General features: G+C 68.2%; 104 protein-coding genes, 2 pseudogenes and 1 riboswitch (1 of these 107 running past the window's edge). Of the genes and pseudogenes, 46 read left to right on the plus strand and 60 right to left on the minus strand.

Annotated elements, in window-relative coordinates:
• The 3 genes from EV646_RS26885 to EV646_RS26895 form a co-directional block, all read left to right on the plus strand.
• Positions 1 to 1509 carry the 3' portion of a ribonucleoside-diphosphate reductase subunit alpha gene (locus EV646_RS26885; RefSeq protein ID WP_199237218.1) on the plus strand. Its footprint begins 1305 nt before the window's first position, so 1509 of the gene's 2814 nt are visible here — the last part of the coding sequence; the start codon falls outside the window, past its left edge; its stop codon occupies positions 1507 to 1509.
• Complete coding sequence (locus tag EV646_RS26890; RefSeq protein WP_241996351.1) at positions 1506 to 2558, plus strand: ribonucleotide-diphosphate reductase subunit beta; 1053 nt, start codon at positions 1506 to 1508, stop codon at positions 2556 to 2558. Before EV646_RS26885 ends, EV646_RS26890 begins: the two co-directional genes overlap by 4 nt.
• Positions 2559 to 2680: 122 nt before the next feature.
• Entirely contained in the window at positions 2681 to 4123 is a 1443-nt protein-coding gene (locus tag EV646_RS26895) for an outer membrane protein assembly factor BamB family protein (RefSeq protein WP_132153355.1), read from the plus strand.
• An 84-nt stretch (positions 4124 to 4207) separates the two neighbouring features.
• On the opposite strand, the gene EV646_RS26900 is transcribed toward EV646_RS26895, so the two are convergent.
• The 5 genes and pseudogenes from EV646_RS26900 to EV646_RS26920 form a co-directional block, all read right to left on the minus strand.
• On the minus strand, positions 4208 to 5401 hold the full coding sequence (locus EV646_RS26900) for an alginate lyase family protein (RefSeq protein ID WP_132153357.1): 1194 nt from the start codon (positions 5399 to 5401) through the stop codon (positions 4208 to 4210).
• A 66-nt stretch (positions 5402 to 5467) separates the two neighbouring features.
• A pseudogene (locus tag EV646_RS26905) lies at positions 5468 to 5812 on the minus strand (isochorismatase family protein); the annotation flags it as partial.
• A gap of 34 nt (positions 5813 to 5846) precedes the next feature.
• Positions 5847 to 6089 (minus strand): hypothetical protein, encoded by a 243-nt coding sequence (locus tag EV646_RS26910; RefSeq protein ID WP_132153361.1) that lies wholly within the window; start codon positions 6087 to 6089, stop codon positions 5847 to 5849.
• A gap of 76 nt (positions 6090 to 6165) precedes the next feature.
• Entirely contained in the window at positions 6166 to 7755 is a 1590-nt protein-coding gene (gene cimA / locus EV646_RS26915; protein ID WP_132153363.1) for a citramalate synthase, read from the minus strand.
• 250 nt (positions 7756 to 8005) lie between these two features.
• Entirely contained in the window at positions 8006 to 8413 is a 408-nt protein-coding gene (locus EV646_RS26920) for a hypothetical protein (protein ID WP_132153365.1), read from the minus strand.
• A 102-nt stretch (positions 8414 to 8515) separates the two neighbouring features.
• Between EV646_RS26920 and EV646_RS26925 the strand changes: the two genes are divergently transcribed.
• A complete protein-coding gene (locus EV646_RS26925; RefSeq protein ID WP_132153367.1) occupies positions 8516 to 9013 on the plus strand; it encodes a hypothetical protein in 498 nt (165 codons plus the stop codon).
• Here the strand turns inward: EV646_RS26925 and EV646_RS26930 are convergent.
• Genes EV646_RS26930 through EV646_RS39530 form a run of 3 tightly spaced genes read right to left on the minus strand, consistent with a single transcriptional unit; the run spans position 9010 to position 11339 of the window.
• Positions 9010 to 10101 (minus strand): branched-chain amino acid aminotransferase, encoded by a 1092-nt coding sequence (locus EV646_RS26930; RefSeq protein ID WP_132153369.1) that lies wholly within the window; start codon positions 10099 to 10101, stop codon positions 9010 to 9012. The two genes, EV646_RS26925 and EV646_RS26930, sit on opposite strands and share 4 nt — an antisense overlap.
• A gap of 39 nt (positions 10102 to 10140) precedes the next feature.
• Positions 10141 to 11190 carry a 3-isopropylmalate dehydrogenase gene (locus EV646_RS26935; protein ID WP_132153371.1) on the minus strand — a complete coding sequence of 350 codons (1050 nt, stop codon included), beginning with the start codon at positions 11188 to 11190 and terminating at the stop codon, positions 10141 to 10143.
• A complete protein-coding gene (locus tag EV646_RS39530) occupies positions 11187 to 11339 on the minus strand; it encodes a hypothetical protein (protein ID WP_199237241.1) in 153 nt (50 codons plus the stop codon). The genes EV646_RS26935 and EV646_RS39530 overlap by 4 nt, the downstream gene beginning before the upstream one ends.
• Positions 11340 to 11508: 169 nt before the next feature.
• Here EV646_RS39530 and EV646_RS26940 point away from each other — a divergent pair, with 169 nt between their 5' ends.
• Complete coding sequence (locus tag EV646_RS26940) at positions 11509 to 12075, plus strand: O-methyltransferase (protein ID WP_132153373.1); 567 nt, start codon at positions 11509 to 11511, stop codon at positions 12073 to 12075.
• A 99-nt stretch (positions 12076 to 12174) separates the two neighbouring features.
• Here EV646_RS26940 and serA read toward each other — a convergent pair whose 3' ends face one another.
• The 6 genes from serA to EV646_RS26970 form a co-directional block, all read right to left on the minus strand.
• Complete coding sequence (gene serA, locus EV646_RS26945) at positions 12175 to 13773, minus strand: phosphoglycerate dehydrogenase (RefSeq protein WP_132153375.1); 1599 nt, start codon at positions 13771 to 13773, stop codon at positions 12175 to 12177.
• A gap of 117 nt (positions 13774 to 13890) precedes the next feature.
• Positions 13891 to 15072, minus strand: coding sequence for a S1 family peptidase (locus EV646_RS26950; protein WP_132153377.1), 1182 nt, complete (start codon positions 15070 to 15072; stop codon positions 13891 to 13893).
• Positions 15073 to 15158: 86 nt separating this feature from the next.
• Positions 15159 to 16178 (minus strand): ketol-acid reductoisomerase, encoded by a 1020-nt coding sequence (gene ilvC, locus EV646_RS26955; protein WP_132153853.1) that lies wholly within the window; start codon positions 16176 to 16178, stop codon positions 15159 to 15161.
• Between the two features lie 54 nt (positions 16179 to 16232).
• A complete protein-coding gene (gene ilvN, locus EV646_RS26960; RefSeq protein ID WP_132153379.1) occupies positions 16233 to 16868 on the minus strand; it encodes an acetolactate synthase small subunit in 636 nt (211 codons plus the stop codon).
• Positions 16868 to 18616 carry an acetolactate synthase large subunit gene (locus EV646_RS26965; protein WP_132153381.1) on the minus strand — a complete coding sequence of 583 codons (1749 nt, stop codon included), beginning with the start codon at positions 18614 to 18616 and terminating at the stop codon, positions 16868 to 16870. Before EV646_RS26965 ends, ilvN begins: the two co-directional genes overlap by 1 nt.
• A gap of 280 nt (positions 18617 to 18896) precedes the next feature.
• The gene (locus EV646_RS26970; protein WP_199237220.1) at positions 18897 to 20006 is read right to left on the minus strand and encodes an ArsR/SmtB family transcription factor; all 1110 of its coding nucleotides are present in this window, start codon (positions 20004 to 20006) and stop codon (positions 18897 to 18899) included.
• On the opposite strand from EV646_RS26970, the gene EV646_RS26975 reads away from it, so the two are divergent.
• From EV646_RS26975 to EV646_RS26990, 4 genes are read left to right on the plus strand one after another with little or no spacing between them, the layout of a single operon-like run.
• Entirely contained in the window at positions 20005 to 20841 is an 837-nt protein-coding gene (locus EV646_RS26975; RefSeq protein WP_132153383.1) for an alpha/beta hydrolase family protein, read from the plus strand. The two genes, EV646_RS26970 and EV646_RS26975, sit on opposite strands and share 2 nt — an antisense overlap.
• Positions 20838 to 21830, plus strand: a complete 993-nt coding sequence (locus EV646_RS26980; protein WP_132153385.1) for a Bug family tripartite tricarboxylate transporter substrate binding protein — start codon at positions 20838 to 20840, stop codon at positions 21828 to 21830. Before EV646_RS26975 ends, EV646_RS26980 begins: the two co-directional genes overlap by 4 nt.
• Positions 21827 to 22315 carry a tripartite tricarboxylate transporter TctB family protein gene (locus EV646_RS26985; protein WP_132153388.1) on the plus strand — a complete coding sequence of 163 codons (489 nt, stop codon included), beginning with the start codon at positions 21827 to 21829 and terminating at the stop codon, positions 22313 to 22315. The genes EV646_RS26980 and EV646_RS26985 overlap by 4 nt, the downstream gene beginning before the upstream one ends.
• 1 nt (position 22316) lies before the next feature.
• Positions 22317 to 23816, plus strand: a complete 1500-nt coding sequence (locus tag EV646_RS26990; protein ID WP_132153390.1) for a tripartite tricarboxylate transporter permease — start codon at positions 22317 to 22319, stop codon at positions 23814 to 23816.
• Between the two features lie 164 nt (positions 23817 to 23980).
• Here the strand turns inward: EV646_RS26990 and EV646_RS26995 are convergent, their stop codons facing one another.
• Together EV646_RS26995 and ilvD are read right to left on the minus strand one after the other, a co-directional pair.
• Positions 23981 to 24211 (minus strand): hypothetical protein, encoded by a 231-nt coding sequence (locus EV646_RS26995; RefSeq protein WP_132153391.1) that lies wholly within the window; start codon positions 24209 to 24211, stop codon positions 23981 to 23983.
• A gap of 23 nt (positions 24212 to 24234) precedes the next feature.
• Positions 24235 to 25902: a dihydroxy-acid dehydratase gene (gene ilvD, locus EV646_RS27000; protein WP_132153393.1), complete on the minus strand. Its 1668-nt coding sequence runs from the start codon at positions 25900 to 25902 to the stop codon at positions 24235 to 24237.
• Positions 25903 to 26218: 316 nt separating this feature from the next.
• Here ilvD and EV646_RS27005 point away from each other — a divergent pair, with 316 nt between their 5' ends.
• Together EV646_RS27005 and EV646_RS27010 are read left to right on the plus strand one after the other, a co-directional pair.
• Positions 26219 to 26590 carry a nuclear transport factor 2 family protein gene (locus EV646_RS27005; protein ID WP_132153395.1) on the plus strand — a complete coding sequence of 124 codons (372 nt, stop codon included), beginning with the start codon at positions 26219 to 26221 and terminating at the stop codon, positions 26588 to 26590.
• 4 nt (positions 26591 to 26594) lie between these two features.
• Positions 26595 to 26674: riboswitch (ZMP/ZTP riboswitch) on the plus strand.
• Between the two features lie 23 nt (positions 26675 to 26697).
• Positions 26698 to 27630 carry a 5-aminoimidazole-4-carboxamide ribonucleotide transformylase gene (locus EV646_RS27010; RefSeq protein ID WP_132153397.1) on the plus strand — a complete coding sequence of 311 codons (933 nt, stop codon included), beginning with the start codon at positions 26698 to 26700 and terminating at the stop codon, positions 27628 to 27630.
• Here the strand turns inward: EV646_RS27010 and EV646_RS27015 are convergent.
• Genes EV646_RS27015 through EV646_RS27030 form a run of 4 tightly spaced genes read right to left on the minus strand, consistent with a single transcriptional unit; the run spans position 27596 to position 30527 of the window.
• Positions 27596 to 28159 carry an AAA family ATPase gene (locus tag EV646_RS27015; RefSeq protein WP_132153399.1) on the minus strand — a complete coding sequence of 188 codons (564 nt, stop codon included), beginning with the start codon at positions 28157 to 28159 and terminating at the stop codon, positions 27596 to 27598. The genes EV646_RS27010 and EV646_RS27015 overlap by 35 nt on opposite strands.
• A 58-nt stretch (positions 28160 to 28217) precedes the next feature.
• Positions 28218 to 28484, minus strand: a complete 267-nt coding sequence (locus EV646_RS27020; protein WP_132153401.1) for a MoaD/ThiS family protein — start codon at positions 28482 to 28484, stop codon at positions 28218 to 28220.
• A gap of 3 nt (positions 28485 to 28487) precedes the next feature.
• The gene (locus EV646_RS27025; protein WP_132153403.1) at positions 28488 to 29582 is read right to left on the minus strand and encodes a WD40/YVTN/BNR-like repeat-containing protein; all 1095 of its coding nucleotides are present in this window, start codon (positions 29580 to 29582) and stop codon (positions 28488 to 28490) included.
• 12 nt (positions 29583 to 29594) lie between these two features.
• On the minus strand, positions 29595 to 30527 hold the full coding sequence (locus EV646_RS27030) for a 2-hydroxyacid dehydrogenase (RefSeq protein WP_132153405.1): 933 nt from the start codon (positions 30525 to 30527) through the stop codon (positions 29595 to 29597).
• A 70-nt stretch (positions 30528 to 30597) separates the two neighbouring features.
• On the opposite strand from EV646_RS27030, the gene EV646_RS27035 reads away from it, so the two are divergent.
• From EV646_RS27035 to EV646_RS27050, 4 genes are all read left to right on the plus strand, one after another.
• Positions 30598 to 31977: an FAD-binding oxidoreductase gene (locus tag EV646_RS27035; RefSeq protein ID WP_241996352.1), complete on the plus strand. Its 1380-nt coding sequence runs from the start codon at positions 30598 to 30600 to the stop codon at positions 31975 to 31977.
• Entirely contained in the window at positions 31974 to 33254 is a 1281-nt protein-coding gene (locus EV646_RS27040; protein WP_132153409.1) for an SAM-dependent methyltransferase, read from the plus strand. The genes EV646_RS27035 and EV646_RS27040 overlap by 4 nt, the downstream gene beginning before the upstream one ends.
• Before the next feature lie 87 nt (positions 33255 to 33341).
• Positions 33342 to 34502, plus strand: a complete 1161-nt coding sequence (locus EV646_RS27045) for a PQQ-dependent sugar dehydrogenase (RefSeq protein WP_241996353.1) — start codon at positions 33342 to 33344, stop codon at positions 34500 to 34502.
• Between the two features lie 109 nt (positions 34503 to 34611).
• Positions 34612 to 35154: a hypothetical protein gene (locus tag EV646_RS27050; protein ID WP_132153411.1), complete on the plus strand. Its 543-nt coding sequence runs from the start codon at positions 34612 to 34614 to the stop codon at positions 35152 to 35154.
• 44 nt (positions 35155 to 35198) lie between these two features.
• Here EV646_RS27050 and gatB read toward each other — a convergent pair whose 3' ends face one another.
• Genes gatB through gatC form a run of 3 tightly spaced genes read right to left on the minus strand, consistent with a single transcriptional unit; the run spans position 35199 to position 38495 of the window.
• Positions 35199 to 36695, minus strand: coding sequence for an Asp-tRNA(Asn)/Glu-tRNA(Gln) amidotransferase subunit GatB (gene gatB / locus EV646_RS27055; protein ID WP_132153413.1), 1497 nt, complete (start codon positions 36693 to 36695; stop codon positions 35199 to 35201).
• Positions 36692 to 38197, minus strand: coding sequence for an Asp-tRNA(Asn)/Glu-tRNA(Gln) amidotransferase subunit GatA (gatA, locus tag EV646_RS27060; RefSeq protein ID WP_132153415.1), 1506 nt, complete (start codon positions 38195 to 38197; stop codon positions 36692 to 36694). Before gatA ends, gatB begins: the two co-directional genes overlap by 4 nt.
• Position 38198: 1 nt before the next feature.
• On the minus strand, positions 38199 to 38495 hold the full coding sequence (gatC, locus tag EV646_RS27065) for an Asp-tRNA(Asn)/Glu-tRNA(Gln) amidotransferase subunit GatC (protein WP_132153417.1): 297 nt from the start codon (positions 38493 to 38495) through the stop codon (positions 38199 to 38201).
• 223 nt (positions 38496 to 38718) lie between these two features.
• Here gatC and EV646_RS27070 point away from each other — a divergent pair, with 223 nt between their 5' ends.
• Positions 38719 to 39363 (plus strand): ACT domain-containing protein, encoded by a 645-nt coding sequence (locus tag EV646_RS27070; RefSeq protein ID WP_132153419.1) that lies wholly within the window; start codon positions 38719 to 38721, stop codon positions 39361 to 39363.
• 61 nt (positions 39364 to 39424) lie between these two features.
• On the opposite strand, the gene EV646_RS27075 is transcribed toward EV646_RS27070, so the two are convergent.
• Together EV646_RS27075 and EV646_RS27080 are read right to left on the minus strand one after the other, a co-directional pair.
• Complete coding sequence (locus EV646_RS27075) at positions 39425 to 39661, minus strand: hypothetical protein (protein ID WP_132153421.1); 237 nt, start codon at positions 39659 to 39661, stop codon at positions 39425 to 39427.
• A gap of 27 nt (positions 39662 to 39688) precedes the next feature.
• Positions 39689 to 40666: a hypothetical protein gene (locus EV646_RS27080; RefSeq protein WP_241996354.1), complete on the minus strand. Its 978-nt coding sequence runs from the start codon at positions 40664 to 40666 to the stop codon at positions 39689 to 39691.
• 75 nt (positions 40667 to 40741) lie between these two features.
• On the opposite strand from EV646_RS27080, the gene EV646_RS40270 reads away from it, so the two are divergent.
• Positions 40742 to 41215: a hypothetical protein gene (locus EV646_RS40270; RefSeq protein WP_241996355.1), complete on the plus strand. Its 474-nt coding sequence runs from the start codon at positions 40742 to 40744 to the stop codon at positions 41213 to 41215.
• A 105-nt stretch (positions 41216 to 41320) separates the two neighbouring features.
• Here the strand turns inward: EV646_RS40270 and ligA are convergent, their stop codons facing one another.
• The 4 genes from ligA to EV646_RS27100 all read right to left on the minus strand — a co-directional run bounded on the left by ligA (position 41321) and on the right by EV646_RS27100 (position 47090).
• The gene (gene ligA, locus EV646_RS27085) at positions 41321 to 43444 is read right to left on the minus strand and encodes an NAD-dependent DNA ligase LigA (protein ID WP_132153425.1); all 2124 of its coding nucleotides are present in this window, start codon (positions 43442 to 43444) and stop codon (positions 41321 to 41323) included.
• Between the two features lie 375 nt (positions 43445 to 43819).
• Positions 43820 to 44797 (minus strand): uroporphyrinogen decarboxylase/cobalamine-independent methonine synthase family protein, encoded by a 978-nt coding sequence (locus EV646_RS27090; protein ID WP_132153427.1) that lies wholly within the window; start codon positions 44795 to 44797, stop codon positions 43820 to 43822.
• The gene (gene mnmA, locus EV646_RS27095; protein ID WP_132153429.1) at positions 44794 to 45888 is read right to left on the minus strand and encodes a tRNA 2-thiouridine(34) synthase MnmA; all 1095 of its coding nucleotides are present in this window, start codon (positions 45886 to 45888) and stop codon (positions 44794 to 44796) included. Before mnmA ends, EV646_RS27090 begins: the two co-directional genes overlap by 4 nt.
• A complete protein-coding gene (locus tag EV646_RS27100; RefSeq protein ID WP_132153431.1) occupies positions 45888 to 47090 on the minus strand; it encodes a cysteine desulfurase family protein in 1203 nt (400 codons plus the stop codon). Before EV646_RS27100 ends, mnmA begins: the two co-directional genes overlap by 1 nt.
• Before the next feature lie 148 nt (positions 47091 to 47238).
• On the opposite strand from EV646_RS27100, the gene EV646_RS27105 reads away from it, so the two are divergent.
• Positions 47239 to 47715 carry a pyridoxamine 5'-phosphate oxidase family protein gene (locus EV646_RS27105; protein ID WP_158291027.1) on the plus strand — a complete coding sequence of 159 codons (477 nt, stop codon included), beginning with the start codon at positions 47239 to 47241 and terminating at the stop codon, positions 47713 to 47715.
• Here EV646_RS27105 and EV646_RS38975 read toward each other — a convergent pair.
• The 4 genes and pseudogenes from EV646_RS38975 to EV646_RS27115 all read right to left on the minus strand — a co-directional run bounded on the left by EV646_RS38975 (position 47704) and on the right by EV646_RS27115 (position 50572).
• A complete protein-coding gene (locus EV646_RS38975) occupies positions 47704 to 47871 on the minus strand; it encodes a hypothetical protein (RefSeq protein WP_158291028.1) in 168 nt (55 codons plus the stop codon). The two genes, EV646_RS27105 and EV646_RS38975, sit on opposite strands and share 12 nt — an antisense overlap.
• A gap of 274 nt (positions 47872 to 48145) precedes the next feature.
• Positions 48146 to 48550, minus strand: a pseudogene (locus EV646_RS41035) (nucleotidyltransferase domain-containing protein); the annotation flags it as partial.
• 268 nt (positions 48551 to 48818) lie between these two features.
• Positions 48819 to 49775 carry an electron transfer flavoprotein subunit alpha/FixB family protein gene (locus EV646_RS27110; RefSeq protein ID WP_132153435.1) on the minus strand — a complete coding sequence of 319 codons (957 nt, stop codon included), beginning with the start codon at positions 49773 to 49775 and terminating at the stop codon, positions 48819 to 48821.
• Positions 49776 to 49789: 14 nt separating this feature from the next.
• Entirely contained in the window at positions 49790 to 50572 is a 783-nt protein-coding gene (locus EV646_RS27115) for an electron transfer flavoprotein subunit beta/FixA family protein (RefSeq protein ID WP_132153437.1), read from the minus strand.
• A 199-nt stretch (positions 50573 to 50771) separates the two neighbouring features.
• Between EV646_RS27115 and EV646_RS27120 the strand changes: the two genes are divergently transcribed.
• Positions 50772 to 51497 (plus strand): class I SAM-dependent methyltransferase, encoded by a 726-nt coding sequence (locus EV646_RS27120; RefSeq protein ID WP_132153439.1) that lies wholly within the window; start codon positions 50772 to 50774, stop codon positions 51495 to 51497.
• Here EV646_RS27120 and EV646_RS27125 read toward each other — a convergent pair.
• The 6 genes from EV646_RS27125 to EV646_RS27150 all read right to left on the minus strand — a co-directional run bounded on the left by EV646_RS27125 (position 51494) and on the right by EV646_RS27150 (position 57365).
• Complete coding sequence (locus EV646_RS27125; RefSeq protein WP_199237221.1) at positions 51494 to 52525, minus strand: hypothetical protein; 1032 nt, start codon at positions 52523 to 52525, stop codon at positions 51494 to 51496. The genes EV646_RS27120 and EV646_RS27125 overlap by 4 nt on opposite strands.
• On the minus strand, positions 52518 to 53471 hold the full coding sequence (locus EV646_RS27130; protein WP_132153441.1) for an acyltransferase: 954 nt from the start codon (positions 53469 to 53471) through the stop codon (positions 52518 to 52520). Before EV646_RS27130 ends, EV646_RS27125 begins: the two co-directional genes overlap by 8 nt.
• 9 nt (positions 53472 to 53480) lie before the next feature.
• Positions 53481 to 54428 carry a class I SAM-dependent methyltransferase gene (locus tag EV646_RS27135; protein ID WP_132153443.1) on the minus strand — a complete coding sequence of 316 codons (948 nt, stop codon included), beginning with the start codon at positions 54426 to 54428 and terminating at the stop codon, positions 53481 to 53483.
• A 1-nt stretch (position 54429) separates the two neighbouring features.
• Positions 54430 to 55209, minus strand: a complete 780-nt coding sequence (locus EV646_RS27140; protein ID WP_132153445.1) for an enoyl-CoA hydratase/isomerase family protein — start codon at positions 55207 to 55209, stop codon at positions 54430 to 54432.
• Positions 55210 to 55302: 93 nt separating this feature from the next.
• A complete protein-coding gene (locus tag EV646_RS27145) occupies positions 55303 to 56346 on the minus strand; it encodes a Gfo/Idh/MocA family protein (protein WP_132153447.1) in 1044 nt (347 codons plus the stop codon).
• Positions 56343 to 57365, minus strand: a complete 1023-nt coding sequence (locus tag EV646_RS27150) for a Gfo/Idh/MocA family protein (protein WP_132153449.1) — start codon at positions 57363 to 57365, stop codon at positions 56343 to 56345. The genes EV646_RS27145 and EV646_RS27150 overlap by 4 nt, the downstream gene beginning before the upstream one ends.
• A gap of 167 nt (positions 57366 to 57532) precedes the next feature.
• Here EV646_RS27150 and glgX point away from each other — a divergent pair, with 167 nt between their 5' ends.
• The 6 genes from glgX to EV646_RS27180 all read left to right on the plus strand — a co-directional run bounded on the left by glgX (position 57533) and on the right by EV646_RS27180 (position 63097).
• A complete protein-coding gene (glgX, locus tag EV646_RS27155) occupies positions 57533 to 59617 on the plus strand; it encodes a glycogen debranching protein GlgX (protein ID WP_241996356.1) in 2085 nt (694 codons plus the stop codon).
• A gap of 76 nt (positions 59618 to 59693) precedes the next feature.
• Entirely contained in the window at positions 59694 to 60470 is a 777-nt protein-coding gene (locus EV646_RS27160) for an SGNH/GDSL hydrolase family protein (protein ID WP_132153453.1), read from the plus strand.
• Positions 60471 to 60552: 82 nt separating this feature from the next.
• Positions 60553 to 60975, plus strand: a complete 423-nt coding sequence (locus EV646_RS27165; RefSeq protein ID WP_199237222.1) for a MarR family winged helix-turn-helix transcriptional regulator — start codon at positions 60553 to 60555, stop codon at positions 60973 to 60975.
• Positions 60959 to 61345: a hypothetical protein gene (locus EV646_RS27170; RefSeq protein ID WP_199237223.1), complete on the plus strand. Its 387-nt coding sequence runs from the start codon at positions 60959 to 60961 to the stop codon at positions 61343 to 61345. Before EV646_RS27165 ends, EV646_RS27170 begins: the two co-directional genes overlap by 17 nt.
• A 40-nt stretch (positions 61346 to 61385) precedes the next feature.
• Positions 61386 to 62207, plus strand: a complete 822-nt coding sequence (locus tag EV646_RS27175) for a MerR family transcriptional regulator (protein WP_132153455.1) — start codon at positions 61386 to 61388, stop codon at positions 62205 to 62207.
• Positions 62207 to 63097 carry a transglutaminase-like domain-containing protein gene (locus EV646_RS27180; protein ID WP_132153457.1) on the plus strand — a complete coding sequence of 297 codons (891 nt, stop codon included), beginning with the start codon at positions 62207 to 62209 and terminating at the stop codon, positions 63095 to 63097. The genes EV646_RS27175 and EV646_RS27180 overlap by 1 nt, the downstream gene beginning before the upstream one ends.
• A gap of 672 nt (positions 63098 to 63769) precedes the next feature.
• Here EV646_RS27180 and glgP read toward each other — a convergent pair.
• Positions 63770 to 66367, minus strand: coding sequence for an alpha-glucan family phosphorylase (gene glgP / locus EV646_RS27185; RefSeq protein ID WP_132153459.1), 2598 nt, complete (start codon positions 66365 to 66367; stop codon positions 63770 to 63772).
• A 248-nt stretch (positions 66368 to 66615) separates the two neighbouring features.
• On the opposite strand from glgP, the gene EV646_RS27190 reads away from it, so the two are divergent.
• Both EV646_RS27190 and EV646_RS27195 read left to right on the plus strand, forming a co-directional pair.
• Complete coding sequence (locus EV646_RS27190; protein ID WP_132153461.1) at positions 66616 to 68604, plus strand: alpha-1,4-glucan--maltose-1-phosphate maltosyltransferase; 1989 nt, start codon at positions 66616 to 66618, stop codon at positions 68602 to 68604.
• Positions 68605 to 68650: 46 nt separating this feature from the next.
• A complete protein-coding gene (locus tag EV646_RS27195) occupies positions 68651 to 69046 on the plus strand; it encodes a hypothetical protein (protein WP_132153463.1) in 396 nt (131 codons plus the stop codon).
• Here the strand turns inward: EV646_RS27195 and EV646_RS27200 are convergent.
• Together EV646_RS27200 and EV646_RS27205 are read right to left on the minus strand one after the other, a co-directional pair.
• Entirely contained in the window at positions 69015 to 70175 is a 1161-nt protein-coding gene (locus tag EV646_RS27200; protein WP_132153465.1) for a threonine synthase, read from the minus strand. The genes EV646_RS27195 and EV646_RS27200 overlap by 32 nt on opposite strands.
• A gap of 11 nt (positions 70176 to 70186) precedes the next feature.
• Positions 70187 to 70729 carry a winged helix-turn-helix domain-containing protein gene (locus tag EV646_RS27205; protein ID WP_132153467.1) on the minus strand — a complete coding sequence of 181 codons (543 nt, stop codon included), beginning with the start codon at positions 70727 to 70729 and terminating at the stop codon, positions 70187 to 70189.
• A 614-nt stretch (positions 70730 to 71343) separates the two neighbouring features.
• On the opposite strand from EV646_RS27205, the gene EV646_RS27210 reads away from it, so the two are divergent.
• On the plus strand, positions 71344 to 75717 hold the full coding sequence (locus EV646_RS27210) for a S8 family serine peptidase (RefSeq protein WP_241996357.1): 4374 nt from the start codon (positions 71344 to 71346) through the stop codon (positions 75715 to 75717).
• Between the two features lie 212 nt (positions 75718 to 75929).
• Here the strand turns inward: EV646_RS27210 and EV646_RS27215 are convergent, their stop codons facing one another.
• Positions 75930 to 76463, minus strand: a complete 534-nt coding sequence (locus EV646_RS27215) for a winged helix-turn-helix domain-containing protein (protein WP_132153471.1) — start codon at positions 76461 to 76463, stop codon at positions 75930 to 75932.
• Positions 76464 to 76666: 203 nt separating this feature from the next.
• Between EV646_RS27215 and arfA the strand changes: the two genes are divergently transcribed.
• The 8 genes from arfA (at position 76667) to EV646_RS27255 (ending at position 88627) form a co-directional block, all read left to right on the plus strand.
• On the plus strand, positions 76667 to 77746 hold the full coding sequence (arfA, locus tag EV646_RS27220; RefSeq protein WP_132153473.1) for a channel-forming protein ArfA/OmpATb: 1080 nt from the start codon (positions 76667 to 76669) through the stop codon (positions 77744 to 77746).
• A gap of 269 nt (positions 77747 to 78015) precedes the next feature.
• Positions 78016 to 78594, plus strand: coding sequence for a sunset domain-containing protein (locus tag EV646_RS27225; RefSeq protein WP_132153475.1), 579 nt, complete (start codon positions 78016 to 78018; stop codon positions 78592 to 78594).
• A gap of 26 nt (positions 78595 to 78620) precedes the next feature.
• A complete protein-coding gene (locus EV646_RS27230) occupies positions 78621 to 78854 on the plus strand; it encodes a hypothetical protein (protein ID WP_132153477.1) in 234 nt (77 codons plus the stop codon).
• A gap of 288 nt (positions 78855 to 79142) precedes the next feature.
• A complete protein-coding gene (gene treS / locus EV646_RS27235) occupies positions 79143 to 80864 on the plus strand; it encodes a maltose alpha-D-glucosyltransferase (RefSeq protein ID WP_132153478.1) in 1722 nt (573 codons plus the stop codon).
• On the plus strand, positions 80864 to 82276 hold the full coding sequence (locus EV646_RS27240) for a maltokinase N-terminal cap-like domain-containing protein (protein WP_132153479.1): 1413 nt from the start codon (positions 80864 to 80866) through the stop codon (positions 82274 to 82276). The genes treS and EV646_RS27240 overlap by 1 nt, the downstream gene beginning before the upstream one ends.
• An 82-nt stretch (positions 82277 to 82358) precedes the next feature.
• Complete coding sequence (locus EV646_RS27245; RefSeq protein WP_132153480.1) at positions 82359 to 85250, plus strand: ATP-binding protein; 2892 nt, start codon at positions 82359 to 82361, stop codon at positions 85248 to 85250.
• 73 nt (positions 85251 to 85323) lie between these two features.
• Positions 85324 to 87588, plus strand: a complete 2265-nt coding sequence (glgB, locus tag EV646_RS27250) for a 1,4-alpha-glucan branching protein GlgB (protein ID WP_132153481.1) — start codon at positions 85324 to 85326, stop codon at positions 87586 to 87588.
• A gap of 10 nt (positions 87589 to 87598) precedes the next feature.
• Positions 87599 to 88627 carry an NUDIX hydrolase gene (locus EV646_RS27255; RefSeq protein ID WP_132153482.1) on the plus strand — a complete coding sequence of 343 codons (1029 nt, stop codon included), beginning with the start codon at positions 87599 to 87601 and terminating at the stop codon, positions 88625 to 88627.
• Here the strand turns inward: EV646_RS27255 and EV646_RS27260 are convergent.
• Positions 88602 to 89417, minus strand: coding sequence for a phosphotransferase (locus EV646_RS27260; protein WP_132153483.1), 816 nt, complete (start codon positions 89415 to 89417; stop codon positions 88602 to 88604). The two genes, EV646_RS27255 and EV646_RS27260, sit on opposite strands and share 26 nt — an antisense overlap.
• 290 nt (positions 89418 to 89707) lie before the next feature.
• Here EV646_RS27260 and EV646_RS27270 point away from each other — a divergent pair, with 290 nt between their 5' ends.
• The gene (locus EV646_RS27270; RefSeq protein ID WP_132153484.1) at positions 89708 to 90589 is read left to right on the plus strand and encodes an alpha/beta hydrolase; all 882 of its coding nucleotides are present in this window, start codon (positions 89708 to 89710) and stop codon (positions 90587 to 90589) included.
• On the plus strand, positions 90589 to 91575 hold the full coding sequence (locus tag EV646_RS27275; RefSeq protein WP_132153485.1) for an RNA polymerase subunit sigma-70: 987 nt from the start codon (positions 90589 to 90591) through the stop codon (positions 91573 to 91575). Before EV646_RS27270 ends, EV646_RS27275 begins: the two co-directional genes overlap by 1 nt.
• Here EV646_RS27275 and EV646_RS27280 read toward each other — a convergent pair.
• Positions 91518 to 91946, minus strand: coding sequence for a MerR family transcriptional regulator (locus EV646_RS27280; RefSeq protein WP_132153486.1), 429 nt, complete (start codon positions 91944 to 91946; stop codon positions 91518 to 91520). The two genes, EV646_RS27275 and EV646_RS27280, sit on opposite strands and share 58 nt — an antisense overlap.
• A gap of 23 nt (positions 91947 to 91969) precedes the next feature.
• On the opposite strand from EV646_RS27280, the gene EV646_RS27285 reads away from it, so the two are divergent.
• A complete protein-coding gene (locus EV646_RS27285; RefSeq protein WP_132153488.1) occupies positions 91970 to 93364 on the plus strand; it encodes a DHA2 family efflux MFS transporter permease subunit in 1395 nt (464 codons plus the stop codon).
• Here EV646_RS27285 and EV646_RS27290 read toward each other — a convergent pair.
• From EV646_RS27290 to EV646_RS27300, 3 genes are all read right to left on the minus strand, one after another.
• Entirely contained in the window at positions 93291 to 94586 is a 1296-nt protein-coding gene (locus tag EV646_RS27290) for an RNA polymerase sigma factor (RefSeq protein WP_241996358.1), read from the minus strand. The genes EV646_RS27285 and EV646_RS27290 overlap by 74 nt on opposite strands.
• 78 nt (positions 94587 to 94664) lie before the next feature.
• Entirely contained in the window at positions 94665 to 95036 is a 372-nt protein-coding gene (locus EV646_RS27295; protein WP_132153492.1) for a YciI family protein, read from the minus strand.
• 488 nt (positions 95037 to 95524) lie between these two features.
• Positions 95525 to 96664 (minus strand): citrate/2-methylcitrate synthase, encoded by a 1140-nt coding sequence (locus tag EV646_RS27300; RefSeq protein WP_132153494.1) that lies wholly within the window; start codon positions 96662 to 96664, stop codon positions 95525 to 95527.
• A gap of 74 nt (positions 96665 to 96738) precedes the next feature.
• Between EV646_RS27300 and EV646_RS27305 the strand changes: the two genes are divergently transcribed.
• A complete protein-coding gene (locus EV646_RS27305; protein WP_132153496.1) occupies positions 96739 to 97899 on the plus strand; it encodes a citrate synthase in 1161 nt (386 codons plus the stop codon).
• On the opposite strand, the gene EV646_RS27310 is transcribed toward EV646_RS27305, so the two are convergent.
• From EV646_RS27310 to EV646_RS27320, 3 genes are all read right to left on the minus strand, one after another.
• Positions 97896 to 99266, minus strand: coding sequence for a hypothetical protein (locus EV646_RS27310; protein ID WP_241996359.1), 1371 nt, complete (start codon positions 99264 to 99266; stop codon positions 97896 to 97898). The genes EV646_RS27305 and EV646_RS27310 overlap by 4 nt on opposite strands.
• A gap of 32 nt (positions 99267 to 99298) precedes the next feature.
• Entirely contained in the window at positions 99299 to 100186 is an 888-nt protein-coding gene (locus tag EV646_RS27315) for a MurR/RpiR family transcriptional regulator (RefSeq protein ID WP_132153498.1), read from the minus strand.
• Between the two features lie 89 nt (positions 100187 to 100275).
• A complete protein-coding gene (locus EV646_RS27320) occupies positions 100276 to 101310 on the minus strand; it encodes an SMP-30/gluconolactonase/LRE family protein (protein ID WP_132153500.1) in 1035 nt (344 codons plus the stop codon).
• A 99-nt stretch (positions 101311 to 101409) separates the two neighbouring features.
• Between EV646_RS27320 and EV646_RS27325 the strand changes: the two genes are divergently transcribed.
• A complete protein-coding gene (locus EV646_RS27325; protein ID WP_199237224.1) occupies positions 101410 to 101856 on the plus strand; it encodes a MarR family winged helix-turn-helix transcriptional regulator in 447 nt (148 codons plus the stop codon).
• Between the two features lie 49 nt (positions 101857 to 101905).
• Here the strand turns inward: EV646_RS27325 and EV646_RS27330 are convergent, their stop codons facing one another.
• From EV646_RS27330 to EV646_RS27345, 4 genes are all read right to left on the minus strand, one after another.
• Positions 101906 to 102838, minus strand: coding sequence for a tetratricopeptide repeat protein (locus EV646_RS27330; protein WP_132153502.1), 933 nt, complete (start codon positions 102836 to 102838; stop codon positions 101906 to 101908).
• A gap of 46 nt (positions 102839 to 102884) precedes the next feature.
• Entirely contained in the window at positions 102885 to 104681 is a 1797-nt protein-coding gene (locus EV646_RS27335; RefSeq protein ID WP_132153504.1) for an NAD-binding protein, read from the minus strand.
• Entirely contained in the window at positions 104602 to 106275 is a 1674-nt protein-coding gene (locus EV646_RS27340) for a coenzyme B12-dependent isobutyryl-CoA mutase large subunit (protein WP_132153506.1), read from the minus strand. Before EV646_RS27340 ends, EV646_RS27335 begins: the two co-directional genes overlap by 80 nt.
• 219 nt (positions 106276 to 106494) lie before the next feature.
• On the minus strand, positions 106495 to 106998 hold the full coding sequence (locus EV646_RS27345; protein WP_132153508.1) for a MarR family winged helix-turn-helix transcriptional regulator: 504 nt from the start codon (positions 106996 to 106998) through the stop codon (positions 106495 to 106497).
• A gap of 62 nt (positions 106999 to 107060) precedes the next feature.
• On the opposite strand from EV646_RS27345, the gene EV646_RS27350 reads away from it, so the two are divergent.
• The 4 genes from EV646_RS27350 (at position 107061) to EV646_RS27365 (ending at position 109945) form a co-directional block, all read left to right on the plus strand.
• Complete coding sequence (locus EV646_RS27350) at positions 107061 to 107507, plus strand: DUF4231 domain-containing protein (protein WP_132153510.1); 447 nt, start codon at positions 107061 to 107063, stop codon at positions 107505 to 107507.
• Between the two features lie 33 nt (positions 107508 to 107540).
• A complete protein-coding gene (locus tag EV646_RS27355; protein ID WP_132153512.1) occupies positions 107541 to 108287 on the plus strand; it encodes a maleylpyruvate isomerase family mycothiol-dependent enzyme in 747 nt (248 codons plus the stop codon).
• 75 nt (positions 108288 to 108362) lie between these two features.
• Complete coding sequence (locus EV646_RS27360) at positions 108363 to 108710, plus strand: YciI family protein (protein WP_132153514.1); 348 nt, start codon at positions 108363 to 108365, stop codon at positions 108708 to 108710.
• Positions 108707 to 109945, plus strand: coding sequence for an RNA polymerase sigma factor (locus tag EV646_RS27365; protein ID WP_132153517.1), 1239 nt, complete (start codon positions 108707 to 108709; stop codon positions 109943 to 109945). Before EV646_RS27360 ends, EV646_RS27365 begins: the two co-directional genes overlap by 4 nt.
• Before the next feature lie 32 nt (positions 109946 to 109977).
• Here the strand turns inward: EV646_RS27365 and EV646_RS27370 are convergent, their stop codons facing one another.
• The 5 genes from EV646_RS27370 to EV646_RS27385 all read right to left on the minus strand — a co-directional run bounded on the left by EV646_RS27370 (position 109978) and on the right by EV646_RS27385 (position 114819).
• A complete protein-coding gene (locus tag EV646_RS27370) occupies positions 109978 to 110688 on the minus strand; it encodes a PH domain-containing protein (RefSeq protein WP_132153519.1) in 711 nt (236 codons plus the stop codon).
• Between the two features lie 114 nt (positions 110689 to 110802).
• Positions 110803 to 110961, minus strand: coding sequence for a hypothetical protein (locus EV646_RS39535; protein ID WP_199237225.1), 159 nt, complete (start codon positions 110959 to 110961; stop codon positions 110803 to 110805).
• A 360-nt stretch (positions 110962 to 111321) separates the two neighbouring features.
• Positions 111322 to 112278: a methylmalonyl Co-A mutase-associated GTPase MeaB gene (gene meaB, locus EV646_RS27375; RefSeq protein ID WP_132153521.1), complete on the minus strand. Its 957-nt coding sequence runs from the start codon at positions 112276 to 112278 to the stop codon at positions 111322 to 111324.
• Between the two features lie 31 nt (positions 112279 to 112309).
• Positions 112310 to 113512, minus strand: a complete 1203-nt coding sequence (locus tag EV646_RS27380) for an acetyl-CoA C-acetyltransferase (protein WP_132153523.1) — start codon at positions 113510 to 113512, stop codon at positions 112310 to 112312.
• Between the two features lie 47 nt (positions 113513 to 113559).
• Entirely contained in the window at positions 113560 to 114819 is a 1260-nt protein-coding gene (locus EV646_RS27385) for an AMP-binding protein (RefSeq protein ID WP_132153525.1), read from the minus strand.
• A 65-nt stretch (positions 114820 to 114884) separates the two neighbouring features.
• Here EV646_RS27385 and mce point away from each other — a divergent pair, with 65 nt between their 5' ends.
• Positions 114885 to 115325 carry a methylmalonyl-CoA epimerase gene (gene mce / locus EV646_RS27390; RefSeq protein ID WP_132153527.1) on the plus strand — a complete coding sequence of 147 codons (441 nt, stop codon included), beginning with the start codon at positions 114885 to 114887 and terminating at the stop codon, positions 115323 to 115325.
• The last annotated feature ends 18 nt before the right edge of the window (positions 115326 to 115343 follow it).

The following is a 115343-nucleotide window of genomic DNA, read 5'->3' on the forward strand; positions in this document are numbered from 1 at the left end:
TGTGCCTACCTGGAGACCTGGCACATCGACATCGAGGAGTTCCTCGACCTGCGCAAGAACACCGGCGACGAACGACGCCGTACGCACGACATGAACACGGCGAACTGGGTGCCGGACCTGTTCATGCACCGGGTCGAGGCCGACGGCGAGTGGACGCTCTTCTCGCCCGACGAAGTCCCCGAGCTTCACGACTTGTACGGCGCGAAGTTCGCCGAGGCCTACCGTGGCTACGAAGAAGCGGCGGACCGCGGCGAGATCAGGATGTTCAAGCGGGTCCGGGCCGTCGACCTGTGGCGGCGGATGCTGACCGTGCTGTTCGAGACCGGGCATCCGTGGATCACCTTCAAGGACGCCTGCAACCTGCGGTCGCCACAGCAACACGCTGGTGTCGTTCACTCATCGAACCTGTGCACCGAGATCACGCTCAACACGACGCTCGACGAGGTCGCGGTCTGCAACCTCGGCTCGGTGAACCTGGTCGCGCACGTGACTCCGCAGGGGCTCGATGCCGAGCTGCTCCGCGACACCGTGCACGCCGCTGTCCGGATGCTCGACAACACAATTGACGTGAACTTCTACACCACGCCCGAGTCCGAGCGCTCGAACCTGCGGCACCGCCCGATCAGCCTCGGCCTGATGGGCTTCGCCGACGCGCTGTTCACACAGCGCATCCCGTACACGTCGGACGCCTCCGTCGACTTCGCCGACCGCTCGATGGAGCAGCTCAGCTACTACGCGATCGAGGCGTCCAGCGACCTGGCCGCCGAGCGAGGACACTACGAGACGTACGACGGTTCGCTGTGGAGCCAGGGCATTCTGCCGATCGACTCGATCGACCTGCTCCGGACCGCCCGGGACGGCGACCTGATCGTTGACGAGGGCAAGCAACTCGACTGGGAAGCGCTGCGTGCCAAGGTGCGACGCGATGGCATGCGCAACTCCAATGTGATGGCGATCGCGCCGACCGCGACGATCTCCAACATCTGCGGGGTCAGCCAGTCGATCGAGCCGACGTACAGCAACCTGTTCGTGAAGTCGAACATGTCGGGTGAGTTCACGGTCGCGAACCCCTACCTGGTCGCCGATCTGAAGGCGCGCGGGCTGTGGGATCAGGTGATGGTGTCGGATCTGAAGTACCACGACGGCGTGCTCGCCGGTATCGAGCGGATCCCGGCGGACTTGCGCGAGCTGTACGCCACGGCGTTCGAGATCGACCCGATGTGGCTGGTGAAGGCGGCGTCGCGACGGCAGAAGTGGATCGACCAGGCACAGTCGCTGAACCTCTACATGTCCGCGCCCTCTGGCCGAGCGCTGGACGAGCTCTATCGGTCGGCTTGGCGTCATGGCCTCAAAACGACTTATTACCTACGTTCCCAGTCAGCGACTCACGTGGAGAAGTCCACTTTGAAAGGCACCGACGGGCGGCTGAACGCCGTACCTGTGAGCCTCCCTGAGCCGACCGGTGCCGTGTGTGCGATCGACGACCCGGATTGCGAGGCGTGCCAGTGACTACCGGATTGGGTGAGATCTCCGTCGGGGCAAGCAGGGTCGAGGTCGCCGACAAGGCGATGATCAACGCATGCGCGGACGTCAACCAACTGCTGCCGCTGAAGTACCAGTGGGCCTGGGAGAAATACCTTGCCGGGTGCAACAACCACTGGATGCCGACCGAGGTGTCGATGCAGGCCGACATCGCGCTGTGGAAGTCACGAGACGGCCTGACCGACGACGAGCGGCTGATGCTGAAGCGCAACCTCGGCTTCTTCGCCACCGCGGAGTCCCTGGTCGCGAACAACATCGTGCTGGCCGTCTATCGGCAGCTGACCAACCCCGAATGCCGGCAGTACCTGCTCCGCCAGGCGTTCGAGGAGGCAGTGCACACGCACACCTTCCAATACATCTGTACGTCGCTCGGCCTGGACGAGGGCGAGTTGTTCAACATGTACCGCGAGGTGCCGTCGATCTCGGACAAGGACGCCTGGGCGCTGAAGTACACCCAGCATCTGGAGGACCCGGACTTCCACACCGGGACACCGGAGGCGGACACGGCGTTCCTGCGGGACCTGATCGCGTTCTACGTGGTGTTCGAGGGGATGTGGTTCTACACCGGGTTCGCGCAGATCCTGTCGCTCGGCCGGCGGAACAAGATGGTGGGGATCGCCGAGCAGTACCAGTACATCCTGCGCGACGAGTCGATCCACCTGAACTTCGGCATCGACTGCATCAACCAGATCAAGCAGGAGAACCCGCACCTCTGGACGGCTGCGTTCCAGGGCGAGGTGCGGCAGATGCTGACCGAGGCGTGTGAGCTCGAGGTCGCGTACGGCCGGGCGACGATGCCGAACGGCATGCTCGGACTGACCGCGGAGCTGTGCGAGCAGTACATGCACTTCATCACCGACCGCCGCGCCGAACAGATCGGCCTCGCCCCGATCTTCGGCGAGACCCGCAACCCGTTCGGCTGGATGTCCGAAGTCATGGACCTGAAGAAGGAGAAGAACTTCTTCGAGACCAGAGTCATCGAATACCAGTCGTCCAGCGGCCTCACCTGGGACTGAGGTTCCGCGGCCGGGCGAACCGTGCTCCCGGCCTGACGGTCTAGCGCCGTCGGGCCGGCGGCGGCCGTGGGCCCCGTTGTTTGACATGCTTGCGGTCCATCACCGCCCAAGCGAGGACCTGAATGCCTGACGCTCTCCCCGGTCTCGAGTTCAGCCTGGCCGAAGACATCGCCAAGGGCAGACAGCAGCGAGCACGCCGGCGAACCATCGCGGCGTTCGTCGTCCTCGGAGTTGCCGTTGTCGTCGGCATACTGACCGTCGTCCTCGATTGGGGATGGATCGCGTGGATCGCCGCGCTGGTGATCGCGGCCGTCGCGCTCACCGTTGTGTCACGACAGCTCAGTACCGTACAGCGGATCGGCGCGGCGGTTGCCGCTGTCGCGGTGATCGTCGCCGGAGTACTCGTGGTCCGGATCCCGCCGATCGCGCCGCACGGATGGACGGTCGACGAAGGCGTGAGCCTGGTCGCGGCCCACGACGGCATCGCGGTCACGCTGGACCGCGGCACCCATGCGTTGCGAGGCCGAGCGACCACTGATGGTCGCGAGGTGTGGACGAGCAGCTTCTTCAGCTCAGGCAGGGCCGACTGGAAGCAACTGGGAGAGGACTCCCTGCTCCTCTTCGACGATGACTCCAAGGCGGCGGTCATCTCGATCGCCGACGGCAAGACCAAGTGGCAGCAGGACATGCCAGACCAACAGCCCTTCACCGCGAACGACAACGTGATCGTGTTCAGCAGCGACGCTACGACGACAGGGTTCGATCTGCGGACGGGTAAGAAGCTCTGGACGCACCCCGGTGGAGCGACCGCGGGGTCAGGCGGTCAGAGCGGCTACAACCCGAGGCGCTGGGTGCCGCGCTCCGACTGGATCGCTGTCGACGGCGGGCCGAACACGTCGGGTCGGCCGGTGGCGGTTCTCGACGCGCGCACCGGCCGGGTGGCGGCAGCGGTCCACCCCAAGAGCAGCGATTTCGCGATCGCGGGAAAGACCTTCGTCGAGTTCGGCTACGACGAGGCACGTCGCGCAGCCAAGGGAACCGCGCTTGCCGGCGGCCGATCCTGGGTGAGCCCGTTCGTCAGGGGCAGCGTCACCGAGGTGCTGGACGTCATCGACGGTCAAGCGCGGGCGCTCTACGGCAACAAAGCCGTCTACATCAATCCTGGGAACGGGCACCTTCGAGAGGTGGAGTTCAAGGACGACTGGTCCGTGAACTGGTTCGACGGCCGAGTCAGCGGCCGCTATGTCGTGGTCGAGAAACGCGACTATGAGAGCAAGCTCGAGGCAGAGGCCGTGGCCGACACGGTCACCGGCGAACTGGTGAGCCTGGAGGGGCGCGGCCGCCCGGTCGATCTGCAGATCGAGCAACTGTCCGACGATACGGCGGTCGCACAAACCTCTGTCGCCGACGCGGTGGGTGCCGAAAGCACTCGCTATACGCTGATCGACGACGGCGCCGCCCAGGGTCAGGTCTCCATGCCGACGGCCGGAGGCCGCGGTTCCTTCGAAACGGCCGGCAGGCTCTTTCGGTCGGGAAGACGAATCGTCGCGCTCCAGAAGGACTAGCGGCCCCTTCTCAGCCAATCCACCGTTCGCGGCGGCCAGTAGCTATGGTGCGCGCTGCCATCCGGCAGCGCGCACCACACCTGGTTAGCGGGGGTTGTTGGCGTGCGTCAACGTCTCCCAGGCGAAGAAGTAGTTGGCGCCCATCGGTCGTTTGCTTTCGGTGTAGGCGAGGGTTGTCGGCATCGGCAGGCCGAGGCGGTTGTGGTAGTGGTTGTAGACAACTTCAGTGACGGGGCCGAGCCCTAGCTTCACGGTTCCGCCGCAGAGGTTCGCCGGTATCGGCGTACCGGTCTCATACTGAGTGTGGAAGGCGTAGCCGTCCATCAGCCGGTCCTTCCCCTCGGCGTACAGGTTGACTCCTTGATGCCAGGCGGTCTCGGCGACCTGGGTGGCGGCGGTCAGGCCCCAGCCGGTGTGGCCGAAGTCGCGGCAGGTCTCCTGCGCGAGTCCGTCGGAGAAGACCTCCTGTCCCTGCCAGTAGTCGACGATCTCCTGCCGGGTGTCCAGCGGGCAGGTGGACGCCGCCTTCGGGTAAGGGCCGTCACTCTTCTCGTAGACATAGCCGGGCAGCCGGCCGCGCCAGATGTTGATCGCCTGATCGAAGTCGGCGCGATCGTCGAGGAACACGGCGATGCCGATCATCGCGTCCATCATGATCATTTCCCAGTTGCCGTTCTTGCAGCCGGCGCCGTTGCGGATCTCCGGCAGGTAGACGTCGCGCAGCATCGTCTCGAACCGGCCGCGCTGCACCCATTCACCAGGAAATGTGTGCTTGATCAGCTCACCGGCACGCGACCAGGAGGCGCCGGACCAGCCGGTCTGCAGCGGAGCGTTCGTGTTGACGTGATCCTGCAGTACGGCGGACCAGGCATCCATGATCTCGATCGCCTTCCGGGCGTACCGGGGGTCGCGATCGATGTACCAGATCAATGCGTCGGTATAGGCCGCGAGCGCGTCGTTGCGTTCGTCCGTGCAGCCGTAGTTCGGGATCGAGTTCGAGCCGCACTCGACGATGGCACGAGGCATCGGGGTGTAGTCGATGGCGGCGTACGTGCTCGCTTTCATCGCGTCGTACGCCGCCTTCTGCGGTTGGGCTCCGGCCTGGACCTGCTGGCGGGCGAAGTCGAGTTGCGCCTTGTCGACCAGCACCCCGGGATGGACGAATCCGGCCGGGGGCTTCGGTGGCGCGGCGGCGCCGGGACTGGCCGGGACCAGTACGGCGAACCCGGCGACGAGGGCGGTGATGAGGGGAATGAGGAGTGGGCGTTGCAGTCGCATCGTGGCGGCCTCCAGAGGGCGGGGTGACCAGGAAGCTACCCACGATGCGGTTGTTAGTAAACCTGCCTAACTCAGCAATTCGAGGACATCTGCCGAGATACCGGTTTCGCCTAGCCGGGGGAAGTGGGTGATGCCGCGACGGCCCAACTGATCGTCGAGATCCGTTCCATAGAAGGCGCCCCAGTTTCGCTTGGTCACAACGATGTCCTCGGGGTACCCGGCCAGTTCGTCGACGATGTTGGTCGCGTTGGGAGGCGGCGTACCGGTGGAGCGGGTTGCCTGCTCAACTCGACCCGGCACGCGATCTGCACCGTCGGCGCTGAAGCCGACCTGAACCAGGACCACCGGCAACTCCCGTTTCCGGAAGGCATCCGCAAGCTCCGCCGTACGACGAACCACGTCGGCAGTGGAGTGTGGTTCACAGACTGTCTATCTACCCACGGGCTCAGCTGACTGCGGCCGAGACCTCCAGGACGCCGACGATCTTTTCCAGGCGGGCGGCGACGCGGCCGGCGTCGAAGCCGTTGCCCTCGACGACGATCCGGAGCATCCCGTCGTCCAGGGACAGCGAGAGCTCGCGGACGTCGTACGGATTCAGCAGTACGGCGATGCGCGCCAGCAGCCCGGTGGTCTCGACCACAGTTGCGGTGAACACCGTGAGCGTGCGTTCAACGGTGGCGATGCTCATCCACGTCCTCGCTTCGCTCCGGGCGCGGATGAGACACGAGGCGCACTGTGCTCGATCATGAGCTCGCTCCTCTCGCTCATCGGGCGACCTCCTTGTGGCGGAGGAGGCCGTAGGTGTAGCCGTCGACCAGGGCTTCCCAGGAGGCTTCGACGATGTTGTGCCCGACGCCGACCGTGACCCAGGAGCCTTCGCCGTCGGCGGTCTCGATCAGGACTCTGATTACAGCATCCGTCCCGTGGCCCTGGTCGAGGATGCGGACCTTGTAGTCGACCAGCTCGAACTTGTTCACCACCGGGTACGCGCGCTCGATCGCCGTCCGCAGCGCGTGGTCGAGGGCGTTGACCGGGCCGTTGCCCTCGCCGGTGACGATCTCCCGTTCGCCGCCGGCGACCAGCTTCACGGTCGACTCCGAGACTGCCTCGCCGTCGGCGCGGGACTCGGTGATCACCCGCCACGACTCGACGTCGAAGAAGCTGGCCCGCTTCCCGGTGACCTCCTCGGTCAGCAGCAGCGAGAACGACGCGTCGGCGGCCTCGAAGGTGTAGCCGCGGGCCTCCATCTCCTTGACCCGGTCGGTCACCCGGCTGACCAGCTCGCGGTCGCTGCCGAGGTCGAACCCGAGCTCACGGCCCTTCAGCTCGACGCTGGCCCGGCCGGCCATCTCGGAGACCAGCATTCGCATGTCGTTGCCCACCAGGGCCGGATCCGTGTGCTGGTAGAGGTCGGGATCCACCTTGATGGCGCTGGCGTGCAGCCCTGCCTTGTGGGCGAAGGCGGACACACCGACGTACGGCTGCCGGGTCGACGGCGGCACGTTCGTCACTTCGGCGATCGCGTGGGCGATCCGGAACGACTCGGCCAGCCGGCCCGGCGGGAGCAGTTCCATCTCCCGCTTGAGCTCGAGGTTGGCGACGATCGCGAGCAGGTCGGCGTTGCCGGTGCGCTCGCCGTACCCGTTGATGGTGCCCTGGACGTGCGTGACGCCGGCCTCGACGGCGGCGATCGAGTTCGCCACCGCGCAGCCGGCGTCGTTGTGACAGTGGATGCCGAGTCGTGCGCCGGTGTTGTCCAGGACGTCGCGGACGATGTCCTGCAGCTCCCGGGGCAGCGTCCCGCCGTTGGTGTCGCACAACGCGACCACGTCGGCGCCGGCTTCGGTCGCTACCCGGACTACCTCGAGGGCGTACGCGCGGTTGGCCCGGTAGCCGTCGAAGAAGTGCTCGGTGTCGAGGAAGACCCGCTGGCCGTTCTCGCGCAGGTGCCGGACGGTGTCGGCGACCATGCGGAGGTTCTCGTCGAGCGTCGTACGCAAGGCTCGTTCGACGTGGGCGTCGTGGCTCTTGGCAACGAGGGTGACGACGCCGGCGCCGGAGTCACGGAGGGCGGCGACCTGCGGATCGTCGGCGGCGACAGCGGAAGGCTTGCACGTCGCGCCGAAGGCGGCGAATGTCGCGTTGCGCAGGTGCAGCTCGGTCCGGGCCCGCTCGAAGAACTCGGTGTCCTTGGGCACCGCTCCCGGCCAGCCACCCTCGATGAACCCGACCCCCAGCTCGTCCAGGTGCTGCGCGATGGCGATCTTGTCGGCCACGGACAGCGCCAGCCCCTCCTGCTGCGCGCCGTCGCGCAGAGTCGTGTCGTAGACGTGGAACTCGTCCGAGATGCTCATGGTGGGCCTTCCGGGAGGAGGGGCTGCGGTGATCTGTGGTGATGAACGGGGCAAACAAAAAACCTCCCGCAAGGTGCGAGAGGTCTGCGCGCTCAGGTACAGCTTGCTGAGCGCGCCTAGGGAATAATGCCCCGGTAGTTCTTCATGACATTCGGCAGTCTGCCACACAATGTCCATACGGTGGCGGAATCGTCTCGCATCACGAACATCCAGTACGCCGACCAGTACTGCCGCGTCATCTGGAGTCCTCTTACGCAGTGAGGCTGGTGAGGGACCAGCCTGGGTCGTCCCAGGCGGTGTAGAAGTCGTCGCGGGTGAGGGGACGCAGGCCCCACTCGTCGCGGTCCAGGGCCTGGTCGGTGAGGATGCCCTCGTCGTCCTCGAGCCGCTGCCACCAGTACTTGGTGACCTCGCCGTCCTCCCGCACGCCGAGCTGGCGGACTACGACCCACTCACGCTCGTGCCAGACGGCCTCGTAGAGCCAGTCGGTGCCGTCGTCGTCGGCGAGCGCCCCGTACGTGCGTGGAGCGGTGCCACGATCCAGATCCCGGATCAGCTCGACGGTCGCACGGATGGCACGCACCGTCTCGGGTGACCAGCCGCGCCGCTCGCCGAGCTCCGCGTAGTAGGCCTCGACGTCGTCCGGGAAGCTGCTCATGGGCCCCGACCCTACCGAACTCCGAAGCCGGACGGCGACCATCCGTCCACAACCCACACCTGAAAAGATGCTGAAAACAACTGCTTCAGAAGGGAATCTCCAGTGAGCGAGGCCGACCGCCGTGACGACTTCGAGGACGACGTTCGTACGGCGCTCTTCCGGCCCAGCGGGGAGCTCAGACGGCTGCAGTTCCGGCTGATGGGGTTCGCGATCGGGCTGGCCTTGCTGGTCACGCTCGCGCCGACCTGGCTGACCACCCGGAGTGAGTACGCCCGGGCGGGGACGAGGATCTACAGCGGGATCAGCCTGTTCGGTCTCACGCCAGGGAGCGACTCCCCGATGGGTGCCTTGGGCACCGTTCTGTTCCTGCTGTATCTGCTGCTGGCACTGGGGTTGCTGGTGACCGCGCCGGAGACGGTGTTCGCACTGGTGGCCGGGATCGCCGGACTGGTGGTCACCTTTATGGTCGTGGTGAACCAGCCGGAGAAGGACGAGTCGGTGCACGTGGATTGGACCGGTGCACCGACTGTTGCCCTTGGATTGTGGTTGCTCGCGGTCGTCGTCGCGGGAGTTGCCCGGACGACGACGCGCGCTGGCTAGCAGATCTTGGTCATCCAGCCGTGGGGGTCGGCGGCGCGGCCGTACTGGACGTCCAGGAGGGCGTTGCGGACCGCGGCGGTGACCGGGCCACCGTTGCCGTCGGCTACCTGGACCTCGCCGCTGTGCCACTTCAGCGAGGCGACCGGGGTGATCACCGCGGCCGTGCCGCAGGCGAACACCTCGCGGACCTTGCCCGATGCTGCCCCGTCGCGCCACTCGTCGATCGAGATCTTGCGCTCGGTGACGTGGTAGCCGAGGTCGGTGACGAGCTTGAGGATCGAGTCGCGGGTGACGCCCTCGAGGATGGTGCCGGACAGCTCCGGCGTGACGACGGAGTTGTCGTCGAGGACGAAGTACAGGTTCATCCCGCCGAGTTCCTCGACCCACTTCTTCTCGACCGCGTCGAGGAAGGCGACCTGGTCGCAGCCCTGCTCGATCGCCTCGGCCTGGGCGAGCAGCGAGGAGGCGTAATTGCCGCCGGTCTTCGCCGCGCCGGTGCCGCCGGGGGCCGCGCGGGTGTAGTCCTCGCTCAGCCAGATCCGGACCGGCTTCACGCCTCCGGGGAAGTAGGAGCCGGCCGGCGACGTGATCACGCAGTACGTGACCTGGGCCGACGGGCGGACGCCGAGGAACGGGTCCGAACCGAACATGAACGGGCGCAGGTAGAGCGAGGTCTCGCCGCCACCGGGCACCCAGGCCCGGTCGAGCTCGACCAGCTTCCGCAGCGAGTCCAGGAACGCCTCTTCGGGCAGCTCCGGCAGGGCGAGCCGGCGCGCGGACTTCGCGAACCGGGCCGCGTTGGCCTCGGGGCGGAACATCTGGATCGAGTCGTCGGGATGCCGGTAGGCCTTCATCCCCTCGAAGATGGTCTGGGCGTAGTGGAACACCGCGGTCGCCGGAGACAGCTCCAGCGGTCCGAAGGCGGTGATCTTCGCGTCGTGCCAGCCGTTCTCTTTGGTCCACGTGGCGATCGCCATGTGGTCGGAGAAGTACTGCCCGAATCCCGGGTTCGCCAGGATCGCGGCGCGCTGGTCGTCGCTGGCCGGTTGGGTGGTTGGCTCAACGGTGAACTGCAGATCGGCGCTCATGAGCGCACCGTACCTCTAGGCCTGGTGGTCATGCGAGCCTCAGCCTGCCGCGCGCTTGGCGATCGCGTCGCCGATCTCGGCGGTGGTCCGGACCGCTCCGGTGCGCTCCTCGATGTCCGCGGTGACGGCCGCCTCGATGGCGGCGGCGGCCTCGGTCAGGCCGAGGTGGTCGAGCAGCAGCGCGGCGGACAGGATCGCGGCCGTCGGGTCGGCCTTCTGCTGGCCGGCGATGTCCGGCGCGGAGCCGTGCACGGGCTCGAACATGCTCGGCGCGGTCCGGTCCGGGTTGATGTTGGCGCTCGCGGCCAGCCCGATCCCACCGCTGATCGCGGCGGCCAGGTCGGTGATGATGTCGCCGAACAGGTTGTCGGTGACGATCACGTCGAAGCGCGCCGGGTCGGTGACCAGGAAGATGGTCGCCGCGTCCACGTGCAGGTAGTCGACGGTGATGTCGGGGAACTCCGCGGCGACCGCGTCGACGGTCCGCTTCCACAGGTGGCCGGCGTGCACGAGCACGTTGTTCTTGTGCACCAGCGTGAGCTTCTTGCGCGGCCGCGCCTGGGCCCGGGCGAACGCGTCCCGGACGACCCGCTCCACGCCGTACGCCGTGTTGACGGAGACCTCGGTGGCAATCTCGGCCGGCGTGCCGACGCGCAGGGCGCCGCCGTTGCCGGTGTACGGGCCCTCGGTGCCCTCGCGGACGACGACGAAGTCGACCTCGCCCGGGTTCGCCAGCGGGGAGCCGACGGACGGGTAGATCTTCGACGGGCGCAGGTTCACGTAGTGGTCGAGCGTGAAGCGGAGCTTCAGCAGCAGGCCGCGCTCCAGCACGCCGGACGGGACGGTCGGGTCGCCGACCGCGCCGAGCAGAATCGCGTCGTGCTTGCGGATCTCCTCGAGTTCGGCGTCCGGCAGCGTCTCACCAGTGGCGTGCCAGCGCTTCGCGCCGAGGTCGTACTCGGTCCGGTCGAACGTCACGCCGTGCACCGCACTGACCGCGTCGAGCACCTTGAGCGCCTCGGCGATCACCTCGGGTCCGATCCCGTCACCGGGAACGACGGCCAGCGTGAAGTTCTTCTGCTCGGTCACTTCTTGTGTTCTCCGTTGTAGACGCGGTTGATGGCTTCTTGGGCAGCCTTGACCTCAGGCGATGAGTCGACAGTACGGCGGGCCGGCCGGCGACGGCGGGCCGCCTTCCGTTCCCGGGCGTCGATCGCGGGCCAGTTGGCTGGATACATGTCGTACATGGTGCTCTCCGGTTGGTCTGCCGACAGATGCCGACGCGGGCGGCACGACAGAGGCGAATTTACTCTGACGTCCGACTATTTCACCACTATGTGGGCGTTGAATCCCGAGATGTGAGATGAGCGTGCGAGTGCTGGACCAAAGCTGTGCGACTCTCAGCCGGTGAGTGCTCCTCCAGAACTGCCGCCGCTGGTATCAGCGGCCCTGAGCCTGTCCGGCCGGCGCGGGTTCGTCAGCTCCACCCGGAACGAGACCGGCCGATTGCTCGCCACGCTCGCGGCCTCGAAGACCGGCCTCCTCGGTGAGCTCGGGACCGGCTGCGGCGTCGGGTCTGCCTGGCTGCGCAGCGGTGCCGCGGAGGGATCGCAGATCGTCACCGCGGAGAGCGATCCGCAGCTGGCGAAGGTGGTGGCGGAACTCTTCGCCGACGACGAGCGGATCGAGGTCGTCTCGGCGGACTGGACCGCGCTGATCGAGCGGGGACCGTTCTCGCTGCTGTTCGTGGACGCGCGGGAGGCGAAGCTGTCGGCGCGGGACATCATCGCGGACGTGGTCGAGCCAGGCGGGTTCGTCGTACTGGACGACTTCACGCCGTCGGCGGTGTGGCCGCCGATGTACGAGGGCCGGGTGGACACGCTGCGGCAGGACTGGCTGATGGACAAGCGGTTCACCACCGTCGAGGTGATGGTGGCGCCGGACGCCGCCGTACTGCTGGCAACCAGGCACTGAGAAAAGGCGGGCCCGAGCCATAGGTGGCTCGGGCCCTTGTCGGCCGCCATGCGCCTGCGGGCGGCTGACCGCCTCCAGTAAATCAGGCGTTCGGTTTAATCAGGCTTCCAGGTCCACGGTACGAGCGGTATCCGCCTGAACCGCGGTGGCGATGTCGTCGAGGACGGCCGTGGCGATCGCCGAGTCGACAGCTAGCGCGACCAGGGCCTTGCCGCCCTTGCGGTCCCGGCTGACCTGCATACCGGCGATGTTCACGTCCGCGTCGCCGAGGATGCGGCCGACCTGGCCGACGATGCCCGGACGGTCCTCGTAGGTGAGGAACGCCAGGTGTGCCGACAGCTCGATCTCGACGTCGAAGCCGTCGATCTCGACCAGCCGCTCCGACTGCCGGACGCCGACCAGCGTGCCGGACACCGACACCTGGGCGCCGTCGGCGAGGGTGCCGCGCAGGGTGATCAGGTTGCGGTGCTCGGGGCTGTCGTGGTCGGTGACGAGCCGGACCTCGAGGCCTCGCTCGGCCGCCAGCAGCGGCGCGTTCACGTAGGACACGTTGTCCTCGACCACGTCGGCGAAGACACCCTTGAGCGCGGCCAGCTCGAGGACCTTCACGTCGTACTGCGTGATCTCGCCGCGAACCTCCACGTCGAGCTGCTGAGCCACTCCACCGGCGAGCGCGGTGAAGATCCGGCCGAGCTTCTCGGTCAGCGCGATCCCCGGCCGGACGTCCTCGGCGATGACGCCGCCCTGGACGTTGACCGCGTCCGGCACGAGTTCACCGGACAGCGCGAGGCGGACCGACTTGGCGACCGCGATACCGGCCTTCTCCTGCGCCTCGTCGGTGGATGCGCCGAGGTGCGGGGTGGCGACGACGTTCTCGAACTCGAACAGCGGCGAGTCGGTGCACGGCTCGGTGGCGAACACGTCCAGGCCGGCGCCGGCGACCCGGCCCTCCTTGAGCGCGCTGTGCAGCGCCTGCTCGTCGACGATGCCGCCGCGGGCCGCGTTGACGATGATGACCTCGGGCTTGACCTTGTGCAGTTCCTCGTCGCCGATCAGGCCGATCGTCTCCGGGGTCTTCGGCAGGTGCACCGAGATGAAGTCGCTGACCGCGAGCAGCTCGTCGAGGGTCGCGAGGCGGACGCCCATCTGCGCGGCCCGGCCGGCCTGCACGTACGGGTCGTAAGCGATCACGTTCATGCCGAAGGCAGCCAGCCGCTGCGCGACCAGAACACCGATCTTGCCCAGGCCGACGATGCCGACGGTCTTCTCGAACAGCTCGACACCGGAGTACTTGCTGCGCTTCCACTCGCCCTTCTTGAGCGACTGGTCGGCGGCCGGGACCCGGCGCGCGGTGGCCAGCAGCAGCGCCACCGCGAGCTCCGCGGCGCTGACGATGTTAGAGGTCGGCGCGTTGACCACCATCACGCCCGCCTGGGTGGCGGCCTTCACGTCCACGTTGTCGAGGCCGACGCCGGCGCGGGCGACGACCTTCAGCCGCTTGGCGGCGGCGAGCGCTTCGGCGTCCACCTTGGTGGCGGACCGGATCAGGATGGCATCGACGTCGGCGATCGCCGGCAGCAGCTCGGCGCGGTCGGCGCCGTTGGTCTGCCGGATCTCGAAATCGGGGCCGAGAGCTTCGACGGTGGCCGGGCTGAGCTCTTCGGCGATCAGGACGACGGGCCGGGTTACGTCAGTCATGGGAGAAGTCTCCTGCAGAAGCGGTAGGGGCTCATGTGACAGAGCACCGCGCTGTGCCCGCTGAAGTCGATGGTACCGCGTCCCGGGATCGGCCGGCGGCGGGGACCCACCATCCGGTTACTCGGTGTCGCAACTCTGCGCCTCGACCTGCGTGGTGGCCGAGTCGATCTTGAGCTGTCCACGCTCTCGTACGACGCGATAGCGCAGGTCCAGCCGGTTGCACGTCTGGCCGCCGGCCCCCTGCGAGGTCGGCGAGAACAGCACCGCGAACGTCATCCGCACGCTCAGCCCTTCCGGAACGCGGGCCAGCGAGATGATCTTGGCGTTGAACAAGAACGTCGTCTCGTGGTTCTCCGCGTCCTTCTCCTCCGGCAGCGCCCTGGCCAGCTTCTTGGAGTAGTACCGGCGTACGGCGGCGAAGTCGTGCTTGTTCTGCTGCGTCAGGTAGTTGGCGAACAGTTTCTGCACTTCCAGCCCGAGCCCGGTGCTTCCGACCTGGAGTTCGGGCGCCATCGGGATCTGTGGACCACGTGAGCGCTGACAGGTGCCGCTCTCTTCGGGCGTGATGGCCGGTGGCCGCACTTCGGCGTACTCGCGGAGTTTGGCCAGCGGCACGATTTCGGCCGCCGGGACGGTCTTGCCGACGACGAGCCCGATCACGTGGCCGGACTTGTCCACGACCGGGCCGCCAAGTTTGGCCGGGTTCATGATCTCGCTGAGCCCGCGTGGTTGCTCCGCCGTACCGATCGGCTGGATGGCCTGCTTGCCGTCGGCGGTGTAGCCGATCTGCGCGCGTTCGGCCAGCGGATCGGGCTCGGCCGTGGCCAATGGCACCGGCGCGCTGTCCAGCCGCCCGATCAATCGCAGTACGGCGACCCCGTCGGCACTGCTGCCGAGCAGGTTGGCCCGTCGTACGCGCCCGTCCGGAGTCATGAACGCGATCGCCAGCGGCTGCTTGACGGCGGACGCGGCGGTCAGAATCAGGCCGTCATCGATCAGTACGCCGGTCGCCTCGCCGGTCCCCGCGCAGGTCGTGGCCAGAACCCGTACGACGCCTGGGCTGATCGACTCGAACACCTTCGTGGTGTCCATCCGCAGACTGTCCGCGCGGACCCACCAGCCGGCGCTCGCCCCACCCGCCACGACGAGCAGGAAGACGACGAAGCCGGCCAGGAACCGGCCGAACCTCCACGGCTGCCGGCGTGGCGGTGGCTGCGGCGGCCGCGGCGGGAGCTGGGCGAGCGGCGCGGCGCCCCTGGGTACGCGCCGAGGGGGCCGCGGCTTGCCGTCCTCCCCCACGCTCCACCTCCCCAGTCACGGTCCAGACCGATTGTGCCAAAGCAAAGGCCCGAGCCACGGGTGGCTCGGGCCTTCTGCTGCGGAGATCAGCGGGCGGCGGTGCCTTCGACGTAGTCCTCGTCGTGCGACTTGACCCACGCCATCAGGCCGCGCAGCTCCTTGCCGACGGCCTCGATCGGGTGCGACTCGCTCTGCTTGCGGAACTCGGCGAACTCCGGCGCGCCGGCGTCCTGGTCGGCGATGAACCGGGCCGCGAAGGTGCCGTCGGTGATGTCGCCGAGGACCTCCTTCATCCGGGCCTTCACCGACGCGTCGATGATCCGCGGGCCGGACACGTAGTCGCCGTACTCGGCGGTGTCGGAGACCGACCAGCGCTGCTTGGCGATACCGCCTTCGTAGATCAGGTCGACGATCAGCTTCAGCTCGTGCAGGCACTCGAAGTACGCGACCTCGGGCTGGTAGCCGGCCTCGGTCAGCGTCTCGAACCCGGCCTGGATCAGCGCGGACACACCACCGCAGAGGACGGCCTGCTCACCGAACAGGTCGGTCTCGGTCTCCTCGGTGAAGGTGGTCTTGATACCGCCGGCCCGCAGGCCGCCGATGCCCTTGGCATAGGACAGCGCGAGATCCCAGGCCTTGCCGGTGGCGTCCTGCTCGACCGCGACCAGCACCGGGACACCACGGCCCTCGGAGTACTCGCGGCGGACCAGGTGACCCGGGCCCTTCGGGGCGACCATGAACACGTCCACACCGGCCGGCGGCTTGATGTAGCCGAACCGGATGTTGAAGCCGTGACCGAAGACGAGCGCGTCGCCGTCGACCAGGTTCGGCTCGATCGCCTCGGCGTAGAGCTTGCGCTGAGCCGGGTCCGGTGCGAGCACCACGATCACGTCGGCTTCCTCGCAGGCCTCGGCCGGGGTGAGTACCCGCAGGCCCTGCGCCTCGGCCTTGGCCCGGCTCTTCGAGCCCTCGGGCAGGCCGACCCGGACGTCGACGCCGGAGTCGCGCAGCGAGAGCGCGTGGGCGTGGCCCTGGCTGCCGTAGCCGAGGACCGCGACGTGCCGGCCCTGGATCACCGACAGGTCGGCGTTGTCGTCGTAGAACATTTCAGCTGCCACTGGGAGCTCTTCTCCTTGATTCTGGATTCTTGGGTACGGCGTTCAGCCGTGACGGGCCGGGGCCACGGGCCGGCCCGGCGGGGGCGTGGGCACCGGATGGTGCGGTCGGTCGGCGGGCTGCGCCTGCACGTTCGGGGTCGCCGAAGCAACGTGCGGCGGTGGCACCGGGACCGGCCGCAGGGTGCGGTCGGAGATGGAGCGGCTGCCCCGGCCGATCGCCACCATGCCGGACTGCACCAGCTCGCGGACGCCGAAGGGTTCCAGCACCCGGAGCATGGCCTCGAGTTTGTCGGGATTACCGGTCGCCTCGATCGTGATCGCGTCCGGAGCCACGTCCACCACCTTCGCACGGAACAGCTGGACGGTCTCCAGCACCTGTCCCCTGGTCAGGGTGTCCGCCTTGACCTTCACCAGCAGCAGTTCACGCTGAACCGTCTGGCTGGGTTCGAGTTCGACGATCTTGATCACGTTCACCAGCTTGTTCAGCTGCTTGGTGATCTGCTCCAAAGGCTGCTCGTCCACGCTGACCGCGATGGTCATCCGGGACACCTCGGGGTGCTCGGTCGGGCCGACCGCGAGGGAATCGATGTTGAATCCCCGCCGCGAGATCAGCGCCGCCACCCGGGCCAGCACACCGTGCTTGTTCTCGACCAGGATCGACAGAGTGTGCTTACTCATCAGAGTTCCTCGCTGTCCCAGGTCGGGGCCATGTCGCGGGCGATCTGGATGTCGTCGTTGCTGGTGCCGGCCGCGACCATCGGCCAGACCATCGCGTCGCGGTGGACGACGAAGTCGACCACCACCGGCGCGTCGTGGACCGCCATCGCCTTCTCGATCGTCGCGTCGACCGAGTCACGGTCGGAGCAGCGCAACCCGACGCCGCCCATCGCCTCGGCCAGCTTCGCGAAGTCCGGGATCTGGGCCGAGTGCAGGTCGGTGTTGGAGTAGCGCTTGTCGTAGAACAGCGTCTGCCACTGCCGGACCATGCCCAGCGACTGGTTGTTGATCACCGCGACCTTGATCGGGATGCCCTCCAGCGCACAGGTGACGAGTTCCTGGTTGGTCATCTGGAAGCAGCCGTCGCCGTCGATCGCCCAGACGGTCTTGTCCGGGCGGGCGACCTTGGCGCCCATCGCGGCCGGAACGGCGTACCCCATGGTGCCGAGGCCGCCGGAGTTCAGCCAGTGGCCGGGCTTCTCGAACGGGAGGTAGTGCGCGGCCCACATCTGGTGCTGCCCGACACCAGCGGTGTAGACGGCGTCCGGGCCGGCGATCTTGCCGATCCGCTCGATCACGTACTGCGGCGACAGAGTGCCGTCCTCGGGCTCGTCGTACGCGACCGGGTACTTGGCCCGGACCGCCTCGAGCTGGTGGCGCCAGGCGTCGTACGACGGGGTGCGGCCAGAGTTCGCGATTTCGGTCTGCAGGGCGCCGATGAGGTCGCTGATGACCTCTTTGCAGTCGCCCACGATCGGCACGTCGGCGGCCCGGTTCTTGCCGATCTCGGCCGGGTCGATGTCGGCGTGGATCACCTTCGCCTCGGGGGCGAACGAGTCGAGCTTGCCGGTCACCCGGTCGTCGAACCTGGCGCCCAGGCAGATGAGGAGGTCGGAGCGCTGGAGCGCGCCGACGGCGGACACCGAACCGTGCATGCCAGGCATGCCGAAGTGCAGCTCGTGCGTGTCGGGCAAGGCGCCGCGCGCCATCAGCGTGGTGACCACCGGGAGGCCGAGCATCTCGGCGAGCTGCTTGAGCTCGGCGTGCGCCTTGGCCCGGATCACCCCGCCGCCGACGTACAGGACGGGCTTCTCGGCCGCGGCGATCAGGCGGGCCGCCTCACGCACCTGCTTGGGGTGCGGGCGGGTCACCGGCCGGTAGCCGGGCAGCGACAGCTCGGTCGGCCAGTGGAAGTCGACCTTCGCCTGCATCGCGTCCTTGGTGACGTCCACGAGCACCGGCCCGGGCCGCCCGGTCGACGCGATGTAGAACGCCTCGGCGATCGTGGTGGCGATGTCGTTCGGGTCGTTGACCAGGAAGTTGTGCTTGGTGATCGGCATCGTTATGCCGCGGATGTCGGCCTCCTGGAACGCGTCCGTGCCGATTGCGGCGCTGGCCACCTGACCGGTGATCGCGACCAGCGGGACCGAGTCCATGTACGCGTCCGCGATCGGCGTCACCAGGTTCGTCGCACCGGGGCCGGAGGTGGCCATGCAGACGCCGACCTTGCCGGACGCCGCGGCGTACCCCTGGGCGGCGTGGCCGGCGCCCTGCTCGTGACGTACCAGGATGTGGCGGATCTGGGTCGAGTCGAGCATCGGGTCGTACGCCGGGAGGATCGCGCCACCCGGGATGCCGAAGACGGTGTCCACCCCGGCATGTTCCAGTGCGCGGATCAGAGCCTGTGCCCCGGTCAGCTGCTCACTCATGAGTGCCTTCCCTTGTCTGTCACGTTATGGCTTGTCGCGACCGATCCATCCTCGCTCTTGTCTGTTTTCAATGCTCATCTGGGTCGCAGATACTCGCATTGGCAACAAAAAACCCCCTCCGCCGGGTGGGCTGAAGGGGGCGCGCTCGACTCTGTGGTCGCGTCAGTCGGCGCGCCGCACAAGTACGAGGAGAATCGATCGCATGTAGGCAACACTCGCCGACACAGTGCGATCGGGTCAAGTTCGGCAGCGTTCCGTCCCATTTTCTGAGACACGCGTCTTACCGATAGAGGACGGACAGCAGTTGCGGGCCTAGCTTCTCGATCGCCTCGGGGTCGAGCTGGTAGTAGACGACCGAGCCGCGCCGGTGGGCGTGGACCAGCTCCGCCTCCCGGAGTTTGCGCAGATGCCGCGAGACCTGCGGTGCGCTCATCCCCAGCTGTTTGGCCAACTCCGACGTCGCGACGGGGTTACGCAGGATGGCGTAGCACAGCCTCAGCCTGGTGGGATCCTGCAGTACGGCGAGCCGGTGCCGGATGGTCTCCAGCGACGGAGCCGTCGACGGACTCATGCCGTACTGGATCACCACCGGATAGCCCGGGTAGTGCTTCACCACGAAGTGCGGCTGGCCGTACAGCGTCGGCACCAGCAGACACGGCCGCTGCGCGTCGATCTGAACCGTCGCGCTGTAGAGCTTGTCCAGCACGATCCGCCCACCAGCAGCGGTCGCCGCCGGGAAGTCGGCCAGCGCGAGTGGGCCACGACGGCGCAATTCCCGCTCACGGGCAGCCGCCTCACGGTCGAGCACCGCCTTCATCGCCGGCCAGTCGGTTTCGAACACGGCAGCCGCGAAGGTGGTCAGGAACTCGATCAAGCGGCTCCTGAACTCACCGGCATCCTGGCGTACGGCGGTCCCGAGCTCGAGGCGACTCGACGAGATCAGCCGCAGCCGCTGCAGCACGTCGTCGCCGATCTCCGCGTTGTTCTTCCCGATCAGCGCCTGCAGTGTCATCGTCACGAAGTCGTCGAGCGGGATCGCCTCGATGTCCTGCAGCTCCTCCTCGAGCGAGCGGCGGGATCCGGGCGTGAGTGGCAGCAGGTAGCGGGCGCGGAAGGCGCTCCACAGCGGAGCCCAGGCGGTTGCGCGAGCCAGGAGGTCCTCGTCGGCGGTCACATGAAGGCGCGCGACCCACCGGGCGGCTGCCGGGTGGTGGTCGGGCTCGTCCAACGCGTGCAGGCATGCGCACAGCTCGGCCAGCGGCGACGTACGGACCGTGATCGAGGCTGGATCCGCGACAGGCAGCAGGAGCGTGACGGCCACGAGGCACATTACCGCGTTGGCGGCAATGTCCTTGCCGGTGCCTTTGGCCTTCTCCAGGCTGCGGTTCATGTCCAATGTGCTTCCGGTTCACGATCCGGTCGGGTTCTACCTGGCCGGATCCACCACCATCTTTGCCTCGCGCTACGACCAGCGCTTCTCCTACTGCCTGTACGTGCCGACGGCCCATTCGGCCGACGGTCCGCCAGTGCCACTCGTCGTACTGCAGCACGGGACCGGACGGCGAGGGCCGCAGTACCGGGACAACTTCGCCGACTGGGCGGAGGAGCACGGGTGCCTCGTCCTGGCACCGCTGTTCCCGGCCGGGATCGAGGATCCGGACGACCTGCACAACTTCAAGTTCATCCGGTACGGCGACATCCGCTTCGACCAGGTGTTGCTGGCGATGGTGGACGAGGTCGGGGCACGGTTCAACGTCGCCACCGAACGCTTCCTGTTGCATGGGTTTTCCGGTGGCGGCCAGTTTGTGCACCGGTTCGCCTATCTGCACGCGGATCGGCTGGCCGGGGTGTCGATCGGGGCCCCCGGACGGATCACCTACCTGGACCCGGATCGGCCGTGGTGGATCGGGACCGCGACGTTCGCCGACGAGTTCGGGCACCAGCCCCGGATCGAGGAGCTGCGGCGGGTGCCGGTACAGATGGTGGTCGGCGCCGAGGACGTGGAGACCTGGGAGATCAACAACCCGGCCGACTCGAACTGGATGGACGGCGCCGACGCGCACGGCGTGACCAGGATCGAACGGCTGCGAGCCTTGCGCGACAACTTCACCGAACACGGCATCACCGTCCGGTTCGACCTCGTCCCCGGCGTCGCCCACGAACCGATGCGCGTGCTCGAACCGGTCAAGGACTTCTTCGCCACAATTCTCCGGGAGGCATCATGAAACGCCTTTGCACGCTTGCTGTTCTGGTCGTCCTGACCACCGCTGGTTGCGCAGTCGGTGGTGAGACCAAGACGGAGGCCTCCGAGACGTACCCGAGCAAGCCGCTCTCGATCCTCGCGCCGGGCAGCCCGGGCGGTGGCTGGGACACCCGGGCGCGCGGCATCGCGAACGCGCTCGGCCAGTGCAAGATCACCTCGCAGAAGGCCACTGTCACCAACGTGCCCGGTGCCGGCGGCACGATCGGCCTGGCCCAGTTCGCCAAGCACAACGGGGATCCGTACCAGCTGATGGTGATGGACAGCGCGACCATGCTCGGCGGGATCGTCAACAACCACTCCCCTGTCGACCTGACCACCCTCACCCCGATTGCCGGATTGAGCCGGGGCCCGAGTGCGATCGTCGTACCGAAGAAGTCGCCGTACGCCGATCTGCCCGCCCTGCTGGCGGCGTTGAAGCAGAACCCGCGTGGGATCAAGTGGACGGGTGGATCGCTCGGTGGACCAGGGCATTTGACGGTGGCCGGGCTGGCCAAGGGTGCTGGAGTCGGGGTGAAGGACGTGAACTATGTTCCGACGGCCGGTGGTGGCGAATCGATGAACCTGCTGCTGAGCGGAGCCGCAACGGTCGGCATCGACACGGTGGTCGAGTTGAAGCCGCAGATCCAGGCCGGAGCGCTGCGCGTCCTGGCAGTCGACGGCTCCGACCGGGTCGAGGGCGTCGACGCGCCGACGCTGAAGGAACTCGGGCTGGCGGACAAGGCGGTGACCACGCTGGCGGGGGTGATGGCGCCGGCGGGGTTGTCGGCCGAGCAGCAGAAGGATGTCATCGGTCTGCTGGACAAGATGCGTCAGAGCTCTTGCTGGCAGCAGGTGCTGAAGCAGAACAACTGGGTCGACGCGTGGACGCCGGGTGACGACTTCAAGACGGTGCTGACCGACCAGCGCACCCAGATCACGGCGATCCTCACCGAGATGGGCCTGGCGAAGTGACTGAAGTCAACTGGTCGCGGCGGATCGTCGCGATCGGATTCCTGGTCGTCGCGGTGGTCGTCCTGGTGTCAGCCTTCCGGATCCCCGTAGGCGGCGGGTACCAGGCTGTCGGCCCACGGGCCTTCCCGCTGCTGGTTGGTGGCGGGCTGGGTGTGGTCGCCGTAGTCGGCGCAGTGCAAGCGTTCAGGCCGCGCGATTCCGTGGCGGCCGGATCGGCGCTCGAGGCGGACGACGACGGCCCCATCGCCTGGCGACCGGTGCTCATCCTGCTCGCGGCGCTCGCCGGCTATGCGGCCCTCCTCGTACCCGTTGGGTATTGGCAGTCGACCACGGTGTTCTTTGTCGTGTGTGCGCGAGTACTCGGGAGCCGGCGTTTGCTGCGCGATGCAGTGATCGCGCTGGTACTGGCGTTGGCGACGTACGTGCTGTTCGATCGGGTGCTCGGGATCACGCTGCCGCCGGGCTTTGTCAGGCTGGCGATCTGAGATGGACGTCCTCTCCAGCCTGTTCGACGGTTTCGGGCATGCGCTCAGTCCGGCCAACCTGCTGCTCGCGTTGCTGGGTGTCACGATCGGGACGCTGGTCGGCGTACTGCCGGGGCTGGGGCCGGCGACGACAATCGCGCTGCTGTTGCCATTGACCTTCGTGTTCGAGCCGACCAGCGCGTTCGTGATGTTCGCCGGCATCTACTACGGCGGTATGTACGGCGGTTCGACGACGGCGATCCTGCTGAACATCCCCGGCGAGACAGCGTCGATCCCGACCACGCTCGAGGGCTATCCGATGTCGCGGGCCGGCCGGGCCGGGGCCGCGCTGGCCACGGCGGCGATCGGGTCGTTCGTGGCCGGGACGATCTCGACCGTGGTGATCACGTTCCTGGCACCGGCGATGTCGGCGATCGCGAAACTGATCCAGCCGGCCGAGTACTTCGCGATCATGGTGCTCGCGTTCGTCACGGTGACCTCGCTGATGGGGTCGTCGATCGTGCGTGGGTTGTCATCGCTGTTCCTCGGGTTGACCATCGGGTTGGTCGGTATCGATCAGCTGACTGGTCAGCCCCGCCTGGCGTTCGGCGTACCTCAGCTCTTCGAAGGACTGCCTGTGGTGGCGCTTGCCGTCGGCCTCTTCGCGGTCGCCGAGGCGGTCGCCACCGCGGCGTCGCGAGATCGTGGTGCTGGACCTGCGGTATCGGTTGAGGGGCGGATCGGGATGACGCGGGACGACTTCCGGCGATCGTGGCCGGCTTGGTTACGCGGTACTGCGTTCGGTCTGCCGATCGGGTCGCTGCCGGCCGGTGGGGCCGAACTGCCGACGTTCCTGAGCTACAACGTCGAGAAGCGGTTGTCGAAGCACCCGGAGGAGTTCGGCAAGGGCGCGATCGAGGGCGTCGCCGGGCCGGAGGCGGCGAACAACGCGGCCTTCTCGGGCGTGCTGGTTCCGCTGCTGACTCTCGGCATTCCGACCTCGGCGACCGCGAGCATCCTGCTGATCGCGTTCCAGATCTACAACGTGCAGCCAGGGCCGCAGTTGTTCGACCAGCAGCCGATGCTGGTGTGGACGCTGATCGCGAGCCTCTACATCGGCAACGTGATGCTGCTGGTGCTCAACCTGCCGCTGGTGCGGGTGTGGGTGAAGCTGTTGCGGGTGCCGGCACCGTTGCTCACGGCAGCGATCCTGGTGTTCGCCACGCTCGGCGTTTACTCAACCGGGGCAAGCGTTTTCGAGCTGTTCGTCGCCTATGGCTTCGGTCTGGTCGGCTTCGCGTTGCGCCGGGCCGGCTATCCGGTCGCACCCTTGATCCTCGGCGCCGTACTCGGCCCGCTGATGGAGGTGCAGTTCCGGCGCGCACTGGCCTTCAGCGAGGGCGACCCGACCGTGTTCGTGACCCGCCCGGTCTCAGCGGCGATCCTGCTGCTCGCCCTCGCCTGCCTGGTTCTTCCCGTCGTACTGCGTCGTACCGCACGAATCCCAGCCGCCGTCGACTAGTTCCCGCCACTGAAGCCACGGTGCCTGAGGCCGTCTGACAACTCTGAGCACCCACCAACCATTTCTCACCCCGTTTCGTGAATGAACGGTGCACAAGGTCGGCCGCGGCGCATCGAGTGAAAGCATCTGGTCGCCGGAAGGCGCTTGCCGGCAACCCGGCTCCTTCAGTCGATGAACGGGAGCTCGCCGGCCGGCACGGTGGCTTCAGTGGCGAGGGCTCGGGGCAGCACGGTGGCTTCAGTGGCGAGGGCTCGGTGCAGCACGGTGGCTTCAGTGGCGAGGGCTCGGGGCAGCACGGTGGCTTCACTGGCGAGGGCTCGGAGCAGCACGGTGGCTTCACTGGCGAGGGCTCGGGGCAGCACGGTGGCTTCAGTGGCGAGGGCTCGGAGCAGCACGGTGGCTTCACCCGCGGGGAGGTTCAGATGCAGACCGCGCCCTCGGAGGCTGAGCGGACTAGGCGGGTGTATTTGCCGAGGACGCCCTTGGTGATGTTGGGGGCCTTCGGGGTCCAGCCTTGGCGGCGGCTCTCGAGTTCCTCCGGGGTGACGTGAAGGTCGAGGGTGCGGTTCTTGACGTCTAGGGTGATGCGGTCGCCGTCCTGGACGAATGCGATCGGGCCGCCGTCGACGGCTTCCGGGGCGACGTGGCCGACGCAGAGTCCCGTCGTACCGCCGGAGAAGCGGCCGTCGGTGAGCAGCAGGACGTCCTTGCCGAGGCCGGCGCCCTTGATCGCGCCGGTCACGGCGAGCATCTCGCGCATCCCGGGACCGCCCTTCGGGCCTTCGTAGCGGATGACGACGACGTCGCCGGGCTTCAGCGAGGCGACGGCGTCCATCGCACCGCGCTCGCCGTCGAAGACCCGCGCCGTACCTTCGAACACGTCGGAGTCGAAGCCGGCGCTCTTCACCACGGCGCCTTCGGGAGCGAGCGAGCCGTGCAGGATGGTGATGCCGCCGGTGCCGTGGATCGGCTTGTCCAGCGCGCGGATGATGACGCCGTCGACGTCCGGCGGCGCGATGTCGGCGAGGTTCTCGGCCATCGTCTTGCCGGTCACGGTCAGGCAGTCGCCATGCAGCAGGCCGACGTCGAGCAGCGCCCGCATCACCACCGGGATCCCACCGACGTGGTCCACGTCCGTCATCACGTACCGGCCGAACGGCTTGAGGTCGCCGAGATGCGGCACCCGGTCGCCGATCCGGTTGAAATCGTTGAGAGTCAGCTCTACCTCGGCCTCGCGGGCGATCGCGAGCAGATGCAGTACGGCGTTCGTCGAACCGCCGAGCGCCATCACGACGGCGATGGCGTTCTCGAAGGCTTCCTTGGTGAGGATCTGGCGAGCCGTGATCCCCTTCTGCAGCAGACCGACCACTGCCTCGCCCGACTTACGCGCGTACCCGTCGCGGCGCCGGTCCACCGCCGGCGGCGCGGCCGAGCCGGGCAGTGACATGCCGAGGGCCTCGGCCGACGCGGCCATCGTGTTGGCGGTGTACATGCCGCCGCAGGCGCCTTCGCCCGGGCAGATCGCGCGCTCGACCGCGTCGACCTCGTCCCGCGTGATCAGGCCGCGCACACACGCGCCGACCGCCTCGAAGGCGTCGATGATGGTGACGTCCTTGTCCCCGAGCTTGCCGGGCATGATCGAACCGGCGTACAGGAAGACACTCGCCAGATCCAGGCGGGCCGCAGCCATCAGCATGCCGGGAAGCGACTTGTCACAGCCCGCCAGCAGCACCGAACCGTCGAGCCGCTCGGCTTCCATCACCGTCTCGACCGAGTCGGCGATGATCTCCCGGCTGACCAGGGAGTAGTGCATCCCGACGTGGCCCATCGAGATGCCGTCGGACACGCTGATCGTGCCGAACTCCAGCGGATACCCGCCGGCCGCGTGCACACCTTCCTTGACCGCCTTCGCGAGCCGGTCCAGCGACAGGTTGCACGGGGTGATCTCGTTCCAGCTCGACGCGACCCCGACCTGCGGCTTCGCCCAGTCGTCGTCGCCCATCCCGACCGCCCGGAGCATGCCTCTGCTCGCGGTGGCTTCGAGCCCGTCGGTCACTGTCCGGCTGCGTGGCTTCACATCGACCATGGGCTCACTCTATGCCGTCGTAACTTAACGACACTGTGATGGTTTTCAGGGGTTAGTTAATTACATACCTGCAGTTGCGGGCCGTTGGGGGGATATGTCCCATATCGTCAGAACGGAGCACTCTGATGGGTTCCTCATTGCGACTTGTGCTGGCCGCCGCCTTCCTCGCCGTACTGGGTTCCTTCTCACTGACAGCTGCCGCCGCGGATACGCCCATTTCGCCACCTGGACCTGGCGCAAGGGCGCCCCGGCAACATCTACGGCTGGGTCTCCGCTCAGTAAGCCGCGGCTGGTTCACCGGCTCTAGGCTGGGCCGGTGAACCAGCTCGAGGCGTATATCGATGGGTGGCGCCGCCACGACATTCCGGCCGTACTCGCGACTTTGGCGGAGGACTGCACGGTGATCGAGTCCTACGGGCCGGTCTATCGAGGCGCCGCACGCGTCGAGCAATGGATGAACGCGTGGTTCGGCGCGGGCGGCACGGTCGATGGTTGGGAGATCACCTCGTCGGCGGCCGCCGGCGACACGCTCGTCACCGAGTGGCATTTCGACTGCACCTGGAAGGGTGAGCCGGGCGCCTTCGACGGTTCGACCGTCGCCCGGCTCTCTGGAGATCGGATCGCCTACCTGCGCGAGTATGCGACCACCGCGCCCCTGTACGACTGGACCGGGACCTGGCGGGACTAAGCTGGCTGTCAACCGCGACTGGCGAGGGTGGAGAACCACCGGGGAGCGGCAGCAGACAAGGCGTCGTCCGCCTGGGCGCCTCCGGAGCTTCGTTCGGAGGTTGCCAGATGCAACTGCGCTACGGCATGAATCCCCATCAGTCGGCCTCGTGGAGCCCGGTGGGTGATCGGGCGCCGTTCGCGGTGGTCAGCGGATCGCCGTCGTACATCAACATTCTCGACGCCCTCGCGGGGTGGCAGCTGGTGCGGGAGGCTTTACAAGCCTTCGGTCTCCCCGCGGCGGCGTCGTTCAAGCACGTCTCTCCCGCCGGTGCTGCGGTCGCGGGGCCGGTGGACTCCGTGATGCGGTCGACCTTCAAGGTGGATGAGGTTGGTCCGGTGACCAGTGCTTATGTGCGGGCGCGCGATGCCGATCCCAAGTCGTCGTACGGCGATTTCGTCGCGGTGTCGCACCCGGTCGACGCGGAGCTCGCGGGGCTGCTGAAGCGGCTTGTGTGCGACGGGATCATCGCGCCTGGGTACGACGAGGGCGTAGTCGGAGTGCTGGCGGCCAAGAAGCGTGGCAGCTTCCTCGTGCTCGAGGCTGATGCGACCTACGAGCCACCGGCTACGGAAACGCGGGAGGTGTACGGCGTCCGCCTGACCCAGGAACGCGATGCGGCACCGCTGGACCTCAACGGTGATCTCCTGCTGGGGTCGATCGTCGCGCGCTACACGCAGTCGAACACGGTCGTGATGGTGAAGGACGGCATGGCGATCGGCATCGGCGCGGGTCAGCAGTCCCGCGTCGACTGCACCCGGCTGGCCGGTGAGAAGGCCTCGCTGTGGTGGTCCCGGCGGTCGAGCGAACCGCTGACTGGCGTGTCGATGGTGTCGGACGGCGCCCTGCCGTTCGCCGACAACGTCGAGGAGGCCGCCCGGCACGGGGTTGAGTGGATTGCCGAGCCTGGTGGGTCGATCCGGAGCGCGGAAGTCCAGGCAGCGTGCGATGCCGCCGGCATCAGCCTCACTCAGACCGGGGTCCGGTTGTTCCGGCACTGAGGAGGTAGTTGCCTGAGGCGACGGCATCGCGGACGGCCGCGGCGGTCTGGACCGCGTCGAGGTGGGTGGTGTCGATGACGTGCGGCTCCAGCTCACCCAGGTCGGCGAACGCGCCGTACAGCCCGGTGATCGCGTCGACGTCCTTCAGTTCGGTCTCGGCCCGCTGCCGCGCGCGGTCCAGCGTCGTGTCGAGGTCGGGGCGGAGTACGACGTACGACATCCGCCAATCCCCCTCGGCGGCGGCCTTCCGATACACCGGCAGGAACCACGGGCCGATGATCCCGTCGACCACCACGTCGTAGCCGCCGCGAACGTACTCCGTGACGGCGGCGACGATCGCGTCGACGACGATCTCGTTCTGACGCCACGCATCCGGCAGGTACGGCGCGATGAAGCCGGTGCGGATCGCGCGGAAGAACTCGTCGGTCGTCAAATGCACCGTCGGCCGGGCCGCGTCAGTGGCGACCAACGCGGCCACGGTCGTCTTGCCCGAACCCGGCGAGCCGGTCAGCAGGAGCACGTCACTCATGCCGCCCGACGCTAGCCAAGCATTCCGGCAAATTGCAGTCTTTTGTTTTCGCCCGGCTTCAGCCGCCCGCCACACTCGGCAGGATCAACAGCTCGTCGCCGTCGGTCAAAGGCGTGCTGAGGCCGTCGAGGTCGCGGATGTTGTCGTTGCCGAGGTAGATGTTCACGTGCCGCCGTACGGCGCCTTGCTCGTCGGTCAGGCGGCGCCGCAGCGGCGGGTCGAGGGCGGCGAAGGCTTCGCCCACTGTCGCGCCCTCGACCTCGACCCGTTCGGCGCCGCCCGCGAGAGGTCGCAGCACGGTCGGCAGCTTCACTCCGATCGCCATGCGTCAGCCCACGACCGCCGCGCGGACGGACAGCACGTCCGGGAGATGCCGGGCCACCTCGGTCCAGGTGTCGCCCGCGTCCGCGCTGGCGTAGACGCAACCGTCGCGCGTACCGACGTAGACACCGGCTGGATCGCCCGCGTCGGTGGTCATTGCGTCGCGGAGGACCGGTGCGTACGACGTGTCGGGCAGGCCGTTCGCCAGTGCCTCCCAGGTGGACCCGGCGTCACGGGACCGGAAGACCCGGCACTTGGCGTCGGTCGGGATCCGGTTCGCGTCCGCGATCAGCGGGAACACGTACACGGTCTCCGGGTCGTGCGGGTGCACCGCGATCGGGAACCCGAAGTCCGACGGCAGCCCGTCCGCGATCGACTTCCAGATCGCACCGCCGTCGTCGGATCGGTAGACGCCGTGGTGGTTCTGCGCGAACATTCGCTCCGGTACGTCGGGATGCGCGGTGATCTTGTGCACGCACTGCCCGAACTCGGGATAAGGGTCGGGCATGAACTTCACCTTGATGCCCTGGTTCGCCGGCGACCACGTCTTCCCGCCGTCGGAGGTCTGGTAGACGCCGCCGGTCGACATCGCGACACTGACGCGGTCGGGATCGGTCGGATGCGGCAGCACGGTGTGGATCGCCTGACCGCCGTACCCGGCGCCCCAGTCCTTGCGGTGCGGGTGGTCCCACAGTCCGCGGACCAGCTCGTACGTCACTCCTCCGTCGGTCGACTTCCACAGCGCGGACGGCTCAGAACCGGCGTACACGACACCAGGCTGGCCGGGCGGCCCGGGCTGGATCTGCCAGACGCGCTCGAGCGACGCCTCGGCGTCCTCCGGGAAGCCGATCGAACCCTTCGGTGGCTCGTCCCAGGTCTTGCCGAGGTCGTCGGAGTGGAACACCGCCGGTCCCCAGTGCTCGCTGGTCCCGCCGACGAACAGGCGTGGACGCTCGCCGCGCGTGTCGACCCCGACGGAGTACACCCCCTGCATCTCGAACTGCGGCACCGGCCCGTCGAGGGTCCATTCCCGACGCGCGGCGTCACTGCGGCCGATCCAGAGCCCTTTCTTGGTCCCGATCAGCAGTACGGCTTCGGACATCGTTGTCCTCCCTCATCGCGGTGGACCCGCCACCACGTTGATCAGTGATTCCCCTCCCGCGTAGCGCTCCAGCTGCGCGCGCACCAACCGGGCCACCCGCGGCGCGAACGCCGTCGAGGCACCCCCGCGGTGCGGATTGATCAGCACATTCGGAGCAGACCACAACGGATGTCCGGCGGGCAACGGCTCGGGATCGGTGACGTCCAGCGCGGCGCTGATCCGCCCACCGGCCAGCTCGGTCAGCAGCGCGTCCGTGTCCACCACGACACCGCGCGCGACGTTCACCAGCAGCGCCCCGTCCTTCAGCTGCCCGAGGAACTTGTCATCCACCATCCCCCGCGTCTCCTCCGTCGCCGGAGTCAGCAGTACGACGACGTCCGCCCGCGGGAGCAGCGCCGGCAGGTCGGTGAGCGGGTGAACGCCTTCCCTGGCCCGCCGCGCGACCCGGATCACCTCGCACTCGAACCCGGCCAGCCGGCGCTCGAGCGCCTCACCGATCGACCCGTACCCGAGGATCAGCACGGTCCGGTCCGCGAGCGAGTCGTCGATCTCGTCGTACGACGACGGCCAGACCTGCTGCTCCTGGTTGCGCACGGCACGCGGCAGGCGGCGGTACGACGCCAGGATGAGCGCGACCGCGAGCTCCGCCGTGGAGGCGTCGTGGACGCCACGCGCGTTGCACAAGGTGACGCCGTCGGCCAGATGTGGCAGCACGTTCTCGAAGCCGGCGGTCTGCAGCTGCACTACCTTCAGGGCAGGCATCTCGCGGACCACCTCGACCAGCCGTGGACCGCCCATATAGGCGGGCACGTAGAACTCCACCTGGTCGAGCGACCCGGGCCGCTCCCCGCCGGCGTAGAAGTCGACGTCGAATCCCGCGGGCAACCCGCCGAGGAAGGAATCCGGGTCCTCCCACGGCAGCCAAGCCTTCACCACATCAGCCATGTGCCGAACCTACTCGCCCGCCCGGACACTTTTCATCCCGCTGTCCACAGGTTCGTCGTACATTGGATCGGTGCCTTCGACATCGGATCTAGCCTCCACCCTCGATCACGATCAGGCCGTCGGTCGGCTGCGTTCGTCGTACGAGCGCATCCCGGTGGGCGAGCCGGTCCGGCTGGCGAAGCGCAGCTCGAACCTGTTCCGCCCGCGGACCGAGCTGGAGCGCCCCGGGCTCGACGTGTCGGGGCTGACCGGCGTGATCAGCGTCGATGCGGGCGCGCGGACCGCCGAGGTCCAGGGCATGTGCACCTACGAGGACCTCGTCGCGGCGACCCTGCCGTACGGGCTGACGCCGATGGTCGTGCCGCAGCTCAAGACGATCACCCTCGGCGGCGCGGTGACCGGGCTCGGCATCGAGTCGTCGTCGTTCCGGGCCGGCCTGCCGCACGAGTCGGTGCTCGAACTCGACATCCTCACCGGCGCCGGCTCGCTCGTCACCGCCCAGCCGTCGGGCGAGCACGCGGACCTGTTCCGCACCTTCCCGAACTCCTACGGCACGCTCGGCTACGCCACCCGGATCAAGATCGAGCTCGACCGCATCTCACCGTACGTCGCCCTCCGCCACGTCCGGCTCGAATTGGATCAGCTGGCTCCGGCGATCGAGCAGATCGTTGCCTCCGGCATGTACGGCGACGAGCCGGTGCATTTCGTCGACGGCGTCGCGTTCAGCCCGGCAGAGGCGTATCTCACCCTTGGCCGGAACAGCGACGCCGCGGTGAAGACCAGCGACTACACCGGCCAGCAGATCTACTACCGCTCGATCCAGCAGCGGCCGACGGACTTCCTCACCGCGCACGACTACCTGTGGCGCTGGGACACCGACTGGTTCTGGTGCTCGGCCGCGTTCGGCGCGCAGAATCCTTGGGTACGGCGGCTCTGGCCGCGCCGGTGGCGGCGGAGCGACGTCTTCCACAAGATCGTCGGCTTCGAGAACCGGCATCAGGTTGCCGCCCGCATCAATCGCCGTCGCGGCCACCCGGAGCGTGAGCGGGTCGTCCAGGACGTGGAGATCCCAGTCGACCGGCTGGCTGACTTCCTGCGCTGGTTCGACCTAGAGGTGGGGATGCGGCCGGTGTGGCTTTGTCCGCTGCGGCTTCGTGGGGACACCTCATGGCCTTTGTATCCCCTCGAGCCTGGTGTTACTTATGTCAACGTCGGCTTCTGGGGAACCGTCGCCATCGCTGCAGGTGCCGCGGACGGCGACGTCAACCGTCGCATCGAGGCCGCCGTGGCCGAGTTCGGCGGGCACAAGTCGCTGTACTCCGACGCTTACTACGACCGAGACACCTTCGACCGGCTCTACAACGTCCCGGCCCTCACCGAGGTGAAGAAACGCTACGACCCCGACGCCCGGCTCACCGGGCTCTACGAGAAGGCGGTGACGCGCCGATGACGACGCTTGAGACCCGAGTTTCGATCGCGGAAGCCCTGACGACGGTGACCCCGGACGGCCTGCCGTTCCGGTTCACGGCGTACGACGGCAGTGCGACCGGCCCCGAGAATTCGACCATCCACATGCACCTCGCCTCCGAGCGTGGTCTGTCGTACGTGCTGACCGCGCCGGGCGATCTGGGGCTCGTCCGCGCGTACGTGATGGGCGACCTGGAGATCACCGGGGTGCACCCGGGCAACCCGTACGACCTGATGCGGATGATGCTGAACCAGGTGCACTTCGAGCGGCCGACCCCGTCGGAGGCGCTGCGGATCGTCCGCGGGCTGGGCTGGAGCCACCTGAAGCCGCCGCCTCCGCCGCCGCAGGAGCACTTGCCGAAGTGGCGTCGTACGTTCGAAGGGCTGCGGCACTCGCGGACGCGGGACAAGGCCGCGATCCATCACCACTACGACGTGTCGAACGCGTTCTACGAGTGGATCCTCGGCCCGTCGATGACGTACACGTGCGCGGTCTACCCGTCCGCGGATGCCTCGTTGGAGCAGGCGCAGTACGAGAAGTACGACCTGGTCGCGCGGAAGCTGGATCTGAAACCCGGCATGCGGCTGCTGGACGTCGGCTGCGGCTGGGGCGGCATGGTCCGGCACGCGGCCCGCGAGTACGGCGTCCAGGCGCTCGGCGTGACGTTGTCGTCGGCCCAGGCGGAGTGGGCTTCGGCGGCGATCAAGCGGGACGGTCTGGAGGAGCGTGCCGAGGTGCGGTTCCTGGATTACCGCGACGTCGCCGAGCGCGATTTCGACGCGATCAGCTCGATCGGCCTGACCGAGCACATCGGTGTCCGCAACTATCCGTCGTACTTCGGATTCCTGCTGGACCGGCTGAAGCCGGGCGGCCGGTTGCTCAACCACAGCATCACGCGGCCGGACAACCGCTACCGCTCGGTCGGCGCCTTCATCGACCGCTACATCTTCCCCGACGGCGAACTCATCGGCTCCGGCCGCATCATCGCCGAGGCCCAGGACGCCGGCTTCGAAGTCCGCCACGAGGAGAACCTGCGCGAGCACTACGCCCTCACGCTGGCCGCCTGGTCCGACAACCTGGTCGCTCACTGGGACGAGGCCGTGGCCGAGGTCGGCTACGGCACCGCCAAGGTCTGGGGCCTGTACCTGGCTGCCTGCCGCGTCGGCTTCGAGCGCAACAACACGCAACTCCACCAGGTACTCGCGGTCAAACTCGACGACAACGCGGACGCTCACTTCCCCCTCCGCCCAACCTGGTAGGCCATGTCCGCGACCCGGGTGATTCCCGCCGTACGGGCTGGTGTGGGCCGATAGTTTGGGGGTACGCATCGGACCGGAGGAGACGGCGTGGTCAAGACGATGGTCAGGGCTCGGACCGCGGTAGTGGTGACCGCGCTCGCGCTGGCGGCGGGGTGTTCCGGCAACGATGAGCCGTCGGCGTCGTCGACCACACCAGGTACGACGTCCGCGCCGACGACTGCTGGTACGACGTCCGCGCCGTCGAGCTCAGCGCCGTCGAGCACGGCGGCTGCGCAGGGGCCGGTGAAGCTGACCGTGGCGTCGACGGTTGCGACCGGCATCGAGGTGCCGTGGGGGCTGGCGTTCCTGCCGGACAAGAGCGCGCTGGTGAGTGAGCGCGACTCGTCGAAGATCAAGCGGATCGCCGGCGGCCAGGTCAGCGAGGTCGGTGAGGTCGACGACGTGGATGCCTCGTCGGAGGGCGGGCTGCTCGGCCTGGCGGTCGACCCGCAGTACCCCACGCGCCCGTACATCTATGCGATGTACACCAGCGGGGACGACAACCGGATCGCGCGGTTGACGTACCGGAACAACCAGCTCAGCGACCAGCAGGTGATCCTGGACGGGATCCAGAAGGCAGCCATCCACAACGGCGGCCGGCTGCGGTTCGGGCCGGACGGCTACCTGTACGTCGGGACCGGCGAAGCGGGCGACCGGCCGAACGCGCAGGACGACAACTCGCTGGGCGGGAAGATCCTGCGGATCACGACCGATGGCAAGGCCGCGCCGGGGAATCCGGGCGGACGGTTGTGGCTGTCCAAGGGGCACCGGAACGTGCAGGGCCTGGCCTTCGACGGCAAGCAGCTGTACGCGTCCGAGTTCGGGCAGAGCACCTGGGACGAGCTGAACGTGATCACCGCCGGCGCGAACTACGGCTGGCCGGCCGCGGAAGGGATCGACAGCCTGGACGGGATGACGAACCCGATCGCGGTCTGGAAGCCGGCAGACGCGTCGCCGTCCGGGATCGCGTTCGCGCAAGGGCACATCTTCATGGCGTCGCTGCGGGGTGAGCGGCTGTGGGCGATACCGGTTGCCAATGGCAAGCGAACCGGTGAGCCGCAGGCCTTCTTCGTCGGCGAGTTCGGCCGGCTGCGCACGGTCGAGACGGCGCCGGACGGATCACTGTGGCTGACCACGTCGAACACCGACGGCCGCAACGATCCCCGCGACGGCGACGACCGGATCCTGCGCATCACCATCAGCCGTTGACCGACAACCGTCAAGCCTCGGATCACCATCAGCCGTAGATCGACAACCGTTTAGCTCCTTTGGCCGTCTGGTACTAGTGGAGGAAAGCTTCCAGGCCAAGGAGGATGCGGTGTTGTACCAGGGGGCCGGGGTTCCCAGCAAGGTGATCGCTTCGGCGGACACGTTCGAGGATGCTCAGCGGACAGTGGAGTATCTGCGAAGTTATGGGATGGAACCGGCCGATCTGGAGATCGCCGGCGCCGACCTCCGGCTGGCGCGAAAACCGCAGGCCGTTCCAGTTGTCCAGCTGACCGCAACCAGCGCGCTCCACGGCGCGTGCCTCGGGCTGCTGGCGGGCGTCTTCATCACCCTGGTCGCCGAGACAAGCCTGACCGGGCTCGTCGTGGTGGTTTGGGGTTTCGTGTACGGCGTCCTGGTCGGAGCGCTCTGGGGATTGTTCCGCGGGCTCGTGCGGAACCGGCCGGACGCGGTGACGACGGAGGTCGTGCCGACGCGCTACGAGGTGCGCTGCCCGGTCGAGGAGCTATCGGTCGCGAGGACCTTGCTTGCCGACGCCTCCGACGCCTCCGGCGTCGACGACGGCGGCCGGGACGAACGCGAGGTCATCGCCGCCGCTGGGCCCGAGCAGACCGACCAGAAGCACGCCGCCTGAAGGTTGCCGTCCCGGGCCGGCCTTGACGGCCGGCCCGGGATCGCTCAGATACCGAGCTTGGCGTTCAGGAGTTCGCGGACCTTGGCGGCGTCGGCCTGGCCGCGCATGTCCTTCATGACGGCGCCGATCAGCGCACCGGCCGCGGCCGGCTTGCCGGAGTTGACCTTCTCGACGACGTCGGGGTTGGCCGCGATGGCCCGGTCGATGGCCTCGATCAGGGCCGAGTCGTCGGAAACCAGCGCCAGGCCGCGCTTCGCCATGATCTCGGCCGGCGTGCCCTCGCCCTTGATCAGGCCGTCGAAGACCTGACGGGCCAGCTTGTCGTTCAGCGAACCGGCGTCGACGAGCTTCTGCACCTCGGCGACCTCGGCCGGGCCGACGCCCAGCGCGTTGAGCTCCTGACCGGACTCGTTCGCCGCGCGCGCAAGCTCACCCAGCCACCACTTCTTCGCGGCAGTCGGCGTGACGCCGAGCTCCACGGTCGCCACGATCGGCTCCAGCGCGTTGCCGTTGACGACGTCGCGCATCTCCAGATCGGTGAAGCCCCACTCCTCCTGCAGCCGGACCCGGCGGAGAGTTGGTGCCTCCGGCAACGACGAGCGGATCTCCTCGACCCATTCGCGCGACGGCGCGACTGGGACCAGGTCGGGCTCCGGGAAGTACCGGTAGTCCTCCGCGTCCGACTTCTCCCGGCCGGACGTGGTGATGCCGGTGTCCTCGTGCCAGTGCCGGGTCTCCTGCACGACCTTGCCACCCGACGCCAGTACCGCGGCCTGCCGGGTGATCTCGTACGTCACCGCGCGTTCGACCGAGCGGAAAGAGTTCACGTTCTTGGTCTCGGTCCGGGTGCCGAAGGTGGCCGAGCCGGTCGGCTTCAGCGACACGTTGGCGTCGCAGCGCAGCGAGCCCTGGTCCATCCGGACGTCCGAGACGCCGAGCGCGAGCAGCAGGTCGCGGAGCATGCTGACGTAGGCCTTCGCGACCGCGGCCGCCTTGTCCCCCGGCACCTCGATCGTCTTGGTGACGATCTCGATCAGCGGGATGCCGGCCCGGTTGTAGTCGACCAGCGAGTGCGAGGCGCCGTGGATCCGGCCGGTCGCACCGCCCACGTGCGTCGACTTGCCGGTGTCCTCCTCCATGTGGGCGCGCTCGATCTCGATCCGGTACGTCTCGCCGTCGACCACCACTTCGGTCCACCCGTTGTACGCGATCGGCTCGTCGTACTGGGAGGTCTGGAAGTTCTTCGGCATGTCCGGGTAGAAGTAGTTCTTCCGGGCGAACCGGCACCACTCGGCGATCTCGCAGTTCAGCGCCAGGCCGATCTTGATCGCGGACTCGACCGCGCGCGCGTTCACCACCGGCAGCGCGCCCGGCAGGCCGAGGCAGACCGGGCAGGTCTGCGTGTTCGGCGGGGCGCCGAACTCGGTCGGGCAGCCGCAGAACATCTTCGACCTGGTGTTCAGCTCGACGTGGACCTCGAGGCCCATCACCGGGTCGTACTGCGCCAGTGCGTCGTCGATCTCGAGGACTGCAGCGGTCATCGGGTCACCTCCAGCTCCGGAGCCTGTGCCATCAGGACGCCACCCCACTGCTCGGCCAGCGCGGACTCCAGCGCGGCGCCGACGGTGTAGAGCAGCTCGTCGCGCATCACCGGCGCCATCACGTGGAAGCCGACCGGCAGGTTGTCCTCGTCGGCCAGGCCGCACGGGAACGACGCGGCCGCGTTGCCGGCCAGGTTGACCGGGATCGTGCAGAGGTCGTTCTTGTACATGGCGATCGGGTCGTCGGCGCGGTCGCCGATCGGGAACGCGGTCGTCGGCGTCGCCGGCGACACCAGTACGTCGACCTGCTCGTACGCGTTGGCGAAGTCACGCTGGATCAGCGTCCGCACCTTCTGCGCCTGGCCGTAGTACGCGTCGTAGTAACCGCTGGACAGCGCATGCGTGCCGAGCATGATGCGTCGCTTGACCTCGTCGCCGAATCCGGCCTCGCGGGTCAGGTTCATCACCTTCTCCGCGCTGTTGATGCCGTCGTCGCCGACCCGCAGCCCGTACCGCATCGCGTCGAACTTGGCCAGGTTGGACGACGCCTCGCTCGGCAGGATCAGGTAGTACGCCGGCAGCGCGTACTGGAAGTGGGGGCAGGACACCTCGACCACCTCGGCGCCGAGCTTGGTGAGCAGCTCGACCGCCTCGTGGAAGCGCGCCTCGACACCCGGTTGGTACCCCTCGCCGCCGAGTTCCTTGACCACGCCGACGCGCAGACCGGTCACGTCACCGCGCCGGGCCGCCTCGACGACGGCAGGCACTGGCTGGTTGATCGAGGTCGAGTCCATCGGGTCGTACCCGGCGATCGCCTCGTGCAGTAGTGCCGCGTCGAGCGTCGTACGGGCGCATGGGCCGGGCGTGTCCAGGCTGGAGGCCAGCGCGATGAGCCCGTACCGCGAGGTTCCGCCGTACGTTGGCTTGACGCCGACCGTGCCGGTGAACGCACCGGGCTGACGGATGGAGCCGCCGGTGTCGGTGCCGATCGCGAGCGGTGCCTCGTACGCCGCGAGTGCGGCCGACGAACCGCCGCCGGAACCGCCGGGGATCCGGTTGAGGTCCCACGGGTTGTGGGTGGTGCCGTACGCCGAGTTCTCCGTGGAGGAGCCCATCGCGAACTCGTCCATGTTCGTCTTGCCGAGGATCACGATGCCGGCCGCCTTGAGCCGCTTCACGACGGTCGCGTCGTACGGCGGCTTCCAGCCCTCGAGGATCTTCGAACCCGCGGTGGTCGGCACGCCCTCCTGGGTGAGCACGTCCTTCAGCGCGAGTGGTACGCCGGCCAGCGGGCCGAGCTTCTCCCCCGCCGCGCGCTTGGCGTCGATCGCGGCGGCCTGGGCCAGCGCGCCCTCGGAGTCGACGTGCAGGAACGCCCGCACGGAGTCGTCGACGGCGGCGATCCGGTCCAGATGCGCCTGGGTGATCTCCACCGAGCTGGCCTGCCCGGACGTCATCAGTTCCTGCAGCTCGACCGCGGTCTTCCTGGTGAGGTCGCTCATGTCAGTCCTCCTCCAGGATCCGCGGCACCCGGAATCGCTGCTCCTCCGCGGCCGGCGCGCCGGACAGCGCCTGCTCCGGCGTGAGGCACGGCACATTCACGTCCTCGCGCATCACATTGGTGAGCGGCAGGGCGTGCGAGGTCGGCGGGATGTCGTCCGCGGCCACCTGGCTGACCTGCCCGACCAAGGCGATGATCTGGTCGAGCTGGGGAGCGAGGTGGTCGAGCTCGGCGTCGGAGAGCTCGATCCGCGCCAGTCGCGCCAGGTGCGCGACTTCTTCGCGGGTAATCGATGGCATGAACTGATCCAATGGTTCGCAGGAACACCGAGAGGTTCTCGGTGATACCTGAGCCATCTTAGGGGGCCGCTGTGACGCTCGTGTTGCCTCGGTCGCGGACCTGTGGACAATGCCCCGGCTCTCATCTGCCGAGAGGGGCGGGCGTGTCGTCGGGTTCCGCTCTGTAACATGGCCCGCGACAAGGCGTTACACGCATGGTGACCGGCTGGGAGATGATCGTTCGGTGTTCCTGCTGCGATTGATCATCCCGGACCGTCCCGGTTCGCTCGGCACCGTCGCGACGGCGCTCGGTGAAGTGCAAGCCGACATCCACGCGATCGAGATCGTCGAGCACCGGCGTGAGAACGGCACCGCCGTCGACGACATCGTGGTCGACCTGCCACCCGGTGTGCTCCCGGACCGCCTCGTGTCCGCCTGCAACGGCGTACCGGACGTCGAAGTCATCTGGTTCTCCCGGTACGGCGCCGGCGGCGGACTGCACATGGACCTCGAGGCCGTCGAGCAGATGACGTCTGCGCCCGCGGACGCGGTCGACATCCTGGTCGAGCAGGCGCCGGCCGTGCTGCACGCCGACTGGGCCGCGCTGCTGGACGGCACCGGCGCCGAGGTGAAGGTCGCGCTGGAGACGAGCGCGACGCCGGACTTCGGCGAGCTGGTCGGTCAATGGCTGCCGCTGGAGAAGGCGTCGACGCTGGAGGCGCTGGACCACAAGGGCCTGGCCGAGTCGGTTCTGGTCGCCGCGCCGCTCGAATCGAACCGCCGCATCCTCGTGATCGGCCGCCGTGGCGGTCCCGAGTTCCTCGGCTCCGAGGTGGCCCGGCTGAGCTACCTGGCGTCGCTGGCCGTGACCATCCGCGCCAACGCCTGACCGACGTACGCCACACACACAGAAGCCTCCCGCTCCGAGAGCGGGAGGCTTCTGGTGTCTTCTAGCTGAACTGGAAGTACGCGAAGGTCCAGAGAGCGGCGACGAGCAGGAGTACGACGACGCCGGCGAGCGCGACGATCCAGATCGACTGGCTGTTGCTGCCGTCGCGATCCGGGAGGTCGAACTGCGTCGGCCCCCACGGGCCGCCGCCGTCGACGCGCTGAGCCGCCTCGGGCGGTGGCGTGACCACCGTCCGTGACTCCCGCTTCTCCCGGGGCAGCTTCAGCTTCAGCTTCATCCGCAGCTCCTTGGAAACCATGACTCCTCAGACGTAGAACGTCTCGTAGCTGATCGAGATCCGCTGCGAGGCGTAGCTGTCGTCGGTCCTGCCCTGGATCTCGACCCGCCAGCCGGCGACATAAGCAGCGTACGACTTCCCGTCACTGTGCGCCTTGACGTAGGCCTTCAGCGCCTCGACGTCCTCGCCCTTCGCCACCGCGAACGCGTCGTTCACACCGGCCGGGAACGCCTGCTTGACGTCCGACGCTTCACCGGACGCGCTGATGTCCAGCGACGAGATGCCCTCGCCCCGGATGCCGAAGGCGTAGATCCGTTGCGAGCCGTACTTGCCGATCGACTTGCTGCAGGACGAGCTCGTGCAGGTGTACTTCCGCGCCTTGAGCCCGGCGATCAGCTGGGCCTCGGTGGAGGTGAACTCCTTGCGCGGCAGGTCGAGGTTTTCCGCGCCGGACTTGCCGCCGGACAGCCGCAGGTCGTCACCGTCGTTGCGCAGCTCGAACTCGCCCCAGGTGCTGCCGACCTTCTGCTCCTTCTGGCCGGTCTTGACCGCGTCCTGGATCTTCTTGACCTCGCTCCCGCCGAACGTGTCGTTGCCGACCGCCTGCAGCGCCGCGTCGAAGGTGACCGCGGCGTTGTTGACGTTGTCCTCGTTCTGCGAGACCAGCTTGACACCGAGGATGGTGCCGTCCGGCTGGAACTGGAAGATCGCCTCGGCCTCGGTCGCGCCCTCGTACTTGAAGCAGCCGCGGTGCGCGCCCTGGCTGGTGTTGAACAGGTCGCTGCAGGAGAACCCGAGGCCCTGCAGCTTCTCGGTCGCGGTCTTGGCCTGACCGGTCGCGTTGCCGAGCTCGCCGTTGTCGCCACCGCCGGTGGTCTGTCCACCGGTCGGATTGGTCGTCGGGTCCGCCTTCGTGTCGTCACCGCCCAGCGCGCGGATGCCGAGGAAGACGAGCAGACCGATCAGCACGATGCCGACCACGCCACCGCCGATGAACAGCGGCATCTTGTCCTTACCGAGGCCACTCTTCGAGCCGGAGCCGCCCTGCTGCCATGGCTGCTGCGGGCCGCCTTGCTGCTGGTGCTGCCAGCCGCCGCCCTGCTGCGAGTGCTGCCGGTTCTGCTGGCCCCAGGACTGCTGCTCGTAGCCGCCCTGCTGCTGCGGGGAGCGCTGACCCCAACCACCTGGCTTGCTCTGACCCGGCTGTCCTTGGCCGGGCTGTCCTTGGCTGGGCTGGCCCTGACCAGGCTGACCTTGGCCGGGGCCTCCGGGCTGGCCGTGCTGCGCCGGCTGGCCGGGCTGCGGGCGTCCTGGCTGCTGGCCCCATCCGCCGCCTTGCTGAGGGGGCTGCCCTTGCTGTGGGGGTTGCTGGGGACGTTGACCCCAACCGCCACCACCTTGGGCGGGAGGCTGCTGCCCCCAGCCGCCATGGCTCCCCTGTCCCCCTTGTTGCCCGCCCGGCTGGCCCCCCGGCTGCTGCCCAGGACCCCACGGTCCCTGCGGCGGCGTCGTCATATTTGCTCCTTTGACCCACGTGTCGACGTGCAAAGCTAACAGTCCGACGGATCAGCCCACCTGACAGATCCATCCGTACGGCGACCCGCCCGGGTGATGCTGGACACCCGCACTCACCACAACCGGGGGTGAGTGGGCAGGGGGTTAGGCCTGGTCGGGGGTGGTGGCGACTTTGGCTGCTGCTTCGGAGCCTTCGGCGAGGAGGAGCTGGAAGCCTGGGGCGTCGAGGATGGGGACGCCGAGCTGGACGGCCTTGTCGTACTTGGAGCCTGGGGAGTCGCCGACGACGACGAACGACGTCTTCTTCGACACCGAGCTCGCCGCCTTGCCGCCGCGCGACACGATCGCCTCGGTGGCCTCGTCGCGGCTGAATCCCTCGACGGTCCCGGTCACGACGATGGACAAGCCGGTCAGGGTCTGCGGGACGCTCGGGCCGCTGCGTTCCTGCCGGAGCTGGACGCCGGCGGCCTTCCACTTGTCCACGATCGCCTGGTGCCAGTCGACCTCGAACCACTCGATCACCGCATGCGCGATGGTCGGCCCGACCCCCTCGATCTCGGAGAGCTCCTCCTCGCTCGCCGCCCGGATCGCCTCGATGTCGTCGTACACGGCCGCGAGTGCCTGGGCCGCGGTCGGCCCGACGTGCCGGATCGACAGCGCCACCAGACCGCGCGCGAGCGGTTGCTCCTTCGCCTGCTCGAGATTCGCCAGCAGGCGTTGCGCGTTCGCGGACAGCGACCCCGCCTTGGTGGTGAAGAACGCGCTCTGCGCCAGCGCCTCCTCGGTCAGCCCGAAGAGGTCGCCCTCGTCCGCGATCAGCCCGCCGCTGATCAACGCGTCCGCCGCCTTGAACCCGAGCACCTCGATGTCGAACGCCGACCGCCCGGCCAGGTGGAACAGCCGCTCCCGCAACTGCGCCGGGCAGGACTGCGAGTTCGGGCAGCGGATGTCGACGTCACCTTCCTTCATCGGCCGCAACGTCGTACCGCAGGACGGACATTCGGTCGGCATCACGAACTCACGCGCGTCGTCCGGCCGCAGGTCGATCACCGGCCCGAGGATCTCGGGGATGACGTCACCCGCCTTCCGCAGTACGACGGTGTCGCCGATCCAGACGCCCTTGCGCTTGACCTCCTGCGCGTTGTGCAGCGTCGCGAACTCGACCGTCGACCCGGCCACGCGCACGGGTTCCATCACGCCGTACGGCGTGACGCGGCCGGTGCGGCCGACGTTCACCTCGATGTCGAGGAGCTTGGTGGTGACCTCCTCAGGCGGGTACTTGTACGCGATCGCCCATCGCGGCGCGCTCGACGTCGAGCCGAGTGCGCGCTGCAGGTCGACCTCGTCCACCTTGACCACGACGCCGTCGATCTCGTGGTCGACCGAGTGCCGGTTCTCGCCGTAGTACGCGATGAACTCGTTCACGGCGTCGAGCGTGTCGACCTTGCGGGCGCGGTCGCTGACCGGCAGGCCCCAGGCCTTGAGCTGGTCGTACGCCTCCGACAGCCGGCCGACATGATACCCGTCGACGCGGCCCAGACCGTGTACGACGAAGCGCAGCGGGCGGCTCGCGGACACGCGTGGGTCCTTCTGCCGCAGCGATCCGGCGGCGCTGTTGCGCGGATTGGAGAACGGGTCCTTGCCGGCCTCGACCAGCTGCGCGTTGAGCTCCTCGAAGTCCTCTACCCGGAAATAGACCTCGCCGCGGACCTCCAGGAACGCCGGGAGATCGTCGCCGTCCAGCTCATTCGGGATGCTCTTGATGGTGCGGACGTTGAGCGTCACGTCCTCACCGGTCCGGCCGTCGCCGCGGGTCGCGCCGCTCACCAGGCGGCCGTTCTCGTAGACGAGGTCGAGCGCCAGACCGTCGACCTTCAGCTCGCACAGGAACCCGCTGTCGTTGATCTGCTTGACCGTGACTTCGCGCTCGAGCCGCTTGGACCAGGCCTCCATCTGCTCGGCGGAGAACGCGTTGGCGAGGCTCTCCATCCGGGTCGGATGCTGCACCGGGGTGAACAGGGTGGAGATCGGCGCGCCGACCTTCTGCGTCGGCGAGTCCGGCGTCCGGAGCTCGGCGTACTGCTCCTCGATCGCCTCCAGCTCGTGCATCAGCGCGTCGAAGTCCGCGTCGGAGATGGTCGAACTGGCCAGGTAGTACCGAACCCGGTGTTCCTCGATCTCCTTGCTCAACGCCGCATGCCGCTCCCGTACGTCGGCGGGTGCCGCAGGCTGCTCAGCAGCAGTACTTTCGGGAATCTCCGTGCTCATGGGCAAAACCTACAACCGCCCACCGACGTTTTCGGAGAAGAGCAGCCGCCTTCGGCGGCGGGGTTGGAGGCGGCCCACCGACGTTTTCGGAGAGGAAAGAGCCGCCTTCGGTGGCGGGTCGGCAGGCGCACCACCGACGTTTTAGGAGAAGAACAGCCGCCTTCGGCGGCGGGTCGCGGAGGCGCACCGCCGATGTTCTCGGCGAAGAACAGCCGCGTTCGACCGCGATATCTGGTGGGTTGCCCACTCAGATACTGGGTTACCCCCTCGAAATCTCAGTGGGCAACCCTCCATCTGAGTGGGCAACCCCTCAATCGGAACGTCTCGGAGGCCGCCTCGAAAACCACCACCACGCTTAACGGAGCGGCGGGCGGGTCAGGCGTCTGCTGCTTCGGCGACGGTTTCGGCGATGCGGCGGAGGAGGGCGAGGCGGGCTTGAGCGTCTGCCGGGGAGGGTGCGGCGGCGAGGCCGCACGCGGGCGTGATCACGACCTTCTTCAGCAGCTCCGGGTCCAGGCCCAGTTCGCGCCAGCGGCGTACCAAGGGATCGGCGGCCTGCTCCTGGTTCGGTAGTGGGCCAGTCGTGGGCACCACTCCGGCGTACAGGGCCGTGCCAGCCTCTACGGCGACGGCTACCTGCTCCCAGCCGGGCTCGTTGAGCTGAGAGAGGTCTACTGCCACTCCCACGGCTCCGGCCTTGGTGAAGGCCTCGATGGGCGGCCGCACGGCGCAGCAGTGCACAAGCGTTGGCGCCGCGGTGGTGACGAGACTCAGGAGCTCCACGGCGCCCGGCCCGTCGACAGAACGGTGCTTACCCCACCCAGACGCTGTGGGAACGGCTCCAGCGAGTACGGCGGGCAGTCCAGGCTCATCCACCTGTACGACGAGCTCCGCCCCCGGCACACGACGTCGTACCTCGGCAACATGATCACCAAGCCCCAGCGCCAGCGCCTCCGCCAGGTCGCGCCGGGCCCCGTGGTCCGCCAGCACCTTGTCACCGCGCGGCAACTCGACCGTCGCCGCCAGAGTCCACGGCCCGGTCAGCTGCAGCTTCAATGGCCCGGTGTAGCCGTCGGCTAGCTCTTCGAGCACATCCAGGTCCTCAGCCAGCAGCGACCGCGCCCGCCGCTGGTCCAAACTCGCCCGGGGGTCGCTGCCACCCGTGAGCCGCCACCCGGCCGGCTGCAGGTCCACAGCCAGCTCAGTCAGTACGGCGACCGCCCGGCTCAGCATGTCGCCGTACGGCCGAGCCGGAAGCTCCGCAAGGAACGGAATGTCGACAGCCTCGAGCAGAACCTTCGTCCACTCCCGGATATCGTCACCCGGCAGCGAACCCAGACCAGTAGTGGTCATGCGTGCTGAGCTGCTACGCGCTCGACACTGTCGATCGTCGCGGAGCCGATCACGCGCGTGCCGTCGTACAGCACCACTGCCTGCCCCGGAGCGACTGCCAGGGTCGGCTCGTCAAAGGACACCTGCACCTCGTCGCCCTCGACCCGAGCGGTGACGGCGACCTCTTCGCCATGTGCCCGCAGCTGAGCCTTGACCTGCAGTTCCGACGACGGCGCCGGGCCGCACCAGCGTGGTTTGGACGCGGTCAGGCGGGCGACCGCCAGTTCCTCGCGCGACCCGACCGTGACGGTGCGATCCACCGGGCTGATGTCGAGCACGAACCGGGGCTTGCCATCCGCCGCCGGCGTACCGATCCGCAGCCCCTTGCGCTGACCGACGGTGAACCCGTGCGTGCCCTTGTGCTCGCCGAGCTTGTTGCCCTGCGCATCGACGATGTCACCCGGCGCCTCACCCAGCTGCTTGCTGAGGAAGGCCGGAGTGTTGCCATCGGCAATGAAACAGATGTCGTGGCTGTCCGGCTTGGCGGCGACCGACAGCCCACGCCGCTCGGCCTCTTCCCGCACCTCGGTCTTCACCGTGTCGCCGAGGGGGAAGAACGCGTGCTTGAGCTGCTCCTGCGTCAGCACCCCGAGCACATACGACTGATCCTTCGCCGGATCCACCGCCCGGTGCAACTCGCGAGAGCCATCCGGCGTGTCCACGATCCGCGCGTAGTGCCCGGTCGCGACCGCGTCGAAGTCGAGCGCCAGCGCCCGCTCCAGTACGGCGCTGAACTTCACCTTCTCGTTGCAGCGCAGACACGGGTTCGGCGTCCGGCCGGCGGCGTACTCGCTGACGAAGTCCTCGACCACGTCGGCGTGGAACCGCTCGGCCAGGTCCCAGACGTAGAACGGGATGCCGATCACGTCGGCGGCGCGGCGGGCGTCGCGGGAGTCCTCGATCGTGCAGCAGCCCCGCGCGCCGCTGCGATACGACTGCGGGTTTCGGCTCAGCGCCAGGTGCACTCCGACCACGTCGTGCCCGGCCTCGGCCATCCGCGCCGCCGCGACGGCCGAGTCGACTCCGCCGGACATGGCTGCGAGTACCCGCATCAAACCTTCCTTCCCACGTTCTGCAGACCGGCGGACTTCGCCCGCTCCACCACCGGTCCGATGTTCTCCAGTACGGCGTCGATGTCGGCGCGCGTACTCGTGTGCCCGAGGGTGAACCGGAGCGACCCGCGCGCCCGCTGGTCGTCGTACCCCATGGCCAGCAGGACATGACTCGGCTCGGCGACCCCGGCGTTGCACGCGGATCCGGTGGAGACCTCGATCCCGCGCGCGTCGAGCAGCAGCAACAGCGAGTCACCCTCGCAGTCGCCGAAGGACAAGTGTGCGTTATTGGGCAAGCGGTCCGTCGGGTCACCCGACAACTGCGCGCCCTCGATCGTGTTCACGACGCCGCTGACCAGCGCGTCCCGCAACTCGGCCAGCCGCTGCGCCTCGTCCGGCTGATGCTTGATCGCGTGCTCGACCGCGACGGCGAACCCGGCGGTCGCGGGCGCGTCCAGCGTTCCCGACCGTACGTCGCGCTCCTGCCCGCCGCCGTGCAGGATCGGCGTCAGCTTCGTCTCCTTGTGGACGACGAGCGCGCCGATGCCGTAGGGCCCGCCGAGCTTGTGCGCGGACACGGTCATCGCGTCGACCCCGAGGTCCGCGAAGTCGACCGGCACCTGCCCGACCGCCTGCACGGCATCGGTGTGCACGGGGATGTCGTACTCCCTGGCGAGCCCGGCGATCTCCCGGATCGGCTGGAGCGTCCCGACCTCGTTGTTCGCCATCATCAACGTGACGAACGACACGGACCCGGGGTCCTGCTCGACAGCCCGCCGTACGTCGTCCGGCCGGACCCGCCCGAGCTCGTCGACCGGCAACCACTCGATCTCGGCCTTCTCGTGCTGCGCCAGCCACACCGCGGGATCCAGTACGGCGTGGTGTTCGATCCCGCTGAGCAGGATCCGCCGCCGCCGCGGATCCTCGGCCAGTCGAGCCCACCACAGGCCCTTCAGCGCGAGGTTGTCCGCCTCCGTACCGCCCGAGGTGAAGACCACTTCGCTGGGCTGCGCGCCGAGCGCCGCGGCGATCGTCTCCCGCGACTCCTCGACCGTACGGCGGGCAGCGCGGCCGGAGCCGTGCAGGGACGACGCATTGCCGGTCCGCGCGAGGTGATGGGTCATCGCCTCGATCGCCGCCGGCAGCATCGGAGTCGTCGCCGCGTGGTCCAGGTACACCGTGCGACGGTCGGAAGATGTCATATCGGATTCAAGGGTATGTCCGGCACCAATGTTCCCGCTCTCCCACCCGCCCCTCGGGCGTTCCGTGCTGCTTCCGTGGCGGCCACGGGTGACATTCCGTACGACGACCTCGCACTCTGGTGAGCACGATCCTTCGAAGGGAGCTGTGATGTCGCAGGAGGTACTCGACCAGCGCGCGGTCGCGGTCATCGAAGCCAACAAGTACATGACGCTGGGCACCGTCGGGGCAGACGGTCGTCCGTGGGTCACGCCGGTGTATTTCACCCCCGACGGGCATGCCGACTTCTATTGGGTGTCGTCGCCGCAGGCCGTGCACTCGGTGAACGTCGACCTGAATCCCGACGTCAGCATCGCCATTTTCGACTCCAGCGTGGCGATCGGCCAGGCGTCCGCGGTGTACCTGACCGCACAGGCGGGCGTCGTACCGGACGACGAGCTCGAGCAGCGGGCGGCGTTCTACTCGTCCCGCTACCCGGAGCTGAAGTCGTTCTCGGTCGACGAGCTCCATGCCGAGCTGCGCCTCTACCGGGCCCGGGCCACTGCGCACTGGGTCCTCGTCCGCGGCCGTGACCCGGAATTCGGCACGGGTATCGACTCCCGCAGGGCTGTGTGGTCAGAAGGCTGAGCTGCGGATGCGGGCCGGCCAGGGGTGGTCCGGGTGGAGGTGGTCGATCATGTCGGCCAGCCAGGTGCGTTGGGCGCCGGTGAGGAGGGGCAGGGCGGCGGCGAGGTCGTGCTGGTCCTTGGGGCGATTCAGGCGGGCCTTGTAGGCGAGGGCCATCTCGGGGTTCAGGTAGCGGATGCCGTCGGGCGCCGTCCAGGTGATCCCGTCGAGGGCATAGTCGAGCGTCGGATCGCGCCGGAAGACCCAGCGGCCGTCGCGGTCCGGGTTCGGTTGCAGATCGAACTCCCAGGGCGCGAGGGGCGTGCTTCCGCAACCAGATCTGGTCGGCGTCCTCCGGCTGTTCCGGGCGCTCGTCGGTCAACGGCTGGAACCGTCCGCCGGCGTTCGACCACAGGTCATAGCTGCCCTTGAGGTGGATCCGCAGCTTCTCGATATCCCGCCGCCACAGCGACACGTCGAGGTCCTCGTGCTCCCGCCGTACGCCGGTGAACGCCTCGATCGCCCACCCGCCGTTGACCCACCACTCCCCCTCGTACCCCGCCAGCACCCGCTGCGCATCGACCGGAGTCGACACCTTCCACGGCCCATACAACCGATGAAACGCCAACTCCTCCGGTTCCAGCCCCTCGTCGTACCAAACCCGCTCCTCCACCAGCTCTCCCCTCCCACCACAACAGTCACCCGACGCTAGCCCGCACGGCCCGAGACAGCTACTGGAGGCTCCGGAAGCACCTTCGGACACCTTCCCGGGACCTCGGACACCTGGCCAGATGTCCGCAGTCCCCGGTTGGTGTCCGCAGCCATACCCGTACTCCCCGGGACCGGGTGGTGGCATGGGACGGCCCGGCTCGGGAGGGGTCCGAGCCGGGCCGTGGGTGACCGGGGTGGGTGGTGGCCCGGGCGGGGGCGCCGCGCGAAGTTCGCCGACGCCCTGCAGTACGCCGGGGCGCCGGGCATGCGACGGCCCGGCTCGGGAGGGGTCCGAGTCGGGCCGTCGGTGACCGGGGAGGGTGGTGACCCGGTCGGGTGGCCGGAGGTCGAGGGGTGAACTCCGGTCGGGTTCGGCTGGGGCCCGAGGGGAAGGGCCCCAGCCGGGGGTGGTGTCAGGACTTGCGCTTGGTTACTTCTTCGGTGGCGGCGGGGAGGACCTTGTGGAGGTCGCCGACGACGCCGAAGTCGACGAGTTCGAAGATCGGGGCTTCCTCGTCCTTGTTGATGGCGACGATGGTCTTCGAGGTCTGCATGCCGGCACGGTGCTGGATGGCGCCGGAGATGCCGGCCGCGACGTACAGCTGCGGGCTGACCGTCTTGCCGGTCTGGCCGACCTGGTAGGCGTGTGGGTACCAGCCGGAGTCGACGGCCGCACGGGACGCACCAACCGCAGCGCCGAGCGAGTCCGCGAATGCCTCGACCGGGCCGAAGTCACCGCCGGTACCGCGACCACCCGACACGATGATCGCCGCCTCGGTCAGCTCCGGACGCCCGGTCGCCTCGCGTGGCTTCGACTCGGTGATGCGAGCCGTCTTGGCGAGGTCGGAGATCGATACGTCGAACTCCTCGACCTCCGGCGACGTCTCCGCGGCCTCGGGCGTTGCCGCGTTCGGCTTCACCGTGATGATCGGCGTGCCATGGGTGACCTTGGCCTGCACCGTGTAGTTGCCCGCGAACACCGACTGCGTCGTGACCGGACCACCATCACCGGCGGCCACGTCGACAGCGTCCGTGATCAGCCCGGAGTCGAGCTTGACCGCCAGCCGCGCGGCGATCTCCTTGCCCTCCGCGTTCGACGAGATCAGGATCGCCGACGGCTCGATCTTCGCCGCCACCTGCTGCAGCGCCTCCGCCTTCGGAGCCACCAGGAACTGCGTCAGCTCGGGGTTGGTGAGCGCCACGACCTTGGTCGCGCCGTACTGACCCAGAGCCGGTAGCGCATCCTGGACGCCCTCACCGATGAACACGGCGACCGGCTCACCGAGGCGGCGGGCGATGGTGAGGAGCTCGGCGGTGGTCTTGCGCACCTTCCCGGCGGTGTGGTCAACGAGAACCAGAACGTTGGACATGAACGACTCGCCCCTCAGAGGAACTTGTTGGTGGACAGGAACTCGACAAGCTGGGCAGCGCCGCTGCCGTCCTCGTCGGCGACGATCGTGCCGGCCGAACGCGGCGGCCGGGCGGTCACCTCGACGACCTCGGTCCAGGCCGACGAACCGCCGACCTGGTCGGGCGAGATCTCCAGGTCGGCCAGCGACCAGGTCTGCACCGGCTTCTTCTTCGCCGCCATGATGCCCTTGAACGACGGGTACCGCGGCTCGTTCGCCTGGTCCGAAACGCTCAGCACCAGCGGCAGCGTGCCCTCGATCGTGTCGCTCGCGGTGTCGCCGTCACGGCGGATCCGGACGGTCTGCCCGTCGACGGTCACCTCCGAGCCCAGCGTCACGGCCGGCAGCCCGAGCCGCTCCGACACCATCGCCGGGACGACACCCATCGACCCGTCGGTCGAGCCCATCCCGAACACGACCAGGTCGGCCTCGAGCTTGGCCAGCGCCTTCGACAAGATCAGCGACGTCGCCACCGCGTCCGAGCCGTGGATGGCGTCGTCGATCACGTGGACACCGGCATCGGCGCCCATCTGGAGACCCTTCTTCACCGCGTCGGCGGCCTGCTCCGGGCCGACGGTCAGCACCGTCACCTCGGCATCTCCGGCTTCCTTCACGGTCAACGCGGTCTCAACGGCATATTCGTCCAGCTCGGACAGCAACCCGTCGACACCGGCGCGGTCCACCGTGTTGTCCTCCGGGCGGAAGCGGCGGTCCGCGGTGGCATCCGGCACGAACTTCGCGCAGACGACGATCTTCATAGCGTGTGGGACCCCTTCTGGTTAACGGTCTCTCCCAAGCCTGCCACGGATGTTACTCGCGAGAAACATAAGTCGCGTGCGAGTCCCATCACAGTCCGCCGTACGGCGCGCGAACCCTGACCCTGCCTGCTTATCCGAGCGGACCGATCAGGACAAGTGGGACACGGCGTGAAGCGCAGCACGGCCTAAGCTGACCCGGGTGACCGAGACGTTACCGCTCACCGGCGAGAGAACAGCGCCCGGCATCTGGCACGAGAACTACTGGTTCGCGCGTCATGAGGCTGCCTACCGCTGGATCACGGCGAATCTGCCGTTGACCGGTCGCGTCCTCGACGCCGGCTGCGGCGAGGGTTACGGCGCGGAGCTGCTCCGCCTGGCCGGGGCGGACTCCGTGACCGGTCTCGACTATGAAGATACGACGTTGCGGCACGTCAAACGCGTTTATCCACAGGTCAATGTGGCGAAGGGCAATCTCGTCCAGACGCCCTTCGCGGACGGCGCCTTCACGCTCATCACTTCGCTGCAGACGATCGAGCATCTGTGGGAGCAGCCGCGGTTCGTCGCGGAGTGCGCGCGCATGCTCGAACCGACCGGCACGCTCATCCTCAGCACACCCAACAGGCTCACATTCCCGAGCGGCAACTGGTACCACACGCGCGAGCTGACCGCCGCCGAGTTCACCGAACTGCTCGAGCCACACTTCGACATCACCCACGCACTGGGGCTTCACCATGGCGCTAGACTGCGCACCTGGGAGGAGCAGCACGGGTCCTGCGTCGACGCCCAATTGGCGACCGAGTACGACGACTGGACGCCCGAGCTGAAGCAGCTCGTACAGAGCACGCGGCACGAGGACTTCGAGATTCGCCCAGACCAGGCAGACCTGGACGAATCTCTCGATCTCGTGCTCGTCGCGACCCCCTAGGGACGGACGAAGCGCTCGATGATCTTGCCGGCGATCAGGTAGACCAGGGCGGCGATGCCCCAGTTCACCAGCAGGGTGTTCTTCGCGGTCTCGAGCCGGAACAGGTCCTTGAACGGGCCCACCAGGTCGTGCCCGCGCTCCAGCACCCACCGGACGATCTCGTTGCTCTGGTTGGTCTGATCGAGCGCCGTGAACAGCGCGCCGAGCGCGAGTACGGCGGCAGCGATCACCGCGATCAGCCAGATCAGCGAGGCGATCAGGTTCCGCAGGCGCCGTACGCCGGAACCGACCGCCGACACGGCCTGCTTCCCCTTGCCCGGCGGCTCCTTGGCCACGGGCTTGTTGCCTACGGCACCAGCCGAAGCGCTGACCTTGCCGACCGGCTTGGTCACCGAGGTCTCCGCCGGATCCTTGCCACCGGCAACCGAAGCAGTCGGAGCGCCCGATGCGGAAGCCTCAGCCGCCGCCTTCTCCCGGGCCTTCTGTTCGGCGACGATCTCCGCCGCTGTCTTCGGCCGGACGGGTTTCGTTGCCGTCGCCGTCGTACCACGCGCGCTCGTACCGGCGTCCCCCGCGGTCTCCGCGCCGGTGTCTGTCACTGCGTCCTCTGACGGCTTCACCGCCTTGTCGGCAGCCTTCTCGTCACCCACGTCGTCCATCTCCTCAGCCGGGGTTGGTTCCTCGTCCCGCGCCGCTTCCGGAGCCGGCGGTCTCCTACGCCGGCTGACCGGGACCGGGCGCGGCGACAACCTGCGCCGGGCTCCCGCGATCGGGGCCGGTGCCGCTGTCCTGCCGTCCACTGCCTGCACCTCTGGGTCCAACCTACGGTCCACACCCACGTCCAGACCCGCGACCGCGCTCCGCGCACCCGCCGGGTCAGCACTCGTTTCAAGCGCTGGTTCCAACGTAGCGCTGCCGGGTTCCGTCACGATCGGAACCGGGTCGACCGCGCGCGTCCGCGCCCGCGTGATCGAGCCGTCGGCCGCAGCCTGATCGAGCGACCGATCAGGGCCCGTCTGGTCAGCCACGCCGGGTCTCCTCTCCGACTGTCAACCGATCGTGCGCGTCATCCAACCGAACGTGTGGGACATAGTGCCCGACTGGCGAGTAACTTGAGAACCCCTCGCCCTCAACTCCGCCATCACCAGCCGCTCCCCTGTCGTTACCCACAGCTTCCCCAGGTACGGCGCTCGTACTCGGGAGGATCGATGCAGGATCCGCCGGGGCCTCCGTCCCGGGTTGCGGGGTGGTGGGGCTCCCGGCGCTGGGGGCCGTCCCGGGTTTCGGGGTTGGGGGCTTCCCGGCGCGAAGTAGTGCCGCGGTACGTTCGTTCGCTTCGGCCAGGCCCGCCAGGTAGGCGCGGCGCTGGGCGTCGGCGGCGTAGCGGGCGGCCCGGTCGCCGACCACCACGGCCGGGACTCCCGCGGCCACGGCGTACGACGGAATGTTGCCACGGGCAACGCTGTTCGCGCCGATCACCACGCCCCGGCCGATATCGGTTCCGCGGGTGACCGTGACCTTCGTGGCCAGCCAGCAGTCCGGGCCGATCCGGACCGGCGACTTGAGCAGGCCCTGGTCCTTGATCGGCAGGCCGAGGTCCTCGGTCTTGTGGTCGAAGTCGCAGATGTAGGTCCAGTCGGCGATCAGCGTGGAGGCGCCGATCTCGATGTCCAGGTAGCAGTTCACCGTGACGTCGCGGGCGAACACCACCTTGTCGCCGATCCGCAATGTCCCCTCGTGCGCGCGCAGCCGGGTCTCGTCGCCGAGGTGCACGAACTTGCCGAGGATGATCCGGCCGTGCCCGGGCCGTGCGACGATCTCCAGCTTCTTGCCCAGGAAGACGAATCCCTCGGTGATCACCTGTGGATGGCGCAGCTTGAACCAGGCGAACCGCCAGTAGCGTTTCAGGTAGTACGGCGTCCACGCTCGATGACGCACCACCCAGCGCAAATTCGCCGCGGTCAGCAACCGCATCCAATCACCCTACTGCGCGAGGCCTGTAATGCTGACGTTGTAGTACAGCTCGTCGGGTACGACGGCCGACAGCGCCTTGTCCACCTTCGACAGCTGCAGCCACGACTTGTACGCGAACATCCGCCAGCCGAACCCGAGCTTCTGCTCCGGTACGGCGGCCTCGAACGTACGGATCGGCCACCCGACCCAGGCGGCCAGCAACTCCTCGGTGACAGTACGCACGTCGGCCGCACCCGCCCGCGAAGCCATCCGGGCCAGCGTGTCCGGGTCGAACGTGTGCAGGTCGACCACGGCCTCCAGGGCGGCGGCCCGGGACGACTCGTCCAGCTCCTCCTGCGGACGACGCCAATGCGACAGCGCGGGCAACTTGGTGACGTTCGTCGTTGCCCACCAGGTGAAGCGGGACAGCCGGCGGGCGACGAAATCGCCGTACCGGGTGGGCTCGCCGCAGATGACGAAGCGGCCGCCGGGCTTGAGTACCCGCAGCATCTCGCGGAAGGCGAGCTCGACGTCCGGGATGTGGTGGATGACCGCGTGCCCGATGACCAGGTCGAAGGTGTTGTCGTCGTACGGCAGCTTCTCGGCGTCGGCGACCCGGCCCTCGATCGCGAAGCCGAGGGTGCCGGCGTTCTTCTTGGCCGCCTCGACCATGCCGGGCGAGAGGTCGGTGACGTGCGCCTCGTCGATGACCCCGGCCAGCTTGAGGTTCAGGGTGAAGAAGCCGGTGCCGGCGCCGATCTCCAGCGACTTGCCGTAGGGCCAGCCGTCCGATCCGGCGACGGCGGTGAAGCGGTCACGCGCGTAGTCGACGCAGCGTTCGTCGTACGAGATGGACCACTTCTCGTCGTACGTCGAGGCTTCCCAGTCGTGGTAGAGCACCTGGGCGAGCTTGTTGTCGGTCCAGGCCGCCTCGACCTCTTCGGCGGTGGCGGCGGGCTTCTCGGCGGAGGTGGTCAAATCAGTTTCCCTTGAACTCGGCCTTGCCAGGGCCGTTCTCGACGAAGGACTTCATCCCGATCGCGCGGTCCTCGGTGGCGAACAGCGCGGCGAACTGCTGCCGCTCGATCTCCAGCCCGGTCGCCAGGTCGACGCCAAGGCCGGAGTCGATCGCTTCCTTGGCGGCGCGCAGGGCCAGCGCGGCACCGCGGGTGAATTGCGAAGCCCAGGCAACAGCTTCCTCGTAAACCGATGCCGCCGGCACGACCTTGTCGACCAGACCGAGTGACAGTGACTCGGCGGCGTCCACGAAGCGACCGGTGTAGATCAAGTCCTTGGCCTTGGATGCGCCGATCAGCCGGGACAGCCGCTGCGTGCCGCCGGCGCCCGGGATGATGCCGAGCAGGATCTCGGGCTGGCCGAGCTTGGCGTCCTCGGCGGCGATCCGGTAGTCGGCGCACAGGGCCAGTTCGCAACCGCCGCCAAGCGCATAACCGGTGATCGCGGCAACGGTCGGCTTCGGGATGGCGGCGACCGCGGACAGCGAGGACTGGAGCGGGCCGGAGCGCTTGACCATGTCGGCGTACGACATGTCGGCCATCTCCTTGATGTCCGCGCCGGCCGCGAAGACGCGCTCACCGCCGTAGATGACAACCGCGCGGACGTCATCGTTCGCAGTGGCCTCGAACGCGGCGGAGCGGATCTCCTCCTGGACCTGGACGTTCAGCGCGTTCATCTTCGGCCGGTCCAGCCGGATCGTGCCGACACCGTCGCTCACGGTGAGGTTGACGAACTCGCCCATCGCCTCGCTCCTAAACAGTCCAGGGGTCGCTACCCGTCGGTCACAACTCCGGAACCGTACCGGACCAGTCCTGGTCCGTGTACTGCGGGGACGCTACAACTCCACCGGTTGCCCCGAGACCGCGGACCGCCGCGCCGCGTCGACGATCCGGAGCGTCCGCAGGCCGACGGCACCATCGGGCTGCGGTACGACCGCGGGCGTCTTACCGGCCACCGCCGGGCCCGACTCGCGCACCGCGTGCAGGAAGGTGCGCAGCATCGAAGCGTCGAAGTTGGAGCCGATCGGCAGGTACACCTCACCGGAGGCGTCGGTCCCGCCGACGTGCGGCAGGAACGGCTCGATCTCCACCGAACCCTTGGTGCCGGTCACCTGCAAAGACACGCCACCCCAGGTCGGGCCGTTGTCCGGCACGCTCCACGAGCAGTCGATGGTTGCCAGCAGCCCGTTGTCGTAGGTGATCGTGACCAGGCCCCCCGTCTCCACGGACACACCCTTGTCCTGGTGCAGGACGTGGTTCGCGGCCGCGTAGACCCGCTTGGCCGACGCACCGCCGGTCAGCCCGTCGATCAGGTCGGCACAGTGCACGGTGTGGTCGACCAGCGCTCCCCCACCGGCCAGCTTGGCGTCGGTGAACCACTGCCGCTGGTCGTAAGGGATCTTCCCGTTGTTCGTCCCCAGTACGGCGAAGACGTCGCCGAGCAGACCGGCCTCGACGGACGCTCGCAGCCGCAGGTAGGAGGGCGCGAAGCGGACCGGGTAGGCGACCATGAGGATCACACCGGCGTCCGTGCAGGCGGCCAGCATCGCCTCGCCGTCCGCGACCTCTGTAGCCAGTGGCTTCTCACACAGCACATGGGCGCCGGCAGCCGCCGCCCGCTCGACCAGCTCGCGGTGCCGGGCGTTTTCGCTTGTCACTACGACGGCATCCGGTCCCCACGCGAACAGGTCGTCGTACGAGTCCACATAGGCCACGCCATGCTGCTCGGCAAACTCTGCGCCCCGCGGTTTGGCATCGGGCGCGGAGGCGCCATCGGGGTCTGCGGACAGGACGTCGACGTCCGGCATCGCACCGAGCAGCGAGACGTAAGAGGCGGCATGGGTGTGCGCGAACGAAGCGATCGCAACCTTCAGGGTCATGCCACTGCTCCAGTCGGGTCGAAGGTCGTCATGTCGATCGTGCGGCCGGTCGCCATCGACTCACGGGCGGCCTCGGCCAGGTACACCGCGATGGCGCCGTCAGAGGCGAGCACCCGAGGCTCCGCGCCGCCGCGCAGGGCAACCGCCAACTCGCGAAGCTGGGTCAGGTAAGGACTCTCCCCCAGCGTCGACGCCGGGATGAGCAGGTCGCCGCCCACTCCGCTGTCCTGGAGCTCCTCGGAGTACCCCGTGCCGGCCTCGGTCGAGTACTTCAGTACGCCGGTGGAGCCTGCGACCGTGAACCCGGACTGGAACTTGGTCCCGGTAGCACCCCAGGTCGCGCGGCAGTGGCTGATCGCACCGGTGTCGTGGGTCATCGTGACGTGCGCCGCCACGTTGACCGGGCTCATCCCGTCCACGGTCGGCGGGTTCTGTACGGCGTACACGCTCAACACCTCGCCACACAGCCACCGGGCCTGGTCGAGGTCGTGGACCATCAGATCCATGATCACTCCTCCGGACCGGGCCACGTCGCGGTACCACCCGGCACCGGCCGGCGACGAGGCCTGGCGGAAGAACCGCGCGACCGCCACCTCACCGACCCGGCCCGCGCGGAGGGCGTCGTACGCCGCGCTGTAGGCCGGAAAGAATCGGACCACGTGGGCCGGGTAGACCTTCACGCCGGCGGCCGACGCGGCCGCGATCACTTCGTGCGAGTCGGCTGCCGTCAGCGTCAGCGGCTTCTCGCAGATCACGTTCCGGCCGGCCTTGATCGCGGCCAGCGCGATCTCCTTGTGGGTCGGCGACGGGGTGACGATGTCGACGAACTCGACTTCCTTGAACAGGCCGTCGAGGGACGGCGCCAGCTCCAGCCCGTACTGCTCGGCGAGCTCGGGAGCGCCGGCCTCGGAGTGCACCAGGACGCGGGCGCCGAGTGCCTTCCAGGCGGAGACGTGCAGATGCGAGATGTTGCCCGCGCCGATCAGACCGACGGTCAGATCGGCCAGCTGTTCCGACATGAGGTCCCTTACATGAGTCGCAGGCACAGGGGTGAGTTAGTAACGGTTCTTGCGTATCATTGCGCACAGGCGTTCGCAACCACCGTCTCATGAGCACAACCAACTTTGTTATCGATAAGCCACCCCGTGCAGGCGACGGTTTGAGAGGACTTGTGCAGAATGTGCCGGTGACCGAAGCGACCGCCGCCCCGAGTGCTCTCGACACCGGGCTCCAACTGGGGGCAGTGGTCCAGACCGATGGAACCACCTTCACGCTGTGGGCGCCTGCCGCGGAACGCGTCGAGCTCGTGCTGATCGCCGACGACGGCGCGCAGCGGAACCTGGATCTGGCCCATACCGGTGAAAGCTGGACCGGGTTCGTGCCCGGAGTGGGCCATGGGCAACGGTATGGGTACCGCGTGCACGGTCCCTTCGACCCGACACACGGGCTTCGGTTCAACCCGGCCAAGCTGCTGCTCGACCCGTACGCGCGCGCCGTCGACGGCACGCTCGACTACGGCAGCCCGCTGATCTACGACTCGTCCGACGGCGACTCCGCCGGTCATGTCCCGGTCGGCGTCGTCGTCGCTCCGTCGGAGCCGCCACCGCCGATCAGCCAGCCGGTGCACTGGGGCGAGACGGTCATCTACGAGTTGCACACCAAGGGTTTCACCAAGCTGCATCCCGATGTACCGGAACATCAGCGCGGGACGTACGCAGGGCTCGCCCACCCGTCGGTGATCAACTATCTGACCGAGCTGGGCGTGACGTCGGTCGAGTTGTTGCCGATCCACCACTTCCTCACCGAGCCCGCGATCGCCGCCCGCGGCCTGCCGAACTACTGGGGTTACAACAGCCTCAACTTCTTCGCGCCACACGCGCCGTACTCGTCCTCGGGCTCACGTGGTGAACAGGTCGCGGAGTTCAAGGCGATGGTGGCCGCTTTCCATGCCGCCGGCATCGAAGTCATCCTCGACGTCGTCTACAACCACACCGCCGAGGGCGGCTTCGACGGGCCGACGCTGAGCTTCCGCGGGATCGACAACCGCGCGTACTACCGGCTCAGCCACGGCGGCACCATGTACGACGTCACCGGCACCGGCAACTCGGTCGACACCTCGCACCCGCAGGTCCGCCGGCTGGTGATGGACTCGCTGCGGTACTGGGTCGAGGAGATGGGCGTCGACGGGTTCCGGTTCGACCTGGCAGTGACGCTGATCCGCAACGAGCGGCACGAGGTCGACACCGTCGACCACCCGTTCCTGGCCGAGGTCGCGGCGGATCCGGTGCTCGGCCGGGTGAAGCTGATCTCCGAGCCATGGGACGTCGGCAACTTCGGCTACCAGGTCGGCAACTTCGGTACGCCGTGGTCGGAGTGGAACGGCAAGTTCCGCGACAGCGTCCGCGACGTGTGGCGCAACACCTCCGACGGCGTCAAGGACCTCGCCTACCGGCTGTCCGGTTCGAGCGACCTGTACGGCGACGACGGCCGTTACCCCTACGCGTCGATCAACTTCATCACCGCGCACGACGGGTTCACCCTGCGCGACCTGGTCAGCTACGACCACAAGCACAACGAGGCGAACCACGAGGACAACCGCGACGGCACCGACGACAACCGGTCCTGGAACCACGGCGTCGAGGGTGAGACCGACGACCCGAACGTGATCGCGTTGCGCAAACGGCAGATGGCGAACCTGATGTCGACGCTCATCCTGTCCACCGGCGTGCCGATGATCACCGCCGGCGACGAGTGCGGGCGGACCCAGCACGGCAACAACAACGCCTACTGCCAGGACTCCGCGCTGTCCTGGTTCGACTGGACGCTGCCGAGTGCCTGGTCGGACCAGCTGGAACTGACGAAGAAGCTGACCGCTCTGCGGGCGGCGCATCCGACCTTGCGGCAATGGCACTACTTCTCCGGCCAACCCGTCGTACCGGGTGGGCGCAAGGATCTGTCCTGGATCGCGCCGCACGGTGGCGAGATGACCGAGGCCGACTGGTACGACGGGAACCTGCGGACCATCGGCATGTTCCTGGCCGGCGACGCGCTGCGGGCGACCGATGCCGAGGGCAACGCGTTGACCGACAGCTCATTCCTGCTCGCGCTGAACGCGACGCCGGAGACCCGGCAGGTCGTCGTACCGGATGCGTCGTGGGCACCGGCGTACGAGGTCGTGCTGGACACCAGCAATTCGATGGTCACCGAGGTCGAGGCGGGTGCCACTGTCCCGCTGGCGCCGCGCTGTCTGGTGCTGCTGCGCGCACTCTGAGGGCGCACTCTGAGAGGTCGTTAACCTTCCTCCAGTACATTCATCGGTCACCTGCTGTTCACTTCTGGGGGGATCGATGTTCTTTCTGCGCCGTGAGACCCGGGAGCGCACGACGCCGATCGGTGCGCTGCACCGCGCGGTGATGCGGATGGGCGAGGCCGAGCGGGCCAGCACCCGCCCTTTTCAGCGCTGGGTCGACGGGATCGCGTACGTCGACATCCAGGCCCGGACCTATGCGGATTTCTGGACCCGGCAGAACGCTGACGTTTTGCAGGCTGATGGCCCGCTCTGGGTCGTGCTCGGCGACTCGACCGCGCAGGGTCTCGGCGCGTCGTCACCGCTGCACGGGTACGTCGGCCAGGTGCTCAACGCATTACGCCGCCGGACCGGGCGGCCGTGGCGCGTGCTCAACCTGTCCCGCTCCGGTGCCCAGACCCGGCACGTGCTGGAAGACCAGCTCCCGCTCATCGACGGGCTCGACCCTGAGCTGGTGACATGTGGGATCGGCAACAACGACATCCTCGCCACGCCACCTCGCCGATTCCGCACCCACCTGCGTCAGGTGATCGAGCGCCTCCCACCCTCGTCGGTGATGATGGATCTCACGGTCCCGGACCGCTTCTGGCGGATCGGCGGCGTCGCCAGCCCTTATGTCACCGGCATCAACCAGTTCATCAACACCACCGCAACCGGCCGCGGCCTCCCGGTCGCCGAAGTCTCCCGCCACGCCCGCCCACCGTGGCGCGGCATGCTAGCCCCCGACAGCTTCCACCCCAACAACCTCGGCTACCGCCGCCACGCCGACGCCCTCCTCGCCGCCCTGCCCTCAACTCACGGGCAGGTCTTGCGGTAGGCCCTACTGCCGAAGGCCTGTCGCCACTCGTGATTGCGGCCGGTCCTTCACGAATTACTACGGATCTGGATAATCTGGATCCGTGGGAAATTCGGGTGAGCCGCTGCTGGTCGTTTTGCAGCGGGCTACGCATGTGACGTTGCAGGTGCTGGGGACGGAGTTGGCTGAGCTGGGGCTGACGGCTTCTGAGGTGAACGTGCTGGCGAATCTGGCTGACGGGCGGGGGCGGACGGTGTCCGAGCTCGGGGTTGCGGCTGGGGTGCGGGCGACGACCTTGACCGGCGTACTGGATCGGCTGGAGCAGAAGGGGCACATCAAGCGGTCGGCTCGGCCGGGTGATCGGCGGGCGGTTGAGATCTCGCTGACCCCGGCCGGCGTGAAGAGTGCGGCGCGGGTGCAGCGGGCGTTCGTCGAGGTGGAGGAGCGGGCGCTGGCGGGGTTGCCGGCGGCGTCGGTGAAGCAGGCGAGGCGAGTGTTGGAGGCGTTGGGTGAGCACGTTCGATGAATTGATGGGTGAAGTGATGGCGACCGCCGACCGGTTCGGCCACCGGGAACACGTGAAGCTGACGTGGCTCGCCGTACGGCGATGTGGAACGACCGCGGCGGTGGAGTTGATCGGCGACGGCATCCAGCGGACGGCGCGATACGCGGGAGTGCCGCAGAAGTACAACGCAACTGTGAGCCGAGCGTGGGTGGAGCTGACGGCGTACCACATGGCCGAGGCGCCGCGTGAGAGCTTCGACGAGTTGCTGCGTCGCAACCCGGGACTGATGGACAAGCGGCTGCTGACGCGGTTCTACCACTCGCGCACACTGGCTTCTCCGGCCGCGCGGCGCGGGTGGGTCGAGCCGGATCTGCACGCGTTCCCGCGATGAAGCTTGACCTTGCCCTTGGGGCAGGGGGTTTGGTGGTTGCGTGTTGACGATCAGTGAGTTCGGGCGGCGGACCGGGCTTTCGCACAAGGCGTTGCGGTTGTACGACGTGTCGGGGCTGTTGCCGCCGGCACAGGTCGATCCGGCGAACGGATACCGGCTGTACGACGAGGAGCAGCTGGAGCGGGCCCGGCGGATCAGCGTGCTGCGGCAGTTGGACATGCCGCTGACGACGATCGCCGAAGTACTCGCAGGGTCGGACGAGGAAGGGCTGATCCGGCTGAACCGGTGGTGGGAAGCCGAGGAGGCGACCACCGCGGCCCGGCGGGCGACGCTCGAGTACCTGCGGGATCGGCTCTCGCGATCGGGGACGCCGGGTTTGACGCCGCGGCCGGTGCTGACCCGCGACGTACCGGAAACGAAGATCGCGACGATCCGGTGCGACACCGATCAGCAGTCGCTGGTCGGGGTGATCGTGACCTCGACCAACGCCATCGTGGAACACCTCACAGCTGCCGGGGCCGAACTGACCAGTGGTTCGTGGGTGATCTACCACGGCGCGGTGACCCCCGAGTCCGAGGCGACCGTCGAGATGTGCGTGCCGTTCGCGGGCTTGGTGGATCCCTCCGGTCCGATCGCGATCCGGGTCGAGCCGGCTCATCGTGAGGCGTACTGCACGATCACGATGGACGAGTGCGCCTACCCCCGGATCATGCTCGCGTACGACCTCGTCTACGACTGGGTCCGCTCGGCCGGCGTGCCGGTGGACGGTCCACCGCGTGAGGTCTACCTCCCCGACTGTCACCTGATTCCGCGCGACCAGCCGGCCGTCGACATCGCACTGCCGATCGAGAGGAAGCCCTGATGGATTACGCCATACACACCGACTACAGCGATCCGCGTTCGTACGCGCACTTGTTCGACGCGTTGCCCGACGATGTGCCCGGCATCGCCGCGGTGATTCGCAACTTGCTGATCCACTACCGCGGCGGCGGGATCACGTTCACCGGCGATCGATTGGCCGAGATCGACCATCGCTGGGTGTCGTCGATGCTCGCGACGGACCAGAAGCGCAACGGTACGGCGCTCGCCGTACCGCGCGAGCCCGTCGACCGGATCGTCGGGTGCTGCCGGGACTACACGCTGCTGTTCGTGTCGGCCCTGCGGCACAAGGGGATTCCGGCGCGGAGCCGGGTCGGGTTCGCGGTCTACTTCAAGGAGGCCTTCAACCACGACCACGTCGTCGCGGAGTACTGGAACGGCGATCGCTGGGTGATGATCGACGCGCAGCTCGACCCAGCCGGCCAGGAGCCCTTCAACACCGAAGACATGCCGGCGGGCCCGTTCGCGTCGGCTGCCTCGGTGTGGCTGGGTTATCGGTCGGGATCACTCGACGCGGACTCGTACGGCGCGGATCCGAACCCGGATGCACCGCTGCGACTGCATGGCGGGTGGTTCGTGCGGACCTATGTGCATTATCAGCTCGCGCATCTGCAGGGCGACGAACTTCTGCTGTGGGACAACTGGGGCACGCTGTGCGACACCCCGGCCACCCTGGACGGCGCCGATGTCGACCTCACGGACGACATCGCTCGCCTTTTGGTTGCCTCCGACAACGGAGACGAAACCGCCACAAAGGACCTGGCCGAGCGCTACGCTTCGGACCCCCGCCTCCGGCCGACCGGACGCTCGTACATCACCTCGCCCACCGGCGCACCTCCCGTGTGGGTGGAGCTCGTACCTCCGGCGGCGTAGGTCCTCGGTTTGTGCTGAGGTGCTGTGGTCTGTTCTAGTGCGGGTAGTCTCGTCCACGGGGCGCGGACAGCATCCCGGGACCTCGGACATCTGACCAGGTGTCCGAAGTCTCCATTTCGTGTCCGAAGCCCTCCGAATCCGGCGATATCAGCCCACGATCCCGCTATCCGGACACACCCGACCACATCCCGGGCAAATCCATCGTCGGCCGACCTCGCTAGCGGGTTATGTGACCGATAGCCCTCTATTTCCCGCCATCGGACAAACAACCCGCTATCGGGCCCGGCCAGGAGTCCGAATCGGCTTCGGCAAGGGGACCCATGTCCGGCCCGGCGCAAACCGCTCGGCCCGAGTCGACCTCGCCAGCAACCAGGCCCATCGCACCGAATCCAGACTCGGGCACGCGACCACTCGGGTGAGCTGCTCCGGGATAGCTGCCGCCTTCCCTGGTCCGGGGGGGAGTCAAGAGGCGAGCTCGCTCGCTCCCGCAGGGACGCCGACGAAGGAGGCACTCTTGACGCCCACCACCCGGACTAGCACACTCGCGCAGCCCGGAGCCGCGCCCCCCGCCTCGAAATGGCTACGGCGGGAGACAGCTGTCGGCGCTCAGGGTCGTGAGTAGGTGTCTAAAAAGAAGGGCCCCGCCTGGTGAGGCAGGCGGGGCCATTCGGGTTAGAACTCGGAGCCGGCTGGGAGGTCCGGTGTCGACGGGTCCTCGGGGTCGGAGGGGCCGGCAGCTAGGCCTAGTTCGGCTGGGCTGGCTAGGCCGGCGTGCTTCGGGACGACGCGGACCGTGTAGCCGAAGGGGCCGGTTCGGTCGAGCTTCAGTTCGCCTTCGTAGCGGTGCCGGTTGCCGTCGTACGTTTCCGCCAGCGACAGCGACGCGCGGACCGGGTCCTTGATCTCGTCGTTGGAGTCGACCCGTCCGTGCAGTACCTCGACGTCGATGTCGGCCGGCAACAGGTCGCCGAGGGCCGCGAAGGCGCGGATGCCGACGTTGGTGCCGAGCTGCGGTACGTCGCCGAGACCCTGCAGCTCCACGTGGTCGACCCGGATCTGCGGCCAAGCCGCCCGGACCTTCTTCTTCCACGCGGCCAGGTCGCGCGCTCCGTCGTACGTCGCATTCAGCGAGCGCGACGAGTGTGCGGACGGGACGTACAGCTGCTCGACGTAGTCGCGGACCATCCGGGTGGCGAGCACCTTCGGGCCGAGCTCCTTGATCGTGTGCCGGAGCATCTCGATCCAGCGGCCCGGCACCTCGCCGTCGTAGAACCGCGGCGCGACCTGCTTCTCGATCAGGTCGTACAGCGCGTGCGCCTCGAGGTCGTCACGCCGGTCGGTGTCCTCGATGCCCTCGGCGGACGGGATCGCCCAGCCGAACTCGTCGTCGTACCACTCGTCCCACCAGCCGTCGCGGATGGACAGGTTCAGCGCGCCGTTCAGCGCCGCCTTCATGCCGGACGTCCCGCAGGCCTCGTAAGGACGCAAGGGGTTGTTCAGCCAGACGTCGCAGCCCGGGTACATCGGCTGCGCCAGCGCGATGTCGTAGTCGGGCACGAACACGATGCGGTGCCGGACCTCCGGGTCGTCGGCGAACCGGACCATCTCCTGGATCAGCTTCTTGCCGCCCTCGTCGGCCGGGTGCGCCTTGCCCGCGATGACGATCTGGATCGGCCGCTGCGGGTGCAGCAGCAGGGCCTTCAGGCGGGCCGGGTCGCGCAGCATCAGCGTCAGCCGCTTGTACGACGGAACACGCCGAGCGAAGCCGACAGTCAGCACATCGGGGTCGAGGATCGAGTCGACCCAGCCGAGTTCGGCCTCGCTGGCACCACGGTTCAGCCAGGACTGGCGGACCCGGGCGCGGGTGTCGTCGATGAACCGCTGCCGCAGGATCCGCTTGGTCTCCCAGATCTGCGCGTCGGTCGTCTTGTCCAGACCGGCGAAGATGCCGTCGGTCTCGGCGGTATCGGTGGTCGCGTAGGTCAGGCCGTGGATCTCCCGGGCCACCCAGGTCGGCGCGTGTACACCGTTGGTGATCGACGTGATCGGTACGTCGGTCGCGTCGAAGCTCGGCCACAGCCCGGAGAACATCCCCCGGCTGACGACACCGTGCAGCTTCGACACGCCGTTGGCGCGCTGGGCCAGCCGCAGACCCATGATCGCCATGTTGAAGACGCCGGGGTCGCCGCCCTCGAAGTCCTCGGCGCCGAGCTCGAGGATCCGGTCGATCGGCACGCCCTCGCCGAACGCGTCCGGGGAGAAGTGCTGCTGGATCAGCTCGACCGGGAAGCGGTCGATACCGGCCGGCACCGGCGTGTGGGTGGTGAACACGGTCCCGCCGCGGGCCACCTCGAGCGCGGTGTCGAAGTCGAGGCCCTGGTCGGCGGCCAGTTCGCGGATCCGCTCGATGCCGAGGAAACCGGCGTGACCCTCGTTGGTGTGGAACACCTCCGGCGCCTCGTGGCCGGTGATGCGGCAGAACGTGCGTACGGCGCGCACACCGCCGACGCCGAGGAGCAGTTCCTGGAGCAGCCGGTGCTCGGTCGAACCGCCGTACAGACGGTCGGTCACCTCACGCTCGGCGGGCTCGTTCTCCTCCATGTCGGAGTCGAGCATCAGCAGAGGCACCCGGCCGACCTGGGCGACCCAGATCTGCGCGTGCAGCTGCCGGTTGCCCGGCAGCGTCAGGGTGACGGTCGCGGGCGCCTCGCCGTCGCGGAGCAGGTTGATCGGCAGACCGTCGGGGTCCACCAGCGGGTAGCGCTCCTGCTGCCAGCCTTCGCGGTTCAGCGACTGGGCGAAGTACCCGTGCCGGTAGAGCAGCCCGACACCGATCAGCGGTACGCCGAGGTCGCTGGCGGCCTTGAGGTGGTCACCGGCCAGGATCCCCAGACCACCCGAGTACTGCGGGAGGACGTGGGTGATGCCGAACTCCGGAGAGAAATAGGCCACCGAGCTGACCGGCGAGCCGGCGTCGGCCTGGAACCAGCGGTTGCCGGTTACGTAGCCGTTCAGGTCGGCTACAGCCAGCTCGAGCCGGCTCAGGAAGGCATGGTCGTTGGCCAGCTCGTCGAGCCGGGCCGCCGGGACCTCACCGAGAAGCTTGACCGGGTCACCGCCGGTGCTCCGCCACAGCTGCGGGTCGACAGCCTCGAAGACGTCCTGCGTCTCCGGGTGCCAGGCCCAGCGGAGGTTGTTCACCAGGGTGCCCAGCCCGGTCAGCTGCTCGGGCAGGACAGGGCGGACGGAGAATCGTCGTATCGCTCGCACCGGGACACCGTACAAGCCCCAGGCCAGCACGGCACCTCCGGGATGCATCGATTTTGCAACACGAGCAAGATTTTGCAGAGCCGTTAGACACCTATGGACAGTCTTGTTCCGGAGTGTGGACCGAACCGTGACCACTGCATGTCACCGGCCGGACATGGGAAACCGATAACGTGAGTCCTGCAGTCTTCTCTGTACGCCGTACTGACCCCGCCGGATCCGCAATCGGAAAGCGAAGGTTCGTCTACGCCATGACTGGGCGCATCCCGATCACCGACGTCACCCCGACCGTCGACGCCGGAGCGTATCCGGCCAAGGCCTCCGTCGGCGAGACGTTCACCATCGCGGCAACGGTCTTCCGTGAAGGCCATGACGCGGTGAACGCGAACGTCGTGCTGACCTCGCCGACCGGCCAGACCAGACGGATGCTGATGACACCGGTCGGCCAGGGCTCGGACCGGTGGACCGTCGACGTCACCCTGCAGGAGCAGGGCGCGTGGACGTTCGCGGTCGAGGGCTGGAGCGACCCGTACGGAACCTGGCGGCACAACGCCGAGATCAAGATCCCGGCCGGCATCGACGTGGACCTGATGTTCGCCGAGGGAGCCGCGTTCTTCGACCGGGCCGCAGCCGGCGTGCCCCCCGCCGTACGGGCTGATCGGAGCACGCTCGGCGATGCCGCGCAGGCGCTGGCCAACGGCGCGCTGCCGCCGGAGGCCCGGCTGGCCGCGGGGATCTCGCCGCAGGTCCGGGCCGCGCTCGGGCGGTACCCGGTGCGTGAGCTGATCACCTCGTCGGACACCTACCCGGTGTGGGTCGACCGGCAGCGCGCGCTGTACGGCAGCTGGTACGAGTTCTTCCCGCGGTCCGAGGGAGCGACGTACGACGAAGCGACCGGGCAATGGACCTCCGGAACCTTCCGTACGGCGGCCAAGCGGCTCGAGGCGGTCGCGAAGATGGGCTTCGACATCCTCTACGTGCCGCCGATCCACCCGATCGGCCACTCGTTCCGCAAGGGCCCGAACAACACGCTCGATCCGAAGCCGGGCGACCCCGGGTCGCCGTGGGCGATCGGTTCGGCCGAGGGCGGGCACGACGCGATCCACCCCGAGCTCGGCACCTTCGAGGACTTCGACCACTTCGTCGGCCGGGCCCGCGAGGTCGGCCTGGAGGTCGCCATTGACCTGGCCCTGCAGGCGTCGCCGGACCACCCGTGGGTGACCGAGCACCCGAAGTGGTTCAGCGTCCGCGCCGACGGCTCGATCGCGTACGCCGAGAACCCGCCGAAGAAGTACCAGGACATCTACCCGATCAACTTCGACAACGACCCCGAGGGCATCTACGCCGAGGTGCTGCGGATCGTCAAGCTCTGGATCTCCCACGGCGTGACCGTGTTCCGGGTGGACAACCCGCACACCAAGCCGGTCAACTTCTGGGAGTACCTGCTCGGCGAGATCCGCAAGACCGACCCGGATGTGGTGTTCCTGTCCGAGGCGTTCACCCGGCGGCCGATGATGCAGGAGCTGGCCAAGGTCGGCTTCCACCAGTCCTACACGTACTTCACCTGGCGCAACGAGAAGTGGGAACTGGAGGAGTACCTGCAGGAGCTGACCAAGGAGACCGGCCACTTCCTGCGGCCGAACTTCTTCGTCAACACGCCCGACATCCTGACCGCATATCTGCAGTACGGCGGCCCAGGCGCGTTCAAGATCCGGGCAGCCATCGCCTCGACGTCGTCACCGGCGTGGGGTGTGTACGCCGGCTACGAGCTGTTCGAGCACGTCGCTCTGCGGCCGGGCTCGGAGGAATATCTCGACACCGAGAAGTTCCAACTCCGGCCGCGTGACTGGGAGGCCGCCGAGGCCGAAGGCCGGTCGCTGGCGCCGTACCTGACGCTGCTGAACAACATCCGCCGCCGGCACCCGGCCCTGCAGCAGCTGCGCAACCTGACGCTGCACTCGGTCGAGGACGAGGCGATCATGTGCTACTCGAAGCGGACCACCGGGCCGGACGGGCACAGCGACACGCTCATCATCGTGGTGAACACCGACCCGCACTCGGTCCGCGAGTCGATGGTCCACCTCGACATGGCCGCCCTCGGCATGCGCCCCGAGGACACCTTCACCGTGTACGACGAGATCACCGGCGCGACCTGGCGCTGGGGCCAGTCCAACTACGTCAAACTCGACCCGAACGGTGACCCCGCCCACATCCTCGCCGTCCGCCGCGGCCAAGCCTGACCCGACCCATGAGATCCTCTCCCCCACACTGAAGTGGGGGAAGAGGATGTCTGTTCTCGAACGAGTCTCGGCGGAGACCCGCCGCAGCACCGGCTGGCTCATCCCGGTGGCCGCCAACCTGCTGGTCGACGACTTGGCACCCGGCTCGGGTGAGCTGGTGGCCCGCACCACCCAATTCTGGTACGGCGGGCTCGGGCTGGCCGGTGTATTGGTTGGCGTGCTGTGGCAGTGGTTCAGTCCGCGTGAACTGGCGGAGCGACTGCTCCTGGCCGGCGGTGCGTTCCCGGTGGTGTGCGTCCTTTTCCTGCTGCCGGTCGACGAGACGCACGAAGACCGCTACGCGCTGTACTTCTGCCTCGGCATCGTGGCCGGGCTGGTCCTCGCCACCTGGTGGCAGAGGGTTCGGGCCGCTAAGTCAGCGGGACAGTCTCCGGGTACTTGAGGCCGAGGCCGGTGTTCAGGGCTACGACCTGTTCGCCGGGCTGGATCCAGCCGGATTCGCGGAGGCGTCGTACGGCGGCGAAGGTGGCGGCGCCTTCGGGGCAGATGAAGGCGCCTTCGAGCTGAGCGAGCCGGTGCAGTTCGGCGAGGATGGCTTCGTCGTCGACGGCAACGGCACAGCCGCCTGTGTCCGCGATCGCTTGCAGGACAAGGAAATCGCCGAGCGCCTTCGGCACAGTGATGCCGAAGGCAACCGTTTTCGCGTCCGGCCAGGGCTCGCTCTCCGGCAGACCATTCTCGTAGGCCTGGACGATCGGGGCGCAACCGGTCGACTGTACGGCGACCAGCCGCGGCAGCGGCCCGTCGACCCAGCCGAGCTCCTGCAATTCCAGCAGCGCCTTCCAGATGCCGATGATGCCGACGCCACCGCCGGTCGGATACAGGATGACGTCGGGCAGCTGCCAGTCGAGCTGCTCGGCGATCTCCAGGCCCATCGTCTTCTTGCCCTCGATCCGGTAGGGCTCCTTCAGCGTCGACACGTCGAAGTACCCCGGCTGCTCCCGGATGTACGCCGCCGCGTCCCCGATCAGCCCATCCACCAGGTGCAAACGAGCGCCGACGACCTTCACCTCACGCCGGCAGATCTCCGGCGCCGCGATCGGCATCGCGATCAACGCCTCCATCCCCGCCCGAGCGGCGTACGTCGCCCACGCGGACCCGGCGTTCCCATTGGTCGGCATGGCGATCTTCCGTACGCCGACCTCGTACGCGCGCGACACGCCGACCGCGGCCCCACGCGCCTTGAACGTCCCGGTCGGGATCAGCCCCTCGTCCTTCATCAGCAGCCGGTCCACCCCGACCTCACGCCCGTACCGCGGCAACGGGAGCAGCGGGGTCATCCCCTCCCCCAGGGTGACCACGTTCGCGGCCGATCGCACCGGCAGCAGCTCGTGATACCGCCACAGGTCAGGCGGCCGCGCGGCCAGTTCGTCCTTGGTCAGCTTCACCGACTGCACGTCGTACCGAGCGAGCAAGGGCGATCCACACGGGCACAGGCCGATGATCTGGTCGGCGTCGTGGACGGTCCCACAACGAGGGCACTCGAGCTGACTCAACGAGGAGAACGTCACGTCAAGTCAAACTACCCCGCGCGGAGACTGGTGATGGCCGGGCGCTGGTGATCGGTGAGCCGGAAGCCGATGCCGCGGACCGCGTCGATGGTGACCGTGGTGCCGAGGTCGTCGAGCTTGCGGCGGAGTCGTTTGACGACCGAGTGGACGTTGGCCGTGCCGCGCAGGTGGCGGTTGTGCCAGACGGTCTGGTGCAGAGCGTCGTACGTCCAGACCCTCAGCGGCGACGTCATCAGCCGGGTGAGCAGGTCGTGCTCGAGCTCGGTGAGCTGGACCTCGCGGCCGCGCCACTGAGCCACCGACCGCATCCGGTCGATCGTCAGCACGTCGCCGTCCGAGGACTGCTCGGCGATGGCAGGCTCGGGTGGTTCCGGCGGCGGTCCCGGGACGAGGAGCTTCCGCAGTTCGTCCAGGCTGGACACAAGGAGGAGGGGTGCGACGTCGTCGACGAGCTCGGCGAGCCGGATGCGTTCCTCCGGCGTGGCCGCGACCGCGATCAGCAGTGGGAACGCCTGCTGGCCGGCCGTGGTCAGATCGACGTCCGCTCCGGTCATGGGGCCCTCCCGCCCTGGACTGAGGAGTGGAGGGAGCCGGGTGTCATGGGGCCTCCCGCCCTGGACTGAGGAGCGCAGGGAGCGAAGCGACCGGAGAGACGAGGGAAGGGCGGGAGCCAGGGCCCCATGACCCGCCGCGCCGGAGGCGTGGCCAAAAGCACAGCGACCGGAGTGACGAGGGAAGGGTGGGAGCCAAGGGCCCCATGACCCGCCGCGCCGGAGGCGCGGCCAAAAGCACAGCGGGGACACGGGCGGTGACCATCTGATCACGATGTCAACCCTTGCCTTGGATCGTCAACGAACTGCCAATCTTTGACCAATTTGCCTCGATCGGTGCGACGGCTAGTCACATCTTGCTCACGAAGTGTGCTTGTTGACGCCGCAACCTGACACATAGGGTCCTCGGCAGGCTCGCGGTGTCACATGCCGCGGCTGCGTAGTTACTGGGGGGCACGGTGCGTTCGCTAAACCGGTTCACGGGGCGGACCGCCTGCACCTCTGCACCGAATGACTCGGGGGAGTCGACTCGGGGTCGTTACCAGTGAGGGGCTGCAGAGATGTCACATCAACCACGAAGGGGACTCGCCAGATCGCTGGTGGGTGCCCTGGCGACGGTGGCAGTCGTCGCGACCGGACTGGCCGCCGCCGGCCAGGCCCAGGCGGTGCCCAATTCAGGGCCGCCCACCAAACCGGAAGCAACACCGTCACCGGCGGAGAAGATCAAGCCGGAACTGAAGGCGAAACTGGCCGGCGCGGAGGCCAAGGAGGCGACCGACTACTGGGTCCGGTTCACCGACAAGGCCGACCTGACCGCCGCCAGCAAGATCACCGACTGGAACGAGCGCGGCACCGCCGTCGCCGCGGCACTGAAGAAGGCCGCCGCGGAGAGCCAGGCCAAGGTCCGTGCCGAACTGGACGCACAACACGTGCAGTACAAGGCCTTCTGGGGTACGAACGCGATCCGCGTCACCAGCGGCACGCTCGAACTGGCCGAGAGCCTGGCCGGGCACGCCGAGGTCGAGGGCCTCTACAACCCGACCGCCGTCGAGGTCCCCAAGATCACCCCCGGTGAGAACGAGCACGAGATCAACGCGCTCGAGTGGGGTATCGCGAACATCAACGCCGACGACGTCTGGTCGCAGTACGGCGACAAGGGCGCCGGCATCGTCATCGCCAACATCGACACCGGGGCGCAGTACGACCACCCGGCGCTGGTGAAGCAGTACCGCGGCAACAACGGCGACGGCACGTTCAACCACAACTACAACTGGTTCGACGCAGCCGGCACCTCGCCGAGCGCGCCGGCCGACGGCAACGGCCACGGCACCCACACGATGGGCACCATGGTCGGCGACGACGGCGCGGGCAACCAGATCGGCGTCGCGCCGGCGGTCAAGTGGATCGCCGCGAACGGCTGCTGCCCGAGCGACGCGGCGCTGATCGAGTCCGGTCAGTGGATGCTCGAGCCGACCGACCTGAACGGCCAGAACCCGGACGCGAGCAAGCGGCCGAACATCATCAACAACTCGTGGGGCTCGACGCAGCCGTCGAACGACCCGTTCATGGAGGACATCACCCTCGCCTGGACGGCGTCCGGCATCTTCGGCGCCTTCGCGAACGGCAACAGCGGCACGCTCGGCTGCCAGAGCAGCGGGTCGCCGGGCAGCCTGACCAGCAACTACTCGGCAGGCGCCTACGACATCAACAACAACATCGCCTCGTTCTCCGGCCGCGGTGTCGGCCAGAACGGCACGATCAAGCCGAACATCTCGGCCCCGGGCGTCAATGTCCGCTCCAGCCTGCCGGGCAACACCTACGGCAGCTTCAACGGTACGTCGATGGCCACGCCACACCTCGCCGGCGCGGTCGCCCTGCTGTGGGCGGCGTCGCCAGTACTGAAGGGTGACGTCAACGCGACCCGCGCGCTGCTCGACGGTGCAGCGGTCGACAAGGCCGACAGCCAGTGTGGTGGCACTGCCGCCGACAACAACGTGTACGGCGAGGGTCGCCTGGACGCGCTGGCTCTGCTAAACGCCGCACCGATCGGCGACACCGGCACTCTGGCCGGCAAGGTCACCGCCGCGACCGGTGGTGCCGCACTCGCCGGCGCCAGCGTGACGGTGAAGACGGCCGGCCAGCCCGACCGCGTCCTCACCACCAGCAGCACCGGTACGTTCTCGTCGGTCCTGCCGGCCGGTAGCTACGACCTGACCGTCGCGTCGTTCGGGTACAAGACCCAGACGGCGACCGCGGTGATCACCACCGGCGCGACCACGACGAAGAACTTCGCGCTGGTGTGCGCTCCGCAGGTGAACATCGGCGGCACCATCACGGACGGCTCCGGCCACGGCTGGCCGCTGTACGCGAAGGTGACTGTCGAGGGTCCGGGTGGCGTGTTCGACTACACCACCCCGGCCAACGGCCGCTACAGCCTGAAGGTCCCGTCCGGAGCGGCGTACTCGCTGAAGATCGAGTCGCAGTACCCGGGCTACCAGACCGTCAGCCAGCCGATCACGGTCGGCAGCAGCAACCTGACCAAGAACGTCGCGGTCCCGGTCCGGACCGACGCGTGTACGACGGCTCCCGGCTATAAGTGGGGCTCCGACGGTGTCTTCGAGACGTTCGACGGCACGGCCGCGCCGAACGGCTGGACCGTCGTCGACAACAAGGGCAACGGCCAGGTCTGGAAGTTCACCGATGACGGCAACCGGGGCAACCTGACCGGTGGCAGCGGCGGTTTCGCGGTCGTCGACAGCGACAGGTACGGCGGCGGTGGCTCGCAGGACACCTCGCTGGTCAGCCCGGTCGTGGACCTCAGTGCGGTCACCGCTCCGGTGATCCGCTTCAACCAGGAGTACAACTACCTCGGTGGTGAGAAGGCCGACGTGGATCTGTCGATCGACGGCGGTACCACCTGGACGAACGTACTGACGCAGTCCGTCGACATCCGCGGGCTGAAGGAGATCGCGATCCCGCAGGCGGCCGGCAAGTCCGCCGTACAGGTGCGGTTCCACTACTACAACGCCTCGTACGAGTGGTGGTGGGAGGTCGACAGCGTCCTGATCGGCAGCCAGGTCACCTGTGAGCCGGTCGGCGGCGGCATCGTCGTCGGCAACGTCAAGGACGCCAACACCAACGGCTTCGTGAACGGTGCCGTGGTCACCCGGGACAGCAAGCCCGCCGAGACCGCGACCACCGTGGCGACGCCGGAGGACACCGGCCTGAACGACGGCTTCTACTGGCTCTACTCGTCCGACTCGGACGCGCAGGGCTTCACCGCCAAGGCCGGCAACTACAAGAGCTCCAGCCAGAGCGTGAACGTGGAGGCCGACTGGGTCACCCCGGCCGACTACACGTTGACGGCGGGGCGGCTGGCCATCACGCCGGGAAGTGTCAGCGGCACCGTGCAGCTGCCGACCGGCAAGGTGACCAAGTCGTTCACCGTCACCAACACCGGTGGTGAGCCGGTCGACGTGAAGTTCGGTGAGCGGGACGGCGGCTTCGTGCTGGAGAACGCGGACGGCAGCAAGACCAGCAAGAAGCAGCTGCTGAGCAGCACCGGCGCTCCGTTGCAGCGGCTCGAGGTCACCACCTCGTTCGCGAACAAGCTGTCCGGCAAGATGGCGGGCACCAAGCCGGCCGCCGCACCGGCTGCGGCGCCGTGGGCCGACATCGCCGACTACCCGTCGACCGTGATGGACAACCGGGTGGTCAACCTGGAAGGCAAGGTCTACTCGATTGCCGGTGGCAACGGCAGCGCGTCGACCGCGAACAGCTACGTGTATGACCCGGCGACGCTGGCCTGGACCGCCATCGCCCCGCTGCCGGGCGCTCGTAACGCCGTCACCGTCGGCGCTGTGGGCGGCAAGATCATCGCCAGCTCCGGCTGGGGTGCCAGCGGTCCGGCCGGGGACACCTGGTCGTACGACCCGGCCAGCAACGCCTGGACCGCGGTCGCCGCGAACCCGGCTCCGCGGGCCGCGGCCGGTCAGGCCGTCCTCGACGGCAAGCTGTACGCCGTCGGTGGCTGCACCACCTCCAGCTGCCTGCCGATGAGCAACAGCGTGGTCCGGTACGACCCGGCCGCGAACAGCTGGGAGACCCTGCCCAACTACCCGAAGTCGGTCGCGTTCGCGTCCTGCGGTGCGATCGAGGGCAAGCTGTACTGCGCCGGCGGTAACGACGGTGCTGCCTCGCTGAAGTCGGCGTACGTCTACGACCCGGGAGCCAACGCCTGGTCCGCGATCGCCGACGCGCCCGCCGACCATTGGGCGGCGTCGTACGCCGTGGCCGGTGGCAAGCTGCTGATCGTCGGCGGTGTCCAGGCCGGAGCGGTCACCAACGCCGGGTTCTCGTACGACCCGGCGGCCGAGACCTGGGCCGCGCTGCCGAACGCCAACCTGCCGCGGTACCGCGGTGGTGCGGCCTGCGGCTTCTACAAGGTCGGTGGCTCGTCCGGTGGCTTCACCGCCACCGCGGACTCCGAGGCCCTGCCGGGTCTCGAGGAGTGCGCCGAGTCGTCGGCGGACGTGAGCTGGCTGTCCATCGACAAGACCGAGGCCACGCTGGCCCCGGGCGCGTCGACGACGGTCAAGGTCACGCTGAAGGCCAACGTCGACCAGCCCGGCACGTACAGCGGGTCGGTCACGATCGGCGAGAACACGCCGTACACCGTCCCGGCGGTGGGCGTGACGATGAACGTCACCCCGCCGAGCACCTGGAGCAAGCTGCAGGGCACCGTCACGGGCATCAGCTCCGCCGGCGCAGAGGCTGCCCTCCCGGGCGCGACCGTCCAGGTGGACTCGTGGGCGCAGTCCTACACGTTCATCACGGACAAGGACGGCAACTACGCCTACTGGCTGGACATCCGCAACAACCCGCTCACCCTGATCGCCGCCAAGGACGGCTACAAGCCCCAAACCCGCAGCACCGAACTCCTCCCCGACGAACCCGTCATCGAGGACTTCGCCCTGAAGGCAGTCAAGTAACAGTCGAGTAGTCAAACCGGCCCTCACCCGCCCTTGGGTGAGGGCCGGTCGCACGTCCACGCGCCGGCCGGGCTCGGCAGCCGTTGCGCCGATCTCCGGAAACAAATCTGCACTGGCTGGCAGTAGAACTCCGGAAACCTCGGTCGGCGACCTCGATCTCGAAGGTGCCCGGCCCGCCGACGTCCACGCCGTACTGGCTGCCGTCCTGGTGACTAGGTAGTGGGCAGGAGATGGAAGCCGACGCCTCGGACGGCGTGGATGGTGACTGTGGCGCCCAGCTTCGAGAGTTTTTGGCGGAGGCGTTTGACCACTGAGTGGATGTGGGAGCCGTGGCCCAGGTGTTCGTTGCCCCAGACGGCGTGGTGGAGGCGTTGGTAGGTCCAGACGCGGCCAGGTTCCTTGACCAGGCAGTGCAGGAAGTCGTGTTCCAGGCGGGTCAGGGGGACCTCGCGGTTCTGCCAGCGGACGACGCGGCGGTCGACGTCCAGGTAGAGGTCGGCCAACTGGTCCGCTGGTGAAGGGGACGGCACTGCCGCGATCTGGGCAGTCTGCTCATCGGGCAGTTGGGCCGGAGTCAGTACGACGGGACCGGCGGCCGTGGTGAGTTCGAGGAAGGCCCGGGCCTGGTCCGCGCTGTTCACCAGCAACAACGCCTCCGCACCGCCGAGCAGCCGGGCGAGTTGCACCCGCTCGGCCGTGGTGGTTGCCACCCCGATGATCAACGACGAATCCGGCGACCGCTCCATGCGCGTCCCTCCCCAGTCAGCCAACCAGGCACAAGTACGTTTCACGACGCGAAGTAAGTCAAGGGATTCAGCGCGTGACCACCTGGCACATATGCGAATTGTCCGAGACAGGACAAATGTGCGGGTCCGGCGTGCGGACCGCCCGCGGTACGGAGTAATGTCCTCGCGCACGGTCACCCTTGACCGCATCCGACGGAGGAACAGTGCCCGGACTCGTTCGGCGGCCGCTCGTCGTGTGGCTGCTCGCGGCCCTCGCCGTACCCGTGTTGCTGACGGCTGTGCTCATTCCGGCCAAAGCGGGCACCACCGAGGACGAGCTGCGGGATCGTACGACGGCCGCGCTCCAGGCCCGCGGCATCAACGGCGCCGAGGTCGACATCGACGGCCGGGACGCCACGATCGCCGTGCCGGCCGGGGTGGACGCCGGCGAAGTCCGAGAGGTGGTCGCCGGCGTCGACGGCGTACGGTCGGTCAAGGTCGACGGCGGTACGACGGAGAGCACCCCCACTCCCCCGCCGCCCGCGGCCATCGCGCCGTTCGAGGTGGGCCGGACGGCACAGGCGATCCGGGTGCAGGCCGTGGTCCGCGATCAAGCGGTCAAGGACGCGGTCGCCGCCGAGGTCGGGAAGGTGATCGACGAGGGCAAGGAGTTCGACAACCGGATCACCGTCGACGCCGCGACCGGGTTGCCCGACGCGTCCGCGTTGGCGCCACTCATTCAGGCTCTGGCCTTCGGACCCGGCGATGTGTCCGCGCGGTACGACGGTACGACGATCACGCTGACGGGTCAGGTCGCGGACCAGGCCGCCAAGGCGACGGCCGCGCGGGCAGCCGCGAAGGCGGTGCCGGGTGCGGTGGTCGCGAACGAACTGGAGCTCCCGCCTCCGCCGAAGCCGGAGGTCAGTGAGGCCTGCCGCACCTTCGGGAGCCGGCTGGCGGAGTTCTCCCGGCACAACAAGATCGTGTTCCTGTCCGGGACATCGATCGTGAACGACGCGTCGAAGGGCTCGGTCATCCGGGCCGCGGCGCTGCTGAAGACGTGCACGACCGCGCGGGTCGAGGTGGCCGGTCACACCGACAACCTCGGTTCCCCCGCCACCAGCCTGCCGCTGTCGCAACGCCGCGCCGACGCCGTGAAGGCGACGCTGGTCCGGCTCGGAGTGCGGGCCGACCGCATCCTCGCGCACGGCTACGGGGAGTCCTTCCCGGTCGCGCCGAACACCACCGCCGCCGGCCGGATCGCCAACCGCCGGGCCGAGATTCGAGTACAAAGTGGCCCGTGATGCTGGGGCCTTGAACGATGGCGGCGTCCAGGTGCGTGCATCGCAAGGCGGAGCAGCGTCCTCGATGCGGGTTTCATCGTGGATGCTGCTCCAACGCTGCGAGGCGCGTGCCTGGGCGTCGCCAGCGTCAAGGAACCAGCATCACGGGACACTTAAGGGGAATTGATGAGTTGGCTGATCGCGGAGACCTGGATCCTGCTGCTGGTGGCGTTCGTGCTCGGAAGCGCGGCGGCCTGGCTGGTGCACCGCCTGTCGAGAGGGGTGCGCTGATGGCCTGGCTGATGCGGCACAACTGGCTGTGGTCCCTGCTCGCCTTCTCCCTCGGCGCGGCGATCACCTGGTTCCTGCTGGTACGACGGGAACAGCTTGCCCCGGTCCTGGTCGAGGAGCCGGTGGAGGAGAAGGAAGAGGTCCTGGTCGGGGCATCGGTCGGGGTCCGCGCCGAGCCCGTCGTGCAGGCCGAGACCGTCGTACCGGCTGCGCCCGTCGTACCGCAACCGGTCTTCTCGCGGCGGATGGAACCGGAGCGGGTCGAGGAGCCGACGCTTTTCGATCACGTCGCCGAGTTCGGGCCAGGCGACACAACTGCGAGTGAGCCGCAGGTACCCACCGACGTGCCGCCCGGACGGTACGGTGAGGGCTCGGCCGATGCGGTACCGCACCAGGGTCCGCCGGACGGGTTCACCATCAAGGGCAACGCCCAGTCGATGCTGTTCCACACCCCCGACTCGCCGTACTACGGCCGGACCAAACCCGAGGTCTGGTTCCGTAGCGAGGCCGATGCCGAACGCGCCGGCTTCACCAAGTACGCCCGCCGTCCGCGGAAGTCCGCCAAACCCGCCGAGTGACACCGCACCGAAGGAGAATGTGACTCGTGGCGAAACCCGTGGTCACCTTCGAAGAGGGCGAGGACGGCGTTTGGCGTCCTCCCGCCGACGGTCAGGCGACACTCGACGACTTCTCCCAGAAGCACGTCGATGCGGCCCAGACCGGGATGAGCGATGCGCGCCGTGCCACCCAGCAGAGGGCGGGCCGCGGTGGCCGAGGCAGGCGTCGTACCGCGCCGAACACCGCCAGGGAGAAGGGCGAGCGCGGGCCGAGAAGCTGACCGCCCATGCACCTCCGGTGACCCGGGAAACGGTGCGAGATAGGGGGACGAGGCACCTATTTGCTTGGAGTGGCTTCGGACCGTCACACTGAGCGCAACGCCGGGCCGGACCGCCCATCCCACGGCGTCACCACATCACCGGACCCACCGGCAAAACCGCGGCGTTCCCTTTTACGAACCTGGCAACGGGGTATGGGGACCTGTGCACGCCGGAGGAGTCCATCCGTCCGCGACCCGGTTCGGGTGCGTGGCGGCAACCCGCAGTACCGCTAGGTTTGGAGACACCCGATGGAGGTGAGCGTGACCGACATGCTGCCGGAGCAGCACCACGGACTGACGAAGAGTGACCCGCTGTGGTTCAAGCGGGCCGTCTTCTACGAGGTCCTCGTGCGGTCCTTCAAGGACTCGAACGCCGACGGCATCGGCGATCTGCAGGGTCTGACCGAGAAACTCGACTATCTCGAGTGGCTCGGCGTGGATTGTCTCTGGTTACCGCCGTTCTATCCGTCGCCGCTGCGCGACGGCGGCTACGACATCTCCGACTACACCGGAGTGATGCCCGAGGTCGGCACGATCGCCGACTTCGCCGCGTTCATGGAGGCCGCGCACGCCCGCGGGATCCGGATCATCGTCGACTTCGTGATGAACCACACCTCCGACCAGCACCCCTGGTTCCAGGCCTCCCGGGAAGACCCCGACGGACCGTACGGCGACTTCTACGTCTGGTCCGACACCGACGACAAGTACGCCGACGCGCGGATCATCTTCGTCGACACCGAGCAGTCGAACTGGACCTGGGACCCGGTCCGCGGCCAGTACTTCTGGCACCGCTTCTACTCCAACCAGCCCGACCTGAACTTCGAGAACCCGGCCGTCGGCGACGCGATGATCGAGGCGCTGAAGTTCTGGCTCGACCTCGGCGTGGACGGCTTCCGGCTGGACGCGGTGCCGTACCTGTTCGAGACCGACGGCACCAACTGCGAGAACCTGCCGCGCACCCACGAGTTCCTCAAGCGGGTCCGCAAGGAGGTGGACGCGAACTACGAGGACCGCGTCCTGCTCTGCGAGGCGAACCAGTGGCCGGCCGACGTGGTCGAGTACTTCGGCGACCGCTCCTCCGGCGGTGACGAGTGCCAGATGGCGTTCCACTTCCCGGTGATGCCGCGCATCTTCATGGGCGTCCGTCGGGAGTCCCGGTTCCCGATCTCGGAGATCCTGGCCCAGACGCCGGAGATCCCGGAGACGTGCCAGTGGGGCATCTTCCTGCGCAACCACGACGAGCTGACGCTCGAGATGGTCAGCGACGAGGACCGCGACTACATGTGGGGCGAGTACGCGCAGGACCCGCGGATGAAGGCCAACATCGGCATCCGCCGCCGGCTGGCCCCGCTGCTGGACAACGACGTGAACAAGATGGAGTTGTTCACCGCGATGCTGCTCAGCCTGCCCGGCTCGCCGATCCTGTACTACGGCGACGAGATCGGCATGGGCGACAACATCTGGCTCGGCGACCGCGACGGCGTACGGACTCCGATGCAGTGGTCGCCTGACCGGAACGCCTCGTTCTCGACCGCCACCCCGGGCAAGCTCAGCCTGCCGGTGATCATGGACCCGGTCTACGGTTACCAGGCGGTCAACGTCGAGGCCGAGATGGAGAACGCGTCCTCGCTGCTGCACTGGACCCGGCGGATGATCCAGACCCGCAAGCAGCACCCGTGTTTCGGCATGGGTACTTTCACAGACCTGGGGGGCTCCAACCCCAGCGTGCTGTCGTACGTGCGTGAGTTCGGTGACGACGTGGTGCTGTGTGTGAACAACCTGTCAAGGTTCCCGCAGCCGATCGAGCTCGACTTGCGGCAGTGGCAGGGTGTGGAGCCGGTCGAGCTGCTCGGCGGGGTGCATTTCCCGACGATCGGCGAACTGCCGTACCTGCTGACCCTTGGCGCGCACGGTTTCTACTGGTTCCGGCTGCCGGTACACAAGCCGGCTGACCACGAGGAGAGCATGTAGTGACTTCCCATCTGGACCAGGTCCAGTCCTTCTGCTCGGGCCAGAGGTGGTTCGGCGAGAAGGGACACGACGTCCATGTCGACGCGATGGCCACCTCGGTGTGGCTGTCGGTCGAGGACGCCTGGCCCGCGGTCCGGATCGGGTTCGTCTACTGTTCCGGTCCGCCCGGCGCGGAGTACCCGATCCGCGTCTACCAGCTGCCGCTCAGCTACCACCGCGAACCGGTCGAGAACCTCGGTCACGCGCTGGTCGGTGAGTGGGAGGAGCAGGATCTCGGCGACACCCAGGTCTGGGTGTACGACGCCCTCCACGACAAGGAGGCGACGCCGTACTGGCTGGACGGGCTGACCCACGGACGGCGGCTGGACGGGCTGGAGTTCCATCCCGTCCACGCCCCGGACCGGAGCACGGTCGTACCGGAGGACGCGCAGTCGCTCGTCCTCACCGTGGAGCAGAGCAACACGTCGCTGGTGTTCGGCGACGTGGCGCTGCTCAAGGTGTTCCGGCGGCTCGAGCCCGGGAGCAATCCCGGGGTCGAGATCGAGTCGGCGCTCACCGAGGCCGGGTCGGAGCTGGTCCCGGAGGTGCTCGGGTCGGCGCGCGGCAGCTGGCCGCACGCGGGCGGCGGGACCGACACGGGCGAGCTGGCGATGATGACCGCGTTCCAGAAGAACGCGACCGACGGCTGGTCGTTCGCCTGCTCGTCGGTGCGGGACCTGTACGCCGAGGGTGACCTGCACGCCGAGGAGGTCGGCGGTGACTTCGCCGCCGAGTCGCACCGGCTCGGCGCGAGTACGGCGCAGGTCCACTCCGAGCTGGCCAAGGCCCTCGGTACGGACATCTGGGAGCCGGCCAAGCTGGTCGAGCACTCTGCGGCGATGCGGCGCCGGCTCGACCTCGCCGCCGGTGTGATCCCCGAGCTGGCGCCGTACAAGGACGGTCTGGCCCGGTGGTTCGATGCGCTGGCGACGTACGACCAGCCGGTCACGGTGCAGCGGATCCACGGTGACTTCCACCTGGGTCAGGTACTGCGGACGATCGACGGCTGGAAGCTGATCGACTTCGAGGGCGAGCCGGCCAAGTCGCTGATCGAGCGGCGCGCGCTGGACACCCCCGTCAAGGACATCGCCGGGATGCTGCGCTCGTTCGACTACGCGGCCCGGTCGCTGCTGGCCGACCACCTGGGCGACTCCCAGATCGCGTACCGCGCGGCCGAGTGGGCCGGTCGCAACCAGCGGGCGTTCTGCGACGGCTACGCCGAAGTGGCCGGGGCGGATCCGCGGCATCTCGATGTGCTGCTGAACGCGTTCCTGGCGGACAAAGTGGTCTACGAGACGCTGTACGAAGCCCGGAACCGGCCGACCTGGCTGCCGATCCCATTGGCGGCGGCCGCACAACTGGCTGAACGCTGATACCCCAAATCTCTGCCAAGTAACCCTCACTGAGGTGAGAATTACAGAGCGTGGGTGAGCGACCACTGTAATACTTGCGGGTATGCCCCCCGAGCCCCCGCTAGAGGTGCTTGTCCTCGGTCCTCTGGCAGTCCGGCTCGGCGGCGCCCCGATCTCCGTCGACCGTCCGTTGGAGCGGGCTCTGCTGGTCCGGCTCGCGCTGGCCGGCGGGATGTCCGTGCCAGACCACCGGCTCGCCGCGGACCTCTGGGGTGACGTCGACCTGGCCCGCCCGACCGAGCGCCTGCGCGTGCTCGCGTCCCGGCTGCGCGCCGCGATCGACTCGCCTGATTCGCTCACCCGGGTCAACGGCGGCTATGCGCTCGCGGCGCAGCTGACCGATCTCACCGAGGCCCGGGCGGCGGCCGAGCGCATGCATGCGGCCGTGCGGGCCGGCGACCACCTCGCCGTACGGACGGCTGCGCGGCAGGCGCTCGCACTGTGGCGCGGGCCGTCACTCGCGGACCTGAGGACGGTTCCGTACGCCGTGACCGAAGGCGAACAGCTGGATGCGTGGCGGCTGACTCTGCAGGTAGAGCTGCTGGACGCAGAACTGGCTCTCGGGCATGCGGCTGAAGCTGGCCGGGAGCTGGAAGCGCTGGCGGCTGAGAACCCCTTGCACGAACGACTCTGGTGCCTGCTGGCGTTGGCGTTGTACCGGACCGGACGCCAGGCGGATGCGCTGAGCCGGATGGCCAGGCTGCGGAACCGGCTCGCGGAAGAGCTCGGTGTCGACCCGGCGCCGGACAGCGCGGCGATGGAGCTGCGGTTGCTCCGGCAGGATCCCACCTTGTTGCTCTCGGCCCCTGAGCCGGCCGCTCCCCCAGCCGCGCCGGCAGCTGATCTGCCGTCTCCGCTGACCAGCTTCGTCGGGCGGCAGCAGGAGCTGTCGTCGCTGGTGAAACGACTCGACGAACCAGGTCTGGTCACGTTGACCGGAGGTCCGGGCAGCGGGAAGTCGCGGTTGTCCTCCGAGGCCGCGCGGGCCGTGGCGGGTCGCGTCGTACGGCTGATCGAGCTTGCTCCGCTGCAGCGCGAGAGCGCCGTACTGGAAGCGATCGTGGGTGACGATGCCGGTGGTTCGGATCCGATTGCGGCGGCCGCGGCCGCGCTCGACGGGTCGGTGCTGGTGCTCGACAACGCGGAGCATGTGGTTGAGCAGGTTGCCGAGATCGTGGCCGGGTTGCTGCGCCGGGCGCCTTCGTTGACGGTGCTGGTGACGTCGCAGCGTCCGCTGCAACTCGCGGCCGAGGAAGTGCGGCCGATGCGTCCGCTGGATGCGCTGGCGGCGGCGCAGCTGTTCACCGAGCGCTGTGCGGCCGACGCGCAGGGGGCCGATCCGGAGCAGGTCTCGGCGATCTGTACGGCGGTCGATCGGATGCCGCTCGGGATCGAGCTGGCCGCTGGTCTCACCCGAACGTTGACCGTGCCGCAGTTGGCGAAGCGGCTCGCGGATCGGATGCGGCTGCTGGTGGCCGGGTCGCGGGATTCGCAGGCTCGGCACACGAGCCTGGTCGCCGCGCTGGACTGGAGTCATCAGTTGCTCGGCGAGGCGGAACGCGCCGTACTGCGGCGGGTGGCGGTCTTCGCGGGTGGGTTCACGTTGGAGGCGGCCGAGCAGGTCGCGCTGGATCCGCGGGACGTCGCGCCGGCGCTGACGGAGCTGGCGGACCGGAGTCTGCTGACGGTCGAGGCGGTGAACGGGCGGCGGTTCCGGTTGCTTGAGACCGTGCGGGACTACGCACTGGCGAAGCTCGAGGAGGCCGGCGAGACCGAGCTTGCGCGAGCGGCCGAGCTCGAGTGGGCGACGCAGTACGTCCGGACCTTGGGCGAGGAGGACAACGACTTCGCCTCGGCGCAGTCGGTCGGCGCGGTGTTCGCCGAGTGGCCGAATCTGCTCGACGCGCTGGATCGTGCGCCGGGCACGGACAACGCGCTCGCCGGGCTCCGGCTTGCTCTCGAGATGCACTTCCCCTGGCTGATCAGGGGTTGGTACCCGGAAGCGGCGCGGCACTTCGCGGCTCTGTCGGACGCACCGGGCGCCTCCATGGCCGAACGGCTGACCGCGCTGAGCAACCACGGCTTCATGCTGACGATGCGCGGCCATTTCGAGGAGGCCGCGGCGAAGCTGACCGAGGCCGAAGCGCTCGCCCGGCAGCAGGACGACGACAACCTGACGATGACGGTCTTGTACTACCGCAGCATCGTCGAGATCGAGCGCGGTCATCTCAACGACGCATTCACCCCGTTGCAGGCCGGCCAGGCCCTCGCCCGTACGTCGCCCCGCTTCGAACGACGGCTGTCGTCGTTCACCGACGCGCTCGGCACGCTGTACGTCTACACCGGTCAGCCCGAGGCGGCCCGCGAGTGCTACGAAACGTGCATCGTCGCGGATCGCGAGTACGGCGACGAGCACGGGCTGTCGCGTGGACTCAGCAACCTCGCCGGCGCCCTGGTCAGCCTCGGCCGGCTGGAGGAGGCGCTGAAGGCGGCGACCGAGTCCGACCACTACGCCCGCCAGTTGGACGACCGGCAGATCCTTCCGCTGAACGACGTGATCCGCGCTCTGGTCGCGGTCGCGCGGGGCTCGCTCGGTGACGCGGAGAAGCACCTGCGCTCCGCGATCGAATACGCGATCGCCGACGGCAGCGGTGCCAACGTCGCCTACATCGACCTGGCCGACGTACTCATCCAGCAAGGCGAACTCGACGAAGCCGCAACCCTGCTGGACGCAGTCTTCGAAGAAGCCCCCGCCCACAGCACGATCTGGCTGGCCGCCCGCGCCGTAGCCGCCGCCCTCGCCCTCGCCCAAGGCGACCGCCCCCAGGCGGCCTCCATAACCACCGAAACCACCGCCGCCTACGCCCGCGCCGGCTTCGCCTGGCCCCGCTACGCCACCCGCCTAACCACCGTCCGCAACGCGCTCACCGAGTGAGGTTTGTGTACATAAGAACTCGACGGGTACGGGGGTGCGGTAGATGGTCGGTAGATCGGGCAGGATGGGGTTTATGGGATCGAGCGAGCGGAACACCGGGCCGGTTACTGCGCAGGATCTTGGGGCTTTCGAGCAGCCTGCGGTGGCTGCGGAAAGGCCGCCGGTGACGGCGGTTCCGGTGGATCGGACGGTGCTGGAGCGACTGGTGAGCGGGACGTTCCACGATCCCCATCAGGTGCTCGGCCCGCACCTCGGCGATCACGGTGTGACGGTGCGCGTGCTGCGCCCGTTCGCGCAGACGGTGACGGTGCTGCACGACGACCAGCGGCTCGAACTGCGGCACGAGTTCGAAGGCGTCTGGGTCGGCGTACTCGACATCGACAAGGTGCCCGACTACCGCCTCGAGGTCAGCTACACCGACGGTCCCGCGATCGAGGTCGACGACCCGTACCGCTATCTCCCGTCCCTCGGCGAGGTCGACCTGCACCTGATCGGTGAGGGCCGGCACGAGCAGTTGTGGACCGTGCTCGGCGCCCACGTCCGCCGGTACGACGGTCCGGCCGGCACCATCACCGGTACGTCGTTCGCCGTCTGGGCCCCGAACGCGCAGGGCATCCGCCTCACCGCGGACTTCAACTTCTGGGACGGCCGCGCGCACCCGATGCGCTCGCTCGGCAGCTCCGGCGTGTGGGAGCTGTTCGTCCCCGGCGTCGGCCCGGGCACGAGGTACAAGTTCGACATCTGCGGCCGCGACGGCGTCTGGCGGCAGAAGGCGGACCCGATGGCGAACCTGGCCGAGACTCCCCCGGCGAACGCTTCCGTCGTACACGAATCGACGTACGAGTGGAACGACGCCGAGTGGCTGGAGCGGCGGGCGGCGTCGGAGTCCTACGCCGAGCCGATGAGCGTCTACGAGGTGCACCTCGGCTCCTGGCGCAAGGGCAAGTCGTACCGCGAGCTCGCCGACGAACTCGTTGCCTATGTCAACGAAATGGGCTTCACCCATGTCGAGCTGATGCCGGTGATGGAGCACCCGTTCGGCGGCTCCTGGGGCTACCAGGTCACGTCGTACTTCGCGCCCACCTCGCGGTTCGGCGACCCGGACGAGTTCCGTATGCTGGTCGACCGGCTGCACCAGGCCGGCATCGGCGTGATCGTCGACTGGGTCCCGGCCCACTTCCCGAAGGACGCCTGGGCGCTGGCTCGCTTCGACGGAACGCCGCTGTACGAGCACCCGGACCCACGGCGCGGCGAGCAGCCGGACTGGGGCACGCTGGTGTTCGACTTCGGCCGCCCGCAAGTGCGCAACTTCCTGGTCGCGAACGCGATCTACTGGGCCGAGGAATTCCACATCGACGGCCTGCGCGTGGACGCGGTCGCGTCGATGCTCTACCTGGACTACTCGCGCCAGGACGGCCAATGGGTGCCAAACCAGTACGGCGGCCGCGAAAACCTCGAGGCGGTGTCGTTCCTGCAGGAGATGAACGCGACGCTCTACAAGCGAGTCCCCGGCGTCATCACCGTTGCCGAGGAGTCCACCTCCTGGCCGGGCGTCACCCGGGCGACGCACCTCGGCGGCCTGGGCTTCGGCTTCAAGTGGAACATGGGCTGGATGAACGACTCGCTCAGCTACATGGAGCACGAGCCGGTCCACCGGCAGTACCACCACCACGAGATGACGTTCTCGATGATGTACGCCTACTCGGAGAACTTCGTCCTCCCGCTGTCGCACGACGAAGTTGTGCACGGCAAGGGTTCGCTGCTGCGCAAGATGCCGGGCGACCGGTGGCAGCAGCTGGCGAACCTCCGCGCGTACCTGGCGATGATGTGGGCGCATCCAGGCAAGCAGCTGCTGTTCATGGGCTGTGAGTTCGGCCAGGAGTCGGAGTGGTCCGAGAAGGGCGAACTCGACTGGTGGCTGCTCGACCACGCGGATCACCGCGGTCTGCAGCAGCTGGTCAAGGACTTGAACGGCCTCTACCGCGACACCCCGGCGCTGTGGCGGACGGACCACTCGCCGGAGAAGTTCACCTGGATCGACGCCAACGATGCCGGCAACAACATCTTCTCGTTCATCCGGTACGGCGACGAAGGCGAGCCGACCGTCGCCTGCGTCGCCAACTTCTCCGCGATCCCGCACCACGGCTACCGGCTCGGCCTCCCGTACGGCGGCCAGTGGGCCGAGGCGGTCAACACGGACGCGGACACGTACGGCGGCTCGGGCGTCGGCAACTACGGCTCCGTCGAAGCCGACGGCCCGGCCTGGCACGGCATGGAAACCAGCGCCGAACTGTCCGTCCCACCCCTAGCCACGCTGTACTTGCGCTACACCGGGTAGCGTTCACGGCGTGACCGCCGTACCGCCACAACCGACGCTGACCGATGGCGAGTTGACGCTGCGACCGTGGCGCGAGGAGGACATCGACACCGCCGTGGGCCTCCACGACGACGAGATGGTCCGCTGGTTCGACTTCCCGGGCCTCCCAGAGCGGTCCAATCTGGCCTCGGCGATCGAGGAGTGGCATCGGCAGTACGCCGACGATCGACGGGTGGTGAGCTTCGTCGTCGAACTGGCCGGCGAGTCAGGCCCGGTCGGCTCCGTCGAGGTCCGCCGGATCGCCGACGGTGTCGCGAACATCTCGTGGACGACGTACAAGCCGTATCGCGGCCGGCGGGTCGCGCGGCGCGCCGTACGGCTGCTGACTGTCTACGCCTTCGGTGAGCTCGGGCTGGACCGGCTCGAGGCGAAGGTGGACCCGGAGAACCGGGCATCCGCCCGCGTGGCGATCCGGTCCGGCTTCCGGCGCGAGGGACTCTTGCGAGGGGCCACGACGCTGCAAGGTGAGCGTCGCGACGTGGCTGTGTACGGCCTGCGGCGCGACGACCCGCGGCCGGACACTCTGTTCGGCTGGACCGCGTTGATGGACTCGGTGTTGCCGAAGAAGCGCGTGATCGCGCACGTGGTCGTGCGGGACACGGCTGGGCGGGTGCTGTTGTGTCAGGTCAGCTACAAGAAGGACCTGGAGCTTCCCGGTGGTGTGGTCGAGCCGGACGAGGATCCGGCGACCGGTGCGTCTCGGGAGATGCATGAGGAGCTTGGCGTCGCGCTGCCGCTGCTCGGCGTACTCGCGATCGACTGGCTGCCACGCTGGGAAGGCTGGGGCGATGCCGTCGAGATTCTGTACGACGGCGGCGTCCACGACCCGGGCTTAATCGATGAGCTGACGCCGGACGGCTTCGAGATCCGCGGTATCGCCTGGCACTCCGCTGATGCGCTGGCCGGGCTGGTCTCGCCGCTGAACGCCCGCCGGCTGCCGCTGATCCTGAGCGAGCCCACGCGGCTGCACAACCTCAGAGACGGTCAGCCAATCGTTTGAGGTTGTCGACGCACCAGACGTAGTGACCGTCGCCGGCGTTCTCGTCGTAGATGGTCGCGGTGGTGATCGCGTAGGCCGCGCGGTACAGGTACATGCGGTGCCGGTCGTGGCCTAGCTGCTCGAACCGGTCCAGCAGCAGGTCGTCGAGCCGGCGCGCCTCCGGGCCGTACATGTCGAAGAACCCGGCGGCGAGCGCCGCTTCGAAGGTGTTGTCACCGGCCGTCGAGTAGAAACCCCAGTCGAGCAGCGCGGCGGCCCGCGGTCCATCCATCAGCAGGTTGGGCGGGCAAATGTCCCCGTGTACGACGCTGAGCTTGTCCGGCTCGATCGTCCTGAGCTGAGCTGTCACGTGCTCGATCAGGTCCTCGAAGCCGTGGAGGTGCGGCTGGGATTCGGCGGCGCGGCGTCGTACCAGGGCTGCCAGCGCCTCGCCCCAGGAGAGGTCGTCGTACCAGAAGGGCTGGTTGAGGACCGGGAGCGCCTTGCTGGCCGGGCCGGGCGTGGTCTGTCCGAGGGCCTCGACCACCCCGACGAACACGTCGAGTGCCTGATCCTCAGGGAGATCTTGCAGTGGGGTGCCGGTCAGCTTGTCCTCGACGGTGACTGCCTGACCGTTCTGCTGACCGATCTCGCCGATACGCGGCGTACGGAACGGGAGCGGTGGCAGTTCGTCCAGGAACGCCTTCAGCGGACGTACGTCGTCCGGCCTCCGATCGAACCAGGTCTTGCTGACACGGCCGTCACCGAGGTCGTAGACGGCACCTTCCATTCCTTGGCCGATCAGTTCCACCGTCGGCACACTAGCGGACCAGCCTGATCGTGAGTGGATAGCGGTACTCGCGCCCGCCGGAGGCCGCGACCGTGGCGAGGATGATCACCACCAGCGCACAGGAACCCCATCGCGAACCAGGCCGCGACGAACACCCCGACGTGGGCGATCATCCCCACGTCCGCTCCTCCGAAGCCGACAACGGCGGCCCCGCATCGGGAACAGCCATATTTCAGTGAAGCACACCGATTCTTTTTCCGGAGCCTGCCGGTCTACATGGCCGAAGCATTGCCGAGGAAGGGAATCTGGAGATGCCGAGTCAGCAGTCGGAGCTGGTAAGACGCCATTGGGCGGCGGCAGGGGCTGTGGAGCACCCGGACCGGGAGGCGGCCGACCATGCGTGGGCCGGGCTGACCACAGAGCCACTCGGGGTCGACTACATCGCTACGGATGATGTACCAGCGTTGTGGATCGTGCCGAAAGGCGCCGTAATGGATCGGGTGTTGCTGTGCATGCACGGAGGCGGGTTCATCGGCGGATCGGTCTGGTCGCACCGGAAGATGTTCGGTCACCTCGCCAAGGCCCTCGGCGCCCGGGCGCTCGTCTTCGACTACCGGCTGGCTCCCGAATACACCCATCCAGCCCAGGTCGACGACGCGACAGCCGTCTATCGATGGCTGCTCGACCAGGGCGTCGGCGCGGTCGCGTTCTGCGGCGACTCCGTCGGGGCCGGCCTGGCGATCACCACGCAACTGCGAGCCCGGGAGCTCGGTCTGCCGCTGCCGGTCGCTACGCTGGCGATTTCACCGGCGGTGGACCTGGAGGTAACCGGCTCGTCGTACGACGCCAACCGGGACCGGGACGCGTTCTTCCATCGCGAGCTCGTGCGAGGGCTGGTCAGCACCTTCCTAGGTCCGGACGGCGATCCACGCGATCCGATGGCGAATCCGCTGTACGGCGATCTGACCGGCTTCGGGCCGATCTACGTCCAGGTGGGTGGTGACGAGGTGCTGGTCGACGACGCTCGACTGCTGGCCGAACATGCGGAGAAGGCCGGAGTCGAGGTGCGGCTCGATGTCTTCCCCGACATGCAGCACACCTTCCAGATGGGGGCCGGTCGCGTGCCGGAGGCCGACGACGCGATCGGGCGGATGGCCGACTGGGTCCGCCCTCACCTGATGATGGAAGCGTGATGACGACCAGGGCTGAGTTCGAGCGTCGGAGCGAGCCGTTCCGGAAGGAACTGCTGGCGCACTGCTATCGGATGCTCGCCTCGGTGGACGAGGCCGAGGATCTCGTGCAGGAGACGTACCTGCGGGCCTGGCGCTCGTACTCAGCGTTCGAGGAGCGATCGTCGCTGCGGGTCTGGCTCTACCGGATCGCGACCAACGCCTGCCTGACCGCGCTCGAGCAGCGCGGCAGGCGGGCGCTCCCGTCCGGCCTCGGTGCACCCAGTGATGACCCGGACGGCCCGTCAACCCCGGCCGACGTCCCGTGGGTCGAGCCGTTCTTGATGGACCCGGCGGCGATCGTCACCGGCCGGGAGAGCCTGCGGCTCGCGCTCATCGCGGCCCTGCAGTACCTTCCACCGAAGCAGCGCGCCGTACTCATCTTGCGGGAGGTGCTCGCGTTCCCGGCGGCTGAGGTCGCCGTCATGCTCGGCACCACGGTCGCGGCGGTGAAGAGTACCCTCCAGCGCGCCCGGGCTCGCCTCGACGAGACAGCTCCGGAACAGTCGGATGTCACCGAGCCAACCGATCCACAGGCCCGCGCGCTGCTCGCCGAATACATCGCCGGCTTCGAGAACGCCGACACTGCCGCCCTTGAGCGAGCGCTGCGCGCCGACGCGGCCATCGAAATGGTCGGCACCACCACCTGGTTCTCCGGCCGGGTGAACTGCCTCCGCGTGCTGAGCGAGGCAGTCGGATCGCCTGGCGATTGGCGCATGATCCCAACGGTCGCCAACAACCAGCCAGCGGCCGCCGTCTACCTCCGGGATGCCACCGGCATCCATCAGCCGCTCGGCGTGGCAGTCCTCACCGCGACATCGACCGGCATCAGCCGAATCCACGTGTTCAGCGATCCCGCGCTCGTCACCAGGTTTGAGGGTCTGGGCTCGAGTCAGGGTCTGGGGGCCCAGAGGCTGTCGGCTTCGCCGGCTTCGAGGCGGCCTCGGTAGACGTCGATCTTGTGGTCGATCAGCTCGAGGTTGCTCTGGAGTTCGGCGAGGTTCGCCAGGACTTCGGCGCGGTGGGCCTCGAGGAGCTCGAGCCGCTGCTCCTCGTTTCCGGGCCCGGCCGAGACGAGTTCGGCGTACCGGCGGATCTTGGCGATCGGCATCCCGGTCGCTCGCAGCCGGGTGCAGACGGTGATCCACTTCAGATCGATCTCGCGATACCGCCGTCTGCCGCCGGCCGTGCGGTCGACGGTGGTGACGACCAGGCCGGCGCGCTCGTAATAGCGCAGGGTGTGGACGCTCACGCCGCTGAGGCGGGCGGCCTCGGCGATGCTCACTCCGGCGGCAGGGACGGCTTCCTTGACTTCGAGCACGCTCTAAATCCTAGCGTCGAGGTATGACGCTCACAACAACCGCTCCAGCAGCACTCAGCCGCCGCCGGCAGAACCTGATCCTCGCGATCTGCTGCGCCAGCATCGTCGTGGTGGTGATGGACATCACGATCATCAACGTTGCCTTACCGGCGATCCGGGCCGAGCTGCACACCTCGATGTCGGGCCTGCAGTGGACCGTCGACGCCTACACGCTGGTGATGGCGAGTTTCCTGCTCCTCGCCGGGTCGACCGCCGACCGGATCGGACGTCGCCGGATCTTCCAGTTCGGCCTGGCCGCCTTCGGGCTCGGCTCACTGCTGTGCAGCCTCGCGCCGAGCATCGGCTGGCTGATCGCGGCCCGCGCGCTGCAGGCCGTCGGCGGCACGATGCTGAACCCGGTCGCGATGGCGATCATCGCTCAGGCGTTCCCGGACCGCGCCGAGCGGGCGAGAGCGATCGGGGTGTTCGGCTCGATGTCCGGACTGTCGCTCGCGCTGGGGCCGATCCTCGGCGGTGCGGTTGTCGACGGTTTCGGCTGGCGTTCGGTGTTCTGGATCAACCTGCCGATCGTGCTGGCCGCGCTCGTACTCACCAGGCTGTTCGTGCCCGAATCCCGCGCTCCCCGGGCCCGCCGGTTCGACCCGGTCGGTCAGGGGTTGGTGACGCTGCTGCTCGGCAGTGTTGTCTACGCGATCATCGAGTCGCACTCGCTGGGCTGGTCTTCGCCGGTGATCCTCGGGCTGCTGGTTGTCGCCGTACTCGCGCTGATCGGTCTGCTGTCTTACGAACCGCGCCGGACTGATCCGCTGCTGGAGCTGCATTTGTTCCGGAGCTTGCCGTTCAGTTCGGCGATCGTGATGGCGGTCTTCGCGTTGTGTGGGTTCGGCGCTTTTCTGTTCGTCACTCAGCTTTATCTGCAGAACGTGCGTGGGCTGTCCGCCTTCACGGCCGGGCTCTGCCTGCTGCCGGTGGGTGCGCTGATCATCGTGCTGTCGCCGTTCGCCGGCCGGATGGCCGGCAGCCGCGGTCCGCGTCTGCCGTTGGTGATCGCGGGATCGGCGCTGGCCGCGGGTGCCGCCGCGTCGTTCTGGCTCGGGCCGTCCACACCGATGATCGTCGTACTCGCGATCTACCTCTTCATCGGCGTGTTTCTCGGCTTGGTGAACCCGCCGATCACCAACACCGCGGTCTCCGGCATGCCGTCATCGATGACCGGGCTCGCCGCGTCGGTGGCCTCCGCCGGCCGGCAAACCGGTACGACGCTCGGAGTCGCCATCGCCGGGACCGTCGTCGGATCCTCGACTGCCGGTTTCACCACCGCCGAGCATGCGCTGTGGTGGCTGCTCATCGGTCTGGGATTGGCGATTGTTGCGCTGGCCTTGCTGAGTGCTCGGCGAGACTTGAGCGCCGGCGGGTGAGGAAGCGGCGTTCGGTTTCGTTGGCGGTGAGGGTGATCGCGGCGTCGTACGCCTCGGCCGCCTCCTGAACGCGGCCGAGGCGGGCGAGGACGTCGGCGCGGGTCGCGGGCAGGTACGCGTACGACTTCAGCGCCGGCTCGTTGCTCAAGGCATCCAACTCGGCGAGAGCGGCTTCCAGGTTCGCGCCGGGGACGAGGCTGTGGGCGGCGGCGCGGTTGAGGGCGACGATCGGAGTCGGCCAGCTGATGAGCATCGCGTCGTACATGCGAACCACTTGGGTCCAATCCGTCTGCTCCCACGAGGGCGCGGTCACATGCAGCCCGGCGACGGCCGCTTGCAGCGCGAAGCGTCCCAGTCCTCCCCCGTTCAGTGCCGCGGTCGCCCGTGAGACGCCTTCCGCGAGCAGCTTCCCGTCCCACTTCGAGCGGTCCTGGTCAGCGAGTAGGACCAACTCGCCGTCCTCGCTGAGTCGCGCGTCGCCCCGGGCCTCGGTCATCAGCAGCAAGCCCAGCAGTGCCTCTGCCTCTGGCTCCTTGGGCATCAGCCGCACGAGGAGTTTTGCCAATTCCACCGCCCGCCCAGTCAGGTCAGAGCGAGTCAGCACTTGCCCTGCCGCCACATGCCCTGCCGTGTAGACCAGATGCACGACCGTCAGTACGGCGTCCAGTCGCGCGGGGAGTTCTTCGTCGGCTGGGATTCGGTACGGGATCCCGGCGGCGGCGATCTTCTTCTTCGCCCGGGTGATCCGGGCAGCCGCCGTCGGCTCGCTGATCAGCAGGCCCGCGGCGACTTCGCGCGTGGTCAACCCGCAGATCAGCCGCAGCGTCAACGCGACCTGGGCCTCGCGCGCCAGGGCCGGGTGGCAGCAGGTGAACACCAAGCGCAGCGGATCAGTCGGTTGCTCCACATCGCCGGGCGCCTCGATCAGCAGCGGCAGCTTCCGCCAGAGGTTGGTCTCCCGCCGCAGCCGGTCGAGCGCCAACCTCCGCGCGACTGTGGTGAGCCAGCCGCCTGGATTCGACGGGATTCCGTCCGGCCAGGTCCGTAGCGCCTGCACGAACGCGTCCTGCGTGCAGTCCTCGGCCAGATCCAGATCACGTGTCAGTCGTACGACGGACGCGAGTACGGTCGACCAACTCTCCCGATGCGCCCGCTCCACCTCCCGGGCGACTTCAACCGCCGACCTGGCCGCCGCAGGCGGATACCCGGTCGGGTCCGCCACGGCGCGCGGGGCGGCGGGCGGGGCAGGCGGGTGCGCCGACGCATCAGGCGTCGATGCACCCGGCCGCCCGACCATCGATCAGGCTGGGGGTTGTGCGTCGGCCGAGGTGTCCATCACCGGACGAACCTCGATGTTTCCCGACGGGCAGGCCTTGGCGAGCTCGAGCGCCTGGTCGAGATCCCTCGCCTCGATGATGTAGAAGCCGCCGAGGGCCTCCTTGGTCTCGATGAACGGCCCGTCCGTGACGAGCGGCTCGGCCCCCTCGCGGTTTTTCACCGTACTCGCGGTAGTGGACCGCTCCAGCGCCTCACCCCCGAGGATCTTCGCCCCAGCCGCCTCGACCGCCTGAGCGAAGGCACCATGCAACTCCATCGCCTTCTGCCACTCCTCGGCATTCAGGTTGTCGAACCACTCTTCGCTGTCGTACAGCAGGAACATGTACTGCGCCATCTCCGGCTCCCTTGCCTAGAGCTTCCACTGAACATCTTCCTGACGAACGGCCCCAAGCGGAATCGACAACACCCCCAGCAAATTTCCATCCACAGGCCGCCTCCCGCTCGCCCCCGGCTGCCCGCACGAAGCCGCACTTCGCGCGAGTGAAAGGAGATTGCCGCCGAAAGCCTTTGCCGGCAACCATCTCCTCTCACTCGCTACCCGTGCGGCCAGGTTCCCGGTGCAGCCCGCACGGTGGCTTCACTCGCGGGGCCACCCGGGCGGTTGGCGGCACGGCGGCTTCACTCGCGGGGCCACCCGGGCAGTTGGCGGCACGGCGGCTTCACTCGCGGACGCCATCCAGGCGAATGGCAGCACAATGGCTTCACTCGCCGACGCCACCCAGGCGAATGGCAGCACAGTGGCTTCACTCGCGGACGCCACCCAGGCGGGGGCAGCACGATGGCTTCGCTCGTCGTCTGCTCGCAGGGGGTTCTGTGGCGGGGTTACGGGACGGGGACTGGGGGTTGGGGGCCGGTGTAGGTGGCGGCGGGGCGGATGATTTTGGGGTCGGTGGACTGTTCGAGGATGTTGGCGGACCAGCCGATGACGCGGCTGACGGCGAAGGTGGGCGTGAACATGGCGCGCGGGATGCCGCAGAGTTCCATCACGACGCCGGCGTAGAACTCGACGTTCGCGTAGAGGTTGCGGCCCGGCTTCAGCTCCGCGAGTACGTCGACGATGCGCTGCTCCACGGTGGTGGCGAAGTCCACCAGGTCCCCGCCCAGGCCGCGGGCGATGTCGCGCAGCATCAGTGAGCGGGGGTCCTCGGTCCGGTAGACCGCGTGCCCGAAGCCCATGATCCGGTCCCCGGCCGACACCTTCTCCCGCACCCAGGAATCGATCCGGTCCGGGGTGCGGATCTCGTCCAGGCTCGCCAGCGCCCGGTCCGGCGCTCCGCCGTGCAGCGGTCCGGAGAACGCGCCGATCGCTCCGGCGATGGCGGCGACGACGTCTGCCCCCGTGGACGCGATCACCCGCGCGGTGAAGGTCGACGCATTGAACCCGTGGTCGACCGTGGCAACCAGATAGTGCTCGATCGCAGTCGCCTGTACGGCGCTCGGCTCGGCGCCGGTCACCAGGTACAACCAGTTCGCCGCGGCCGTCAGGTCGGCGCGAGGCTCGAGCGGCTCCTGCCCTTCGCGAAGGCGGTACAGCGCCGCCAGGATCGTCGGAGTCACCGCGCAGACCAGCATCGCGTCGGCCTTCCGTCGTACCGGGTCGGCGTCCCACAGCGGCGGGAGGCTCCGTACGGCGGCCAGCAGCGACAGGGCGGTGCGGAGACCGGCCAGCGGGTTGAACGTCGGACCCGCGGCCGCGATCGCCGGCAGTACGGCGCGAACCTCCTCCGGCAGCACCCGCAGCGGAGCCAGTTCGGCGACGAACTTGTCCCGCTCGACCGCAGTCGGAAGGTGGCCCTCGAACATCAGGTACCAGACGTCTTCCAGCGTCTTCGACTTGGCGAGGTCGATCGCCGAGTACTCGCGGTAGTGGTAGAACCCTTCATCGCCGCGGACATCACCAAGGGTCGTCGCGGTGACGACGACGTTGCGCAGGCCGGGCGGAACATTGATGACTGTTGACATACCTTTAGAGTTGACAGGCGATCAATGATTGTCAATATTGATCCAGTCAACATGAACCTCCGACGGAGCGGCGGATGACGGAGCAGAGTGACGAGAATTACCTGACCACGGCCGAGGTCGCGCGCCGGCTGAAGGTGAAGCCGGAGACGATCTACGCGTACGTTAGCCGCGGCCTGCTGACGAGCGTCCGGGCTCGCGGCCGGCGCGGCAGCCTGTTCGCGGTGGCGGATGTCGAGCGGCTGGCGAGCAAGTCCGTCGAACACTCCGGCGTGGTCGAGCAGATCGAGTCCGCGCTCACCCTGCTCGAGAACGACGAGCTCTACTACCGCGGCCATTCGGTCCGGGACCTCGCGACCGAGCGGACGGTCGAGTCGGTGGCCCAGTTGCTCTGGACCGGCGAGTTGACCAACCGGCAGCCGTTCCCCGCTCCCCCGGAGTCGGTGCAACTGGCCAGCTCGGCGATGTCGGTCGTTCCGGACACAGCACGACTGACGGACCGGTTGCGCGTCGCCGTCGCCGTACTGGGTGCTGCTGATCCGCTCCGGTTCGATCTGTCGCCGCGGGCGGTGATCCTCGCCGCCGAGAAGCTGATCGGCGTACTTGTGACGGCGTTGCCGGGACCTATGGCCGGAGCGCAGGAGACTCTCGGAGCGCGACTGTGGCCGAAGCTGTCGCCGTACCCGCCGCGCCCGGAACTGTTGGACGCGGCACTGATCCTCCTCGCCGACCACGGCCTCGCGGTATCGACCGTCGCCGCGCGAGTAGCCGCAAGCGCGAGAGCAAACCTGTACGCCGTCGTGTCGGCCGGGCTGGGCGCACTCGACGGGCAGTACCACGGCGCCGCACCGACGCTGGCCTATGACTTCCTGGAGCGGGCGCAGCGGGATCCGTTGGGTGCGCTGTCGGATCAGCTGCGATCCGGTGAGCCCGTGCCGGGGTTCGGTCACAAGATCTATCAAGAGCGGGATCCACGCGCCGAGGTCTTGCTGGGGATGCTCGGGGATCATCCGGTGGTGGAGACGATCGAGGTGCTCGGCGCGCGGATGCCGTCGTTCCCGAACAGCGATCTGGCCGTGGCCGCGATGATGCACGCCTTCGGCTTCCGGGCCGATGCCGGCGACGCCTTGTTCGCGTTGGCGCGGATCATCGGCTGGACCGCGCATGCGCTGGAGGAGTATGCGGCACCGGCCCTTCGCTTTCGCGCGCTGGGGATCTACACCGGAGTCTCGGGCTAGCGGGCGGTCAGCTTCAGGAGCGCCGCGGCACCGGGAGCCAGGTAGAGCGGGACCTGGGACGGACGTTGCGGCGCGTACGTCTGAGTGCTCGGCTGGAAGAGGCCGACCGACGCGACCTTTGTCGTATTCGGAAGGACGATCGCTCGGGCCTGGACGCTGTGGGAGCGGTTGGCGACGAGCAGCCAGCGATCCGCGGTGCCGGCATGGAAGGTGCCGACGACAACGGAGTTCCCATTGATGGCGGTGACATAGTCGGTGGGCGTGAAACCCACGGCTCCATTGGGCACTGGTGTTTCGTTGGCGTGGGCAACCGATTCGGAGATGAGCGGCTTGAGTTCGCGACCGACCTGGTGGAGCCAGGTGGTGTTGATCGAGCGGGCCGCGGCGTACCGGGGTGTGCGCTGACCGTCGACGGTGATCAACGCCGGGCCGAAGCCTTCACCGCGGGCCGCTTCGGGAGTCCAGTAGGTGAAGTACTGGATGCCCTTGGCGCCGTAGGCGAGGCTGATGGTGACCTGCCACAGCAGCTCCGCCGCCGTCGGTTCGCGATGGTTGTCGTAGGCAAGCGTTTGGATGAAGACCCAGGACGGGATGCCGCCGTGCAGGGCGGCGTCGCGGACGATCGCCCAGTTGTGGAAGTAGTTCGCGTCCTCGCGCCCGTCGGACAGCAGCGGATAGCGGTCGAACGAGATCAGCGACGGCTTCACCACGTCGACGAAGTTCCGGTAGTACGCCGGATCGTCCGACGGGAACAAATTGATGTACGGCAACAACCCTGGCGCTAGTTCGCGCGAGATGGCAACGGCTTTGGCGAGGGTCCCGAACCAGCCGGGGCCAGGTTCGTCGTAGAAGTTGAAGCCGGCCAGCGAGGAATAAGAGCCGTAGGCATCACGGGCGCGGATGTAGAGCGCCCGCGCCTCGCCGGGTGTGACACTGAGGAAGTCGGCCGGGTTGTCCGAGATAGAGAACCAGCGGGACATGTTGCGGATCTGGATGTCGTCGGAGATCAGCATCTTCAGGCCGGCGGTGCGGGCGAGGCCGAGCTGGTACTGGAAGATGTTGCCGTCGCCCGCGTAGTTGCCGGAGATGATGAAGTCGAAGCCGGCCTCCTTGATCTCGGCGTAGCGTTCCGCCGTACTCGCGTACGGATGCGGCGGCCAGAAGATCCCGATCGGGAACTCCGGGCCACCCGTCAACGGCAACTGGTCAGGCGACGGGATCGCCGCAGGCTCGGCGCCAACGGCATCGGGTGAGGCGCCAAGAGCGATGGCCGGGCCGGTCGAGGCGGCCGCGGCGGCAACGGTCGCGCCGGCACCGAGCAACAGAGTGCGGCGGCTCGGGCCAAGGGTGCGGTGCGGACTCTGCATGGTTCTCCTTCAAAGGGCGGTTGACGGAGTTCTCACGTACGTCGGCGATGGCCGGCAACGGCATCGGCGGTGCCATCGAACGCCTGCTCGGCCAGCGGAAAGTCGCGTTGGGCCACGCCCAGATAGAGCGCGTCGAGCACGATCATCTGGGCATGCCGCCCGGACAGTCCGCCTGTCCGGAACGTCACATCGCGTGCAGCCGTCACCAGTACAACGTCCGCCATCCGGGCCAGCGGGGAACGCGGATAGTTGGTGATGGCAACAGTCGTCGCGCCTTGCCGGCCGGCCCGCTCCAACGGCTCCAGGACCTCGACGGTCTCGCCGCTGTGCGAGATGCCCACGGCAACGTCACCCGCACCGAGCAGCGCCGCACTCGTCAGCGCGTTGTGCACATCGCTCCAGGTGCTCGCCGCCCGGTCGATCCGGTGCAGCCGAAGCCGCAGATCTTCCGCGACGCACGCCGACCCCGACACGGCGTAGATGTCGATCCGTCGCGCATCCGAGATCGCCCGCACCGCCCGGCCCAGTGCGTCGACGTCGATACTCGCCACGGTGTCTTCGAGTGCTCGAGTGTCGGCGCGCAGGAGCGTGCGCAGCACCTGATCGAGCGGGTCCTCCGGGCCGACCTCGGTTCCGGTCCCCCGCTCCCAGCTGATACTGCTGCGGCCGCTCTCTCGGGCCAGCGCGAGGCGGAGTTCGGCGTACCCGGTAAGACCCAGCGCGAGGCAGAACCGCGTGACGCTGGGCAGCGAGGTGCCGCACCGGGCCGCGAGCTGACCGATCGTCGACGACGCCACCGCCGCCGGATCCCGCAGTACCTCAGTCGCCACCCGCGCCTGCGCCGGGCTGAGCGCGGGCAGCAGCCCGCGGATCCTCGCCTCGAGACTCGGCGGCGGCACGGCAGCGGGCACAGCGCTCATGTGAATAATTCTCAGACCAACATGGAGAAGATTGCAAGAGTTCACACAAACCTGAGCCCGCGGCCAGGGCGGGCTCAGGTTGCGGAGAACTACTGGCGGTGAATGGTGAAGTTGTCGGACTGGCCACCCGCGAGCATTACGTCCAGGCTGCCGCTCAGGACATAGGTGCCATGCGGAGTGACGGCTCCCGTGGTCGGACCTGCGACCGGCCACAGGACACTCGTCACGACGCGGGCGGAGTGGTAGTTGTCGGAGCTACTCAGGACCGTGACCGCTTCATTGCCGGCAGCACCCAGTTTGTTGGTGACGGCAACCAGCTTCCGATCCCGTGTCAGCGCCAGCCCGTCGCCACCGACAAGCGCCGTACCGATGGCAACCTCGGTCAGCCGCGGCCTGCTGTGCAAGGAGATCCGGAACAACCGGCCGATGTCGTAGCGGACGGCCAGCAGATAGCCGGCCGGGTCCCAGACGATGCCGTTGGCACCGATCGTGTCGCTCCGCAGCCGATCGTCCCGAATCAGTACGGACGCCTGACCCGACGGAGTGATCTTGTAAATGGCGTCCGCGGCCGGATCGGTCACATAGGCGTTGCCGCGGGCATCGATCGCGAGGTCGTTGGCGCCGTGCTTGCCACCGGCCGGGTTCAACCGAGTGGTGTTGAGGTCGATGCGCCGCTCCAGGCGGCCTGTCCGCAGGTTGTAGATCCCGACCCCGGACTGCCGATACTCCGTCGCGTCCGACGAACGTTCGCCGCTGCCGATGTCGGCGTACGTGACCAGGAACCGGTTGCGTACGGCGTCCACGTGCAGACCGAAGGTGGACACGCCCGGCGCCTGAGCCAGAACGTGCGGCACTCCGTCCCGGCCGACGACGGAGATCCGGCCGGTCGCGATCGACCCGACCAGGAACGCCTGCCGGGTCGGATCCCAGGCGATCCCCTCCGGATACCGATCAGCCGCCCGCCCCTCGATCGACGCCGGCCAATCGCCAGCGGACGCCGGAGACGCGGGCAGCGCTGAGGCCGAGGATGCGGGCAGCACTGAGGCCGGCCCGGCGCCGACCAAGCCGGCCAGGCTGACCAAGCTGACCAAGGCGGCGGCAGCTACCAAGCGGTGAAGCTTCATGAAGAACCCTCTCTCGTATGGATACGAGCACAGAGATTAATCAGAGCTCTGATGGTCGTCAATGCATATATGGTCGACGGTGTTCGTACGATGGGACCCATGCGGATGTCCTTCGACGAGCGGCTCGGGAGTCACCTCAAGCGGGTCGAGCAGGAGCTCACCACGGCTAAGACGGCGGCGGTGAAGCCGGCCGGCCTGACCGTGCCGCAGTACGCCGCTCTGTTCGTCCTGGCCGAGCAACCGGGCATCTCCGCGGCTGAGCTCGCCCGGCGCTGCCTGGTGACACCGCAGACGATGACGACCATCCTGCGCAATCTCGAGGCGGCCGCGCTGATCGAGCGGACGCCGCATCCGCTGCACAGGCACGTGATCGAAACCCGGCCGACGCCGGCCGGGCGCAAGGCCCTCGATCAGGCCGACGAGCGCGCCGTATCGGTAGAGCGTCGGCTGGCCGCGGCCTTCAGCCAGGACGAGCTCGACACCTTGCGCAAGCTCCTGGCCCGGGTCTCCGAGACTCTCACCAGCGACCCGGTCCTGGGGTCATGAAAAGACCCCCTCGACCGATCAGGCCGAGGGGGGTCCGGAGAGCGTTGGATCAGAACAGCGCGGCCATCAGCCGCCGGCGGGCCTTGACGACGCGCTCGTCGTCGGTGCCGACCACCTCGAAGAGCTCGAGCAGGTGAAGGCGAACGGTGTTGCGGTCGTCGCCCGCGGTGGCCTGGATGGTGGAGATGAGCCGGTTGAAGGCGTCGTCGACGTGCCCGCCCACCAGGTCGACATCGGCGACCAGGAGCTGGGCCTCGATGTCGGTCGGGTTGTCGGCGGCGCGCGTACGGACGTCGGCGGGGACGTCCTGGGTGCGCTTGACCAGCTGGACGCGGGCCAGACCGGACTTCGCCTCGGCGTCGTTCGGGGTCTCTTTCAGGAGTTCCTCGTACGCCGCGATGGCGCCGTCCAGGTCACCGGCGCCGACCGCGTTCTCCGCTGCCTCGTACCGCGGGTTGGGCGCCGGCTCCTCAGCTTCTTCCGCCGGAGCGGCGCCGCCAACTGGCTCGGCCCGACCGGTGATGCCGTTCGCGACCGCCAGCTGAAGCAGCTGGTCGAAGTACTGCCGAGCCTCGGGCTCGCCCAGCGCGCCCTGGAACAGCGGGACCACCTGACCCCGCAGTACGGCGATCACCAGCGGCACCGACTGGACACCGACAGCCTGAGCCAGCTGCGGGTTCGCGTCGATGTCGACCCGGGCCAGCAGGAACTTCCCGCCGTACTCGGTCGACAACCGGGCCAGCACCGGACCCAGCGCGGTCGAGGCCTCCGACCGCGGCGACCAGAACTCGACCACCACCGGGACCTGCAGCGACCGCTCGATCACGTCGGCCTGGAAGGTCGGCTCGCTCACGTTCAGCACGTAAGACCCACCAGCGCCGGAGGCTGACCCACCGGCCGACGGCGCGCCCGCGGAGGCGGCTGGTTTGCGCAGGGACGACAGATCGATCGCCCCAGGACGGGAGAAGTTCGACTGGCTCACCACTGCCCTCGCATTCCGACACAACGTACGTTCACAGGTCCATCCTCTACGACGCCGCAGAATCGTGTTTAGCCCGGGTCGCCAGGAGTAGTCGGGCCAAGCCGCTTCGGGTGCCGGCCACCGCTATCCGGTCGCCGGCTTCGAGCACCTTGTCGGGCTTCGGAGTCCAGTCCCAGGTGGTCCCGATCTGACGGGCCAGCACCCGCAGACCGCCCGCCTCGTCCATCGAACCGAGGCGCAGCCCGACCGCGACCGAGGCCGGCTCGACCGTGACCTCGGTGAGCAGCAGAACACGGCGACCGGCCGGGACCGTGACCTGACTGCGCCGGTTCGACACCGCGGCCGCGATCGCCGGCGCGACCAGCATCGACACCGACCGGCTGTGCCCGAGCCCGAGCTGCCGCTCGACCCGCTGGGCCAGGTCGTGATCGAACATCCGCATCGTGATCCGGGCGTCCGGGTTCAGGTCCCGGACGACCATCGCGGACTCCAGGTTGGTGATGTCGCCGTCCGTCAGCGCGAGGACCGACTGAGATCGCTGCACCCCGGCCGATCGCAGCGTCTCTTCGTTGCTGCTGTCACCGATCACTACCGGGATCCGCAATCGATGCGCGGTCTGTACGCCGGGCGCGTCCTCGTCCTGCTCGACCCCGACGACCGCGACGCCGCGCTCGGCCAGGATCTCCAGCACCCGCGCTCCGACGGTCCCGAGACCGCACACCACGACATGGTTGCGAGGCCGACCTCGTACGCCGCCGATCACCCGCGACAGCCGGGCACCGATCAATGAGTCGACGACCACGGCTGTCAGCAACGCAACCAGCACGATGCCCATCAGCTGCGCCAGGACGGCGGCGACCTTGGCCCAGGGCTGCGCGTCGGAGAACGCGTTGTCCTCGACTCCGGCGGACGTAACCGTACCCAGTGCCAGATAGAGCGCGCGCAACCACTCGACGCCGGAGATGTAGTGCGTCAGCACCGTCCCACCGAAGACGAGGAACGCCATCACGCCCGCGATCCGCCGTACCCGTCGATCGAAGACGTCGCGGATGCCCATCAGCCAGCCGGCCCGTCGTACATCCTTGGTTCGCCAGACTTTGCTGACGCCGGTCCCGAGCACGATGTCGCCGTCCGGATCCGAGCTCGACGGCGGCAGCAGGACCGGCGTTGCCGACGACGTGGTGTCCGCGAGTACGGTCAGATGCGGCTCCCGGATCAGCTCGGCCTGACCCGCGACCAGCCGCCGCCCGCCGATCTCGAGCCAGGTCAGCTCGTCGTCCTCAAGCGCGTCCGACACGAACGCGGGCGCGGCCAGCGACGGGCCGGAGATCACCACACAGTCGCCGAGCAGACTGTGCAACTGGTTGCCGAGCCGCGGGTTGACCATCTGGACCACGATGCGCAGGCCCGGATCCATGTCCCGCGCGGTCAACGCGGTATGAACGTTCCGTACGTCGTCGGTGTCGAGCAGCACCAGGGCCCGCGCGTGCGACGGCTTCCCGTCCGCCGCGTCGATGCCCGCACGTCGCAGCACCGACTCACTGACGACTCGCACGCCCATCACCTGGGGGGCGAGCTCGCCGATGCGGTCGTAGTGCCGCGACGCGGGATTGACGATCGCGGTCACGTGCTCGCCGGAGTCGACCAGCTCCGAGACGACCCGCAGCATCGTGCGATCCGAACCGCAGACCACGACCCCGCGGCCGTCGGACGGGCCGATCGCGAGCCGGCCCGGGGTCGATGACGGTTCTGCCGCTACCTCCTCAGAAGCGGGCGGGCTCTCGGTACTCGCCCCATTCGTCCCGAAGAACGTGACAGATTTCCCCCATCGTGGCCTCCGCACGCGCCGCCTCCAGCATGGGCTCGATCAGGTTGCCAGTCCCCCTGGCCGCCTCCACCAGAGCCGTTAGCGTACGCCGTACCCGGTCCTCGTCGCGGTGCGCCTTGCGCGCGGCGAGCACCCGGCACTGCTCGACCTCCACCTCGTGGCTGACCCGGAGGATCTCCAGCTCGCCGGACACGGTGTCGGTCAGCGTGTTCACGCCGACGATCTTCTTCTCGCCCTTCTCCAGCTTCTGCTGGTACTCGAACGCGGCGTCGGCGATCTCGGCCATGAACCAGCCGTCCTCGATCCCGCGCAGGATGCCGCCGGTCATCGACCCGTCCGGGCTCATCTCCTTGATCCGGGCGAAGACCTCCTCGGCCTCCGCCTCGATCTGGTCGGTCAGCGCCTCGACGAACCACGATCCGCCGAGCGGGTCGGCGACGTTGGTGACGCCGACCTCTTCCATCAACACCGACTGGGTCCGCAGCGCGATCTCGGCCGACTCCTCGGTCGGCAGCGCGAGCGTCTCGTCCAGCGCGTTGGTGTGCAGCGAGTTCGTCCCACCGAGGATCGCGGCCAGCGCTTCGACAGCCGTGCGTACGACGTTGTTGTACGGCTGCTGCGCGGTCAGCGACACCCCGGCGGTCTGGGTGTGGAACCGCAACGACTGGGCCTTGTCCGTCTTGGCGTCGTACACGTCGCGCAGCCAGCGGGCCCAGATCCGGCGGGCGGCGCGGAACTTCGCGATCTCCTCGAAGAAGTCCAGGTGGCTGTCGAAGAAGAACGACAGGCCGGGCGCGAACACGTCGACGTCGAGCCCGCGGCTCAGGCCCAGCTCGACGTACCCGAATCCGTCGGCGAGGGTGTAGGCGAGCTCCTGCGCAGCGGTCGAGCCGGCCTCGCGGATGTGGTAGCCGGAGACGCTGAGCGGTTTGTACGCCGGGATCGTCGCGGCGCAGTACTCCATCAGGTCGCCGATCAGGCGCAGGTGTGGCTCCGGCGGGAACAGCCACTCCTTCTGCGCGATGTACTCCTTGAAGATGTCGGTCTGCAGCGTCCCGTTGAGCTTGGTGATGTCGGCGCCCTGCCGCTCGGCCGCGACCAGGTACATCACGAACGCCGGGATGGCAGGGCCGGAGATCGTCATCGAGGTGGTGACGTCCTGCAGCGGGATGTCCTTGAACAGCCGGTCCATGTCGGCGGCGGAGTCGATCGCGACGCCGCAGTGCCCGACCTCACCGAGCGACTTGGGGTCGTCGGAGTCGCGGCCCATCAGCGTCGGCATGTCGAACGCGACGGACAGGCCGCCGCCACCGCCGTTGAGGATCATCTTGTACCGCTCGTTGGTCTGCTCGGCGTTGCCGAAGCCGGCGAACTGGCGGATCGTCCAGGTGCGGCCGCGATACCCGGTCGGGTACAGCCCGCGGGTGAAAGGGAACTCCCCCGGCCACCCGATCCGCTCCATCCGCGGGTCGTCCACTCCCTCGGGAGGCCCGTACACAGGCGCGACCTCGGTCCCGGAAAGCGTGGTGAAATCCGCCTCCCGCTTCCGCGCCGCGTCGTACCGCTCCTGCCACCGGCTCCGCCCGGCCGCAATCTGCTCGGCATCCATCAGTCAGACCTCCTAGAGAACTGGTCCCAAAATACTAGGACGTCCAACTATTTCCAATCCATCGCGGGTCACATCTCGTGGGTTCACCCGCCAACTGGTGGGTTCACCGCCGGAATACGGTCGGGGAACCCGCAATTTGATGGGTGGACCCATCAAACGCGGGGAGGTCAGCCGGCTAGGCGGTGGGATTGTTCGCGGGGGTCAGACCGGGGTGGGTTGTCAGGTGAAGTCGCCGGCGTTGTGGCGGAGGGGTTCTAGGACGGACCAGAGCATTTTGAGTTGCTCGTCGGTGAGGCCTTTGAGGGCGAAGTCGGCTTCCACCAGGTCGGCGGTGGCGCGTTCGACCAGCTCGCGACCCTCCGGTGTGATCTCGCACAGTACGGCGCGCCCGTCGTCCGGGTGCGGGGTCCGCGTCACCAGTCCCGCCGCCTCCAGCCGCCGTACGATCGAAGTCACCGAGGTCGGATGCACCTGCAGCCGCTCCCCCATCTTGCCCAACGGCAATGACCCCCGCCGCGAGAATGTCAGCAACACCAGCGCCTCGAACCGGGCGAATGTCAGCCCGTGCTTCTTCAGGATGTCGTCGAGCTCACCGATGACGATCTGCTGGGCGCGCATCAGCGACGTGACGGCCCGCATCTGCTCGACGGCCCCCCACCGCCGTCCCCACTGCCGCGACGCCTCATCGATCGGATCGAACGACAACGCCCTCTTCCTCGCCATGACCGGAAGATTAACCGTCTCGTGTCCCACCCGGGGCGGCGAACCACTTACCGTTTCTGACCATGACCGCCCTGAGTGACACCGATTTCCCGGCGCTGGGCACGGACTCACCTGCCGAGGAACTGATCAGCCGGCGCTTCCAGTGGTACCACCTGCATGCGAGGAACGCCCGCCGCGCCTATCGGGCGCTGGGCACCGTTCAGCTGATCGCTGCTCTCGTGATCGCGATCTCGGTCGCCATCAGCGCGCCCACCTGGCTCGCGCCGGCGCTCGGCGGCGCGATCGCCCTTGCCGAGGGGATCCGCACGCTCTTCGGCTTCAAGGACTCGTACCCGGCCTACACCCGTACGGCGGCTGAGCTGCGCAACGAGGCCTGGTTGTATGCCCAGCGCGCCGGCCGATACGACGAGGCCGAGGAACCGGTCAAGCTGCTCGCCGAGCGGGTGGTCGAGATCAGCCAGGCGGAGACGATGGACTGGGAGACCGCCCTCAAGTCGCGCAGCATCTGAAAACTGTCCGCGGGACCTGAGATGGTCAGTTGTATGACGCTTTCAGGGGAACGTGCGGCCTTCTATCTCGCGCAGCTGCGGGCCGAGTCCGTACGGCTGGCTGAGGTCGGGCGAATGGGCCTCGATGCCGCGGTGCCGAGTTGTCCAGGGTGGACGGTCGAGTCGGTGGTGCGCCATGTCGCGACGGTGTACCTGCACAAGGTCGAGGTGCTTCGGCTGGGGGCGTTGCCGAAGCCATGGCCGCCTGATTTCGGTGGGCGGGAAGCGCTCGAGCTGTACGACGAGGCGCGCGCGGCGATCGTGGACGCGTTGGAGCAGGCCGGGACCGGGCTCGAGACGTGGACGTTCAACCCGGACGACAAGACCTCCGGGTTCTGGTATCGGCGGATGGCGCTGGAGAGCGTCGTACATCGGATTGACGTCGAGCAGGCTCATGAGGTCGTCACGCCGATCGACCCCGACCTGGCGCTCGACGGGATCGACGAGCTGCTGTTCCCCAATCTCGGCGGTCCGTGGTGGGAGGAGGGCGACACCGAGCATCCGATCGACGCGACAGTCCGCATCACCGCCGACGGGAGGTCGTGGACCGTCCGGGCCGATGCGACCAGCGTCGAGGTGAGTCAGGGTGCTGAGGGTGATGTCGCCACCGAGGTCTTCGGGCCCGCCGAGGCGGTATTCCTGTGGCTGTGGGGTCGGGCCGCCGACTCCGCGATCGAGTCGGCGGGCGACGAGTCCGTCGTGCGGGAGTTTCGGGCTCGGGTTTCGGAGGCGACGCAGTAGATGTCCTTTCGGGCGGTCGGCTGTTCGTTCACTTGCTGAGGGGCCACAGTGGGTCTTGGCGAGAAGGAGTTTCCGATGGCGCAGTATCTGGCATTGACCTACACGGCGGACGTCGACTGGTGGGCGCCCGAGCAGGCGGACGAGCTGGCGGAGTACCGGAAGTTCGGGGTCGACTTCGCGGACAGCATCAAGGCCAGCGCGGTTCTGCATCCGACTCAGACGGCGACCGTCGTACGGGTGGAAGGCGCGCGCGGCGGGAAGGTCGTCACGACGGACGGGCCGTACGCCGAGACGAAGGAAGCGCTGACGGGCTACTACCTGATCGAGGCCGAAAACCTGGATGAGGCAGTCGCGATCGCCGCTCAGATTCCGGCTGCCTGGGGCGGCGCTGTCGAGGTTCGGCCGGTCATCGCCGCCAAATGAGCGGGTACGACGCCGTCGCGGAGACGATCAGGGTCGAGGGGACGCGCATCCTGGCGACCCTGATCCGGACCGTCGGCGACGTGCAGCTCGCCGAGGACGCCGTACAGGAGGCAACTCTGGCAGCCCTCGGCGCCTGGCCGGTGACGGGCGTACCGCCGGAGCCACGGGCCTGGCTGACCGTGACGGCCCGGCGGAAGGCGATCGACCTGATCCGGCGCGAGCGCGCCCGTGTCGGGAAGGAACGGGACAGCGTCGAACTGCTTGAACTCAGCCAGCCTGAGGACGTCGATCTGCTCAGGCTGGTCTTCACCTGCTGCCATCCGACGCTGTCGCCGGCCAGCCGGATCGCGCTCGCGCTGCGCACCCTGTGCGGCCTGTCCCCTACGCAGATCGCCGGCGTCCTTCTCACCACTGAGGCCGCGACGGAGAAGCGCCTGACTCGAGCCCGCCAGAAGATCGCGGCCGCCCGCATCCCGTACCGCGTGCCGGCCGAGACCGAACTACCCGACCGGATACCGGCTGTCTGCGGCGTGATCCACACCCTCTACACAGCCGGCCACGCACCCGTCGAGGGCCGGCAGGCGTACGACGTCGACGCCTGCGCCGAGGCGATCAGACTCGCCGAGCTCCTGCATGAGCTGCTTCCAGAACAACCGATGCCAACCGCCGTACTGGCGTTGTTGCTCCTGACCGAAGCACGGCGCCCGGCGCGCCTGGACGACAACGGCGAGGTCGTCACGCTCGACTGCCAGGACCGCAGCCGTTGGGACGCCGACGCGATCGCACGCGGTATCGCCCTGCTGAACGACTCACTCCTGCGCTCGAACCAGCAAGCGGATCCGTATCAGCTCCAGGCCGCGATCGCCGCCGAGCACGCCCGCGCGGCCCGGTACGCCGACACCGATTGGCCGGAGATCGTCCGCCTCTACGACTTGCTCGTCTCGATCGCGCCCAGCCCGGCGGCATCCCTCAGCCGCGCCGTCGCGGTGGCCGAAGCAGCCGACACCACGGCCGCCCTCAAGCTGCTGGACGAGGTGCCGGTCAGCCCCCGCTGGCACGCCGTACGCGCAGAATTCCTCGCCCGCGAACACCGCTACACCGAAGCAGCCGCCGAACTCGGCCAAGCGCTCAACGCTCAGTCGACCGACGCGGAACGCCACTACCGGGAACGCCGCCGCGAGCACTTCCTCAGCCTGGCATCCACCGCAACCGAAGCCACCGAGCCCCGCCACTGAAGCCACCGTGTCAGACGAGTGAAGGCGCCGTGTCAGTCGTTGTCGTCGGTCCAGTTGCCGCGGTCGCTGTTGAAGATGGATTTCGAGCCGCCGGAGCTGACCGGGCGGTGGTGAGCCGGCGCCGGAGCCGCGGTAGTGGTGGTGACCTCCTGGGCGGAGTCCATCCCGATCGGGCCGGTGCCGTCGTCGTCGGAGTCCTCGTCGCCCTGGACCACGTCGACACTCGCCGAGGCGCGCAGGCCGGTGCGCTGGATGACGCGCTGGATGGTCAGGTCGCGGTCGTCGGGGCGGCTGACGAACTTGATCTCGCGGAAGCCCTGGTCCTGCGCCGCGGACTCGAAGATGAAGTGCCCGTAGCCGAAGACCCGGCCGCTGATCGGCTTGACCAGGGTGATGTCCAGGATTCGCGCGATCGGGGTGGTCGCGACGGTCTGGGAGAAGACGCCGCGGATCCGCATCACCCGCATGTTCGTGACCACGAACCGGTCCCGGTGCTGGGTGAGGAATTGCCAGAACGCGTGCGCCAGCAGCACCAGCACCAGCGCGAGCAGGACCTGCGCGCCGCCGATGTCGGTGGTCATCAGCACCACCAGCAGCGCGGCCGCCAGCACCACCTCGAGCATCGGCACGATGAACACCACCCAGTGGTGCCGCACCTCGTCGATGACGACCTCGCCCTCGTCCGAGATCAGGTGGCGCCGGACCTTCGGATCGAAGATCCGGAACAGGCCTATTCCGGCCATCGGTTCACTCCCCTATACCGCGATCGGCACTGTCACCCCGTGTCGGCACCCAGTCGGATCCTTACAGCCAAGTGTCCCGCACGATCACTCGCCACGGGACACTCGAACCACAGATCAGCTGAACAGCGCGGTCAGGAAGGTGATCACACTCCCGAACGCATCGCCGACGGCCGAGAACGCGCCTCCCACCGCGTCGGCGGCATTCGCCGGTTGGGTGAAGAGATAGAACCCGGCAAAGGCGATGACCGACCAGATCAAGAGCTTCTTCGGCATGTCACCACTCCTCATTCGCAACCACAACGGTCGACTGTGTTTGTGTTTGTATCACGGACCGTCACCAATTGTCACTGACTGAACACAGCCCACCGCACAATGCTCACCAGCTTCAAGGTCCATTCTGTAACGGATTCGGGGGCATGGCAGCCACCGGCGCGCCGCCGTGAGACGCAGATCGCTTGCCGCAGCAGGAAATCCGCTCACTTTGCCCGAATTCGGATCCGAAGTCAGGTGAACGGGAAATGAAGACACAATGTGACAGACCGTGGTCGAGTGTTCCAACCGGACCGAACTTTTCGCGTACGGCGTAACGGCGGCCGGCTCGCGTAGGGCGTAAACCGGGCCGCCGGACTCCGTTCAGAGGGCGGCGATGAGTTCGTCGGCAGCCGTGTAGGGGTCGGTGTCGCCACCGGCCACCTTGGCGGCGAGGACGTCGAGCCGGGCGTCACCGTGCAGATGGGCGAACCGGGACCGCAGCGCCGTCATCGCGATCGCCTCGATCTCGTCCCGCGCCCGGCTCCGGCGGCGTTCCGTGAGTACGCCATGAGCCTCCATCCAGGTGAGCCGGTCCTCGATCGCCGTGACCACCTCCGCGACACCTTCGTTGCGGGACGCAACCGTCTTCAGGATCGGCGGCACCCAGGCGCCTTCCGGCCGTTCGGCCAGCGCGAGCATGGCCCGCAGGTCGCGGGTGACACTCTGCACGCCGTCCCGATCGGCCTTGTTGACCACGTAGATGTCGCCGACCTCGAGGATCCCCGCCTTCGCCGCCTGGATCCCGTCCCCCATCCCCGGCGCGAGCAGGATGAGCGTCGTATCCGCCATCCCGGCGATCTCCACCTCGGACTGCCCGACCCCGACGGTTTCCACGAGTACGACGTCGAACCCGGCCGCGTCGAGCACCCGCAACGCCTGCGGGGTCGACCACGCCAGGCCGCCCAGATGTCCGCGGGAGGCCATCGACCGGATGAAAACCCCACTGTCGGTCGCGTGGTCCTGCATCCGCACCCGGTCCCCCAGCAGCGCACCGCCGGAGAACGGCGACGACGGGTCGACCGCGAGCACACCAACCCGCTTGCCGGTTTCCCGGTACGCCGAAACGAGTGCGGACGTCGAGGTGGACTTGCCGACACCCGGCGAGCCCGTGATGCCGACGATGTGGGCATGACCGGCGTGCGGCGCCAGCGCTGCCATCACCTCGCGCAGCAGCGGCGACTCGTCCTCGACAAGCGAGATCAGTCGAGCGACAGCCCGGGAGTCACCCTCCCGGGCACGCTCGACCAACTCACCGACCGGAGCCGTTCGGCGAGGCATCAGGCCACCCGCGCGATGGCGTCGATCCGCATCAGCTCTTCGGCACGCGAACGATGAGAGCGTCGCCCTGGCCGCCACCACCGCACAGCGCGGCCGCGCCGACCCCGCCGCCGCGACGCTGGAGCTCGAGCGCCAGGTGCAGCACGAGCCGGGCACCCGACATACCGATCGGGTGGCCAAGCGCGATCGCGCCGCCGTTGACGTTGACCTTGTCGACGTCGAGCTGAAGCTCCCGCGCGGACGCGATCCCGACCGCGGCGAACGCCTCGTTGATCTCGACCAGGTCGAGCGCGGACGGCTCGATGCCTTCCTTCGAGCAGGCCTTGACGATCGCGTTCGCCGGCTGGCTCTGCAGCGACGAATCCGGCCCGGCGACCGAACCGTGCGCGCCGATTTCGGCGATCCACGACAGCCCGAGCTCCTCGGCCTTCGCCTTGCTCATCACGACGACAGCGCAACCGCCGTCGGAGATCTGCGACGCCGAACCGGCCGTGATCGTGCCGTCCTTGCCGAACGCCGGCCGCAGCTTGCCCAGCGACTCGACCGAGGTGTCGCTCCGGACACCTTCGTCACTGTCGACCACGATCGGGTCGCCCTTGCGCTGCGGCACCTCGACCGGCACCACCTCGTCGGCGAACACCCCGTTCTTCCAGGCCGCGGCGGCCTGCTGGTGCGAGCGGGCGCTGAACTCGTCCTGCTCCTCGCGGGTCAGCTTCAGGCCATCATTGTTGGCCTGGTCGGTGAGAGCGCCCATGGCTTGGTCGGTGAACGCGTCCCACAACCCGTCGAACGCCATCGAGTCCACCAGCGGCACATCGCCGTACTTGAAGCCCTCGCGGGACTTCGGCAGCAGGTGCGGGGCGTTGGTCATCGACTCCATGCCGCCGGCGACGACGACGTCGTACTCACCGGCGCGGATCAGCTGGTCGGCGAGCGCGATCGCGTTCAGGCCGGACAGGCAGACCTTGTTGATGGTGATCGCCGGGACGTTCATCGGGATGCCGCCCTTGGTGGCGGCCTGGCGGGCGGTGATCTGGCCGCCGCCGGCCTGCAGCACCTGGCCCATGATCACGTACTCGACCTGGTCCGGGGCGACCCCGGCCTTCTCCAGTGCGCCCTTGATCGCGAAGCCGCCGAGCTCGGCGCCGGTGAAGCCCTTGAGGCCACCCAGCAGCCGCCCGATCGGGGTCCGCGCACCGGCGACTATGACGGTTTGGTTCCGCGTGTCAGACATGCTGTCACGATACCTGCGGCAGCACTGGTACGCCGCTGTCGATCAGGTCACACGTGGTCGTCGGCAAAGAGGATCTGCCGTGGCACTTTCGCCGGAGCCAGCCGCTCGCGGGCGTAGTTGATCAGCTCCTCGGCTTGTACGGCGTCTCGTCGTACGACGCGAGCGGCCGGCAAAGCGCCGTACTCCTCATCGGGTACGGCGACGACGCGGACCTCGGCCACCGCGGGATGAGTGAGCAGGACGTTCTCCACCTCGATCGGGAATACGTTCTCCCCGCCGGTGACGATGAGATCGTCGGCGCGGCCGTCGATGAAGAAGCGGTCGGCGGAGTCCCGGTGGCCGAGATCACCGGAGTCACCGCGCCTTGTCTGCAAGCTGCTCTCGATCCACACGTGGCCGATCTCACCAGGTGCGACTGGCCGGCCTTCGTCGTCGAGGATGGCGATGCGGACACCTGTCGCGGCGCGGCCGATCGTGCCTGGCGCTTCCGCGAGATCCTCGGGTGTGGCGAGCGTCGACCAGCCGTCCTCACTGGATCCGTAGAGGTTGAAGACCACGGGACCGAAGGCTTTCGTCAGCCGATCGGCGACGGCCGGATGCAAGGGACCGGCGCCACTCACGACGGCTCTCAGCGGCACGTGGACACCGGTCCGCGCGACCTTGGACAGGATCGGCGGTACGCCGGTCAGCACAAAGCCAGGCTGCAGGAACTCCGCGACCTGCTCAGGATCGAAATGCCGACGTACGACGACCGGCATGCCGAAAGCGAGGCCGAGAGCGAGGAACCCGAGGCCGAAGCCGTGGAACAACGGCTGCGTGACGACCAGCGGAACCCCATGTTTCAAAGGCAATCGGCGCACCAGTGTCGTGATCGGCATCACCTGTGCTGGCGTGAGCTTCCGCTCGACGACTTTCGGCGTACCGGTGCTCCCGGACGTCATGACGACCACCTGACCGCGCCGCCCGGCCCGCTGCTTTCCGACCTCGACTGCTGGACCGCGCGGATCGGCCAGAACGACATCCGCGTTGTGCAGCAGGCCGGCGACGACGCTGATCACGAAGGATCGGTCGTTGAGCTCGCGGACCACGATCCGCTCCCCGGAGGTGTGGTGTTCGCGGGCCATGCGGGCCAACTCGCCGTACGTCAAAGCCCCCTCGTCGTCGATGAGCGCGACCTCGGCGGGATGGTTGCGGGCGGCAAGGAACGTCAGCGTGGCGAGGGTGAGACCGTGCCGCTGGAAAGCCAGCGGGGCGCGCCAGGGCTGGACGGCTGTCAGTAGCCGCCAGAGACCGATCGGCACGTCCATCTCGTCAGTGTCGCATCGGCCACTTTCGATTGGATTCACGCGACTGCCTGGTCCACGCTGGCGGTATGGATCACCTCACCACCACCAAGACCTTGTTCGAGGCGATCGACCACGTCGGCGTCGCCGTGGCCGACTTCGACGAGGCCGTCCGGTACTACGCCGACGTCTTCGGGATGACCGTCGCGCACGAGGAGATCAACGAGGAACAAGGCGTCCGCGAGGCGATGCTGTCGGTGGGCGACTCCGGTTCGTCGATCCAGCTGCTCGCGCCGCTGTCGGAGACGTCGCCGATCGCGAAGTTCCTGGACCAGCGCGGGCCGGGCATCCAGCAGCTCGCCTACCGGGTCCGCGACCTCGACGCGGTCTCCGCGACCTTGCGTGAACGCGGCGCGAAGTTGCTGTACGACGAGCCGAAGCGCGGTACTGCGGGTTCGCGGGTCAACTTCATTCACCCGCGCTCGGCCGGCGGCGTACTCGTCGAACTGGTCGAACCTGCCCGTCAGTGATCGTCGCGGTGCGCTGAG

This window comes from Kribbella antiqua, from assembly GCF_004345665.1.
Lineage (GTDB): Bacteria > Actinomycetota > Actinomycetes > Propionibacteriales > Kribbellaceae > Kribbella > Kribbella antiqua.

Coding starts and splice junctions, on each gene's coding strand:
- EV646_RS27080 (WP_241996354.1), bottom strand. CDS start 40,666: ATGCCGCTGTTCATCGGCGGTGGCGTGGTCGGCATCGTGCTGATCGGT.
- EV646_RS27150 (WP_132153449.1), bottom strand. CDS start 57,365: ATGTCGGAACAGCTGGCCGATCTGACCGTCGGTCTGATCGGCGCGGGC.
- EV646_RS26900 (WP_132153357.1), bottom strand. CDS start 5,401: ATGCGACTGCAACGCCCACTCCTCATTCCCCTCATCACCGCCCTCGTC.
- EV646_RS27040 (WP_132153409.1), top strand. CDS start 31,974: ATGACGACGCTTGAGACCCGAGTTTCGATCGCGGAAGCCCTGACGACG.
- EV646_RS27130 (WP_132153441.1), bottom strand. CDS start 53,471: ATGCGGTTGCTGACCGCGGCGAATTTGCGCTGGGTGGTGCGTCATCGA.
- EV646_RS27345 (WP_132153508.1), bottom strand. CDS start 106,998: ATGGCGAGGAAGAGGGCGTTGTCGTTCGATCCGATCGATGAGGCGTCG.
- ilvC (WP_132153853.1), bottom strand. CDS start 16,178: ATGTTCTACGACGACAACGCCGACCTGTCGGTGATCCAGGGCCGGCAC.
- meaB (WP_132153521.1), bottom strand. CDS start 112,278: ATGCCTCGCCGAACGGCTCCGGTCGGTGAGTTGGTCGAGCGTGCCCGG.
- EV646_RS39535 (WP_199237225.1), bottom strand. CDS start 110,961: ATGCCGAAGAAGCTCTTGATCTGGTCGGTCATCGCCTTTGCCGGGTTC.
- gatB (WP_132153413.1), bottom strand. CDS start 36,695: ATGACCGCTGCAGTCCTCGAGATCGACGACGCACTGGCGCAGTACGAC.
- EV646_RS27245 (WP_132153480.1), top strand. CDS start 82,359: ATGCCCCCCGAGCCCCCGCTAGAGGTGCTTGTCCTCGGTCCTCTGGCA.
- ilvD (WP_132153393.1), bottom strand. CDS start 25,902: ATGGTCGATGTGAAGCCACGCAGCCGGACAGTGACCGACGGGCTCGAA.
- EV646_RS27145 (WP_132153447.1), bottom strand. CDS start 56,346: ATGACCCTGAAGGTTGCGATCGCTTCGTTCGCGCACACCCATGCCGCC.
- ligA (WP_132153425.1), bottom strand. CDS start 43,444: ATGAGCACGGAGATTCCCGAAAGTACTGCTGCTGAGCAGCCTGCGGCA.
- EV646_RS27315 (WP_132153498.1), bottom strand. CDS start 100,186: ATGAGCGCTGTGCCCGCTGCCGTGCCGCCGCCGAGTCTCGAGGCGAGG.
- EV646_RS26930 (WP_132153369.1), bottom strand. CDS start 10,101: ATGAGCGCCGATCTGCAGTTCACCGTTGAGCCAACCACCCAACCGGCC.
- EV646_RS27180 (WP_132153457.1), top strand. CDS start 62,207: ATGGATTACGCCATACACACCGACTACAGCGATCCGCGTTCGTACGCG.
- EV646_RS27360 (WP_132153514.1), top strand. CDS start 108,363: ATGGCGCAGTATCTGGCATTGACCTACACGGCGGACGTCGACTGGTGG.
- serA (WP_132153375.1), bottom strand. CDS start 13,773: ATGACTGACGTAACCCGGCCCGTCGTCCTGATCGCCGAAGAGCTCAGC.
- EV646_RS27380 (WP_132153523.1), bottom strand. CDS start 113,512: ATGTCTGACACGCGGAACCAAACCGTCATAGTCGCCGGTGCGCGGACC.
- EV646_RS27270 (WP_132153484.1), top strand. CDS start 89,708: ATGCCGAGTCAGCAGTCGGAGCTGGTAAGACGCCATTGGGCGGCGGCA.
- gatC (WP_132153417.1), bottom strand. CDS start 38,495: ATGCCATCGATTACCCGCGAAGAAGTCGCGCACCTGGCGCGACTGGCG.
- glgB (WP_132153481.1), top strand. CDS start 85,324: ATGGGATCGAGCGAGCGGAACACCGGGCCGGTTACTGCGCAGGATCTT.
- ilvN (WP_132153379.1), bottom strand. CDS start 16,868: ATGAGTAAGCACACTCTGTCGATCCTGGTCGAGAACAAGCACGGTGTG.
- EV646_RS27025 (WP_132153403.1), bottom strand. CDS start 29,582: ATGTCCGAAGCCGTACTGCTGATCGGGACCAAGAAAGGGCTCTGGATC.
- EV646_RS27100 (WP_132153431.1), bottom strand. CDS start 47,090: ATGACATCTTCCGACCGTCGCACGGTGTACCTGGACCACGCGGCGACG.
- EV646_RS27325 (WP_199237224.1), top strand. CDS start 101,410: ATGCGGATGTCCTTCGACGAGCGGCTCGGGAGTCACCTCAAGCGGGTC.
- EV646_RS27340 (WP_132153506.1), bottom strand. CDS start 106,275: ATGGATGCCGAGCAGATTGCGGCCGGGCGGAGCCGGTGGCAGGAGCGG.
- EV646_RS27215 (WP_132153471.1), bottom strand. CDS start 76,463: ATGGAGCGGTCGCCGGATTCGTCGTTGATCATCGGGGTGGCAACCACC.
- EV646_RS27370 (WP_132153519.1), bottom strand. CDS start 110,688: ATGGCCGGAATAGGCCTGTTCCGGATCTTCGATCCGAAGGTCCGGCGC.
- EV646_RS27010 (WP_132153397.1), top strand. CDS start 26,698: ATGCAACTGCGCTACGGCATGAATCCCCATCAGTCGGCCTCGTGGAGC.
- mnmA (WP_132153429.1), bottom strand. CDS start 45,888: ATGCGGGTACTCGCAGCCATGTCCGGCGGAGTCGACTCGGCCGTCGCG.
- EV646_RS27015 (WP_132153399.1), bottom strand. CDS start 28,159: ATGAGTGACGTGCTCCTGCTGACCGGCTCGCCGGGTTCGGGCAAGACG.
- gatA (WP_132153415.1), bottom strand. CDS start 38,197: ATGAGCGACCTCACCAGGAAGACCGCGGTCGAGCTGCAGGAACTGATG.
- EV646_RS27350 (WP_132153510.1), top strand. CDS start 107,061: ATGACCGCCCTGAGTGACACCGATTTCCCGGCGCTGGGCACGGACTCA.
- EV646_RS26920 (WP_132153365.1), bottom strand. CDS start 8,413: ATGAGCAGCTTCCCGGACGACGTCGAGGCCTACTACGCGGAGCTCGGC.
- EV646_RS39530 (WP_199237241.1), bottom strand. CDS start 11,339: ATGTATCCAGCCAACTGGCCCGCGATCGACGCCCGGGAACGGAAGGCG.
- EV646_RS26990 (WP_132153390.1), top strand. CDS start 22,317: ATGGACGTCCTCTCCAGCCTGTTCGACGGTTTCGGGCATGCGCTCAGT.
- EV646_RS26970 (WP_199237220.1), bottom strand. CDS start 20,006: ATGAACCGCAGCCTGGAGAAGGCCAAAGGCACCGGCAAGGACATTGCC.
- EV646_RS26895 (WP_132153355.1), top strand. CDS start 2,681: ATGCCTGACGCTCTCCCCGGTCTCGAGTTCAGCCTGGCCGAAGACATC.
- EV646_RS27320 (WP_132153500.1), bottom strand. CDS start 101,310: ATGAAGCTTCACCGCTTGGTAGCTGCCGCCGCCTTGGTCAGCTTGGTC.
- cimA (WP_132153363.1), bottom strand. CDS start 7,755: ATGAGCATCTCGGACGAGTTCCACGTCTACGACACGACTCTGCGCGAC.
- mce (WP_132153527.1), top strand. CDS start 114,885: ATGGATCACCTCACCACCACCAAGACCTTGTTCGAGGCGATCGACCAC.
- EV646_RS27355 (WP_132153512.1), top strand. CDS start 107,541: ATGACGCTTTCAGGGGAACGTGCGGCCTTCTATCTCGCGCAGCTGCGG.
- EV646_RS26980 (WP_132153385.1), top strand. CDS start 20,838: ATGAAACGCCTTTGCACGCTTGCTGTTCTGGTCGTCCTGACCACCGCT.
- EV646_RS27300 (WP_132153494.1), bottom strand. CDS start 96,664: ATGTCAACAGTCATCAATGTTCCGCCCGGCCTGCGCAACGTCGTCGTC.
- EV646_RS26965 (WP_132153381.1), bottom strand. CDS start 18,616: ATGAGTGAGCAGCTGACCGGGGCACAGGCTCTGATCCGCGCACTGGAA.
- EV646_RS27020 (WP_132153401.1), bottom strand. CDS start 28,484: ATGGCGATCGGAGTGAAGCTGCCGACCGTGCTGCGACCTCTCGCGGGC.
- EV646_RS27275 (WP_132153485.1), top strand. CDS start 90,589: ATGACGACCAGGGCTGAGTTCGAGCGTCGGAGCGAGCCGTTCCGGAAG.
- EV646_RS27205 (WP_132153467.1), bottom strand. CDS start 70,729: ATGACCGGAGCGGACGTCGATCTGACCACGGCCGGCCAGCAGGCGTTC.
- EV646_RS27030 (WP_132153405.1), bottom strand. CDS start 30,527: ATGGCTGATGTGGTGAAGGCTTGGCTGCCGTGGGAGGACCCGGATTCC.
- EV646_RS27295 (WP_132153492.1), bottom strand. CDS start 95,036: ATGGCGCAGTACATGTTCCTGCTGTACGACAGCGAAGAGTGGTTCGAC.
- EV646_RS26975 (WP_132153383.1), top strand. CDS start 20,005: ATGTCCAATGTGCTTCCGGTTCACGATCCGGTCGGGTTCTACCTGGCC.
- EV646_RS27225 (WP_132153475.1), top strand. CDS start 78,016: ATGGCCTGGCTGATGCGGCACAACTGGCTGTGGTCCCTGCTCGCCTTC.
- treS (WP_132153478.1), top strand. CDS start 79,143: ATGGAGGTGAGCGTGACCGACATGCTGCCGGAGCAGCACCACGGACTG.
- EV646_RS27285 (WP_132153488.1), top strand. CDS start 91,970: ATGACGCTCACAACAACCGCTCCAGCAGCACTCAGCCGCCGCCGGCAG.
- EV646_RS27305 (WP_132153496.1), top strand. CDS start 96,739: ATGACGGAGCAGAGTGACGAGAATTACCTGACCACGGCCGAGGTCGCG.
- EV646_RS26910 (WP_132153361.1), bottom strand. CDS start 6,089: ATGAGCATCGCCACCGTTGAACGCACGCTCACGGTGTTCACCGCAACT.
- EV646_RS27190 (WP_132153461.1), top strand. CDS start 66,616: ATGACTGGGCGCATCCCGATCACCGACGTCACCCCGACCGTCGACGCC.
- EV646_RS27385 (WP_132153525.1), bottom strand. CDS start 114,819: ATGGACGTGCCGATCGGTCTCTGGCGGCTACTGACAGCCGTCCAGCCC.
- EV646_RS38975 (WP_158291028.1), bottom strand. CDS start 47,871: ATGGCCCTCGCCTACAAGGCCCGCCTGAATCGCCCCAAGGACCAGCAC.
- EV646_RS27310 (WP_241996359.1), bottom strand. CDS start 99,266: ATGCAGAGTCCGCACCGCACCCTTGGCCCGAGCCGCCGCACTCTGTTG.
- EV646_RS27105 (WP_158291027.1), top strand. CDS start 47,239: ATGTCGCAGGAGGTACTCGACCAGCGCGCGGTCGCGGTCATCGAAGCC.
- EV646_RS27075 (WP_132153421.1), bottom strand. CDS start 39,661: ATGAAGCTGAAGCTGAAGCTGCCCCGGGAGAAGCGGGAGTCACGGACG.
- EV646_RS27115 (WP_132153437.1), bottom strand. CDS start 50,572: ATGAAGATCGTCGTCTGCGCGAAGTTCGTGCCGGATGCCACCGCGGAC.
- EV646_RS27140 (WP_132153445.1), bottom strand. CDS start 55,209: ATGGGCGAGTTCGTCAACCTCACCGTGAGCGACGGTGTCGGCACGATC.
- EV646_RS27195 (WP_132153463.1), top strand. CDS start 68,651: ATGTCTGTTCTCGAACGAGTCTCGGCGGAGACCCGCCGCAGCACCGGC.
- EV646_RS27160 (WP_132153453.1), top strand. CDS start 59,694: ATGTTCTTTCTGCGCCGTGAGACCCGGGAGCGCACGACGCCGATCGGT.
- EV646_RS27365 (WP_132153517.1), top strand. CDS start 108,707: ATGAGCGGGTACGACGCCGTCGCGGAGACGATCAGGGTCGAGGGGACG.
- EV646_RS27090 (WP_132153427.1), bottom strand. CDS start 44,797: ATGACCACTACTGGTCTGGGTTCGCTGCCGGGTGACGATATCCGGGAG.
- EV646_RS27110 (WP_132153435.1), bottom strand. CDS start 49,775: ATGTCCAACGTTCTGGTTCTCGTTGACCACACCGCCGGGAAGGTGCGC.